Consider the following 115,343-nt stretch of genomic DNA (forward strand, 5'->3'; position numbering starts at 1 on the left):
CATCACCCGCGATCACCAGATCCGCACCACCCACCACACCCTCACCCCGCAACACCCACGCCACACCCGACGGGTACGCCGCCCAACCAGCCACCACACCCGGCTCCAACTCCGCCACCACCACCGGATCGGCCTGCTCGACCGTGCCGTCGTCGTGCAGGGTCGCCACCCTCAGCGTCCCGTCCTCGCGAGGTGACGCGGCCACCGCGGTCCGGTACGGCAACGCGAACGGCAGCACGAAACCGTCGTTGTAGTCCGTGTGCTCCCCGATCAGGTTCACCCGGCCGGGAGCCGACCACACGCCCTTCGGCGCGGACCCGACCAGGCGCTCGAACGCCGCGGCCGCCCGCCGCGCCGGACTCGATTCGTACACGGCTACTCCCCACGTCTCGGTGCCTGACTGGTGCGGTCGAGCGACCGGCAAGCCCCAACATCCAACACCGTGACCAGTACCCGTGTCGACTCTTGTTGGGTTTGCGCTCGTTGTCGCGGACTTGAACCTGCGTTTTCGTTTGTTTGCGATTGACAACGTTGACCAACCCTGGACACGCACGCGGGTCGAACGTTACCGTCGAGCCCTCGATGTTTGCGCAAACACCGAGTGATCGCAGCCCGGCCCAGCCTCTCTCACACCGTCGTGAAGGACAGCTGCCATGCCCCTGCTCCCCGTCCGCGCCCGCCGCCAGGGCCACCGGTCACCGCGTGCCGCCGCCGCACCGCGCCCGCTCGCACCGGACTCGCCGGAGCACTCCCCCGGCCGCACGCGCCGCTGACCGCCGCGCCCGGCCCGGCTGCGCGCCGCCGCAAGACCCCGCCACCGCTCGACGCCCCCGAACGCCCGCGCGTCGCGTTCCGGGAGGGCGGGTACCGGCTCACCCGACGAAGGAGAACCCATGATCAACCGCAGGACGGTGCTGACCGCGGCGGGCGCCGCGGCCGCGAGCACCGCGCTCGGCACGGCCGTCGCCCGCGGCGACGCGACCATCGGGGTCAACCCCGCCGTCAGTCATGGCACGTGGGAGGGCTGGGGCACCTCGCTCGCGTGGTGGGCCAACGTGTTCGGCGACCGGGACGACTTCGCCGACCTGTTCTTCACCACCAAGACCGTCACCTACAACGGCGCGGCGCTGCCCGGCCTGGGCCTGAACATCGCCCGCTACAACCTCGGCGCGTCCAGCTGGAACGCCGTGGGCACCGAACGCATGGTCGCCTCCCCGAACATCCCCCGGTTCAAGCAGATCGAGGGCTTCTGGCAGGACTGGAACAACGAGGACCCCGCTTCGTCGGCGTGGAACTGGAACGCCGACGCCAAGCAGCGCGCCGCGCTGGTGAAGGCCACCCAGCGCGGCGCGATGAGCGAGCTGTTCGCCAACTCGCCGATGTGGTGGATGTGCCTGAACCACAACCCCTCCGGTGCCGCCGACGCCGCCGACACCAACCTCCAGCCGTGGAACCACCGCCAGCACGCGCTGCACCTGGCCGTGACCGCCCGCCGCGCCCGCGACCAGTGGGGCGTGAACTTCCGCACCGTCGACCCGTTCAACGAGCCGTCCTCCGCCTACTGGCACGCCAACGGCACCCAGGAGGGGTGCCACATCGACGCCACCACCCAGCGCAGCGTCCTGGCGCACCTGCGCACCGAGCTGGACCGGCAGGGCCTGTCGGGCACCGGGATCTCCGCCTCCGACGAGACCAGCTACGACCTGGCCCGCACCACGTGGAACAGCTTCGACGCCACCACCAGGTCGTTGGTGCGGCAGGTCAACGTGCACGGCTACCAGGGCACCGGCGGTCGGCGCGACCTGCTGTTCAACGACGTGCGCGCGGCGGGCAAGGTGCTGTGGAACTCCGAGCACGGCGACGGTGACGGCACCGGCCTGACCACCGCCCGCTGCCTGCTGCTGGACTTCCGCTGGCTGCACCCCACGGCCTGGTGCTACTGGCAGGTGATGGACCCCACCGCAGGCTGGGGCGCGATCCGCTATGACGGCGGCACCCAGAGCGCGGGCGCGGTCGAGACCAAGCTGTACGTGCTGGCCCAGTTCACCCGGCACATCCGGCCCGGCATGCGCATCGTGGACACCGGCAGCGACCTCGCCGTCGCCGCCTACGACCCCGCCGGCCGCCGGCTGGTCATCGTCGCCGCGAACACCGGCTCCGCGCAGACCCTGACCTTCGACCTGTCCCGCTTCGCCCAGGTCACGGGCGGGACCAACGGCGTGGTGCCGCGCTGGTCCACCATCCCGTCCGGCTCCGACCGCTACACCCAGCGCCAGGACACCCGGCTCAGCGGCAAGACCCTGCGGGTGCCGTTCGCCGCGGGCCAGGTGCAGACCTTCCAGGTCGACGGCGTCGTGCAGTAGTCGCGCGCGGTGCGGGTCGGCGCCATACCGCCGGCCCGCACCGGGCCACCCCCGGTCCTGTGTAGACAGTCTTTGGGGTGGGGGTGGCCGAAGATCGCGTCCGATTGGTCCCGGCAGGACGGGTCGAGGCCGTCACCGTCGAACCCGCTCCGGGCAGCCGCCGACCGACGGTCGCGCGGCGGGAGGCGCGCGAGCCGCGGGGTCACGGCCAGGGCGAGGTCTTCCTCCGGCACCGACCCGCGTCGAGCAGCCGAGGGCCGCGTCACCGCCCGTGACACAATCGGCCTCGTGCAGATCGGGGTGCTGGGGCCGTTCGAGGTTCGCGCGGACGACGGCGTCGCCGCCGACGTGCCGGGCGCGCGGTTGCGCGGGTTGGTGGCCGCGCTCGCGCTCGAACCCGGTCACGTGGTCCCGAAGGCGACCCTGGTCGACTGGATCTGGGGCGAGCACCCACCCGCCGACGCCGCGAACGCCTTGCAGCGCCTGGTTTCCCGGCTGCGCAAGGCCCTGCCCGACGGTGTGGTCGAGGGGCACCCGAACGGTTACCGCCTGGCGGTGCCGCCCGACGCCGTGGACGCGGTGCGGTTCGAGCGCCTCGTCGCCCAGGCCCGCACCGACGACGGCCCGCGCCGGGTGCGGCTGCTGCGCGACGCCCTCGCGCTGTGGCGCGGCACGGCCATGCAGGACGTCGGCTTGCAGGACAGCGAGGCGTTCGACGCGGCGGTCACCCGGCTCGACGGCCTGCGCCTGACCGCGCTGGAGGACCGGTTCGACGCCGAGGTCGCCCTCGGCCACGGCGTGGACCTGATCCCGGAGCTGACCGATTTGGCGACCGCCCACCCCACGCGGGAACGGCTCGTCGCCGCGCTGCTGCGCGCCCTCGCCGCCGCCGGTCGCGACTCCGAGGCACTGGTCGTGTACGAGCGGACGCGGGAAGCGCTGGCCGACGCACTGGGCGTCGACCCCTCGCCGGAGCTGTCCACAGTGCACGTCGCGCTGCTGCGCGGTGAGCTGAGCCGCCGGGAGGAGCCGCGCAAGACCAACCTGCGCGCGGAGCTGACCAGCTTCGTCGGCAAGGACGCCGATGTCGCCGCGGTCCGCGAGCTCGTCGCCGAACAACGGCTCACCACGCTGATCGGGCCGGGCGGTTCGGGCAAGACCAGGCTGGCCGTGGAGACCGCGCGCACGCTGCTGGACGACCTGCCCGACGGCGCGTGGCTGGTGGAGCTGGCCGCCATCGGCCCCGACGGCGACGTGGCGCAGGCGACGCTGGCCGCGCTCGGCCTGCGTGACGCCCTGCTCGGTGAGGCGCCGAACGCGGAGCCGGTGGACCGGCTCGTCGCCGCGGTCCGCGACCGGGAGGCGTTGCTGGTCCTGGACAACTGCGAGCACGTGATCGAGTCGGCGGCGGCCTTCGCCCACCGGCTGCTCGGCGAGTGCCGGCGGCTGCGGGTCCTGGCCACGAGCCGGGAACCGCTGGGCATCACCGGCGAGGCGCTGTGGCTGGTCGAGCCGCTGGCCGTGCCGCCCGCGGACGCCGATGCCGCCGAGATCGGGGCCGCGCCTGCCGTCCGCCTGCTGCGCGACCGGGCGAGCGCGGTGCGCAAGGACCTCGCCGCGGACGACCGCGCGTTGGCCACGATGGCCCGCGTCTGCCGGGCCCTGGACGGCATCCCGCTGGCGATCGAACTGGCCGCCGCCCGGTTGCGCACCATGTCCCCCGACCAGCTCGCCCACCGCCTCGACGACCGGTTCCGCCTGCTCACCGGCGGCAGCCGCACCGCGTTGCCGCGGCACCGCACGCTGCGCGCGATGGTCGACTGGAGCTGGGAGCTGCTCACCGACGCGGAACGGGTCGTGCTGCGGCGGCTCGCGGTGTTCTCCGGCGGCGCGGGCCTGGACGCGGCCGAACGGGTCTGCGCGGGCGACACCGTCGAGCCGGACGAGGTGCTCGAGCTGCTCACGTCGTTGACCGAGAAGTCGTTGCTGGTCGCCGAGGGTGACGGCACGCCGCGCTACCGGATGCTCGGCACGATCAAGGAGTACGCCGCGCACCGGCTCGCCGAGGCGGGCGAAGCGGATCGGGCCCGCCACGCGCACCTGGCGCACTTCACCGAGCTGGCCGAGGCCGCCGAACCGCACCTGCGCCGCGCCGAGCAGGTGACGTGGCTGGCCGTGCTCGACGCCGAGCACGACAACGTGGTGTCGGCGATGCGCGGCGCGCTCGCGGCGGGCGACGCGCACGGCGCGATGCGGCTCGCGGCGGGCGGCGGCTGGTACTGGTGGCTCAGCGGGCACAAGTCCGAGGGCATGGAGCTGATCAACGCGGCCGCCGCCCTGCCCGGCGAGGTGCCCGACGAGGTCCGGGCCATGGTCCACGCCCTGAGGTCGATGTTCATCACCTCCGGCCCGGCCGACCAGCACCAGGCGGCGGAGGCGATCCACCAGGCCTACGAGTTCAGCCGCAGCGGTCGGCGGGGCAGCCCGCTGCTCGCCCTGGTCGTCCCGCTCGAACGCATGGTGCGGGAGCCGGAGTCGATGCTGTCGGCGTGGGATCCGCTGCTGGACCACGCGGACCCCTGGGTGCGGGCGCTGGCCCGGCTACACAAGGGCAAGATGCGGATCGTGCTCGGCCACGGCGGGCGTGAGGCGGACGAGCACCTGGAGGCGGCGCTGGCCGAGTTCCGCGCGATCGGCGAGCGGTGGGGCATGTCGTTCGCCCTGTCGGAGCTGGCCGACCGAATGGCCGTGCGCGGCGAGTTCGCCCGCGCGTGCGAGCACTACGACCAGGCGATCGCGGTGGTCAGCGAGGTCGGTGCGCCCGAGGACGTCATCCTGATGCGGGCGCACCAGGCCCGGCTGCACCGGCTGCTGGGCGACCACGACGCCGGCGCGGCGGCCCTGGCCGAGGCGCAACGGCTCGCGCGGCGGGTCACCTGGCCGGGAGCGCTCGGCATGCTGGCGCTGGCCAAGGCGGAACTCGCGCGGTTCGACGGCGAGGTCGAGCGGGCGCACGAGCAGTTGCGCGCCGCGACGGCCCTGCTGGGCGCGGAAGCCGACCACGCGAACATCCGCGCGACGACGCACGACCTGCTCGGCTACCTCGCCGACGACCTCGCCGAGTCCCGCGCGCACCGCGCGGCGGCCTGCCGGGCGGCGGCCGAGACGGGCCACGCACCCCTGCTCGCCCGGATCCTGGTCGGAGTCGCGGACCTGGCGCTGCGCCTGGACCGGCCCGAGCAGGCCGCCCGGCTGCTCGCGGCGAGCGCCGCCGTGCGCGGGCTGCCCGACCTGTCCCACCCCGACGTGACGCGGATCGAACGGGCCGCGCGGGAGCACCTCGGCGACGCGCGGTTCGCCGAGGCGACGCTGGAAGGCACGGCAACAGGCTGGTCCGAGCTGGTCGAGGCCACCCTCGCACAAGCATGACCACCGCCCACCGGGTCAGCCCGCCGCACCAAAGCTCCCCCACGACGCGCAGCTCGCCGAGGCGACGCCGGATGGCACGACGACAGGCTGGTCCGAGCTGGTCGAGGCCACCCTCGCACAAGCATGACCACCACCCACCGGGTCAGCCCGCCGCACCAAAGCTCCCCCACGACGCGCAGCTCGCCGAGGCGACGCCGGATGGCACGACGACAGGCTGGTCCGAGCTGGTCGAGGCCACCCTCGCACAAGCATGACCGTCGCCCACCGGGTCAGCCCGCCGCACGGTGGACGATCACGTCGCCGTGCCGGGTCCGGGCGTGGACGCTGACCTCGCCGTCGCACCGGTCCGGGTGCGGCACGACGGAGTTGCGCACCGACCCCCGCTTGCTGTCGACGTCCAGCCGCACGGCGACGCCCTCGCCGATGCCCACCCGGATGTCACCCGAGTGGTTGGACAGCTCGGCCCGACCCCGCGTCAACCGGCCGATCCGGATGGACCCGTCGCCGGTCTTGGCGGTGACGCTGCCGTCGACCCGGTCGAGGTCGAACCCGCCGCTGCCGCTGCTGAGGTCGAGGTCGGCGCGGGCGTGCCCGATCCAGGTCCGCCCGCCCGAGCTGGAGAGCCGGACCGCGCCCCGGACCTCGCCGATCCGCGCCGTCACCGAGCTGCCGTCGATCGTGGCCCGCCCGGCGATGTGGTCGACCGCCACCTCACCCGCGGCGATGTTCGCCCGCAGCGCCTCCACGCGGTCCAACCGGACCCGGCTCGACGCGGTGTGCAGCTCGCACTCGCCGAACGCGCCGTCGGCGTGCACGCCGGCGTGCGCGAGGTAGGCGACCAGGCCCGACCCGGCGGGCAGTTCGATCGTGATGGCGACCGAACCGGTCCTGGCGCCGGACACGGTCGTCTTGACCGACAACCGCCCGTCGGCGAAGTCGACCCTGGTCCGCTCCGCGACGCGGACGTCCGACCTGCTCGTCCGGTCGACCGGTTCGACCAGCACCACGGTGTCGGTCCGGTCGCTCGCGGTGACCCGCACCCTGGCCCCGGCGACGACGAGGGTGGCGGTGATGGGCGTGGGCGTGGCGAAAGCGGGCATGGCGCACCTCCCGTGCTCCCGCGGGTGATCAGGCCCGCTTCTTGAAGGTCGAGGACGCCCACAGGTAGCCGACGAGGGCGATGCCCGCGCACCAGGCGACCGCGGCGATCACGTCACCGGCGTCCGGCGCGCCGGCGACGAACCCGCGCAGGGACTCGATGATCGGCGTGAACGGCTGGTACCGGGCGAACTCCCGGACACCGGGGCCCATCATCTCCGCGGGCACGATCGCGCTGCTGAAGAACGGCAGCATGATCAGCGGCACCGCGGCCAGGCCCGCCGTCTCCGGCGACTTCGCCGCCAGTCCCAGCGCGACGGTCAGCCAGCCGGTCGCGAAGGCGAGCAGCAGGACCACGCCGACCACGCCGAGCCAGTCGAGCACACCCGCCGCCGGGCTGAACCCCAGCAGGAACGCCACCCCGACCAGGGCCGCGATGGCGACCACGTTGGTCAGCACGCCGGCCACGACGTGACCGGTCAGCACCGCGCCGCGCGGCACGTCCATCACCTTGAACCGGTTGATGATGCCCTTGGTCATGTCCGAGTTCACCGCGGTCGCGGTGGCACCCAGCCCGTAGCAGACGGCCAGCAGCATCAGCCCCGGCGTCGCGTAGTCGATGTAGTCGACGCCGACGTCGAAGGCGTCGCCGAACACGTACACGAACATCAGCATCATCACGACCGGCATCAGCACCGCGTTGAACACCGAGGTCGGATTCCGGGCGATGTGCTTGAAGTTGCGGCGCAACATGGTCGTCGAGTGGGACTTGGCGCTCATTTCGCAGCCTCCGCGGTGCGGCCCGTCAGGGCGAGGAAGACGTCGTCGAGGTCGGGGGTGTGCACGGAGAGCTCCTCCGCGTCGAGCGAGTGGGCGTCGAGCCGGTCGAGCAGGGCCCGCAGCGAACGCGTGGCGCCGTCGCCGGGCACCCGCAGGGCCAGCGCCTCGTCGTCACGGGTGCCGTCGGCGAACAGCCGCGCGGCCGCGTCGAGGTCGGCGGCGGTGGCGAACCTCAGCCGCACGTGCGTGCCCGGCAGCCGGCGCTTGAGCTCGTCGGGCGTGCCCTGCGCGACCAGGCGGCCCTGGTCGAGCACCGCGACGCGGTCGGCGAGCTGGTCGGCCTCCTCCAGGTACTGCGTGGTGAGGAAGATGGTCACGCCCTCGGCCACCAGGTCGCGGATGATCGACCACATCGTGCGGCGGCTGCGCGGGTCGAGCCCGGTCGTCGGCTCGTCCAGGAAGATGACCCGCGGGTCGCCGACGAGCGTCATCGCCAGGTCGAGCTTGCGGCGCATGCCGCCGGAGTAGGTCGAGGCGGGCTGGTGCGCCGAGTCCGCCAGCTCGAACCGCTCCAGCAGCTCGGTGACGACCCGCTCGTCCACCCGGCCGCGCTGGAGGTCGACCATCAGCCGCAGGTTCTCCTGCCCGGTCAGCAGGTCGTCCACCGCGGCGAACTGGCCGGTGACGCCGATCGCCGCGCGCACCGCCCTGGCCTCGGTCGCGAGGTCGTGGCCCGCCACGCGCGCCGTGCCGCCGTCGGCCGCGGTCAACGTGGTGAGCACGTTGGCCGTCGTGGTCTTGCCCGCCCCGTTCGGGCCGAGCAGGGAGAAGACGGTGCCCGCCGGGACCTCGAAGTCGATCCCGTCGAGCACCGCTTTGTCCCCGTACGCCTTGCGCAACCCGGAAACCGCAATCGCTGAACTGTTCATGCGGCCACTGTCGGCGTGCCGCCTGTCACCGCCCTGACACGACCCTGACACGGCCGCCGACACCGCGTCCGGTCACTTTCCCGCAGGTCAGAGCCGGTCCTGCTGCGCCCACGTGACCGGCAGCTCGTGGACGCCGTAGATGTTCATGTCGGTCCTGAGCCTCACCTCGTCCGCCGCGACGGCGAGCCGCAACGTCGGGAAGCGGCGCAGCAGCCCGGCGAAGCCGGCGCGCAGCTCGATGCGGGCCAGTTGCTGGCCGAGGCACTGGTGCACGCCGTGGCCGAACGCCAGGTGGCCGCGGGCCGTGCGGCGGACGTCGAGCGCGTCGGGGTCGTCGAAGCGCCGGGGGTCGCGGTTGGCCGCCAGCAGGGACACCACGACGGTCGAGCCCTTGGTGATCGTCTCGCCGCCGAGCTCGATGTCCTCGGTGGCGTAGCGGTAGAAGATGTCGGCGACGGACAGGTAGCGCATGAGCTCCTCGACGGCACCGGGCACCAGGTCCGGCTCGGCGCGCAACGCGGCCAACTGGTCGGGGTGCTCCAAGAGCGCGAAGGTGCCCAGCGACAACATGTTCGCGGAGGTCTCGTGGCCCGCCAGCAGCAGCAGGAACGCGATGCCGGTCAGCTCCTCGACGGTGAGCTCGTCGTGGCGGGCCAGGTCCGACAGCAGGTCCTCGCCGGGCTCGGCCCGCTTGCGCGTGACCAGCCCGGCCAGGTAGCCGGTCAGGCCGGTGAACGCGGCCATCTTCTCGTCGAGCGCGACGTCCTTCTCCATGAACTTCGCGGAGTCGGCCTGGAAGTCGGCGCGGTCCTCGTACGGCACGCCGAGCAGTTCGCAGATCACCAGTGACGGCACCGGCAGCGCGAACTCCGCGACCAGGTCGACCGGCGGGGTCAGCCGCGCCATCGCGTCGAGCTGCCGTTCGGCGATGTCGGCGATGCGCTCTTCGAGCTGCTTCATGCGCTTGACGGTGAAGGCGCCGGTGAGCATCCGCCGCAGCCGGGTGTGGTCCGGTGGGTCCATGCTGATGAACAGGCCGGGCACCTGCGGGGACGGTTCGGTGGCCACGGGCATGCCCGGCACCTCGTAGGGCACGTGCACGACCCCGAGGTCCTGGCGCGAGCTGAACCGGGTGTCGGCCATGAGCAGGCGGACCTCGTCGTAACCGGTGACGAGCCAGCCCTCGTGGCCGTCGGGGAACACCATCGGGCTGACCGGGCGGGTCTCGCGCAGCCGGGTGATCCGGCTGGGCGGGTCGAACGGGCCCGCGTCGCGGTCCATCGGGAGGCCGTGCGGGATGGGGGCCGTGTCGCTCATCGGGTGTCCTTCCGTGGCGGTTGTCGTCACCACGGTCGCCGCCGACCCGGACATGCCGCTGACACCGCCCTGACACGGCCCTGACACGGCACGGCGAAAGCCGGCCCGGCGCCAGTACCGCTGGCGCCGGGCCGGCACTCTCACGTGCGGACTCCCGGTGGACGGGCTCGCCGTCAGCCGAAGTTCACGTCACTGCACCACATGTAGGTCTGGTCGAGGTGCGAGGCCTGCCAGATCGTGAACACGACGTGGTGACCCCGGTACGCGCCGGAGGTCTGGACGTTGAACGTGATGTCCTTGGCCGGCGCGAACCGCCCGGTCTGCGTCACGAGGTCGAGGTTGCCCCAGCCGAGGCGCTGGGTCTTCGGGTCGAACCCGTTCTTGCTGACGTAGACGCGGAAGTAGTCGGCGCCGTGGCTGGCCTGGTCGTACAGGTGCATGGAGAAGCTGGCGCCGACGTTGGTCATCCGCCACGAGCCCGGGGTGTTGAGGGCGTTGTTGCGGGCCAGGGCGTTGCTGCAGAGCTGGCCGTCGGGCGTCGTGCCCTGGAAGTTGCCGCGAAGACCGTCCCGCAGCGCGCTCATCCAGTTCCACATGGTGTCGGCGTTGGCCTGGAACGCCTGGTAGCACATGGGGTCCTGCTGCTGCATGGCCGGGTTGGTGTGCTGGCTGCCCCAGGACTGCCAACACTGGTACGCGCGGGTGGCGGGACCGACGATCGTCCCGTGCGCCGAGGCGGTCGGCGTCGCGATGAACGTGCACGCCAGCAGACCGATGACCGCTGCGATGATGCCCCGCCGTCTGGTGACGGACCCGGAAGTACCACGGATACGCATCGATGGGCCTCCATATCTCCGGATAGGTGTGAGCGGCGGTGTGATCAATATGGGAGCGCTCCCAGAACGGTCAGCCTATCGGTCACTCAACGAAACTTCAACGAAACATTGAGTAGCGGTCGCGGCCACCCGAACGGCCTAAAAAGGATCTTTCCCCCACCGCTCCCCGCCGGGGCGAGCCGTGCCGACGACACGTGAACCCTTTCGCCGTGTCGGGGCCTCTCATGGGGTGAACGTGGTTGATCGCGGTTGGGCGAGTGAGCAGTTGATCCAGGCGGCGCAGGACGGTGACCCGGAGTCGCTGGTCGCGGTGGTGCACGGCGCGCACCCGCACGTGCGGCGGTTCGCCGAGAGCCTGTGCGCGTCACCGCAGGACGCCGAGGACGCGGCGCAGGAAGCGCTGATCATCCTGTACCGCAAGATCGGCTCCCTGCGCGCCACGGCGGCGCTCGCGTCCTGGATGTTCCGGATCGTGCGGCACGAGTACCTGCGCCGCGCCCGCCGCCTGCTCGACCACCACGACGAGGCCGGTCCCGCCCCGGCGGCGTCGGCCGAGGACGAGGCCCTCGAGCGCCTGGAAGCCGAACGCCTCGCCGAGGCGATCCGGGCGCTGCCCGACGACGTGCGCGTCCTCGCCGCCGTCCCCGAGGACCGGGCGACGGCGGCGAAGTGGAAGGAGAAGCACCGCATCCCGTTCCCCGTGCTCACCGGCCACCACGGGAGCCCGCACGACGTGGTCGGCTTGGGGAAGAAGGTCTTCGGCTCGATGCGGCAGTCCGGCAGCGTCCTCGTGGACCGCCAGGGCGTCGTCCGCCACGCCCACGGCGCCACCCTGCCCACGGGCAGCTACGACAAGGCCGGGATCGCGGCGGCCGTCGCGGCCCTGCGCGCCCCGGCCTGACCGGCGAGGCCCTGGTGGACGTCACGGCGTGACGCCCACCAGGGCGCTCAGCGGCCCTCCAGCACCGCGACCCGCTCGTCGGCGGCCACCGGCCGGGCCTTGCGCAGCGCGGTCATGCCGACCACCGCGAACACGACCACGACCACCGCGCCGATGCCCGCCACGGTGTGCAGCCCGGCGGCGAAGGCGTCCCGCGCGGTGACCAGGACGGCGTCCGCGAGCGGGCCGGGGAGCGTGCCCGCCGCCTGCGCCGCGCCGGCCATGCTGTCCGACGCCAGGGCGGCCGCGTCGGCGGGCACCCCAGCCGGAACGGACACCTCGTCGCGGTAGACCGCCGTGCCGATGCTGCCGAACACCGCGATGCCCATGGCGATGCCGAACTCGCCGCTCGTCTCCGACATCGCCGACGCGGCGCCGGCCTTGCGCGGCGGCACCGAGCTCACCACCATCTCGGTGCACAGCACGCCCTGCGGGCCCATGCCGAAGCTCGCGATCGACATGCCCGCCACCACGAACGCCACCCCGCCCGCGCCGGTGGCCTGCGTGAACAGCACGATTCCGCCCGCCGCGACGAGCATCCCGAACCCGAGCACGAACTCCGGCCGGAACCGCCGCGCGAGCCGCGGCGCGATCAGCGAGCCGACCACCACCGCGCCCGCCTGCGGCACCAGCCACAGCCCCGCCTGGGCCGCGGTGAACCCGGCGACCAACTGCAAGTACTGGCTGACGAGCAGGAACACCCCGCCCATGGTGAGCGCGCCGACCAGCATGATGCTCACCGCCGCGCTGAACGCCCGCACCCGGAACAGCCGCAGGTCCAGCATCGGGTCGGCCAGGCCGCGCTGGCGGCGGACGAACACCACGCCGACCGCCACGCCCGCGACGAGCACCACCGCGTTGAGCAGTGACACGCCGTCCTTCGCGGTCTCCTTGAGGGCGTAGACGATCGGCAGGATCGCGCCCAGCGACAACGCCACGCTCGCCGGGTCGAGCCGCCCGGCGGCCGCGTCGCGGTACTCCGGCAGCAGCTTCGGCGCGGTGGCCAGCAGCAGGACCATCACCGGCACGGCCATCAGGAACACCGAGCCCCACCAGAAGCGCTCCAGCAGCACGCCGCCGACCACCGGCCCGACCACCATGCCGCCCATGAAGCAGCTCATCCACACCGCGATCGCGGTCCCGCGCTGCCTGGTGTCCTGGAACATGTTGCTGATCAGCGCCAACGTCGACGGCATCAACGTCGCCCCGGCGACCCCGAGCGCCGCTCGCGCCGCGATCAGCATCTCCGGGCTGGTGCTGAACGCCGCCACGACCGACGCCGCGGCGAAGGCCGCCCCACCGGCCATGAGCAGCTTCCGCCGCCCGATCCGGTCACCCAGCGTGCCCATCGTGACCAGGAAACCCGCGATCATGAACCCGTAGACGTCGATGATCCACAGCAGTTGGGAGCTGCTCGGCCGCAGGTCCGCGGCCAGGTGCGGGACCGCCAGGTGCAGCACGCTCATGTCCAGCGACAACAGCAGCGTCGGCAACGCCAGCACCGCCAGCCCCCACCACTCGCGTCGTCCTGCCCTCATCATCGTCTCCCGGTGTCTCGGTCGGCTCCCGTCACCTTTGCGTCGAACGGCGACGGCCCGGATCGACATCGCGAGCCGAAAAAGACCGAGAAACTTCCGACGAGCACGCTGAGCGGTTGCTGATCACGCCGGCGGAGGTGCCCGGAAGCCGCGACCCGGGCGTCAACCCTCCTGCTCCCCCACCGCCTCCAGGCCGCTGGTGCCCACCGAGCCGATGAGGTTGGCCGGGTTGAAGCTGAACTCCACGGGCTTCTCGTACCGCAACGTGCCGATCACCTCGGCCAACCGGCTCACGGCGAAGTTGATGATGGGCGGCGACGCAGCGGCGTTCGGCGGCAGGGCGACGTCGTCGGCGTAGAAGGTGACGGTGCCCACGTGCTTCTTGTTCACGTCGAAGCAGTTGATCTGCGCCGCGTACGGGTGGTGGCTGAAGTGGGTGACGGTGTACGTCTCGATGGCGACCATGCCGCCAAGCTAGGTTCGCGCCGCCACACGGGTCGAGACGCCCGCGGTCCGGCGGAGGGGCAGCGAGGAACGCCCGAACGGGCAGGTGGATGACGTCCACCTGCCCGGACCGGCTGCTCCGGGCGCTGCCGGCGCGGGTCGTCGGCGGGCCGCGGGCTCGACGGGGCGGGCGCGGCACGTCCACCGACCGCACGGCCACCAGCAGGAGCACCGCGCCGCCGTTGTGGCGGGTGCGGTCGAACGCCGACCAGATGTGCAGCAGGGTGCCGGGCATTCCAGCAGGTCCGTCACGGCCACCCGGCGATGATCAGGTCGGACAGGGCGGTCCTGGTACGCTCGCCGCGATGATGAACACTTCGAGCAGATCGGAGGTTCCGTTCGCCCAAGGTGAGTGCTGATGCCCACCGCGAACGAGAACTCCCACCTCCACTCCTGGGCACGTGTGCGCCAGTTCGCCGTGCCACCGTCGATGATCGACCGAGCGACCGCCCGCCGCACGACGGGCGACTGGGCCGGGGCCTGTGCCGCGGCACGCGTCGACGTGGACCTCGACCTGCGAGCCGTGGTTCGCACCCGCGGTCGGCAGTTCGCCCAACGGCTCCGGGCCGACCTCCGCCACCTGGCCCCCGACCTGCTCCGCTGGCACTTCCCCAGGATCGGTCCCGACGGCCTGCTCAGGCCGGGGCTCACGGTCTCGCTGGCCCGGTACCCACCGGCGGCCGGCGGTGCCGTGACGCACCTCGTGGCGCGGACGCCGCCGGCGTGGGCGAGCGCCGGCCAGCGGATCAGCCTCGCGTTGTGGGATCCGTCCCGGCCCGAGCGCGGCCCGCACCCCCATCCCCGGCCACACCGGCGGTTCCGCTTCGACCTGCACCGACACCTGTGGGACGCGCGCCGCGCGGGTGAGCTGTGGGAGCGGTCCGGGGCCGGGCACCCACCCGCGGACGGTGATCCGATCGGGCCGGTGGCGCGGCACCAGTGGGCGGCGGAAGCGGCGCTGTTGCTGCGCGCGGACGGATGCGCGGACGGCGTCGTCACCGTGCGGCTGACCAGGACGCACCGGTTGCTGCTGCACCAGGACGGCTCGACCGCGGTGCCCTCCGCGCGGGACTGCGACCGGACCCGGCCGGTGCTGCCGGACGCGGCGACCTGGGTGCCGCCCGACCTGGAGTTGTTGCGCGCCGGGCTGATCGACGCCGACCGGCTGCACCCGCTGGTCGCGTCGGCGCTCCTGCCGGACCACCGACCCCGTGCGTCGCGGGGCCCGGACCGCACGGGGACCGCACGTCTGGTCGAGTGCCGCGGCGCAACGCACCGGATCGGCCTGGTGGACGGGGTGCTCGTCCCGCTCGACCACGACCCCGACGAGATCCGCCGGGAAGAGCTGCTGATGACGTTGGGCGGCACCGGACTGCCGTGCCTGCAAGTGATCGACGACGCCCACCGCCACCCGGAGTCCCTTGTGGACATCCGCGCCCGCCTGGACCACGGTGACGCGGCCGGCGCCCTCGACGTCGTCGAAGCCCTCCTCGGGCCGGGGGCGGCACTGCGCGACGGTCCGTTGCGCGACGAGCTCGAGACGGCGCTGCGCCGACGCGTCACGCACGGGCTGTTCCGGGCCGGGCTCGTCGGGCTGGGCCCGGAACCGGCGGCCCCCGAACCAGGACGACGTCAGCTCCGGGCGCACCCGCGCCACGCGACCTCCCGCTGACCGCACCACCTCACCCCCTCCCGCGGCCGACGCACGGCCTGACCCCAAGGTGACCAGAACATGCCTCTTGCGCTGAACAACGCCGCCGCGACGGCTCCCGTCCGACCGATGGACGCCGCCGCCGACCTGCTCGCCCTGCTCCGGGACACGACCACCGAACCGCGTGCCGACACGCAGCTGGAAGCCTTGACGCTGGCCGTGTCCGCCGACCTGCCGGTGCTGCTGTGGGGCGAGCCGGGGATCGGCAAGACCGCCGCCCTCACCCAGCTCGCCGACGCCCTCGACCTGCCGCTGACGACGGTGATCGCCAGCGTGCACGAGCCCTCCGACTTCGCCGGTCTGCCGGTGGTCGGCGACGACCCGGCGGTGCAGGGCGTGCCGATGGCCCCGCCGGACTGGGCCGTGCGCCTGGTCCGGGCGGGTCGCGGGCTGCTGTTCCTCGACGAGCTGTCCACCGCGCCGCCCGCCGTCCAGGCCGCGCTGCTGCGGGTCGTGCTGGAACGCCGGATCGGGGCGCTGCACCTGCCGCCCGGTGTGCGCATCGTGGCCGCCGCGAACCCGCGATCCTCCGCCGCCGACGGCTGGGAGCTGAGCCCGCCGCTGGCCAACCGCTTCGTCCACCTCCAGTGGACCTACGACCACGACGTCGTGGTGCGCGGGCTGGGCGGGACGTGGCCGAGGGCGACGCTGCCGCACCTCGACCCGGGACGCCTGCACGACGCCGTGGCGTTCGCCCGCCGGGCCGTGTGCGACCTGCTGGCCGCGCGACCCCGGCTCGTGCACCAACTGCCGAAGAGCGAAGCCGGCCGCGGCGGGCCGTGGCCCTCACCGCGCAGCTGGGACATGGCGCTGCGCCTGGTCGCCTTCGCCACGGCGGCGGACGCGTCCCGGGAGGTGCTGTCGATGCTGGTGCGCGGCACCGTCGGGGACGGTCCGGGCCTGGAGCTGCTGGCGAGCCTGGACCGGATGGACCTGCCCGATCCCGAGGCGTTGCTGGCGGACCCGGCGGCGGCCGTCCTGCCCGAGCGCGGCGACCTGCGCCAGACCGTGCTCGACGGCGTGGTGGAGGCGGTGCGCCGGCGGCCGGAGCGGTCCCGCTGGGACGCGGCGTGGTCGTTGCTGGCGCGGGCGCTGGAGACCGGCGCGCCGGACCTGGTGGTCGTGCCGGCGGCCACGCTCGCCGCGATGCGCCGCGACGACTGGCAGGTGCCCGCGGCGATCGAACGGCTGGCCGGGGCGGTGTCGCTGTCGCGGCGCGCGGACCGTGCGGCGGTGGGCGCGTGACGGTCGAGGGCTTGGACGAGGAGAAGCTGTTCGCCGCACGGCTGCACGCGGTGCGGTGCCGGCCGTACCTGGCGACGGCGTTGTTCGCCTTGCACCCGGTGGCATCGCGGTCGGTGCCGACGATGGCCGTGGACCGGCACTGGCGCTGCTACGTGTCGCCCGCGTTCGTGGAGCGCACTCCGGTGGCCGAGCTGGCCGGGGTCTGGGTGCACGAGGTGTCCCACCTGCTGCGCGACCACCACGGGCGCGGTGACCGGTTCATGGCCGAGCACGGGCTGAGCGGGCGGGGCGAGCGGTTGCGGCTGAACATCGCGGCGGACTTCGAGATCAACGACGACGTGTACGGCGAAGGGCTGCCCGAGCCCGCGGACGCCGTGAAACCGGGCCTGCTCCGGTTGCCCGACGGGCAGTTGATGGAGGACTACCTGCGCCAGTTCCGGCTCGGGCCGTACACCGCCGACTTCGCCTGGCTGGACTGCGGCAGCGGCGCGGACGGGCTGGACCGGGACTGGGACCTGGGGCCGGACGGCGCGCACGGGCTGAGCGAGCAGGAACGCGACGCCGTCCGGTTCCGGGTGGCCCGAGGTCTCAACGCGCGTCCCGGGAACGCGCCGAAGGGCTGGCAACGGTGGGCGCGGGAGGCGTTCCAGCCGCCGCAGCCGTGGCGCGAACTGCTGGGTGCGGCGGTCCGTTCGGCGGTGTCCGGCCCGGGGGTGGGCGAGGACTACACCTACGGCCGGCCCTCGCGGCGGTCGGCCGGCCTGCCCGGCGTCGTGCTGCCGAGCCTGCGCCGCCGGCCACCCCGGGTCTGCGTGATCGTGGACACCTCCGGGTCGGTGAGCGACGAGGAGCTGGGCAGCGCTCTGGTCGAGATCACCGCGATCGCCCGCGCCGTGGGCGGCCGCCGCGACCTGGTCTCGGTGCTGTCGTGCGACACCGCCGTCCACGTCACCCATGCCCTGTGCCGCGCCGAGGGCATCCCGTTGGTGGGCGGTGGCGGCACGAACCTGCGCACCGGCTTCGCCAAGGCCCTGCGCGCCAACCCCCGCCCCGACGCCATCGTCGCCCTGACCGACGGGCACACCCCCTGGCCGGAGTCACGACCACCGTGCCGCACCGTCGTGGGCCTGTTCCCGCGCGAACGCAGGTCCGGCGAGGACGATCCCGACTACACACCGGACCTGCCCCCTGACTGGGCCCGGGTGGTCACGATCGGGTGATCACCGAACCCGGCCGGCGGCCGTGGTGGACTGATCGGGATTCGGTCGTGGTCGTGGTGCCCCGGATCTTGTCCGGGCAGTCACGGTCGCAGGCAGGTCGACGGCGTCCAGGCGTGGTGGGCGTGGATGCCCAACCCCATGCACACCACCACCTTCACCACGCCGTCGAGCCCGGCGACCACCGCGAGGCTGGTCATCGTGCCGCGGTGGACGCGGACTTCAGCCGGCCGAACAGCGGGGGCTCGGACAACGTGAACACGTCGTGACCATAGGTCGGGCGGCCCGTGGGGCGAGCGCCACGACCGGCACCCGCGGGTGCCGGTCGTGGGGACGTCACGCCGGTTCGACGGGCAGCCACAGCTCGCAGGTCGCGGTGCTGAAGTCGGCGGCGCGGTCGAGGACGGTGACGATGGACGGGCCCGGCCGCAGGCGCCACGGGTTGGACGGGAACCACTCCGTCGCCGTCGCGGCCCACGCCGTCTGCAACGCCTGCGGGTACGGGCCGGAGGTGCGGAAGACCGCCCACCTGCCGGCCGGCACCTCGATGGCGTCGAGGTCGTCCGGCGTGGGCGAGCCCGCGGTGACGGCGACGCCGTGCAGGTAGGTCAGCTCGCTGCCCTCCGCGGCGTCCGGGTCGAGGTCGTCGCTGACCTGCAACAGGCCCGCCGGCTCCGTGTCGCCGAGGGCTTTGAGCCGGACGTGCTCCTCCGGCGGCAGGGCGGTGATGTGGTCCTGGATGTGCGGGTTGACCCCGTGGTGGATGAGCGGCACGCGGGTGGCGTGGCCGACCAGCCGGAACGCGGGGCGGTCGAGGATGCGGGTGTCCATGGGGACGCTCCCTTCGACGGTCAGGCGGAACCTGAGCTGCGGTTGGGTCCGAAGGGGGCCTCCGTCACGGCGCACGTCACCGGGGTTGGCGCCGTGGACGGCCCGGAACGCGCGCCCGAACGCCTCGGTCGAGCCGTACCCGTGCCGGACCGCGATGCCGAGCAGGTCGTCCTCACCCCGGACGACCTCCGCCGCCGCGACCGTCATCCGCCGCCGCCGGACGTACTCCGACAACGGCATGCCCGCCAACGACGAGAACATCCGGCGCAAGTGGTACCCGGTCGTGCCGACCGAACGCGCCAACGCGTCCACGTCGCACTCCTCGCCCAGGTGTTCTTCCACCAGGTCGACGAGCCGGTTGAGTGCCGAGATCACGAAGGCCTCCTTCCACCGCCAACCCTGACCGACGACCACCCGCCCGCGCCCGATCGCGGCGAACCGGTCCGATCATGCCGCAGTGCCGCCGGCGCCGCCCGTGCCGGAGAACGACGAAGCGGTCGCCCCGACGGGTGTCGGGACGACCGCTCCGGGCGGGCGCTCAGCGCTTGTTGACCTTCAGCACCACGGTCGTCGTGGACGGGGCGTGGTTGGCGTCGCCGTCGTAGACCACGGTCAGCTGCCACCGGCCCGTGCCGAGCGCGGCGGTGTCGATCGGGACCGTGGCACGGCCCGCCGCCAGGGTCGCCCGGCCCACCTCCAGGTCACCGCCGGAGATGATCCGGACCGTGCCCGTCGGGGTGAACGGGCCGCCCTTCACCTCGACCAGGGCGGAGGCGTCGCCGCCCGGCTTGACCGCGCCCCGGCTCAGGGTGGCGGTCGTCGTGCTCCGGTCGAGGGTCTCGCGCGGCACGGCGATCGCGTTGACCCGCTCGACGTGGCCCGCCTGGTCGACGGCCCGGTACCGCACGGTCGCGGCGACGTCGCCGAAGGTCAGCGGCGAGGTGTAGGTCGCCCACGCCGAGTCGCCCACCTGGTACTCGACCCGCGCGACGCCGGAGGTGTCGTCGGCGGACGCGATGGACACCGACCGGGTCGTGCCGTTCCACGTGGCCCGGCTGACCGGGGCCTGCGTGTCGACGTCGACCTCACGAGTGACCACACCCGACACGTTGCCGCTGACGTCGGTCGCCCGGGCCTGCACGGTGTGCCTGCCGTCGGTCAGCCGCACCGCGTCGGTGGTCTGCCACGCGCCGTCCACGGCGATCTCGGTGGACCGCACGCCGTTCTCGTCGGCGGCCGTGGCCTTCACGTCGACCGGCACGGTGAACCAGCCACCTGTCGGTGACGCGGGCGTCGTGCTCAACGACACCGTCGGGTCCGCGCTGTCGGTCACGATCACCGTCACCGCCGGGCGCAACGCCTGCCCGACCAACGCGCCCTCGACCCGGAACGACCCCCACGACGCGTACTGCGCCGGGTCCACGTCGGCCCAGTCGACCGCGGTCGCCCGGGTCGAGCCGTCCGCGTAGGTCACGTCCACGGTGGACGGCAGCACGGGCGCCACGCCCTCACGCGTGCGCACCGACACCGACGCGACCGACTTCGCGAGCAGGTTCGGCTGCATCGCCGCGCGCAGCGCGTCCAGCTCGGCCTGGCTGATCGGGATGACCGTGCCGTGCCGCGGGCTGCGCGGCAGCGCCGCGTCCGGGACCGTCGTCCAGACGCCCGACGCGATGTCGTCGGTCTGGAACGCCAGGTAGCCCTGGCCGCCGTGGTAGCTCGGCTGGTCGATCATCATGTGCCAGCGCCTGGGCACCTCGTTGTCGCGGAACACCGTCGGGCCCTCGCCGCCGGTGAACGTGCCGCCCCACGGGTTGGGCTGGCCGACCCCGATGCGCTCGCGCACCAGGGACCACGGCGAGGACGTCGTGGTCGGCAGCGTCCCGGTGACCGGGGCCATCAGGTCGGTCGACTTCTCCTGCCGGACCGTCATGGACGCCTCGTCCTTGATGAACCGGTAGAAGGTGTCGCCGTCGCGCACCACCGTGGCGTCGATCATGCCCAGGCCGGTGCCCCGCTTGACGTCCACCCACGGCTTCGCCTCGCTGAACGTGCGGAAGTCGCGCGTGGTCGCGTACATCATCCGGTTGTAGGAGGTCCGGAAGTCGCGGGACGCCACGTCGGTCGTCGGGTACAGGTTCGACGCCCAGTAGACGACGTAGTTGCCCGACGCCTCGTCGTAGAACGCCTCGGGCGCCCACGTGTTGCCCGCGAAGTCCGACGACACCTTGATCATCCGCTGCTCCGACCAGTGCACCAGGTCGGTGGACTCCCACACCATCAGGTGCTTGCTGCCGGACTCCTGCGCCTCGCTGAAGTTGTTGCCGCCGAAGATCTTCAGGTCGGTCGCCAGCAGGTAGAACTTGTCGCCCTCGTGCGACCGGATGAGGAACGGGTCGCGCAGTCCCTTCTCGCCCATGGTCGAGGTGAGCACGGGACGGCCGTTGTTCAGCTCGTCCCACGACAGCGGGTCGTCGCCCTTCGACGCGGCGAAGTAGATCTTCTCGCCGTCGTCGGTGCTCTCACCGACGAAGTACGGGAAGAAGTACGCCTCGTGCTCCGCCGGCGCGGGCATCGGCAGCACGGTGACCGGGATCGTGCGGGTCGCCGTGCTACCGCCCAGCGTCGCGGTGACGGTCAGGTCGACCGTCACCGGCTGGCCGCCGTGCGCGGGGCGGGTGACCTCGCCGGTGCTGGTCACCACGCCCTCGTTGCCCGACCGCCACGTCAAGGCCGCGCCGGAGGCGCCGGTGCGGGGCAGCGTGAGGTTGCCCCGGACGCCGTCGGCGTCGGTCAGCGTGACGGCGTCCACCGCCGCCTGCGCCGACGAGTCGGCCACGGCCGCCACGACCGGCTCCGCCGCCTGGGCGGGCACGGCGGGCAGCCCGCCCACCAGGAGTGCCGCGCCCAGCAGCGCGAGGGTGGTCCGCTTCCGCATGGCGATCTTCATCCCGATCACCCTCTCCTCGGCTTGGTGATCCGCACGACCACGCTGGTCTGCGAAGGGCTGTGCCCGCCGTCGCCGAGGTAGCGCACGACGAGGGTGTGCTCCCCGACGGTCAGGCCGCCGGTGTCCAGCGACACCGTCGCGGTCCCGTTGACCAGGGTCGCCGACTTCAGCGGCCCGGACGGCCCCAGGACCCGCACCTCACCGGTCGGCGCCGTGCCGCCGGACGCGCCGGCCACCTTGACCGTCAACGGCAGGACCGCGCCCTGCTCGGCCTTCGGCTTCGACGGCGTCACCGTCGTCGTGGTCGACTTGAGCTGCACCTGCTTGGCGGGCACGACGACCGCCCCGGGCGCCTCGACGTTGCCCAGTCGGTCGACCGCGCGGAACTGCACCGCGGTCTCGGCGTCACCGACCACGACCGGTGCCGTGTAGGCGCGCCAGTCGGCCGTGCCGATCCGGGTCTCGATCCGGTCGACCCCGACCCCGGAGTCCGCGGCGCGGACCGCGACGGTGCGCGCGGCGGAGTCCGCGGTGGCGTTGGACACCGGCGCGACCGCGTCGATGCCGAACGCGACGGGCCGGACCACGCCGACGTTGCCCGCCGCGTCCACGGCGCGCACCTCCACCGTGTGCCGCCCGTCGCCGGTGACCTGGACCTTGGCGTCGGCGTTGGACACCCAGGCACCGCCGTCGACGCGGAACTCGATCCGGTCCAGCCGCCGGTCGTCGGTGGCCGTCGCCGACACCGTGACCGGGTCGGCGTACCAGCCGTTGACGGTCCTGCCGTGCACCGTCACGTCACCCACGACCGGGGCGACGCCGTCCGTGGTGCGCATCCGCAGGAAGGTGATCGAGTGGGCGGGGAAGTCGTAGCTGAAGTCGTTCGACAGCCCGCTGATCTGCCGGGTCACCGGCACCACCTTGGTCGGCTCGGCCTTGGTGTTGGTGTCGCCGGGCGCACCGGTCATCTGGGTGATCTCGCCGTCGGGCAGCACGCCCGCGTCGGAGACCGTGACCCGCGTGCGGACGTTCTCGGCCGAGGTGTTGACCACCTTGGCCACCACGTCACCGCTCGCCTTGTCCCGCGTGACGACCTGGAACAGCTTCTCGTCCGCACCGGACTCGTAGGTCATCTGCAACTGGCCGTTGAGGTACAGCGAGATGTTGTTGCCCGCGACGACGACCTTCACCCGGTACGTCGTGCCGGTGTCCACGCTGTGGCCCTCGACGGACTTGACCTCGACCGCGCTGCCACCGGACGCCTTCTGCAACACCGACCGGGTGTTGTTCCAGCCGCCGAGGTTCCACCAGTAGAAGTCGTTGGTGCCCTTGGCGCCGAACCCGATCAGGAAGCCCTCCTGGCCGGAGAGCTTCTTGGCGTCGAGCTCCAGCGTGTAGTTCGTCCAGTCCTTCGAGTACGCGTCGTCGATGATGCTGCGGGCGTCCGTGGTCGTCGCGGACGACTGGACGTACTGGCCGTTGGAGACGGCCCAGCTGCCCGCCGCGGGATTCCACTGGTCGCCGTTGGCGAAGTCGTCGGAGAACAACGTCTCGCCGTTGGCGTTGGAGGTCACCCGCACGTTGTCGTACGCGGCGGCGGTGTTCCAGGTGGACAGGAAGACACCGCCCTTGACGACCGATTGGTTGACCGAACCGGTGAACGTGCTCGGCACGACCTCGTCACCGACGTTGTTGCCGAACAGCTTCTGCACCTCCCAGTTGGGGGTGTTCCACGACTCGTCGTTGTCGAACCAGATGGCGTCCGGGTTCCACTGCACGTACGACTCGTTGGACAGCAGCGGCGCGTAGGACGCCAGCTTGACCACGTCGGCGTTGCGTTGCAGGCCCGTCATGTACGACGCCTCGACCAGGGCGTTGTAGAACGTGTTGCCGCGCGAGGCGTACTCGCCCAGGAACACCTTGGGGCCGTTGCGGTCGTAGCTGTCGTAGCGGTGGTTGTTCAGCAGGAACCAGTCGGGGTCGTTGTAGTAGTGCTCGTCGACCATGTCGACGTTCTGGCGGCGGTTGTAGTCCCACAGGGCCTCGAACCGCGCGCCCGCGTCGTCCGGGCCGGAGTTGGAGATGATGGTGATCTCCGGGTACCGCGCCTTGATGGCGTCCCGGAAGGCCGGGAAGTTCGCCTCGAAGGTCGTGGTGTTCTCCTCGTTGCCCAGGCCGATCATCTTCAGCCCGAACGGCTCCGGGTGGCCGAGCGCGGCCCGCTTGGCGCCCCACTCGGTGGTGACGTCACCGTTGGCGAACTCGATGAGGTCGACGGTGTCGTCCACCCAGCGGGCGATCATCGCCGGGTCCTTCATCTCGGGGATAGTGCTGCCGCAGCCGTTGGCGCCGACCGACACGACGGGCAGCGGCTCGGCCCCGAGGTCCTCGGCGAACTGGAAGTACTCGAGGTAGCCGATGCCGTAGGACTGGTTGTAACCCCAGAAGTTCCAGTTGGTCGGCCGCTGCTCGACCGGGCCGATGGTCTCCTTCCACTGGTAGGTGCGCCGCCGGTCGGTGAAGCCGCTCTCCTCGTAGGTGCGGAACGTGCCGACGTTGGTGACGCAGCCGCCGGGGAAGCGCAGGAACTTCGGCTTCATCGCGGCGATCTTCTCGGCCAGGTCCTTGCGCAGCACCGACTTGCCGTTCACCGGGCCGACCCAGCGGTCCTGCGGCATGAGCGAGATCATGTCCAGGCCGACCACCGAGGCCGCGCCCGCGGTGACGACGAGGCGTGCGGCGTCGGTCGTGCCGGAGGCGGTCAGGGTGACCGGGTACTGCTTCCAGGTGTCCGAGCCGTCCACGGCCACGGCGCCCTCGGCGTAGGTGACCGCGCCGTCCGCGCTGACCAGACGGACCGCCAGGGTCTGGGCGGTCGTGGTCCGCGCCCACAGCGACGCGTCGTACTTCGCGCCCGCCTTGACCGCGAAGCCGCGGTTGTAGCCGAGGTTGCGCAGGCCGTCGCCGGGACCGTCGGCCACCAGCCGGAAGTGGTTGCGGTTCAGCGCGTTGAGCCGGGTGTCGTCGTTGACGACGAGCGCCTGCGGCGCCGTGCCGCCGCCGTTGACGACCTCCCAGCCGGTCATGCCGGTGAAGCTCGCGTTGTCGGAGGAGTTGAACTCGAACGACCGGTTGCGCACCAGCTCGGCGTACAGGCCGCCGTCGGCGGCGTAGTTGATGTCCTCGTAGAAGATGCCGAACATGGTGTCGCTGATCTGCGCGGCGGCCGCGTCGCCGTCGATGGCCAGCTCGGCGTTGGACGTGCTGACCTGGGCGAGCTTGAAGCGGACGGCGGCCGACTTGTCGCCCAGCACGAGCGGGCCCGTGCCGCCCGCGTAGGCGGTGCCGGCGGCGTCGCGCAGGAACAGCTCGCCGCCCGCGGCGTCGGTCAGCCGCACGGGTGAGGCCGCGCCGCCGGTCTGGCCGAGCGCGAGGCGACCGTCGGTCACGACGACCGGGCGGTCGCCCTCGGCGGTGCGCAGGTGGACGGTGCCGTCGGCCTGGGCGGCCGCGGTGAAGACCAGGGCGGACAGCGGCGGCTCGGGCGAGAGGGCCAGTCCGGCCGCGGTCTCGACCAGGTGCGCGCCCGCGGCGCTCTTGATGGAGAAGGTGCCGCCGGGCTGGATGTCCTTGCCCGCGGCGGCGGTGACGCGGAAGTCGTCGAAGGCCGTGTCGAGCGTCGTGCCGTCGAGCGCACCGAAGGCGTAGAGGCCGACCTGGGTGGTCTGGAACGCGGCGGTGACCGCCGAGCCGTCCACCCACGCGCCGGAGGCGTTCTTGTACCGGGTGGTGATCGTGTCGCCGACGCGCTGCAACTGCAACGTCTCGCCGGTCGAGCCGGGCCGGTCGACGAACCGCTCCGCCCGGAAGGAGGCGGCGGTCTCGATGTCGTTCTCGATCGCGATCCCGGACGGGGACAGCGTGCCCACGAAGGTCAGGCCCGAGCGGACGTAGTTGTCCATGTCCTTCCAGGCGATCAGCCCGGCACCCTGGTAGGTCTTGGCCACCTGGGCCCGCACGGTCACCTCGGCGGTGAAGTCGCCCGCCGGGATGTCGACCATGAACACGTTCCGCGCCGTGTTGACCGCCTGGTAGGTGTCACCGGTCTGGCCGGTGACCCGCAGTGCCCCGTCGCGCAGCGACCAGGCGCCGGGGTCGGAGTTGACGATCTCCCACTCCGGTCGGAGCGTCGTCGAGGCGAAGTCGTCCGTCCACGTCTCCCCTTCGACCGCCCCCGCGCTGGGGGCGGTCACCGCGGAGAGCGCGGCCCCGAGGGTGACCGGCAGAGCCGCGGCCACCAGGGCACTGATCCACCGTCGGCCCGGTCTCGCGACCGGCCGCTGCGCTGTCGTCATGAGGGGTGCTCCACTCTGAGTTCCACCGCCGTAGGAGATTGCCAGCGTTTATCACCGGGGAGTGTGAGCGTTAACAGACATGGTCGTCAAGGGATGTTTACCAACGGTAGACACAGCCCAGGGACTCAAGGTAGACATAGGTGAGCGTTCACAAGTATGACCGAACGAGGGTCGTCACGCCGCCCCCTGGAACCGCCGGCCGAGGCGCACGGCCTCGTCGAGCGCGGCGCGCAGATCGCGCGGCGAGACGCGGTGGAAGCACCAGTCACCCCGTTCCAGCAGTGCCCGGTGGATGTGCTCGGCGACCATCAACCCCCAACCGACGTCGGCGTGCGGCCAGATCCACGCATCGGCGTCCCGGGTGGCCCGCGGTGGCGACCTCGATCAGCCGGTGCACCGAGCCGACCCACCGGGCGGCGGCCCCGACGCTGTAGTGCCCTTTCCCCTCCGGCACCACCACGCCGAACCGCTCGGGACCGCGCACGCCGTCCCGCATCGCGCCCGGCACCGCGTGTCGCGCGCCGGCGCCACCGCGGACCCCAGCAGCTCGCGCAGCCACCGCAGCACCGCGATCTCGGCGTCCGAGATCAACGGAGAGTAGCCGGGTAGGACGTTTGCGGCATTCGTGTCACAGCGCCAACGGTTCCGCGATACAACTGCCGAGCCGTCCATCGCGTTCCCGGGGAGACACCGTGCGCTTGCCGAACATCGCCGCCGCAGCGGCATTCGCGGTTTTCTCCGGGGTGGTGTGGGTACCGGTGGCGCAAGCCGTGCCCACCACGCTGTACGTCACCGACACCGCGGCGTGCTCGGACGACGGCGACGGCAGCGCGGCCACGCCGTTCTGCACGGTGCAGGCGGCGGCCGACGTGGTCGCCCCCGGCCAGGTCGTCAAGATCACCGGCACGCACGACGAGAGCGTGACCATCACCCGGTCCGGGACCGCCGACGCGCCCGTCGTGTTCGAAGGCGGCGGCGTGCGGCGTCCGGCGGGCGGCACCGCGCCCACGATCACCGTGCGCGGGGCGCACGACGTGACCCTGCGGGACATGACCGTCCACGGCGCCACGGTCACCGACGCCGTCGTGGTCGACGCCGCCGGCCGCGTCACGCTCGACCGCGGCTCGATCCAGCCGGACGCCGACCCCTACGGCGGCGCGGACTCGGTGCGCGTCACCGGCGGGTCCACGGACGTCACGATCAGCCGCACCACCTACGGCACGCGGGGACGGGCCGTGTACGCCGACGGCGGCGCGCGCCTCACCGTCACCGGCAACGTGATCACCTCGCTCGGCAACTACGGCGTGATCGCCGAGGGCGTCGACGCCATCGCCGTCACCGGCAACACCTTCCGCGACTCCTGCCGCCGCGGCATCGCGGTCACCGGCGCGACCACCGGCTCCTCGATCCAGAACAACGTCATCACCGAGGTGCTGTCCAGGACCGTCAGCGGCTACTGCCCGCCGGACCGGGTGCACGCGATCGAGGTCGACAGCGCGGCGGCGCCCGGCGTCACGCTCGACTACAACGTCGCGTACCTGAACGTCAACGTGTACCGGTGGGCGGGCGCGACCTACCAGACCCCGGCCGACCTGCACGCCGCCACCGGGCAGGGCGCGCACGACCTGAAGACGGACCCGTACCAGGGCACCGCGGTCGTCGACTCGGGCAACGCGGCCGCGCCGGGCGTGCTCGACCAGCCCCTCGGCGGTCCGCGGGTGGACAACCCGCAGGTGCCGAACACGGGTGCGGGCCCGATCACCTACCTCGACCGCGGCGCGAAGGAGCAGCAGGACCAGTTCACCGGGGGCACCGTCACGGCGTCCGCGACGCAGGCACCGGTCGGTGGTGCGGTCACCGTCGGCAGCACCCTCCAGACCCGGTGGGGATCGCCGGTCACCTGCGCGGTCGACTTCGGTGACGGCACGACCACGTCGGTGTCGCCATGCTCCACCTCCCACGCCTACCAGGCGACCGGCACGTACACCATCAAGGTGACCGCGACCACCGAGTCGAAGCTGACGTGGTCCACGTCGTCGTCGCTCAAGGTGGTGCCGGCCGGCGGGGCGCTGAACCCCAGCCTGACCGCGAGCGCGGACGGCGGCATGACGGCGTACTTCACGGTCGACTCCGGCGGCGACCCGTGGAACATCGCCGGCACCTCGATCGACTTCGGCGACGGCAAGACCGCGACCGTCGGCACCGCGGCCCAGCACCGGTACGACCGCCCGGGCACCTACCAGGTCCGGGCCACCGTCACCGACGCCGCCGGCGCCACCGCGACGACGTCGACCAGCTTCACCACGCTCGGCTCGGGCTACGTCAAGCACGGGCCGACCCGGTTGCTGGACACCAGGTCCGGGGTCGGTGCGCCGGCCCGGAAGGTCGCGCCGTACGGCACGGTGCGGCTGGCGGTCGGCGGTCGTGACGGGATCCCGGCGGACGTGACGGCGGTGGCCGTGAACCTCACCGTCACCGACGCGACGGCCGACGGGCACCTCACCGCGCACCCCTCCGGGCAGGCCAGGCCCACCGCGTCCGTCATCGACTTCCGGGCCGGCGCGACCGTGCCCGGCCTGACCACCGTCGCGGTCGGCGACGGCCACGTCGACCTGTACAACGGCAGCCCCGGCACCGTGGACGTGATCGCCGACGTCGCCGGCTACTTCACCAAGGCCGCGTCGGCGGAGGGCTTCACCCCCATCCGCCCTCAGCGGCTGCTCGACACGCGCACCGGCCTCGGCATGCCGTCGCCCCGGCCGATCGCCGCGGGTGAGACGTTCAGCCAGCGGGTCGCCGGCCACTACACCGGCGGTGTGCCCTCCTACGCCACGGCGGCGCTGGTCAACATCACGGTGGCCGACCCGCGCGCGGCCGGTCACCTGACGGCCTTCCCCGCCGGCACGCCCAACCCGCAGACCTCGAACCTCAACTACACGGCCGGCCAGATCACCACGAACTCCGTGATCGCGCCCATCGGCTCGGGCGGCTACGTCGACCTGTACTCGAACGCGACCACGGACGTCGTCATCGACGTCGTCGGCTACTTCGCCCCGGGCAACCGGAGCTTCCTCCTGCCCGGGTCACCGCTGCGCGCGGTCGACACCCGCACCGGCCTCGGCGGCCCCGCCGGCGCGCTGCCCGGCAGGTCGACCACCGAGTACGCCCTCGACCAGGGTGCTCCGCCGCTGCGCTACCCGCCGACCGCGGTGATGTCGAACGCGAAGGTGGTCACGCCCCAGCGCGACGGCTACCTCACCGCCTACTCCCCGTCCCCGGTCGAGCTCCGACCGGACGCCGCCACGTTGAACTTCACCGCCGGCGCGGTGACCAACAACCTCGCCGTCACCCAGCACTCGAGCGCGGCGTTCCACAACGGCAGCGACGGCGACCTCGACCTCGTGGTCGACGTGACCGGCTACTTCTACGACTACTGACGGGTCGCCGCGTTCCCTGGCATCTGTGAACCACCTCGGCCCGGTGTCGTCCGGGCGTGGGAAGGAGTTGAATTCCGGGCCTACGCCGCTCGGAGCAAGGAGTGCACACATGCGCACAGCAACCGTGGCCGCGGCAGTCGTCGCGCTGGCCGCCGTGACCGCTTCGCCCGCTTCCGCGATCAACACGTACAACGCCGTGCCCGCCCCGGAGCGCACCGAGGTGGGTGCGCTGGTCGCCACCTGGGACAACGACGACGACCCGGCCACGCCGGACCGCGTCGACTGGGTGTGCAGCGGCACGATGGTCGACGCCGACACGTTCCTCACCGCGGCCCACTGCGTCGACGGCTGGCCGTCGAACGTCCGGTTCTACGTCTCACTGCTGCAAGACGTGCAGTCGGCGCTCGACACCGCCACCGGGACACCGGCGCAGAAGGCGGCGGCGGTCGGCGTGCCGGGCGTGGCCCACGCCGACCCGGCCTACCCGGGCAACTCCGCCGACGCGCACGACATCGCGGTGATCGAGCTGCCCGCCGAGCAGGTGGCGACGCGCTGGTCCTTCAAGCCCGCCACCCTGCCGACCGCGGGCAGGCTCGACGCGCTGGGACCGAAGGCGCTCGACGCCGCGGAGTACACCGTCGTCGGCTACGGCACGGAGGAAGCCCAGAACGGCCCCGGCGGCCACACCCACCCCGGCGGGGGCGTGCGGATGAAGGCCCCGCTGGGCTTCAACGCGCTCAACAAGACCTGGCTGCGCCTGTCGATGATCGAGTCGCAGGGCAACGGCGGCGCGTGCTACGGCGACTCGGGCGGCCCCAACTTCGCCACCATCGACGGCAAGCGCGTCCTCGTCGCGACCACCATCACCGGCGACGCCCCGTGCTACGCGACCAACGTGACGTACCGCCTGGACAGCCCTTCGGCGCGCTCGTTCCTCGCACCTTTCGTCGCGCTGCCCTGACGCCGGTCGCACACCGCGCGGCCGGATCCGTCGCCGGGTCCGGCCGCGCGGGCCGGGTCAGCCGTTGCGCTCCACGTACAGGCAGTACAGGTCGAACCCACCGGCGCTCGCGTCGAACTGCTTGGCCAGGTTCTTGGCGTCATCGAAGTCGGCGAGCACGTGGTGCGTGCCCGCGTTCAGGCCGACGGTGAACGAGGGCCGCCCGACGGGTGAGCCGCACGCGTCCGAGCCCTTGCCGAGGGGGTAGAACTCCGGGCAGGACGTGCACGGCGGCAAGGTGAACTCGTGCGCGGTGGAGCCCGCCACCTTGATGTCGATCGACCGGTTGACGGTGTTGATGAACGTGATCGTGATCGGGCCGCCCGCGCCGAGGGGTGCGGGCACCGGCACCCGTGCGCCGGTGCCGACGGCCACGTCGGCGGCGATGCGCGCCGACCTGGCCTGCGGCAGGTCGCCGTGGTTCGGGAAGGTTCTGATGAACCGGTCCAGCGCGGCGATCGCGACGCTCGCCCGGCCGTCGCGCAGGTCGTTCAGCCCGCAGTCGAGCATGGCGCGCGGGTACTGGTTGTTCGCCTCGCCCGCCACCTTCGCGGCGACCTCGTCGGTCAGGCCGGCGAAGAAGGCGAGGACGTCCACCGCCTGGCACGGCTTGCCGGCGGCGAGCGGCGCGATGGCCGCCGCGTAGAGCGCGTCGAACGCCGCGGGCACTTCCCGGGCGGACGGCGTGTCACCGAACTCGTCGGCGATCGTGGTCAAGGCGTCGGCCGCCGCACTCGCGCTGACGGGCGGTTCGGCGGTGATCTTCTTCGCCAGCCGCAGGTAGGTGTCGGCGACCTCCGGGGCGAAGGACTCGTCCTCGGACAGCAGGTCGCGGTAGACCCTGATCGACTCGGTCAGCCGGCCCTGGTCGCGCAGGCCGCGTGCCCAGGTCGTGTAGGTCTCGACGAGCCGGTCGCGGACGAACGGGCGCAGTGGGCTGTCCGGGTGGTCGATGCGGAACTGGCCGTAGCGCTGCACGGCGGTGGCCTCGTCCTCGGCGTCGGCCGCGCGGGTGAAGTCGGCGCACTCGGCCAGGCCCCGGTCCGCCGCGGCGACGTCCGAGCTGAGCGTCAACTCGTAGGGCCCGGTCACGGCCTCGAACTCGTCGGTCGCCGCCACGCAGTCACCGCGCCCTTGAGCGGCGAGCCCGGCGTCGTGGGCGCTTCGCCCCAGCACGCCGTACCCGATGTACGCGCCCACCACGGCGACCACCGCGATCAGCCCGACCACCACGGGCCGGCGACCCGTCACCAGCGGGTGCTTCACCGCGATCCGCCACGCGTCGAGGGCGAGGAATGCCGACCAGCACACCGCCAGGATCCGCCACAACCACGGGTCACCCGCCGCTTGAGTGGCGAACGCGACGACGACGAGCCCGACCGCGACCCCGACCGCCGTCCACGCCTGCCACCGCCGGCGCAGGTAGAAGTACCCGGCCCCGACCCCGGTGAGGTTCAACAACACGGCCGCCGCGGTGGACCTCGGCGCGGGCGGCGTCGGGGGGATCCGCAGGATCGGGTCGGTCGGCGTCGGGTCGACCCACTCGACGTGCTCCTGCACCCCACCCGGCCGCGCCCACGGATTCGCCGCCACGGCGGGGTGAGCCGCGGAGGGCGCGACGGACGGCGGTTCAGCGGGCTCCGGTCCGACAGCCGGTGTCGACTCGACGGCCTGCGCCGCCTTCACCCCGCCCGGCGCTTGTTCCGCGTGCGGACCTGCGGCTGCTGCTCCGGCAGTCAACCCTTCCCGCTCCACCTGCGGACCCACGGCTACCGCATCGGCGGTCGACCCCTGCCGTCCCGCCTCCGAACCCGCGACCGCCGTATCGGCAGTCAACCCTTCCCGCTCCACCTGCGGACCCGCGGCTACCGCATCGGCGGTCGATCCCTGCCGTCCCGCCTCCGCGCCCGCAACCGCCGTGTCGGTGATCAGCCCTTCCCGCTCGGCCGGTGCCTGTTCGGTCGGCAGTTCCGCGCTCGCGGCCTCGAGCGGCGCCGGCTCGGCGGCAGCCCGCGACGCGTCATCCGGCGGCCCGACCGCAGGTGGCTGCGCCGTCGATCTGTCTTCGCTCATCCCAACCCCCCACAACGGTGTCCCCCGACCCGATCAACAGAGGATCACACCACCGTCGCGCGGTGCATGGCTTTGTCGCCGACCGTCACCATTCCGAGCTGTGGCGCGGCCCACCTCCGGAACGCGGACGCCGGCGGTCGTCGTGGTCAGTCGGCCGCCACCCGCAGGCCGCGCAGCTCGTAGCCCGCGATCTCGTCCTTGAAACCGATCCGCGGCGGCTGGACCATGCGGATGCCGGGCAGCGACAGCAGCTTGTGCAGGAAGACGTCCGACTCCAGCATCGCCACGTGCGCGCCGGGGCACTTGTGCGGACCGTCCCCGAAGGACAGTCCGGTCGAGGCGCCGACGTGGGCCATGGCCCGGCCCGGGCACACCGACAGCGGTCGGTCGCCGACCACCGCGGGGTCGGAGTTGGCGTGGTCGAGCTGGACCCGGACGACGGAACCCGCGGGCACGGTGACCGAGTCCACCCGCACCTCGTCGGTGGTGCGGCGCTTCAGGTGGCCGATGACCGGTTCCAGGCGCAGCACCTCGTGCAGCACGAGCAGCCGCTCGGGTTCCTCGGCGGCCAGGTACCGGGCCCGCAGGTCGTCGTCGGTGAACAGGTGCCAGGCGGCCACCACGACGAACTCGCGGGTGGTGACCATGCCCGCCGCCGCGAACGTCAGGCACTCGCCCAGGACCTCCGCCGCCGTGCAGCCCTCGGCGAGCAGGTGCGAGATCAGGTCGTCGCGTGGCCGGACGCGCCGGGCGCGCACGGCGGGCCGGACGTCGTGGAGGTAGATCGCCGACCAGCCCTTGAGCTGCCGCCACGCCCAGTACAGGCCGTGCGGGCTGGTGAACCCGGGCTTGCCGAAGCGCTCCGGGAAGAAGTAGTCCAGCCGCCGCCTGATCCCGGGCCTGCTCTCGGTCAGCCCGATCACGGCGGACGTGACGTCGATGGCGAGCTGGAAGCTCAGGTCGGCCAGGTCGACCGGGCCTGCCGCGCGAACACGGGCCACCTGCTCGTCGGCGACGCGCTCCATCACCTCGCGGTAGGACTCGTCGACCCGCCGCGGGGTGAAGAATTTGGCCGTCTGCCTGCGGTGCTCACGGTGTTCGGGCCCGTCGCGGTAGAGCACGGGACGGCGGATCCGCCGCGGGAAGTTCTCCGTGGTCTCCACGCCGAGCCCGGCCTGCACGGTGTGGTGGTCGCGCAGGAACGCGCGCGCGGCCGCGTAACCGTTGATCTGCCAGGTCCCGTCCGCGTCGCGCTGGACGGGACAGCCTTCACCGGGCGAGCCCCGGTCGACCTTGCGCATGGTGCCCACCCTTCCCACCCCCGGCACGCCGACCAGTGTGCACCCCGCGGCGTTCGCGGTCACCGACCCTCCTCGACCACGCCTGCCGACCAGACCGCGCGAATACCGCGCGCGAATGTATCCGTACGGCGGTCCACCTCCCCGGTACCGGCGGTGGAGGGTGGTGCTCGGATGACCGTGCCCGTTGGAGGCGAACGCATGAAACACGATCCGGTGTCGGAGGTCGACCGACGGACGCGGCGACCGCACGTGCTGGCCGAGCACCTCGAACGCGCCAGGGCGGGTGACCTGGCGGCGTTGGACGACGTGGTGGCACAGCTGAACCCGCTGCTCTGGCACGTCGCCCGGGCGCAGGGCCTGACCAGGGAGGACGCCGCCGACGTCGTGCAGACGACCTGGCTGGAGCTGGTGCGGCAGCTCGACACGATCCGCTCACCGCTCGCGCTGACCGCGTGGCTGGTCAGCGCCACCCGGCGGGAGGCGTGGCGCACGAACGCCCGCCGCCGCAGGCACGTCCAGGTCGGCGACGACGTGCTGGCGGGGTTGCCGGACGGCGAGCCGGACCCGGGCGAACGCCTCGGCGCCGACGAGCGGCACCGGGCGTTGTGGCGCCACTTCACCCGGCTCGCCGAGCGCTGCCAGGCGTTGCTGCGGGTGATCGCCGTGGCCGACCGGCCGGACTACGCCTCGATCTCCGAGGCGCTCGGCATGCCGCCGGGCAGCATCGGCCCGACCAGGGGCCGCTGCCTGGCCAAGCTGCGGGCGATGCTGCTCGCCGATCCCGCGTGGAGCGCGGAATGACCGGGCCCGAGGACGCCGCGTCGCGGCTGGACGAGCTGGACCTGGCCATCCTCGACCAGGTGCGGGCGGTGCAGCAGGCGCTCGACCCGCCACCCGCGGACCTGGACACCCGGTCCCGGTTCGCCCTCCGGTTGGCCGACGTCGACATCGAGGTCGCCCGGCTGTACGAGGACGTCCTGGCCGGCGCGGGCGCGCGGTCGGCGGAACCGGTCCGCACGCTGACGTTCGAGTCGGCCGACGTGACGATCATGCTCACGGTGGCCGAACGGGCCGGTGAGCTGCGGGTGGAGGGCTGGCTGGCGCCGCCAGGACCGCTGCGGGTGGAGCTGAGGACCGACGATCCCGCCGGCACCCGCCACGTGGTCGCCGACGACGGCGGCCGGTTCGTGTTCGACGGGGTGACGCGCGGCCTGGCGCAACTGGCCGTGCCGCGGCCCGCCGGCCCGACCGTCGTCACCCCACCGGTGTCATTGTGATGGCGCAACAGGTTCGGCACACTGCCGTTCGTGAGCGCATCGGTCAGCGCGGCCCGGTCGTCGATGGAGCACGCCGCCGCCGCGCTCGACCTGGTCGGCCGCGATCCCCGGCTCGCGCTCACCGAAGCCGACGCCGCGGCGGCCGAAGCGCTCGCCGCCGGCGACCCGACCGCCCTGTGCACGGCGCACCGGGCCGCGGGCCTGGCCCTGCGCGGGCTCGGTGACCTGCCCGGCGCGGAGGCCCGGTTGCGCACCGGAATCCGGGCCGCAACGCGGGCCGGAGCCGAGCAGGCCGCCGCCGAAGCCCGGATGAGCCTCGCGTTCATCCTGCTCGACCGGGGCCGGCTGCGGACCGCGCTGACCGAGGCCGACCGCGCGGCCGGGCGGCTCACCGGGCTCCCGGCCGCGCGGCTCGCGTCCCAGCGGGCGTTGATCCTGCAACGCACCGGCAGGCTCGACGAGGCGCTCGCCGCCTACGCCGCCACGCTGCCGCACCTGCGCCGTGCCGGTGACCTGCTGTGGCAGGCCCGACTGCACAACAACCGCGGCCTGCTGCACGCCCACCGCGGCGCGCCGGCCGCGGCCGAGGCCGACTTCATCCGGGCCCGGTCCCTGTGGCACGCGCTCTCGATGGACGTGCACGCCGCCGAGTCCGAGTGCAACCTCGCCAACGTGGCCGCGCTCAGCGGTGACGCCCCGGCCGCGCTGGCGGGCTACGACCGGGCCGAGCGCTCACCCGCGCTGCGGACCCGCCCGATACCGCAGTTGCAGCTCAACCGCTGCCAGGTGCTGCTGTCGGTCGGTTTGTTCGAAGACGCCCGGCGCACGGCGCAACGGGCCGTCGCGGAACTGCGCGAGGCCGACGCGGCGGCCGACCTCGCCGAGGCCCAGCTGTGGTTGGCGGAGACGGCGGCGGCGCTCGGGCTGCGCGAGGTCGCCGCGCGGGAGGCGCGGGAAGCGCTCGACCTGTTCACCCGCCAGGGCAGGCCGGGGTGGGCTTCGCTGGCCCGCCTGGTCGCGTTGCGCGCGGTGGGAGAGCACGACCTCGCGCCGCGGGCGCTGGTGCGGTCGGCGCTGGAGTGCGCCGAGGCGCTGGCGGCGGCCGGGTGGCGGGTGGCGGAGCTGGACGCCCGGCTGATCGCGGCCGGTGCCGCGGTGCGCGCCGGTGACCTGGCCACCGCCGAACGGGTGCTCGGCCCGGCCACCGGGTCACGCCCGACCCGGCCCGTCCGATCCTCCGGCACCTTGGAGACCCGGGTGCGGGCCTGGCACGCGCAGGCCCTGCTGCGGCAGGCCCGCGGTGACCGCCGCGGCGCCCTCGCCGCGCTGCGGGCCGGCCTCGCGCTGGTCGGGAGGTACCAGGCGGCGCTGGGCGCGACCGAGCTGCGGGTGCACGTGTCGGCGTTCGGGGCGGAACCGGCCGCGCTCGGCCTCGACCTGGCCCTGGCCGCCGGCGACGCCCGGATGGTGCTCGGGTGGGCCGAACGCGCCAGGGCCCGCGCGCTGCGGCTGCGGCCGGTCAAGCCGCCGCACGACCCGGAGCTCGCCGAGGCGCTCGTGGAACTGCGTCGGCTCGCCGCGCAGGACACCGCGGCCCGCCGGTCCGGGTCGTCCGCGCCGGCCGACGCCGTCCGCCGTGCCGCCGAGGACCGCGTGGTGCGGGCCAGCCGGGTGGCCGGCAGCCCGCTGCACCGCCCGGAGGACGCGCCGCCGAACGCCGCCGCGCTGGTCGCGGCCCTCGGTGACGCCGCCCTGGTCGAGTTCGTCCGCCGAGGCGGCGAACTGCTCGCGGTGACCTTGAGCGCCGGCCGCTGCCGGCTGCGACCGGTGGCCGAGCTGGCCGAGGTCACCGCGGCGCTGGACGCCGCCGTCGCCGGGTTGAACGCACTGGCCATGGCGTTCGGCACGCCACGCGGTCGGGCCGCGGTCCGGGCGTCCGCGCAGGCCGCCGGGCGTCGGCTGGACGACCTGCTGCTCGGCCCGGTCCGCGCCGAGCTCGGCGACCGGCCGCTGGTGGTCGTGCCGACCAGCGGGCTGCACGGCGTGCCGTGGGGCCTGCTGCCCAGCCTGACCGGGCGCCCGGTGCGGGTCGCGCCGTCCGCCGCGGCCTGGCTGCGCGCGGTCCGGTCGCCGGTCCGGCGCGGCGGGCGGGTGCTGCTGGCCGCCGGGCCCGGTCTGCCCGCGGCCCGGTCCGAGGTCGCCGCCCTCGCCCGGCGCGCACCGGCCGCCGAGGTGCTCCTCGACGACCGGGCCACCGTGCCCGCCGTGCTGGCCGCGGTGGACGGGGCGGACCTGGCGCACGTCGCCGCGCACGGCAGGCTGCGCACCGACAACCCGCTGCTGTCCGCGCTGGAGCTGGCCGACGGCCCGCTCACGGTCTACGACCTCGAACGCCTGTCCCGCGCGCCGGAGGTGGTGGTGCTGCCCGCGTGCCAGTCGGGGGTGGCCGCGGTGCGGGCGGGTGACGAGGTGATCGGCCTGGTGTCGGCGCTGCTCGCGCTCGGCGCCCGGACCGTGGTCGCGACCGCCGTGCCGGTGTCCGATGTGGACACCGAACCGGTGATGCTCGCGCTGCACGAGCGGCTGCTCGCCGGCGTCCCACCCGCCGAGGCGATGGCCGCCACGAGGGCGGCCATCGCACCCACCGACGACGGCGCGGTCGCCGCCGCCGCCGGTTTCGTCACCTTCGGCGCCTGATCACCCGCACTGCCACGCGGTCGGCGGTGGCTGCACCTCGTAGAGCCTGGCCGACGGCTGCCACCCCGCGTTCGGCAGTTGGCCCAGGAAGGTGTTCGCCACCTCCCGGACGGGGTCCAGCCCCTGCGCCTTCGTGAACCGCCGCGCGATCTCCGCCGCGACCAGCGGCGCGGCGAACGACGTGCCGGTCCACTTGGCCCAGCCGGTGAAGACCGCGGCGGCGTCGTTCGGGTGCGCCCACCCGCTCACGTACGTGCTGACCAGCTCGACGGCGGGCGCGTACACCTCGGCCTTGTTGCTCTTGGACCACGCGACGGCCGACCCGCCCGTGGTGTCGCACCCGCCGACCGAGATCACGCCGGGCGGCGGCCCCTGGTAGGCGTACGCGGCCGGGTAGAACGGGCGGTCCGGCTGGTCCGAGGCACCCGCGGCGGCCACGACGACCTTGCCGTCGTTCAGCACGGCGTCCAGCGCCGTCGACAGCATCAGAGACGGGAGGTCGTCGTCGGTGAACCCGCCGAGCGACAGGTTGATCACCGGGGCGGTGAGCTCCTTGGAGGTCAGCGCGAGGCAGAGCTCCGCGTCGTCGGTCTCGCCCGTGGTCTCCAGCACGCGGAAGACCTGGGTGCTCACCTCCGGCGCCACCCGCGCGATCAGGCCCGCGATGAACAGGCCGTGCCCGCCCTGGACGTCGAGGAGCGAGCCGGCGTCGTCGCCGTCGAGCGGGTCGATCGGCAGCGCGTCCGGGTTCAGCCGCAGGAACGGCCCCAGGTCGGGGTGCGTGGTCTCCCAGTCGGCGGGCACACCGGTGTCCAGCACGGCGACCGAAGGCGTCGGCTGCCCGACCGCCGGTCCCAGCGTGGGCCGAGCGCCCGTCAGCGCGGCCGCCCAGCCGTCGGGGCCGCCCTGGTAGAAGTCCTGGACGCCCACCGCGCCCACGTACACGTGGTGGAAGTGCAGTCCTCGCAGGCGCTGCCGGCGGACCAGGTCGACCGGCACCTCGTCGGCGAAGCCCACCCACAGCCGGTGCGCCAGCCGGGCCTCGCGCAGCCGGGCGTTGACGTCGCCGTAGTCGGGCGCGCTCGGGTCCTGGCGCCAGTCCCGGCCGGGTGGTCCCGGTCTGTAGGGCCTGCCGCCGTGGCGCTCCAGCAGCGGCCTGAGGTCGTCTTCGAACGCGTCCTCCACCAGGAGCTCACCCGGTCGGATCAACGCGCCGTGCACCTCCATCACCGGTGAGCGGAAGCGCCGGAGCCTGTTCGTCGGCATGGTCGTGGTCACCTTTCGGTCGGTGTGCGTTCCCTGGGTCATGGGTGTCGAGCCGTCACCCTGATACATCCGCGTGCCGGAGCAGTTCGGTCGCGGCGGCGCGGTGCTCCACCTGGAGCTTGCGCAGCAGGTGGTGGACGTGGTTCTTGACCGTGGACAGCGAGATCGACAAGGCGCGGGCGATCTCCTTGTTGGCCAGCCCGCGGTCGATGAGCCGCAGGACCTCCAGCTCCCGGGCGGTCAGCCGGGGTGTCGTGCGGAGCCGGCCGCGGCTGCCCGCGGCCCGGTCGGCGAGCCGGTGGAACAGGCGCGCGGTCACGTGGGGCGGGCACGTCGCCTCGCCCCGGCTCGCCCGTTCGATCGCGGTCACCAGCTCCGAGAGGGTGGCGTCGGGGGCGAGGTAGCCCAGCATCCCGGACTCCACGAAGCCGATCACGTCGGCGACGGCGTCCCCGGCGAGGCCGACCACCTTGGTGGCGGGCGAGGAGGACCGCAGTTCCCGGGTGAACGGCTGCGCGGCGTCCGCGCCGAGGTCGAGCAGCAGGACGTCCGGCCGGGCGCTCGGCACCGCGAGCCTCGCCTGGGCCGGTTCGGCGGCCGTGCCCGCCACCACGATCCGCGGGCTGTCGGCCAGGCAGCGCTCCACGCTGTCCCGGTAGACGCGGACCCTCGCGACAACGAAGACCTTGATCACCTTTCCCCCCTCGTGCGACGCGGTTGCGGGGGTGATGTGCGCGCGGCGCGCCGGGTGATACACCGGGCCGAACCCGCCGTGGGATCCGGACCCCGGATGGATCTTTTATGGATCCCCGGGTCCATTTCCCCGCGTCATCGCGCCGCCCACCATCGAAGGCGTCGGAAAACCGACAACGGCGATGGAGGGGACAGCATGAAGATGGGAAGAACCGCCGTGGGGGGTGCGCTCGCCGGCGTGATGATGCTGGGCGTGGTGACCGGTCCGGCTTCGGCGGTGGTGCCGGAGCGCGACCCGGAGCGGTACTCGTCGGTCTCGGCGGGGCCCGCGTTCCAAGTCATGGACAAGAACGCCATCGACACGTGGCTGAACCAGAACAACAGCAGGGTGATCGACGTCGAGCCGGCCGGCAACGCGTTCTCCGTGGTGACCGTGACCAACAGCGGTCCGACGTACACGCGCAGTCCCGGCGGGTCGTTCTCGTGGACGACCGGCGAGACGCACGAAAGCCTCAAGAGCAAGATCGGCACCCAGCCGTACAAGCGGCTGATCGACGTCGAACGGCACACCGTGGCCGGCCAGACCCGCTTCGCCGCCGCGTGGGTCGACAACACCGGGGCCGCCGCGAAGAGCTGGTGGTGGTACCTCAACATCACCAAGGCCGAGGTCGACGAGAAGAGGCAGGACTGCACCTGCCGGCTGATCGACGTCGACCCGCTGGGCGGCGGGCGCTACGACGTGATCATGATCCCGAGCAGCGGCGACGACTACCTGGTGTGGGACTGGATGCCCGCCGTGACCATCCAGTACGCCCGCAACCAACTGGCGGCCAACCACATGCGCCCGGTCGACCTGGAGCCGAACGGGAGCGGGCTGTTCTCGGTGCTGGCGGTCCAAGACGGCCTGGTGGGCGGCATGTCCACCGACCAGACCTGGAGCGACCTGGTGACCTGGCCGCCCGGGATGCGCTACCTGCACGTGAAGAACTACACCAACGTGGACGGCGAATCGGTCTGGCTGTCGGTCTACCTGCAAACCAACTGACCTGACCCCACCGTGGCGGGGACGCCCCCAGCGCCCTCGCCACGGCCGAGTCACCGGATTTGGTACACCTCGGGCTTGAGGATGGTCCGCGTCATCGCCTGGCGACCGTCGAGCATCCTCTGCAACACCTCGGCGGCGCTCTCGGTCAGGCGGTGGGGGTCCTGCACCACGGTGGCCCGCAGCGGACTCGCGGCGGTCGCGATGAGGTGCCGGGCTTCGGGGATCCCGTCGACGCCGATGACGGTGGTCTCCCGGGTGAGCGGTGAGTCCGTCGCGCGCAGCGCGTCCACCGCACCCAGCGCCATCTCGTCGTTGGTGCAGAACACGGCGTCCAGCCGGGCCGACCGCACCGCTTGCGCCCGGACGTGGGCCTGGACCGCGTCGTAGGCACGGGACCGGGTGAAGGCACAGGTGTCGTCGACGCTGATCGACACGTTGCCCAGACCGGTGCGCAGGACCTCCGCGCACGCGACCTGGCGCTCGGCGTGCTCACGACTGGCGACGATCAGCACGTGCGGCCGCCGCACACCGCGTTGCCGCAGGTGGTCGACCAGCCAACGCCCCGCTTCCGTCCCGAGGTCGGCGCTGACGTAGCCGACGAACGCGGTGTTGGCCGGGTACTCGCTCTCGTCGTCGAACGGGTCGACGTCGGTGAACACCACCGGCAGCGCCAGTTCGACGCAGAACTCCACCAGCAGTGACCGCATCCGGTGCAGCTCGGTCGGGACGACGAACCCGCCCAGGTAGCTGTCCTTGGTGTTGAGCACCCTTCGCAGGTCGTGGCCCTGCGAAGCGGCGTCGTAGTCCCGGTCGGGCACCTTCAGCACCAGGTTGATGCCCTTGCGGTCGAGCGCCCGGTGCAGGCGTTGCACGAACTCGGCGACCCAGTACTTCTGGCTGAAGGCCGACGTGACGAGGAACGCCTGGCGCGCGGCCGGTTTCCGCGCCCTCCGGCGCAGCACGAGCGGAACGGCCGTGAGTGACACCGCCACGGGGATGGTCCAGGCGGGCACCGGCTCGAGCAACACCCCGCTGCGGATGACGATGACGCCGGCCACGAGCACCGCGACACCGCACGCGGCGACCACCGCGACGGTTCCCACCGACGACCGGTGGTGGATGTGCTGTTCGAACGTCACCACCGCGTCCCGCCCCGCCTGGACGACGGCACCGGACGACGAGGACCGAGCCCGTTGCCGGACAGCACGACCACGACGATCGGGGTTCCCGACGTGATCGGGTCGCACCCGGGCGTCCGACCCGTCACCGTCGTCAGCCTGGGAACCATCGCCCACGACGGATCCTCCTTGGCGCCTCGACGCCCGCACGGGCAGAAGCCAGGCATAGCCGATCCCGGCCACGCCGATCACGCATTTCTGCGGACAAGGTGCCGGAGCGTCCGGTCCACGTTTCGTCGCCCGGTGCCGGACGCGGTAGCGGCGCAACCGCTTGCGATAACAGGACAAGCGTCCGCCTTGTCCCGTCGTGAGTCCGATCGGGCGATGTCGGACGGCCCGGGTGCGGTACGAGTGGAGCGGCGGTGGTCGGTCAGGAGCGGCGGGCGGTGAGGCCGTTCGCGGGTTTCAGGGGGAGCTGCTCGAACCGGGTGGTGTCGGGTACGACCGGGCGCGGGTGGTGCGGAGCGCGGTGGCCGATCGGCGGTCGGGTGATCGCGCGTCGCCCGCGCGACGCCAGGACGTGCGGCTCAGGGGCCGGAGGAGCGGTTCTTCCGCTTCTCGACGGCGCGCATGACAGCTCCCCCGAAGAGCAGGACCAGCCCTCCGGCCAGGACAGCCGGCAAAGCTCCGGGTGCCTCTTGCCGGAAGACGACAGCGAGGGCCAGCAGCACGAGCCACAACGCTCCCAGCAGCAAACGCTTCACAGCCATGGGACACCTTTCCCGGGACCTGCGTGCCCAGCGCCGGTCGATGACGTCGAGCGACGAAGGCCCTCCGGCGTGATCGCGTGAACCACCAGAGGGCCTCCGTCATCTCACGATCCTTCGATCATCCAGCAATCACACGAGCTTGCCGAGCGGGGTGAACAGCGCCCCGCTCACGACACCCCAGAACCCGTCGGTCGAAATGTCGCTCTGCGTCCCGCCGGCCGCGGCGGACCCGATCGCCGCGCCGGCTCCGCCGAGGAAGCCACCCATCAGGGCGAAAGCGGGCAGGCATCCGACACCGGTGCCACAGGCGGCCGCGACGAACGCGCCCGCCGCCAGGCCGCCGATACCGCCACCGATGGTGGCGCCACCGCTCGAACCGAAGCTCCCGCCGGTGGGGTCGCTGTTGTTGATCGGGTCGCCTCCCGCGTAGTTGTAGGGGTTCGGTTCCTGGCCGGTGGGGTCGGGTGAGAAGAAGCGGGCGAAGCTGGGCTCGTAGATGCGGTAGCCCAGCAGGTAGTGACCGCGTTGGAGTTGGTAGGCGCCCAGGTAGCGGAACGGGTTGGAGGCCGACGCCGTGCCGGTGGCGGTCACCGCGCCGTAAGGGGTGTAGGTGTATTCGGCGGCCAGGTTGCCGTTGGTGTCGACGAGCGCGAGGACGCTGCCCTGGTGGTCGGTGACCGCGCCGTAGCGTGCGCCCGTCTTGTCCTTCAGGCCGATGAGCACGCCTTCGGTGTCACGGGTGTAGCTGGAGCGCGTCCCGTTGTCCACGGTCTCGGTTACCCCGAGGGCGGTGCGGGTGAACACGTGGGTCACCGAGGTGCCGCTGGTGGGCGTTTCGGTGACGGTGCGGGGTTGGGTCTGGTCCGCGGTGTCGTAGGCGAGGTCGAGCACCTTGGTGGTGCCGAGGTGGCCGGTGAGCAGTTGGTTGGTGGGGCTGTGGGTGACGGCGGAGTCGGGGTTGGTGGTGGACTTGTAGTTGCCCGCGCCGTCGAAGCCCACCGTGGTGTCGTTGGACCTGGTGTACTGGTCGGCGGCGTTGACGGTGTAGGTGCGACCCTCGCCGGACAGCACGTTGGTGGCGTTGTCCAGGGTGTAGGAGCCGGTGCCCGCCTTGGTGAGGCGACCCAGCCCGTCGTAGGCGTAGTCGGTGGTCACGCCCTTGATCGTCTTGGACTGGAGCTTGTCGGTGTCGCTGCCGTCGGGCCGGGTGTAGCGGTAGGTGGCTTTGAACAGTTCCGCGCCGGGTTTGGTGACCGTGATGGAGGTGTTGCGGCCGGCGTTGTCGTAGCCGGTGGTCTGCACCGCGCCGCCGGGGAAGCCGGTGGTGGTGCGCCGGTCGGCGTCGTCGTAGCCGAACGTCGTGGTGCCGCCGTAGGCGTCGGCCAGCGACGTCAGCCGGTCCGCGGCGTCGTAGCCGTAGGTCGCGGTGCCGGTCGGGGTGGTCAGCGTCTTGAGGTTGCCGACCTTGTCGTAGGTGTAGGACACGACCTCGGTGCCGCGGGTGACCTTGGTGAGCTGGTTGCGCGCGTCGTAGGCCAGCGTGCGCGTCACGCCGGGCACCTGGGTGGAGGTGAGGTTGCCGTTGGCGTCGAAGGTGTTGGCCTGCACCGCGCTCGCCCCGTGCTTGACCGACACGACCCGGTCGAGCCTGTCGTAGCCGTAGTCGATGCGCACGCCGTTGCCGTCGGTGATGCTGGTGACCCGCGACAGCGAGTCGTAGGTGTAGGTCGTGGCGCCGGCGGGCGCGGGCGGGGCCACCTGGGTCAAGTTGCCCGCGGTGTCGTAGGTGTAACTGGTGATCGCGCCCTTGCCGTCCTTGCGCGTGGCGACCAGACCGCGGGCGTTGTAGGTGTAGGTCTCGATGTCGGCGTTCAGCCCGGTCGAGCGGACCTTGGTCAGGTTGCCGTTGACGTCGTACTCGCGGGTGGTCTGGTTGCCGGAGGCGTCGGTGACCTGGGTCGGCAGGTGCGGGTGGGCCGAACTGGTGTAACCGACCACGCTCTGCGCACCGGTGGCCAGCTTGGTGCCGATCAGGTTGTTGAGCGAGTCGTACTGGTAGGTCGTGGAGTGCGACAGGGCGTCGGTCGTGGTGTTGACGTCACTGGCGGCCGTCCACGTCTGCGACCGCACGTGCCCCAACGCGTCGGTGGCCTTGACCTGCCGACCTTCGTCGTCGAACTCGTGCCGCGAGGCGTTGCCGTTGGCATCGGTGACGATCGTGTCGTAGGTGTCGGTCCGCGCGTACGTGGTGCTGACGCCGACGCCGTCCGAGGTCGGCTTGGTCAGCTTCGTCAGCCGCCCGCGGTCGTCGTACTCGAGCCGGTAGACCGCGCCGCGCGGATCGGTGATCGAGGTCAGCTCCCGGGGGTACTCCGGGGCGTACCCGAGCTTGACCTGCGCGCCGCCGCGGTCGGTGAACTGGATGAGCTCACCGCTCGTCGCGTAGGTGTAGTCGCCGAACGTCGTCCCGGACGGGTCGGTGATCGACTGCGCTCGGCCGCGGTCGTCGTAGTTGAATCGGGTCACCCGGCCTTGGGTGTCCACGACGGAGGTCAGCTTGCCGTCCGGCGCGTAGCGGTTGGTCACGGTGTTGCCGTTGCGGTCGGTCTGGGAGACCAGCCAGCCGCCCGCGGTGAACAGCCACCGCTCGTCGGAGGCGTCGAACGACACCACGTAGCCGCCGTCGGGCGTCCTGGTCAGCTTCGCGTCCACTTTGGGCGCCGGCGCGTACGTGCCGTCGGCGTTCTCGGCGAACCACTCGCAGTACCCGTTGGGGCCGTGCAGGATCACGCCCTGCCCGTCGAAGACCTCCAGGCCGATGTTGTCGTAGCTCAGCTGCCAGTCACCACCGGGGATCGGGCCGTCGTAGGTGTTGTAGAACCGGTCCACCGTCAGGTTCAGCCCGGTGCCCTTGACCGTCAGCTCGCGGTATGCCAGCACCGCGTTGCGGTTGTCGAGGTTGACCAGCAGCTCCAGCCGATCGCTGATCCGGTGCCGCTCCATGGGGTACGACGGCAGGATCCCGTAATCGGCGCCGCTGCACGTGACCCTCTGGGCTTGCAGGTCTCCCCCGCTCGCGGGCCACCGGTCGCGGTCGGGCGCGTCGCCACCCACCGGTTCCCGGTTCACCTGTGACGACGGAGTCCACGTCTCTGGGGCCTGGCCCCCTTCCGGAGCGGCTTGCGCCACCCCGATCACCACACCGGCCGCCAGGACGGCCGCCATCGCGCTGCCGGACACGCGCAGCACGAACCCACGCAGAACACTGCGTCTCACTACGATTCCCCCTCACCGGACCGGACGCCCCCCGGCGCCCGGCGACACCGGCGCTCTTGGCGCCGGCACATCCGAAGCTAACGAGTCGAGCCCCCCACCGCATTTCCGCGATGGGAGGTCACACCAACGCAGCAGTGCCGAACACCCGCCGGCGGGACAGGACGCCCTCCCCGCGATTCGTCCGATTGGCCCGAATACCAGCGGCTCACCGGAATCGTCCGAGGGTTGGAACCCGGGCGTTCGGGCAACATCATCGGCATGGTCGCTCGACGGACGTGGACGCGGATCGCGGTGGTGGCGCTGGTCGCGCTCACCGCCGCCGGGTGCCAGTGGCCCCGTGACGCCGACGGGACGCTGGACCGGGTGCGTGACGGCACGGTCCTGGTCGGGGTGGCGCACAACCCGCCGTGGACGATCGTCGACGACGCCGGTCAGGCGCCCGACGGTGTCGAGCCGGTCCTGGCGCAACGCCTGGCGGACAGCCTGGGCGCGCGGGTGCGGTGGGTGCCCGGTGGCGAGGCCGAGCTCATGACCGCGTTGTCGGAACGCCGCCTGGACCTCGTCGTCGCCGGGCTGGACGCCGAGTCGCCCTGGGCGCAGGACGTAGCCCTGACCACCGACTACTTCACCGCGGACGAGGTCGTCGCCGTGCCCGGGGGAGAACCGGTCGACACCGGCTCCCACCTGTCGGGCCTCGACCACGTCATGGCGGTGCCGCCGGGTGAGAACGCCTGGCAGACCACGGTCGAACGGTTCCTGCTGGCACTGGACGAAGACGAGCTGCGCAGCCTGCTCGAAACCCACCGGGCGGGGGCATGACGTGACCGCGATCCACGACCGCTACGAGCTGCCGCCCGAGAAGGCGGCGCTGCACCGCCGTGCCGTCCGCCTCGAGTGGTGGACGATCGCGTTCTTCGTCGTGGCCATCACCGTGCTGGCCGTCGTGCTCGGCCAGTCGCAGGCCATGAAAGCGGCCTGGGTGGAGGACATCCTCGCCCTGGCCCCGCCGATCGCGTTCCTGGTGGCCAACCGCTACCGCAACCGGGCGCCCGACGACGAGCACCCCTACGGGCACCACCGCTCGGTGGCCATCGCGTTCCTGGCCTCCGCCCTGGCGCTGCTGGCGCTCGGCGGCTACATCCTGGTCGAGTCCGTGCTGCGACTCGTGGAGGGCGAACGCCCGCCGCTCGGGTTGATCGAGGTCTTCGGCCACACGCTGTGGCTGGGCTGGCCGATGATCGTCGTGCTGCTGGCCACCATGGTCCCCGCGATCCTGCTCGGCCGCGCCAAGACGAAGCTGGCCGTGCAGCTGCACGACAAGGTCCTGCACGCCGACGCGGAGATGAACCGCGCGGACTGGCTCACCGCCCTCGCCGCCGTCCTCGGCATCGTCGGCATCGGGGCCGGCCTGTGGTGGGCCGACGCCGTCGCCGCGATCGTCATCTCCGCCGACATCGTCCGCGACGGCCTGCGCACCACCCGAACCGCCGTCGCCGACCTGATGGACCGCCGCCCCCGCACCGTGGCGGACAACCGACCACACCCCCTGCCCGCCCAGCTCACCACCCTCGCCCTCGACCAACCGTGGGTCGCCGACGCCTGGCTCCGGCTGCGCGAGGAAGGGCACGTCTTCGTCGGCGAACTGTTCGTCGTACCCCGACCGGGCACCGACGACCTGGTCGGACGACTGGACCGGCTGAGCCGGCTCCTGCGCGACGCGGACTGGCGCATGCACGACATCGCCGTGGTACCGGTTCCCGCCATCCACCGGTGACGCGCACCGGCCTGGCCGACCGCCCGAAGTTCATTGCCCCGCGCCGGCCGCGTTCCGTATCCTGCGCGCGGCACGGAGTTGTCCTCCTGTCATCACCACATCTCGACTGGGGGAACGAGTGCGTACTCTCCGTGGCGTCGGCGCCTGCGCCGCCGCCCTTCTCATCTTGACCGGACTCGTGAGCGGACCGGCTACCGCGGCGGACGCGGAGCCGCCGGCGGCGCCGTACACGGCCCTCACGGTGCACTTCGCGGGCTGGGGGTACATCGACGGGAACTTCTCGTACGAGAGATCCCGGAGCACGGTGAACGTCTACCAGCAGAACGCCAACGGGTACGCGTTGTCCATGATGGCGTCCGGCAACGGCCACCACCACAGCCTCAACGTCTCCCCGCCGAACGGGACGCGCTTCGTGGCGGGGCGGTCGTACCCGGCCAAGACCGGCTACTACACGTCGGACTCGGTGACGGTGTTCAACATCGGCGGCGACGGCCAGGGGTGCGAGGGCGCGGCGGCGACCTCGGGCACGCTCACCGTGCACGAGGCCGTCTACGACGAGAGCAACGGCCAGTTCACCGCGTTCGCGGCCGACTACTCGATGCAGTGCAACGGCGAGCGCCAGGTCGCCAAGGGCGAGATCCGGTTCCAGTCCAGCGTGGGCTACCAGGCCACCGACAGCTGGGACTACCGCCTGCAGTTCGGGCGGCAGCCGGCCGACCAGCCGGGCACGCCGTTGCAGGTCCCGGTCGAGGTGAACGGCACCCGGCCCACGACCTTCGGTGCGGCGTCGTTGACGGGCGCGAACCCCACCGCCTTCCGGATCACGGGGAACACCTGCTCGGGCAACACCCTGTCCTACGGTCAGAAGTGCGCGCTGACCATCACCCCGACGGCCACCGCGATCGGTGCGCAGACGGCGGTGCTGACCCTGCTGGAGGACTCGGTCGCGGGCAAGGTCGCGCGCCTGCTGTCGCTGGAGGGCTACGACGCGCGCACCGACGAGGGCACCTACTACCCGCTCACGCCCTACCGCGTGCTGGACACCCGTTCCGGTCAGGGCGCGCCCGCGGTCAGCGTCGGTTCGGGCCAGGCGGTCCGGTTGCAACTGGTCGGTCAGGGCGGCGTGCCGGCCGAGGCGTCGACCGTCGTGCTGAACGTGACCGTCACCGAACCCGTCGGCCCGGGGTACCTCACGGTCTACCCCACCGGTGTGGAGCGCCCGACCGCGTCCTCGCTGAACTACACGCCGGGATGGACCGGGGCCAACTCGGTCACGGTGAAGGTCGGCGCGGACGGCGCGGTCACCCTCTACAACCACGGTGCGGCCGTGCACCTCGTCGCCGACGTCAACGGCTACTACTCCAAGGGCCGCCCGTGCTGCCAGGGCTACATGGGCGGGCAGTACCAGGCGCTGGCCAGGCCGGTGCGCCTGGCCGACACCCGGGAGTGGGGCATCGGCCGGCTGCCGGCGGGCTACTTCATCAACGTGACCGCCGACTGGGGCGACTCGGTCAACTACAAGATCCGGGCCTTCGCGGTCAACATCACCGCCACCGAGCCGGCGGCCGCGGGCTTCCTCACCGCGTGGAACGGCAACAAGAACACCCTGCCGAACACCTCCGCGCTGAACTACGCGGCCAACGCCACCGTGACGAACTTCGCGGTGGTGCCCAGCAGGCCGTGCTACGAGTGCGGCGGCGGGTCGAGCGTGCCGTCCATCGGCGTCTACACCAGCCAGGACACCCACGTCATCGTGGACATCGTCGGTTTCTACGACGACGCCTCGCTGCCGGGTGGGCTGCGCTTCGAGCCCGTGGTGCCCAACCGGATCGCCGACACCCGCACGGGTCAGGGCTGGCCGTCCGCGCTCGGCCAGGCCACCACCGCGACCGTCGTGACGCCGGAGTCGCTCATCGGCCCCGAGACCTGGGCGCTGGCGACCAACGTCACCGCCGTCGAGCCGACCGACGCCACCTACCTGACGGTGTGGCCCGCGGGCTACAGCGGGGTGGAGCGCCCGAACACGTCCAACCTCAACCCGGCCGCCGGGGCGATCGTGCCCAACGCCGTGCAGACCATGATCGGGCCGGACTACGGTTTCCACATCTACAACAACCGGGGCTCGACCCACGTCCTGGTGGACGTGGTGGGCACGTTCTACGACGCCTCGCCGTCGTCGGGCACGCCGGGGTCCAGCGCCCGCACCGCCTCGGCGGACACCCCCACCCGGGTCGCGGCGGCAACCCTGCCGCTCCCGAAGCCGCAACGGCCCAACGGCCCCCACCGCGCGTAGCGCCTCGGCTGACGTGATCATGGCGACGCCGTCGTTGACCTCCAGCATGGTCGAGGTCTTAGCGTCGTCGCCATGATCACGACAACCGTCCCGGACGTGCGGCGACCGCCGAAGTCCCTGCTCGTGACGCTGCTCGGCGTCAGCACGATGACGATCATGGCCAGCGCCACGATCACGCCGGCGCTGCCGGGCATGGAGCAGCACTTCGCCGGCGAGCCGCACGCGCAACTGCTGGTGCGCCTGGTGTTGACGCTGCCAGGTCTGCTGATCATGCTGTCCGCCCCGCTGCTGGCCCGGCTGAGCGACCGCACGGGCCGCGTGCCGGTGCTGGTGGCGTGCCTGGCGCTCTACACCGCGGGCGGCGGTTCGGGCCTGGTGCTGGACTCGTTGACCGGGCTGCTCGTCGGGCGGGCGCTGCTCGGCGTCGGCATCGCGGGCATCATGACCACGTCGACCGCTCTGCTGGCCGATCACCACCCCACTGCGGAGCACGGCCGGGTGCTGGGTTTGCAGGGCGCGGCGATGGGTTTCGGCGGGGTCGTGGCGCTGCTGTTGGGCGGTGTGCTGGCGGATTGGAGCTGGCGCGGGCCGTTCGCGGTGTACCTGCTGGCGCTGCCGTTGCTGGTCCTGGTGCTCAAGTTCGTGCCCGAGGCGGCCGCGCAGCCGACGGAAGGCGTCACGGAGGGCACGCCGTGGCAACGGCGGTCGCTCGGCTTGTACGCGTTGATGTTCCTGGGCGTCGTCACGTTCTACACCGTGCCGACCCAGGCCCCGTTCTGGCTGGCCGAGGTGGGCGGGGCGGGCCCGGTGGTCGCCGGTGCCCTGATCGCCGCGGTGAACCTGGTGACGACGCTGGTGGGCCTGAACTACCGCCGACTGCGCGCCCGGTGGAGCTTCCCCGTGCTGGCGACGGGCATGTTCGCGGCGCTCGCCATCGGCCTGTTCCTCGTCGGGTCGGCGGGCACGCTGTGGACGGCCGGCCTCGGCATGGTCGTGGTCGGCATCGGCGTCGGCTTGCAGAACCCGACCATCAACGGCTGGCTGGTCGCCTCCGTGTCCCCCGGCACCCGGACCAAGGCGCTGGGCCTGCTGACCTCGGCCCTGTTCCTGGGCCAGTTCTCCTCACCGCTGATCGCACAACCCGTCATCGACACCGTCGGCCTCGGCACGACGTTCCTCCTGGCCGCCGCACTGGCCACCACCGTCACCGCCACCGTGGCCCTCACCCACCTCCCACGCCGCAAGGTCCGCCGGTAGTACGGACAGCACTGCGGGACCAGACCCGCGCCGACTGGTCGACCCCGTTCCACGGCCTGCCACCGCAGCCGACGCGCCGGCGCCGTCGCCGAACTGGTCGAGGCGGCCGTCGCACTGGCCGGTGCGTCCGCCGACGAGGTGCGCCCACCACATCGACGAACTGGCCCGGCTCGCCCACCAAGTACCGACCCGCGCCGTCCCTGCGCGGCGAGGAGTTGCCCAGCTGGAGGTCCACGAGGTTGCCCGCGTCGTTGACCGTGACGGTGATCTGCCCGTCCGCGCTACGCTCTGTCACCCGCGGGCCGGTCAGGGTCTCGCGGATCGCCTCGCTCCTGCGCTGCGCCTCGGCGAGCTCGCCCTCGCACCCGCTCGAGATCCGCTCCGGGTCAGTCATCATCCCTGCCGATGCTCACAACTCAACGTCACGGAATAGTAGCTGAGCGTATCGAGTGCCGGAGCATCACCGCGGTGTTGGGGGGTCGTCCAGGTCGCGGCGGATGGAGGTGGAAACGACGAGGGTGAGGACCGCTCCCGCTGTTGCGCACACGACGCCGACGAAGCACAGGGAGGCGGCGGACGCTTCGCGCACGATCGCGAGGTGGTCGGCGGTGAGAGGGACCGCTTTTCCTTCGACGTGCGTGACGACGCGGTGCTGGAAGAGGGCACCGAAGGCCGTGACGCCCACGGCCAGGCCGAGGTGGTGGCAGGTTTCGTCGATCCGGGTCGCCACATCGCTTCTCGAAGGGACGACCGAACGGGCGGCGAGGTCGCGGCGGAGTGGGATGCCCATGCCCATGCCGGCACCGAGCAGGACCATGCTCGGGAGAAGTGCCGGCCAGGCGCTGTCCGGGGCGACGAGGGCCAGCAGGCCCGCGCCGATGGTGACGAGCAGGGCTGATGTGCCAACCGCGACGCCGGCCGAGGTGTACCTGGTGAAGCGTCGGGTGACGAGGGCCGTGCCCGTCAACGTCACGGTGAGCGGGAGCAGGAGGGCGCCGGTGGCGAGAGGTGAGTGGCCGAGCGCGTCCTGGAGGTGGAGGATCGTCAGGAAGAGTGCGGCCAGGCCGATGGCGCCGGACGCGAACGTCGTCAGTGAAACCCCTGAGAACGTGCGGTTGCCAGAGGCACGTTGCGTCAGGAGGAACACGACCAGGAAGAACGCTGCCCCGGCGAACATCGCCAGGACCGGCGTGCTGGTCCAGCCGAGGACCTGACCGCGGAGCAGGCCGAGGACCGCGAGTGCGACGCAGCCGCCGAACAAGGTGCACCCCAGCCAGTCGACGGCACCGGCGGCGACCGGTCGGACCTCGCGCAGTGCCACCTTGCCGATCGCCTGCAACATCACCCCGGCGGGCAGGACGGACAGGAACACCAGTCGCCAGTCCACTTCCGCCAGGAGACCACCGACGACGGGCCCGAGCGCCACACCCAGCGCCGCGGCGGTGGACAGGAGGCCGAGCACCCTTCCCCGGGCCGCACCCGGGAGTTCGGCCAGCGTCGAGGCGGTCGCGAGCAGGAAGGCGGAGCCGATGCCCTGGACCCCTCGGGCGACGGAGAGCACGACCAGCGTCCCGGCCGCACCCGCCGCCACCGAGCCGCCGGTGAACAGCAGGGCACCCAACCGGAACGCCGACCGGTGCCCGAAGCGGTCCGCCAGCGCGCCGCAGGTCACCAGCGACGCGGCAAGCGGCACGGCGTGCGCGGCGATCACCCATTGCGGCCCGCTGAAGTCGGCACCCAGTCCGGCCCGCAAGCCGGGTAACGCCATCATCACCGCGGTGCTGTCGAGCATCACCAGGAACGTGGCGGTGACCGCGGCCACGAGGGTCCACCGCCGGGTGAAGAGCGGGGTGTCCATCTCGGATGTCCGTCCTGCGGGCGACTCAGCGGCCATCGCGCGCTGCTCCTCCCGACCGCTTCCCGCGGGCAGCCCGTCCCGGGGTCTTGGCGCCGGTCCGGTGGCGACGCATCGTGGAGAGGTCGCGGTGAGAGCTGACGACCCCTCGCAGTCGAACCACGACCGTGCCGTCCGCGGTCGTCGCGGTGTGCTGTTCACCGTCCTCTGTGGAGTAGCGCCGGAGGTCGAGGTGCGGGCCCAGCAACCGGGCCAGCTCGCGATCGTCCGCCGGAACCGGGACGTCGATCACCCGCACCGAGGAGAGGGCTTCCTGCGGGCCGGCGGAGCGGAGCAGCGCGTCCAGCGCGTCACCGGGGAGCAGGTACCCGTCGAACCGGTGGTCCGCCGCGTGCTCGGGACCGAGCTCGGGCCAACCGTCCATTTCGGGCTTTTCGGGCACGCCGAGGTGCACGGACAGCCGGGCGTACTCGACCGTCGGGACGGCGTTGACCGGCGGGCTGTCGATGCGGACGTCCACATCGTCACCTCGGCGGGTGGCGGTGACGTCGACGCGGCGCGGCCACCGTTCGGCGGGTGCGCGGAGCAGGCGCGGCAACGAGAGGTCCGAGTACCGGACCGGCGCCAGGTCCGGCGCGAAGGAGGCGGCCGCCTCGGCCGCGATCTGCACCAGTGACGCGACGGGCATGGTCGGTTGGCCGTTGACCAGGTGGTGGCGGATCTCGTCGTGGTGGTCGAGGTCGACCTCGACGTGCCACAGCGCCGCGGTGCCGTCGTATCGTTCGGGCTCCGGCAGGAACACAGCCGTCCTCGTCCGCCTGTTCTCGTCGTGCGGTGTGGACTGGTTGGGCATCATGACGTCCCGTCTCGGCGGGTCGGGAGGAGAGGTGAGATGAAACCACGAAACGCTCCCCGCCGGGAACCGCGACGGGTGCGCCCCGCCGGGCTTCCTCCTCCTGTCAGCGGTACTCGCCGCCGCTGTCGGCTGCCAGGGTCGGAAAACCCGTCCGTCCCATGAGGAGGTCCGATGCAGGCCACGCACGTCGAGGTGGAGCGGCACGACGGCGTCCGCGTGCTGCGGCTGGCACACGGCAAGGCCAACACCCTGACCCCCGACGTGTGCCGCGAGCTCACCGCCGCGCTGGCGGCCGCCGAGGTCGACGGGGACGCGGTGGTGGTGACCGGCGCCGGGGCGATGTTCAGCGCGGGCATCGACCTGCACCGCCTGCTGGCCGACACCGGTCGGGTCGGCGAGTTCCGCGAGGCGTTGGTGGAGAGCTTCTCGGCGCTGTTCCACTACCCGCACCCGACGGTCGCGGCGGTCAACGGTAACGCGGTCGGGGGCGGCGCGATCTGCGCGGCGGCGTGCGACTACCGGATCATGTGCCGGGGCCGCGGCCGCATCGGCACGCCGGAGCTGCGCGGGGGCATCCCGTTCCCCGACCTCGGCGTCGAGATACTTCGGCAATCCGCAAGCCCCGGGGTGCTGGTCGAACTGGCCCTGCGAGGCGCCCTGTACAGCGCTGACCAGGCGCGGGCCATCGGGCTGGTCAACGAGGTGGTGGACCCGGACCAACTGCCGGCCGCCGCCCTGGCGACCGCACGCGTGATGCGGCAGGCACCCGGCCCCCTGTACTCGTGGACCAAGCGGCAACTGCGCGGTGACGCCACCCGGCCGGACGTGACCGCGGTGTGGGACGACGACGCGGTAATCGCGAGCATCACCTCCTACGTGGAGGGCCTCGGCCATCGGCCCTGAGGACGGACCCCCGCTCGCACCGGGGCTTCGGTGGCTTGACTTGAACTCGGCTTCAACGCCGAGACTGGCCGGGTCGGAACGCCCCTGGACCCGCTGCGCCCGATCCGCTCCCCGGCCGCGGCCGGACGAGCCACGGGCGTTCCACAGAGGACCGTTCCGCACACCGCCATGACCAGGGGGAACCGCGTGACCGAAGTGGCATCCGACAAGTTCACCACGCGCAACGGCATCGACTTCGCCGTGGCGGACCTCTCCCTGGCCGAGTTCGGCCGCAAAGAGATCCGGCTGGCCGAGCACGAGATGCCCGGCCTGATGGCGTTGCGCCGCGAGTACTCGGAGGTCTACCCGCTCAAGGGCGCGCGGATCTCCGGCTCACTGCACATGACCGTGCAGACGGCCGTCCTGATCGAGACCCTGGTCGCGCTGGGCGCCGAGGTCCGCTGGGCGTCGTGCAACATCTTCTCCACCCAGGACCACGCCGCCGCCGCGGTCGTCGTCGGCCCCCACGGCACCGAGGACGAGCCCAAGGGCGTGCCGGTGTTCGCCTGGAAGGGCGAGACCCTGGAGGAGTACTGGTGGACCGCCGAGTCGATGCTGACCTGGCCCGACGGCGGCGGCCCGAACATGATCCTGGACGACGGCGGCGACGCGACGCTGCTGGTCCACAAGGGCGTGCAGTACGAGAAGGCCGGTGTCGTCCCGCAGCCCGAGGCCGACGACCCCGAGGAGTGGGCGCTGATCCTGGAGACGCTGCGCCGCTCGCTGGCGGCCGACAGCGGGAAGTGGACCAAGATCGCCGAGGGCATCCGCGGCGTGACCGAGGAGACCACCACCGGCGTCATGCGGCTCTACCAGCTGGCCGCCGCCGGTGAGCTGCTGTTCCCGGCGATCAACGTCAACGACGCGGTGACCAAGTCGAAGTTCGACAACCGCTACGGCATCCGGCACTCGCTGATCGACGGCATCAACCGGGGCACCGACGTGCTCATGGGCGGCAAGGTGGCCGTGATCTGCGGTTACGGTGACGTCGGCAAGGGCGCGGCGGAGTCGCTGCGCGGCCAGGGCGCGCGGATCATCGTGACCGAGATCGACCCGATCTGCGCCCTGCAGGCCGCGATGGACGGCTACGAGGTGCAGACCCTGGAGGACGTGATCGACCGCGCCGACATCGTGATCACCACGACCGGCAACAAGGACGTCGTGCGCATCGAGCACATGGCGGCCATGAAGCACCAGGCGATCGTGGGCAACATCGGCCACTTCGACAACGAGATCGACATGGCCGGCCTGGCCCGCTTCCCCGGCATCCGCCGGATCAACATCAAGCCGCAGGTCGACGAGTGGGTCTTCCCCGACGGCCACTCCATCCTGGTGCTGTCGGAGGGCCGCCTGCTCAACCTGGGCAACGCCACCGGCCACCCCAGCTTCGTGATGTCGAACTCCTTCTCCAACCAGGTGATCGCCCAGATCGAGCTGTTCACCAAGTTCCAGGAGTACGACAAGGAGGTCTACCGCCTGCCCAAGAAGCTGGACGAGAAGGTCGCCCGCATCCACCTGGAGGCGCTGGGCGGCAAGCTCACCAAGCTGACCAAGGACCAGGCCGAGTACATCGACGTCGACGTCGAGGGCCCCTACAAGCCCGAGCACTACCGCTACTGACGACGAGAGCGACGGCGAGGTCGGGCCATCAGGCGCCGGCCTCGCCGTCGTTCGCCGACGTTGCCACGTCCTCGGGTTCGGGCTCTCCGCACAGCTCCGAGACGAGCCGGCGAGTGGCGTCCGCGACGGCGACCTCCAGCACGGTGACCCGGCCCGTGCAGTGCAACAGGATCGTTGCGGGCCAACGACAGCTCGACTCGTGCGCCACGAGTCCGGCGAGGACGGCGGCCAGCGCCGGGCTGCTCGGGAACGTGAACGTGAGCAGGCCGTCGCCGTGCCGCCGGGCGTGGGGGTGCGACAGCGCCCGGGACCAGTGCTCCCGGCACGTCGGGTCGACCTCACGCGGGCGTTGGGACAGCACCGCCGACAAGCTCGTGACGAGCTGCGCGGAGAACGCGGACAGCTCCGCGACCCGTTCGTTGACCTCGGCGATCCTCCTGCGGAGGGTGTCCGGCACCTGGTCGAGGTCCGCGGTGCCCGAGTCGTCCCCACAGCTGTGGATCAGCTCCCGGATCTCGTCGAGGGCCAAGCCCATGTGCTTGCCGCGGGCGATGAACCGCAGCCGGTCGACGTCGCTGTCGCCGTAGACGCGATGGCCGCTGGACGTCCGGGACGCGGCGGGGAGCAGTCCCGTGCTCTCGTAGAACCGGATCGTGGCCGGGGTGAAGCCGGTGATCTCGGCGAGCCTGGTGATGCGGATCTTCGACACGGTGCCTCGACGCGTCCTCGGCCGAAGGTCTGGGGTGCGGTGCGGCGGGCCGCCCCGTGGGACGGCCCGCCGCGGTGCGGATCGACTCAGCAGTCGCAGCCCGAGTCCGCGTGCGTGTGGCCGTTGGACGCGGCGGACACGGTCAGCGGCTTCGTGGTCGTGGTGGCCGGGCGGACGGCGCGGCCGATGACCATGGCCTCGATGAACTCCCACGCGCCCGGCATCTTCGTCTCCTGGAGGTCCGCGATCTCCAGCGACGAGTTCTGCAACGTCTGCACCGTCGGCCGGTTGCAGTGGCACTCGTTGCCGAACCAGTACCACCCCTTCTGGATGATGTCCTGCTTGCGCGCCACCCGCGGGTCCTTGTTCCGCACGTGCTCCAGGAACAGGTACTGCCCGCCCGGCTTCAACACCCGCTCGATCTCCCGCAACGCCGGCTGCGGATCCGGCACCGTGCACAGGATCATCGCCGCCGCCACCGTGTCGAAGTACCCGTCCGGGTACGGCAACCGCTCCGCGCCCGCCACCACCAGCTGGACGCGCTTCGGGTAGTCGCGGGTCTTCTCCTCCAGCTTCGCCACCATGTGCGGGTAGGGCTCGGTCAGGATCAGCTCATCGACGGTGTCCGGGTAGTGCGGCAGGTTCAGCCCCGTGCCGGTGCCCAGCTCGATGGTCCGGCCGTACGCGGGCTTCAGGAACTCCGCGCGCTTCTCCGACAGGCCGTAACCCTCGACCTTCGCCAGGAACTTGTCGTACATCCCGGCGAAGACGTACTTCCCCCACGTCGCGTCGTAAGCCTTCTTCAGAAGGTTTGCCATGACCAGCCTGCCCTCCAAGCTGTCGACGAAGCGCAGTCCCCCGGCAAATGGGCGCGCGTGTTCGCGTCCGTTCGACGTCGCGAACGGATCGGTCCTGTGTGGTTGTCCGATGAGCGCTTCCGCGGCGGGCCGCCGAATCGTTCACCTGAGGCATTGTCGGTTCCCGGTCGCGGCGGGAGACCGGTTGAGTGGTTCGTGGTCATCCGGGATCACTTGCTGGTCGTAGTCTCGTAGTTGAACCCGGCTTCAAGTCAACCCCGCCACTCACCGGCATTCGCGGGCGGGACGCGGCCGACGTCACCCTTGTGGAGCAACGGTGTGTCGCGATCGGCGCACTTCGGCCACGGGAACATCACAGGTGCGACCGAAAATGCGAGCCTTCGTGCCACGACATTGCGGCGAGCGGGCGTTCGTTCTACGTTCGCTACTCGACCGGGACCAGTCGCGGGTTCCGGCCACTGTGGACGACCACCTCACGTGCTGGAGGTGGCGGCATCCCACGAACGCGGATATCCGGGGTCCTGTCGGCCGTCGATCGGCCTGCTCATCGCGCCCGCCCCACGAGGAGGTCCCGTGTCCCGCGCACACGAAGGTTCGTTATCCGGCCGCTCGACCATCGAACGGCCACGAGCTGCGGACAGCGTCGAAGAAGCGGTGTTCCCCGGTCGGAGCATGCTCCCCGTGACCGCGTCCTGGTGGACGTCGATCCTGGTGGCCGTCGGCGCCTCGCTCATGATCGCCGTGTCCATGGCCGAGATGGCCGCCGAGATCGGCAACGCCTCCATCTGGGTCTGGATCGCCACGGCGGTCGTCGGCGCCCTCCAGTGCCTGTTGATCGCCGAGCTGGCGTCGAGGTTCACCGGGCGCGCGGGCGGCACGGCCCAGTTCGCCTACCGGGCCACCGCCAAGGGGTCACCGACGCTGGGGGCGCTGTCGTCCTGGGCGTACTGGTTCGCCTGGACGCCCGGCATCGCGGTCAACCTGATCCTGGCCGCGACCTACCTCAAGTCGTTGTTCTGGCCGAGCGGCAACGTGATCCTGCTGGCGGTCCTCATCGGCATCGCCCTGTACTTCATCACCGCGCTCGGGCTGCGCCTGTCCACGATGGTCAACGCGGCACTGGCCGTGGTCGCGCTCGGCGTGGTGTCCATTGTGGTGCTGACGCCGGTGTTCCACCCCGATTCCTTCGACGTGGCCCGGATCCTGCCGACCCAGCTCCCCGAGGACGCGCCGACCGGCGGGTGGGGCGTGGCCGGCATCGTGCTGAAGTGGGTGTTCATCGCGACCTGGGCCGCCTACGCGGCGGAGATGGCGTCGACGGTGTGCGCGGAGATCAAGCGGCCCGAGCGGTACATGAAGAGGGTCATGTCGATCTCGGCGGCCATCGCGCTCGTCGCCTTCACCCTCGTGCCGATCTCGATGTTCGGCGTCGTCGGCGTCGAGGGCCTGCAGCGCGACCCGTTCACGGTCTTCGCCGAGATCGGCGGGATCACCCTGGGCCCGGCCGGCGAGTACGTCGTCGGGCTCGGCCTGGCCGCGGTCCTCGTGCTCGGCGCCGAGATCTTCATCATCGGCTCCTCGCGGACCATCCACCAGATGGCGCAGGACGGCCACCTGCCGAAGGTGTTCGGCCGCACGAACAAGCGGGGCGCCCCGGTGGGCTCCATCGCGTTCGACGCGGTCGTGATCATCATCATGCTGGTGGTGTTCGGCACCCGGGTCGTGAGCGTGGTGGCCGCGGCGACCTTCGGCTACCTGGTGGTGTTCGTCCTGCTGCCGATCGCGTACCTGACGCTGCGCCGCTTCCGGCGGGACGACGACGAGGGCTTCCGGCTGGGCAAGGCGTTCGTCGGGGTGGCGGTGGTGTTGTTCCCCTTCAACACCCTGCTGCTGGTGTTCGGCGGTCTCCAGTGGGGCGTCGAAGTGATCGTCGTCGGCTTGGGCGTGACGCTGGCGGTGATCCCGATCTCGTACTTCACCCGCAAGTCGCGGACCCGGGCCGCGGCACGCACCGGCGCCGCGGGCTGACCGCGTCAGGGGCGCCGCGACCGAACCCGGTCGCGGCGCCCCTGACGTCCGGGTCAACCGGCGATCTGGACCGGTGGCCGCCACACGCCCGGCTCGGGGTTCGGGCAGTTCGTGCTCGGCAGTTGGCCGACCATCGCCGAGAGCTCGTTCTTCAGCGCCTGCAAGCGCTTCATCTCGTTGTCGATCTCTTCCATGCGGTCCCGCAGCAGGACCGCGGCATCGCCACAGGGGCACGTCCCGGTGTCGCGGATCGACAGCAGGTCGTTGATCTCGCGCAGCCGGAGTCCCAGCCGTTGCGCCCCCTGGATGAACTGGAGCCGGTCGACGGCGTCCTCGCCGTAGCGCCGGTAACCGGCTTCGGTGCGCGGCGGTTCCGGCAGCAGGCCGACGCGTTCGTAATACCGAATGCTGTCACTCGGAACCCCGGTGCGCCGGGACAAGCCCGCAACCGTCATTTGCCCAGATTCCATGCCCCTGATCCTACTCCACCTCGTCGCTCGGGACGATCGCACGAAAGCGCCGGAGCCGGTCGTCCCATTGTCCGAACGATTTCACCGGGAACGGTCCCGGCACCATCAAAACCGGCGGATATGCAGTCCACTGGAATGAGATCATCTGCGGCACGGCGCTAATTCGCCCTGCCCGGGTCGCATTACCCACAGAGAACTGGGACGAACGAGTGAACTTCGACACCTGATCGGAGCATGGCCCAGGTCACGTTTCACATCCCGAATACTGGGCGTGTCCATTCATCACTTCAGCGTCACCTATCATGGCGCCATGCCCATCAAGACCGTGGTCCTGTTCGCGCTGGCCGCGCTCGCCGAGATCGGTGGGACGTGGCTGATCTGGCAGGGCCTGCGGGAGCACCGCGGCCTGCTGTGGTTGGCGGGCGGTGTGGTGGTCCTCGGGTTCTACGGTTTCGTGGCCGCGCTGCAACCGGACTCGAACTTCGGCCGCGTCCTGGCCGCCTACGGTGGTGTGTTCATCATCGGAGCGCTGGTCTGGGGCGTCGTGGTGGACAAGTTCCGCCCGGATCGCTGGGACCTCATCGGTGTCGGGATCTGCCTGGTCGGCGTGCTGGTGATCATGTTCGGGCCGGACCGACCGGAGGCCGATGCCCACGAGGCCGAGCCCCGGCCGACCTCGGCCGACTCGCTCGTGGACACCGGCCACCGGTGATCGGTCACAGCCGGACGACCTCCAGGTCGTCGGACTCGGGCACCTGACCCTCCCGGACGACCGCCTTCACCGCGATCTGCTTGCACAGGTCCTTCACTACGTCCCGGACGGTGCTGCCGTCGAAGAGCGCCTCGCCGGGCAGCGCGACCGACAGTCCGGTGAGCAACCGGTCCCGCAAGCGCACGCCCATGAGGGAGTCCAGGCCGAGGTTGGTGAGCTTGGTGTCGGCGAACCTCGACCGCAATTCCTCCCGGTCGACGGCGCTCAGTCCCAGCAGCACCGAGGTCTCGCGGAGCAGGAGTTCGGTGACCTGCGCTTCCGCGCCCTCCGGGTCCGTGAGGACCAGCTCGCTCACGTCCGGTGCGGTCGGCGCCGCCTGCCCGGTGGTCCGGGTGAGGTCCGAGAGCAGCGTGTGGGCGGCCGAGCCACCGTTGACGGCGAGGTAGCGGTCCCAGTCGACCTTGGCCAGGCCGAGCCGGGTGCGCCCGCCGGCGAGCACGGCTGACAGCACGGACGCTCCTTCGTCGTCGCTGATGCCCGGCAGACCACCACGGGCCAGCCGCTTCGCCGGTTCCTCGCCGGCCGCCAGGCCACCGTCCGACCACGGCCCCCAGTTGACGCCGGCGCCGGGCATCCCCCGCGCTCGCCGCACGTCCGCCAGCGCGTCGAGGAAGGCGTTGGCCACCACGTAGTTCGCCTGTCCGGCGGACCCGATGAGCGAGGCGAAGGACGAGAACACCACGAACAGGTCGAGCTGCCTGCCCCGGGTGAGGCGGTGCAGGTTCCACGCGCCGCGCGCCTTGGCGGCCAGGACGTGCTCGAACCGGGACCAGTCGAGGTCGGCGAACGCCCCGTCGTCGGTGGTGCCGGCGGCGTGGACGACACCGCACAGCGGCGGCATGTTCTCGGCGATCCAACCCAGGGCGTCGTGCAGGTCGCCCTCGTCGGCCACGTCCGCGGTCAGCAGCACGACCTCCGCCCGCTGACGGAGTTCGACGACCCAGTCGGGGTCCGGCTCGGGCCGGTTCCTGCCCACCAGCGCGAGGTGCCGCGCGCCGTGCTCGACCAGGTGCCGGGCGGTGACGCGACCGAGCGCGCCCCAGCCGCCGGTGATCACGAAGGTGCCGTCGGCGCGGAGGGCGAGGTCGACGGCGTCCGGCTCGGCGGCGCGCAACCGGGCTTGGCGCCACTCGCCGTCGCGCAGCGCGAGCCTGCCCGACCCACCCAGCCCGACGGCCCGGGTCAGCACGTCGGCGGGCTCCGCGGCCCCGTCGTGGTCGAGGTGGACCACCGGCAGGTCGGGGTACTCGGCGGTCAAGGCGGCGGCGAGGCCGGCGAGCGCCGCAGGTGCGACGCGCGGCTCGTCACCGGGCGTGCCGGCCGCGTGCTCGGTGCACAGGACGACCGTCGGCCGCCGGGCAGCCAGTCCCGGCAGCACCTCCCGGAGGGGCAGGACGGCGTGCCGCGCGGATTCTTCGAACGCCGCCAGGTCGTCACTCGTCGGTGTCGCCCCGATGACCACCAGCCCGGTGACGTCACCGGGCACGTCACGTCCCGCGTACTCGGACGCGGCGATTCCCCCGGCCCGCAGGCGCTGCGCCCAGTCCCGCGCGGTGACGTCGTCCGGCCCGATGATCAGCCAGTCGCCACCGACGCGCACCGGGTGCGCCGTGCCCGCCGGTACCCAGTCCACTGTGTACTGGCGCAACGGCGCGCGGGTCGCCGCACCGAAGGGGCGCAGGACGAGCCCGCGCAGTTCGGCGACGACAGCGCCGGTGGTGGAGGTCAACCGCACGTCCACCACGTGCTCGCCCGAGTCCCCGACCCCGCGGGACTTGGCGTGCGACCACACGTCGCCGGGCAGCACGCCGTGCACCACCACCTGCTCGACCGCGACGGGCACCAGAGGCGTCGGCAGGTCGGGGATGAAAGCCGCGGCGACGTGCAGGCAGGCGTCGAGCACCACCGGGTGCAGCGTGTAGAACCCGTCTTCCGGACGCCCGGTGTCCACGCTGATCCGCCCCACGGCCTCCTCGTGCCCGAGCCACAGCTGCCGCACCCCGCGGAACGCGGGCCCGTAGGCCATGCCCGCGGCGGCGAAGCGCGAGTACAGCGCGTCCGGGTCCTGCCGCACCAGCTCCCACGCCAGCTCCTCCGCCGGGCGTCCCGGCTCGGGCGCGACCGCACCGCGGCGCACCGCGCCGGCGCGTGCCCTGGGCGTCCACCGCGGGTCGCCGTCGCCGCGGGCGTAGCAGTCGACCGCTCCCCCGACCGGGTCGACGACGGCCTGCACGGCGGCCGGCCGACCGGGTTCGAGGACCAGCGCGCGGGTGAACCGGACGTCGTCGATCGTCCACGTGTCGCCACCGAGCACGGCCTTCGCGGCGGCGGTCACCCACTCGACCATCGCCGCGCCCGGCAGCAGGGCGGCTCCCCCGATCCGGTGTTGGTCGACGAACCACGGCCGGGTCGCGCCGATCTCGGCCGAGAACCACTCGCCTGGCGCGCCGGCGAGGTCGACGCGGTGCCCGAGCAAGGGGTGACCGGGCGCGTGGCGCTCCGCGGTCACGCCGGGGGTGTACCAGTGGCGGTCCGCCCGCAGGGGGTGGCCCGGCAGCACCGCCGGGTCCACGGGACCGCCGGTGGGCCGGGACGCGAGGGCGCCGCCGGCGCTGTGCCACGCGGCCAGCGACAACACCAGCCGCCGGTCGTCCTCGTCCTGCCGGTGGCCGCTGGTCAGCCAGGTCGCGCCGGGCACGGTGCGCGGCCCGAGCGGGGACAGCACGGGTTCGGGGCTCATCTCGGCGAAGTGCCGGACGCCGAGCCGGTCGAGCGTCCTCAAGCCCTCGGCGAAGCGGACCGGACGGCGCAGTTGGTCCACCCAATGGGCACCGGTCAGTTCCGCGGCACCGAGCAGCTCTCCGGTGAGGGTCGAGACGATCGGCACGCGGGCCTCGTGGTGCCGGACGTGCCGCGCCTGGTCGGCGAAGGCGTCGACCACGGGCTCCATGAGCGGCGAGTGGAACGCGCGGTTGACGTTCAGCCTGGTCACCTTCGCACCGCGGTGCACCCAGCGGGTCGCGACCCGTTCGGCGGCGTCCTCCGGGCCGGAGATGGTGACGTCCTCCGGGCTGTTGAACGCCGCGACGGTGACCTCACCGTCCTCGAGCTCGCGCAGCAGCTCCCCGATGTGCTGCGTCCGCACGGCGTACATGGCACCGGGCGGGGTCTGGTGCATGAGGCGGGCGCGCGACAACACCAGACCCGTGGCGTCTTCCAGCGTGAGCACGCCGGAGATCGCCGCGGCGGTGAGCTCGCCGAGGCTGTGGCCGATGAGGTAGTCGGGTTCGACGCCGAACTCCTGCCACAGCCGCGCGACGGCGTACTGGGTGGCGAACATGGCGGGTTGGCCGTAGCGGGTCTGGGTGAGGTCGACCAGGTCGCCCTCTTCGCCCGCGAGGGTGGGCAGGAGGGAGACGCCCAGGTCGCCCCGCACGATCGCGTCGACCCGGCCGAGGGCGTCGCGGAAGGCGTCGTGGCGGTACAGCGGCCTGGCCATGCCGGTGCGCGCGAACCCCTGGCCGGGGAACGACCACGCCAGCGGTCCCGGTCCGGTGTCGGGCACCGTGCCGGTCAGGACGAACGCGGACGGCGTCCCGGCGCGGTGCTCGCGCAGTGCCCCGGACGCCTCCTGCGCCGTGCGCGCGACGACGGTGGCGCGGTGCGGGAAGCGGGTGCGCCGCTGGGCGACGCGGCACAGCGCGGCGAAGTCGGCGTCGCGCTCGAGCACGTCGACCACGGCGTCGGTCAGCTCGGCGAGCGCGCGGTCGCTCTTCGCGTACAGCGGCAACATCCGCCAGGCGCCGGAGTCGCCATCGGTCGAGCGGGGAGGTTGTGGTGCCTGCCGGACGATCACGTGCGCGTTGGTGCCGCTGAAGCCGAACGAGCTGACGGCGGCCACGCGGGGCCCGTCCTCGTCCGACCACGGCCGCGGTTCGGTCGGGATGCGGCACCGGGTGCCGTCCAGCGCGACGTGCGGGTTGAGCCGGTCGAAGTGCAGGTGGGGCGGCACGAGGCCGTGCTCCACCGCCAGGATCGCCTTGAGCAGGCCCGCGACACCGGCGGCGGCTTCCAGGTGGCCCAGGTTCGTCTTGGCCGAACCCACCCACAGCGGGTTCTTCGCCCCGGGTGCGCCGTAGACGGCGGCGATGCCGGCCAGCTCGACGGGGTCGCCGAGGCTCGTGCCCGTGCCGTGGGCCTCAACGTAGCCGACGTCGCCCGGTGCCAGGCCGGAGCCGGCCAGCGCACGCCGCATGACCGCCTGCTGCGCCAGGGCGTTGGGCGCGGTGAGGGTGTTGCTGCGGCCGTCCTGGTTGACCGCCGAGCCCACCACCAGCGCCCGGATCCTGTCCTGGTCGCGTTCGGCGTCGGCACGGCGCTTGAGCACGACCACGCCGCAGCCCTCGCCGCGCACGTACCCGTCGGCCGCTGCGTCGAAGGTCTTGCAGCTGCCGGTCGGGGACATCATCCCGGCCTGGGAGAACGCCACCACGAGGTCCGGGTCGAGCAGCACGTTGACGCCGCCGACGATCGCGGTGTCGCACTCGCCCCGGCGCAGGCTCTCGCACGCATTGTGCACGGCCACCAGCGAGGAGGAGCAGGCGGTGTCGATCGAGGTGCTGGGCCCGGTGAGGTCGAGGAAGTAGGAGAGGCGACCGGCCGCGACGCTCAACGACGTCCCGGTGCCCGTGTACGCCCCCGGTTCCACGTGGTCGCGGACCATGAGCCGGCCGTAGTCGGTGGTGCTGATGCCGACGAAGACGCCGACGTCGGCGCCCGCGAGCGCCTCGGCCGGGACACCGGCGTCCTCGAGCGCCCGCCAAGTGGTGGCGAGCAGGAGTCGCTGCTGGGGGTCCATCGCCGCCGCCTCCTCGGCGGAGACGCCGAAGAACCGCGCGTCGAACCCGGCGACGTCGGACAGGAAGCCGCCCCACTTGGTGGTGCTGTGCCCCGGCGTCGGCGCGCCCTCGCGGTACCACGAGTCGGTCGACCAGCGGTCGGCCGGCACCTCGGTCACCGCGTCACGCCCCTCGACCAGCAACGACCAGTAGTCCCCGACCGAGTCCGCGCCGGGGAAGGCGCAGGCCATGCCGACCACGGCGATCGGCTCGGTCGGCGCGACGGGTTCGGCGGCGGTCGTCTCCCCGGCGCCCGTGGTGAGGGCGACGGCCAGGCGGAGGATCGTCGGGTTGCCGTAGAGCGTCGCGGGGTCGACGGGACGGCCGAGCCACGCGGCCAGGTCACCGCTGAGGCCGAGGGCTTGCGCGGAGTCCAGGCCCAGGCCGCCGAAGGTCGCGTCCACCGGGACGTCGGAGGGCGCGAGGCCGGTCCTGGCCGCGACGCGGGCACGCAGCCACTCGACGACGGACGCCGTGTCGCGGTCCTCGGCGACCTCGGTGGGTGCCTCGGTGGTCGGGGGGCCGGAGACGTGCTCGACCTTGAGCTCCCCGCGCAGGTACGCCTGCTTGGTGAACTGCCTGCGGACCTTGCCGCTGGTGGTCACGGGCAGTGACGCGGGCCGGATGAACACCACGGTGTCGATGGCGACGTCGTGCTCCTCCGCGACCGCGCCGCGCACCTTGCGCGCGACCTCGGCCAGGTCGTGCTTGCCGCGTTCGGTGCGCTTGACCTCCTGCACCACGACCAACCGCTCCTCGCCGTCGACGTCGACGGAGAAGGCCACGCCGAGCCCGCGGTTGAGCGCGGGATGGGCGTCGGTCATCGTCAGCTCGATGTCCTGCGGGTGGTGGTTGCGCCCGCGGATGATGATCAGGTCCTTGCGGCGGCTGGTGATGTAGACCTCGCGGTCGAGCACCGTGCCGAGGTCGCCGCTGCGCAGGTACGGGCCGGTGCCGTCGGCCAGGCGGGCACCGAAGGTCTCCGCGGTGTCGTCCGGGCGGTTCCAGTAGCCGGCCGCGACCGTGCGACCGCTCAGCCAGATCTCGCCCTCGCGGCCCTCCGGCAAGGGCTCGCGGGTCTCGGGGTCGACCACGACCAGCCGGGTGTCGCCGAGGGACGGGCCGTTGCTGAGCAGGCGCTGGCGACGTGGTCCCGGCGTGCCGGCGGGCACGACGTCGACCCGTCCGCGCGCGAAGCCCTCGACGTCGACCTCGACGACCCTCACCCCGTTGCGGGGCGGGTGCGTGGCGACCGCCAACGTCGACTCGGCCATGCCGTAGGCCGTGCGGAACGAGTCGGGGCGGAACCCGCAGGAGGCGAACTCGGCGGCGAACCGGTCGACGGTGTCGGCGCGGATCGGCTCGGCGCCCAGCGCGAGCACCCGCCAGGTGCTCAGGTCCAGCGTCGACTTCTCCTCCTCGGTGATGCGCTCGCAGCACAGGTCCAGGGGGAAGTTCGGGCTGAACGACACCGTCGCCCGGTACTTGCTGACGGCGGCGAGCCAGCGCAGCGGACGCTGCACGAACACCGGGGGCGGGATCATCACGGTGGTGGCGCCGAGCAGCAGCGGCATGAACAGCCCGGCGATCAGGCCGAAGTCGTGGAAGAGCGGCAGCCACGTGACGACGACTTCCCGCGAGTCCATGCCGAGGCCGGTGCTGAACAGCGCCGGCTGGTAGACGATGTTGTCGTGGGTGACCACCACGCCGCGGGGCCGGCTGGTGGACCCGGAGGTGTACTGGAGGTAGGCCACGTCGTCCGGGCCGGTCGCCGGTGGGCTCCAGTCGTGGGCGGCGAGGTCGGCGAGGTCGGCGACGGACCAGAGGCCGCAGCCGTACTCCTCGGGCAGGTGCGCCATCGGCCCGTCGGTGGCGGAGACGATCGCCAGCGCGGGTCGGCAGTCCTCCACCACGTGGTCGACCCGTTCCCGGTGGGTGCTCTTGGTGGGCGGGTTGAGCGGCACGGGCACGGCGCCCGCGTAGAGGCAGGCCAGGACGCTGACGACGTACTCGACGCTGGTGGGCAGCAGGATGATCACCCGCTCGCCGGTCAGGCCGGAGTGCTGCATGCGGGCGGCGAGCTCGCGGACGCGGGCGTCGAGCTCGGCGTAGGTGAGCCGGGTGTGCTCGGTCTCGCCGTCGGCGAGCACGATCAGGGCGATGTCGTCGGCGCGCTCGACGGCGTGGTCGCGCAGCACGTCGACGAACAGGGGGAAGTCGCGACTCACGATCGTGCCTCCAGCACTTGGTCGAGGTGGTCGCGCACCGCGTCCGCGACGGGGGTGACGTGCCGGTCGGTGAGCAGCGTGTAGTGGGTGCCCGGCAGGGCGACCCCGGTCGCGGTGCCCGTGGTGAGGGTGCGCCACCCCCAGTCGGCGTCGGCGGCGTGCGGGTGCCCGGCGAACTCGCCGACCACGCCGTCGGCGGCGCGGACGACCAGCACGTCGGCGCCGATGACGGCGGGCTTGTGGCGGCGGCAGGCGTGCACGACCCCGGTGAACACCGCGTAGGTGTGGCGCAGGTGGGCCTCGTCCACCGCGGCCGCGCGGCCGGTGCGCCGTTCGAGCACCTCCAGGCCCGCACGGAGGCGATCGTGGTCGGGCACGGCGAGCAGGGCGGCGCGTTCGGCCGCGGTCGCGTCGTCGGCGCGGAAGCCCAGGTCGAGGTCTTCGAGGAACCACAGCAGCATCGACACCTGGTCGACCTCGGGGGCCGGCACCGGAACGGGTGAGTCGAACACGAACAGCCGCCTCACGCGCTCCCCGTCCAGCTCCAGCTTGTGCGCGACGTGCGCGGCGATGACCGCGCCGGACGACCAGCCGCCGAGCAGGTACGGCCCGTGCGGCTGCACGCGGCGGATCTCCTCCGCGTAACGGACGGCGAAGTCCTCCACGTCCGCGGGCACCTCCTGGCCGGAGTCCGGCCCGGGTGCCTGTAAGGCGTACCAGTCGGCGTCGACCAGCTCGGCCAGCGCCCGGTAGGCCAGCACGCTGCCGCCCGCGGGGTGGACCAGGAAGACCTTGGGCGCGCCGGGGTTCTCCCGCAGCGGGACCAGCGTCGACCAGGACTGCGCCTGGCTCAGCTGCGCGCACAGCGCGGCGACCGTGCGCCCGGACAGCAACGCGCCCAACGACAGCCGCTCGCCCAGCTGCCGCGAGATCTGGCTGATCACCCGGAGGCCGGCGAACGACTGGCCGCCCAGCTCGAAGAAGTCGTCGAACACGCCGACCCGCGGCAGCTCCAGCACCGACGCCCAGATGGCGGCCACCTCGGCTTCGAGCTCGGTGCGCGGTGCGACGTACTCCCGTGCGGGCTCGCCGTCGACGGGCGCGAGCGCGTCGAGGGCGCGTCGGTCCACCTTGCCGTTGGAGGTCAGGGGCAGGCGGTCGAGGACGGTCACGTTGGCGGGCACCATGTACCGGGGCAGCCGCTCGGCGAGGAACTCCCGCAGCTCCTGGCCGTCGACCCCGGTCGCGGCGGCGAAGCCGACGAGCTGGCGGCCCGCGACGGTCTCCCGGACCGTGACCAGAGCCCTGGACACGGCCGGGTGCTGCGCGAGTACGTGCTCGATCTCGCCCAGCTCCACCCGGAAGCCCTGGATCTTGACCTGGAAGTCGGCGCGGCCGAGGAACTCGATCGTGCCGTCGGGCAGGTAGCGGCCGAGGTCGCCGGTCCGGTAGAGCCGCTCGCCGGTCCGCGGGTGCGTGATGAACGCCGCGTCGGTGCGTTCCCGGTCGTTGAAGTAGCCGACGGCCACCCCGACGCCGCCGATGTGCAGGTGACCGGGAACCCAGGTCGGCGCGTCGGCACCGGTCTCGTCCAGCACGTGCCAGGTCTGCCCGCCCAGGGGCTTGCCGTAGGGGATGCTGGCCCAGGTCGGGTCGACCTCGTCGACGGGGTGGTAAATCGACCAGATCGACGCCTCCGTGGCGCCGCCCAGGCTGATGACGCGCGCGTTCGGCGCGACCCGGCGGATGCGGTCGGGCAGGTCGACGGGGATCCAGTCGCCGCTGAGCAGGACCACCCGCAACGACGGCATGGTCAGGCCCGTGGCCTCGGCCTCCTCGACGGCGAGCTGCATGAGCGCCGGGACCGAGTTCCAGACCGTGACGCCGGCCGACCGGATGGCGGACACCCAGGCGCGGGGGTCGTGCAGCTCGGACGGGTCGGGCAGCACGAGCGTCGCGCCCGCCGCGACGGTGCCGAACACGTCGTAGACGGACAGGTCGAAGCACAGCGAGGAGATGCCGAACACGACGTCCGCCGCGCCGATGCCGAAGCGGTCGTTGATGTCGACGACGGTGTTCAGCGGTCCCCGGTGGTCCAGGGCCGCGCCCTTGGGCGTGCCGGTGGAACCGGAGGTGTAGATGACGTAGGCGAGGTCCAGCGGGTCGCGCCGGGCAGCCGGCTCGACGGGCAGCTCGGCGACCTGCGTCCCGACCACGTGGACGGTCACGTCCGCCATGCCGGCCATCCGGTCGTGCAAGGCGTCGACGGTCACGACGTGCTCGGCTTCGGTCGCCTTCAGCAGGTGCGCGATCCGGTCGGCCGGCCAGTCGGGGTCGATGGGGACGTACGCACCGCCCGCCGAGAGGACGCCCAGCACGGCGGCCGATTGCCGACAACCCTTCGGCAGCACCACCGGCACGAGCTGCCCGGGGATCAGGCCCGCGTTGCGCAGCGAAGCGGCCACGTGCGCGCTCTGCTCGTGCAGCTCGCGATAGGTGACGGTGTTCGTCGGCGTGCGCACGGCGACCCGGTCGGCCGAGTCGACGGCACGCTGCGCGAGCGCGTCGTGCAGCAGCCCGTCGGACACGTGGTGCGGCAGCTCGTTGAGCGCGCGGCGCGCGGCCAGGTCCCGGTCGGGGACGAGGTCGAAACCGGTGCGCCGCCACCACGTGTCGTCGCCGGCCAGTCCGACGACGAGCCGGTGGAACGCGTCGAGCATGGCGTCGACCACCCCGTCGGGGAACATCGACTCGATGACGTCCCAGGCGATCCACATCGTGCCGTCGTCCTGCTCCCAGAACTGGCAGTCCAACAGCACCTGCGGTGTTTCCAGGGTCGAGTAGGTCGGCCGGTCGAACTTGCCCATGAACAGGCCGCTGCTGATGACGAACGGGCACGCGGCCCGGCCCGGTGTGCGGCGGTGCTGGTTGAGCGCCTGGAGGACCTTCACCCCGCTCCAGTGCGTGTGCTGCATGTCCTGGAGCACCTGGGCGCGCAGCCGGCGTGCCTTGACCTCGAAGGGCTCGTCACCCCGCCAGTCGACCTCCAGCGGGTACAGGGAGGCGAAGTTGCCCATGACCTCGCCGATCTGCGGGTGCAGCGGCAGGCGGTGGGTGACCATGTTGTTCAGCAGGAAGTGCCTCGTCCCGCTCCACGTGGCGACGACCTCGGCGTAGGCCGCGTACATCACGTTGCTGTCGGTCAGGCCGTGGGCGCGGGCGCGCCGCTTGAGCGCGGTCCACTGCTCGGCGGACAACACGAGCTCGCGGCGGTTGAGCTCCGACCGGCCCTGTGCCTGCGTGCCGGTGGCCAGCGGGATCGACGGCGCGTCGGGCCACTCCGGGATGCGGTCCCGCCAGTACTCCTCCGACTCCTGCCCGAGGGGCGACCGCTCGATCTCCGACAGCGTGACGACGCAGTCGCGGAAGCTGATCTCCAGCTCGGGCAGCACGAGTCCGGGATCCCGGTAGAGCCCGAACACCGCGTCGAGGAAGCGGCTGGTGCCCATGCCGTCGCTGAAGAAGTTGTTGTTGTTGTAGTGGATGCGGGCGTCCCGCTCGCCGTGCAGGCTGATCTGGACGTCCAGCCAGGGCCACCGGTCCAGCGGCAGTTGCCGGCGGCGCACCCCTTCGCGGATCCGCAGCAGCTCACGCCGTGCCTGCTCGGCGGGCAGGCCGCGGAAGTCGTGGACCGCCGGCTCCAGCGGCACGAAGTCGGCCACGCGACGAAGGCCCATGTCCTCGGTGACCACGACCAGGTTGTCCCGCTGGCGGAGCAGGTTGCGGTTCACCGCGTCGACGAACCGCGCCACGTCCAGGTCGACCAGGTCGAACTCCATGTACTGGTGCGGCCGGACGTGGTACTCCAGCCCTTCGGCGGAGCCCACCAGGAACGAGGTCTGCAGGTCGGACAGCGGGAACGGCTCGTCGGCCGCCGCCGGGTCCGGCACCACCTGCGGCAGGGCGTGGGCGGTGCGCGCGGCCCCGGACAGCCAGCGGACGATCGCGGGTTTGTCGGCCACGATGCGGTCGCGCAGGTGAGCGGTCAGCGCACCCCGGGGTGCGCTGACCTCGAGCTCGTTGTTCCCGACGAGCCGGACCCTGATCTCCGTGCGTGCCAGTTCGCCGAGGATGGGCGGCATGGGATCGGTGGTGGTCATGGTGTCCCCTCGTCTTGGCGGATGCGCGTCGAAGGCCGTCGGGGCGTGGCTGCCGGGCCTGCCCCGGTGCGGTGGGTCAGCCCTGGTCGCCCTGCGGGGGCAGGTCCCTGATCACCGGGGGGTCGGCCGAGACCTTGCCGACCTTCGAGGCACCGCCCGGTGACCCCAGCTCGGCGAAGAAGTCGGCGTTCGCCTTGGTGTAGTGCGCCCACTGCTCGGGCACGTCGTCCTCGTAGTAGATGGCCTCGACCGGGCAGACCGGCTCGCACGCACCGCAGTCGACGCACTCGTCGGGGTGGATGTAGAGCATGCGGTCGCCCTCGTAGATGCAGTCGACGGGACACTCCTCGATGCACGCCTTGTCCATCACGTCGACACAGGGTTCCGCGATCACGTAAGTCACCGATCTCCTCCTCACACGGTGGCAGCGGCTAGTCTCGAAGTTGAACTCGGCTTCAAGTCAAGCGGCGGGAACAGGGCTTGACCTTGGAGTGCGGTCCAACCTTTACCGTCGGTCGCGCTAGGTGGTCTTCCCTATGCGAACAGGCGGGTGACCTGCAGTGACCACACAACCCTTAACCAACGGGGCGGACGCTCCGGCGGAAGCGGGCCTGGAGGTGCGGCGGTACCGCGTCCTCGCGGGCTGCGTCGAGTGCGCCAGCGACCTCACGCCGTTGCGCCGGGTCGAGGGCGTGCGCGACGTCAAGATGCTCTCCGCGTCCGGCGTGCTCGCGATCCAGGCGCCGAAGACGCTCAGCGACACCGTGCTCCTGCGCACCGCCGCCGCCTCCGGGCTGACCCTGGAACCGGAGAAGCCGGCGGTCGTGGACGAGGCGCCGCAGAAGAAGTCGCGCTGGTGGCTGCGCCCCGAGATGATCCTCCTGGGCATCGCCGCGCTGTTCATGGCAGCCGCGGACATCGTCACCCGGCGCGCGCCCGAGGCCACGACACTGGCGAACACCCTGGCGATCATCTCCATCGCCTTCGGCATCATCTACCCCGGCCGCAACGCCCTGACGATGCTGCGCAACAAGCGGTTCACGATCAACGTGCTGCTGGTCGTGGCGGTCATCGGCGCGATCCCCCTCGGCGAGTTCGTCGAGGCCGCGTGCGTCGTGGTGATCTTCTCCCTGGGCATCATCCTGGAGACCTTCGTCGCGGACCGGGCCCGCAAGTCCATCCAGAAGCTGATGGACCTGGCGCCCCGTCGAGCCGAGCGGTTCACCCTCGGCGGCGCCGTGGAGACCGTGCCGGTCGAGGACCTCGGCGTCGGCGACCTGGTGCTGGTGCGCCCCGGCGCCCGGCTGCCCACCGACGGCGAGGTCACCCAGGGGGCCTCCTGGGTCGACACCTCCGCCATCACCGGCGAGTCCATGCCGGTCGAGGTGGTGCCCGGCGAGGCCGTCTACGGCGGCACCCTCAACGGTGACGGCGCGCTGCGCGTCAAGGTGACCAAGCAGTACCAGGACACCGTCCTGGCCCGCGTCATCCGCGAGGTCGAGGAGGCGCAGCAGAACCGCGGCCGGGCGCAGCGGTTCGCCGACCGGTTCGGCGCGATCTACACGCCGGCGATGATCGGCGTGGCGGTACTCATGGTGGCCCTCGGGCCGCTGGTGTTCGGCCTGACCTTCACCGAGGCGTTCTACCGGGCCCTGGTCGTGCTGATCGTGTCCTGCTCCTGCGCGCTGGTGCTGTCCGTGCCGGTGAGCGTGGTGTCCGCGGTGGCCCGCGCCGCCCGCGACGGCGTGCTCATCAAGGGCGGCGCCTACCTGGAGGAGCTCGGCCGGCTCAAGGCGGTCGCGTTCGACAAGACGGGCACGCTGACCCTGGGCCGCCCGGCCCTGGTGGCCGTGCACACGCTGGACGGCGACAACGACCACGAGCTGCTGCGGCTGGCCGCCGCGGTGGAAGCCGCCGCGACCCACCCGATCGCCGAAGCCGTCGTGCACGCCGCCCGTGACCGCGGCATCCAGGTCCGGCCCGCGGACGACGTGTCGATCGTGGCGGGCAAGGGCGCGGAGGCCACCGTCGACGGTCGCCGGATCGCGGTCGGCCGCGTCGCCGACTACAGCAAGGACCCGTCGGCCGCCGCCGCGCTGGCCCAGATCGAGCAGGCCGGCGCCACCCCGGTCGCCGTCACCGCGGACGGTGCCCTGATCGGCCTGCTGGGCGTCGCCGACGAGCTGCGCCCCGAGGCGAAGTCCGCCATCACCGAGCTGCGCTCGCTCGGCGTCGCGCACACCGTGATGCTCACCGGCGACCGCGAGCGCGTCGCCCGGTCGATCGCCGACCAGCTCGGCATCGCGAGCGTCCGGGCGCAGCTGATGCCCGCCGACAAGAGCGCCGCGATCACCGCGCTGCGCGCCCAGCACGGCACCGTGGCCATGGTCGGCGACGGCGTCAACGACGCGCCGGCCCTCGCGACGTCCAACGTCGCCGTGGTCATGGGCGCGGCGGGCACGGACGTGGCCATGGAGACCGCCGACATCGCCCTGATGTCCGACGACCTGACCAAGCTGCCGTACACCGTGCGGCTGGCGCGGCGGGCGAACCGGATCATCGCGCAGAACGTCGCCGTGTCGCTGGTCGTCATCGCCGCCCTGGTCGTCGCGGCGTTGATCGGCGCGTTCAACCTGACCCAGGGTGTGCTGATCAACGAGGCGTTCGCCCTGGTGATCATCGCCAACGGCCTGCGGCTGCTGCGCGGCGGCAAGGGCGGGAAGCAGAGGACGACCGTGACGGCTCCCGCCAAGGCGAGCGTCGAGCACTCGGCGACGTTGCCGAAGGCCGCCTTCGAACTGCCGGTGGTCGAGTCGGTGTCCGCCGGTGGCGGCTGCGGTGACGACTGCGGTTGCGGCTCCAAGGCCGAGGCTCCGCGGATCGAGGCGCCCCGGCCCGCGGCGCCGAAGATCGTCCCGCTGGAGCAGCCGGTGGCCTCCGGCGGCGGCTGCGGCGACGACTGCGGTTGCGGCTCCTCATCAGGCAAGGCGGTCCGGCAAGTCGACTTCGGGCAGCGCACCGGCGACTGACCGAGGCAGCTGACCCGACTGCCTCTTGGCGGCGGTGTCACCCGGGCTCCCCCCACCCGGGTGACACCGCCGCCGTCCCCCATTTCCCGACGATGGAGAAACGATGCCCAAGCTCGACCCGTTCGCAGGCCCCGGCTTCGCCGCGATGAGCGCGCTCTCCAAGGCGGTCGACGACGACGCCGAACTCCCCCTCGGCCTGGTGGAACTGATCAAGCTCCGCTGCTCGCAGATCAACGGCTGCGGCTACTGCGTGCGCATGCACGTCGAGAAGGCCCTGCACGCGGGGGAAACGCAGGACCGGGTGGACAACGTCGCCGACTGGGAGACCAACGTCGCGTTCACCGACCGGGAACGCAGGATCTTCGCCCTGGCGGAGTCCGTCACCCTCGTCGCCGACACGCACGTCGACGAGGCGGTCCTCGACGCCGCCATCGCGGACCTGGGCCCGGCGCTGACCCAGCAGGTCGTCTGGGTGGTCGCCGTGATCAACGCCTTCAACCGCCTCGCGATCACCGCCCGCATCGAGTAGCCCGACCAGGCTCGTCGAGGACTGCTGGGTCCCCGGTTCCTCGAGGCGAGGATCCGGCAGTCCCTTGCCGGACCTCATCCCATCGGGTGTTCCAGACAAGCCTTGGAGCCCGCTCCAGGGTTACCGTGGATCCATGACCGATGAAATGGACCGGACGGCGCGGCGGCCGTACCGCGATCCGCGGTCCCCCTCGGTGACGCCCCTGCCCTCCGCACGCCTGCTCGACCTCCGACCCGTGGCGGGTGTGCCGATCGCCTGCACGCTGACCGGCGAGGAGAAGGCGGCACGCGTCGGCGAGTGGCGCGAACTGCTCGACGGTGCCCGACCCGAGGGCATCGCCAACGGGCTGCGGTGGCGGCTCTCCAGCACCCGGGCGGGTCGGGCGGCCGAACTGGCGTCGGCCGAACAGCGTTGCTGCGCGTTCTTCGACTTCACGCTCCACCTCACGGCAGGTGGGCTCATCTTCGAGGCACACGCCCCCGAGGAGGCGGCCGGCCTTTTCTCCGACGTGTTCGGCGCACCGCCCGGTGGCACCTCCGCAGCGGAAATCCACCCATAATCGTTTCGCGACAGGGCGCACCCGCCGGTACACCGTCCGGCCTGAAGCCGTCGGCCGCCGGGTCGATGCCGCTCGGCTCGCCGCTTCGGAGAACCGCACCTCCCGCCGAGCGCGCCCCGGCCATGATCGACGCGACACCACCCCGCGCTGGAGCTGTGCCGACGGCGAACCCTGGAGGAGAACCACCCCCAAGACCCACGAGCGCGTGACCCACGCCACAGGAGCCGGCGGAATGGCGCCCGCGACCGGCGTCGACCCACACCCGTCAGCGGAACGGACCGACTTCCGATCCGCTCCCGTACCGTTCAAGATGCATCTCGTACCGACAGATCGACGCTGCCGAGCCGCACGGCGGGACTGCCGGGGTCCGACAGACCGGGGGGACGATCGTGACAGGAGACTTGCTGCCCATCGACCAAGTGGCGAAGTTGTCGGGCGTGGCGTCATCGGCCCTGCGTTATTACGAGCGCGTGGGCCTGATCGAAGAAGGCCCCAAGATCCGCGGCAAGAGGCATTACCCGCGTGAGGTGCTCGACCGCCTCTCCATGATCCGCACGTGCCAGAACATCGGGTTCAGCCTCACCGAGATCTCCTCCCTGCTGGACGAGGCCGAGGAATCCGGCGGATCGTGGCAGGAGATCGCCGCCCAGCGGCGCGCCTGCATCCAGCGCGAGATCGAAGAACGCCAGGCGTGGCTGAACACCCTGAACTCGACCCTGGCGTGCGGCTGCCCCCAACTGGTCAAGTGCCCGCAGGTCGCCGGCTGCCCCCTATTGGTCGGCCAGAACGCCCGTCAGTCGCCGTGGCCGGCCCAGGGCGAGTCGTCGATGAACTGAGCGCTCACGTCGGGTCGGTGCGCGGTTCTCGTTCCCGTCCCTACGCGCTCGCGTCGACCTCGGAAGCGGCGGGACGGCGTTCGCGCAGCAGCAAGGCGATGACGACGAACACGACCGCGCACAGGGCGGCCATCACCCAGAGCAGACCGTGCAGACCGGAGGCGAACGCCTCGCCCGCGGCCCTCGTGAACGCCTCGCGCTGGTCTTCGGGGATCGTCTCGGCCGCGCGAGCGAGGTCGCCCTGGTTCAGGGCGTTCGCCAGGCCGTTGGGGTCGTCGGAGTACGGGCCGAACCGGGCCGCGCGCTCGCCGACCGCGTTCTGGGTGAAGCTGACGAGCAGCGCACCGGCCACCGCGATGGAGATCGTCTCGCCGGTCAGGCGGACGGTGTTGAACATGCCGGCCGCCATGCCGGCACGGGCGGCGTCGACGCTGCTGACCGCGGCACCGTCCAGCAGGCCGAACGAGATGCCCACCGCGATGCCGATCACCACCAAGGGCCCCAACAGGTTCAGGTAGCCGATGCCCGGTTCGACCACGGTCAGCCACGCCAGGCCGATCGCGGCCAGCGCCGCGGTCAGCGTGATCTGCACCCACGCCGGCACCCACTTCACCGCCATGCCCGCGACGCCGGGGAACACCAGCGCCGGCACGGTCAGCATCAGCATCAGCGCGCCGATCTGCGCCGCCGCCAAGCCGTCGACGGAGGCCAGGTAGGACGGCAGGTAGATCACCAGCGGCGCGAAGCCGAACACCACCGGGACGGTCGCCAGCGACACGCCCAGGAACTTCGGTCGGCTGAGCAGCGCCAGGTCGAGCATCGGCTGGTCCTGGCGTCGTTCCACGACCACGAACGCGATCAGCGCCAGCACGGTGCCGGTCAGGGTGGCGATGACGACGGGGTGACCCCAACCCCACTGCGGCCCCTGGATGAGGCTGAAAATCAGCAGCAGGAGGGCGAGCGTGAAGGTGATCGTCCCCGCCCAGTCGACCCGGTTCGCCTTCGGGTTGCGCGACTCGCGCAGCACGCGGGTCAGCAGCAGCACGACGATACCCACGACCGTCGGGAGCAGGAACACCGAGCGCCAACCGAACGAGCTGATCAGCACACCGGACACGCTGGGACCGAACACCAGGCCGAGGCCGACCGCGGTGCCGAACACGCCGAACGCCTTGGCCCGCGCCGGGCCCTCCTCGAACGTGTCGGCCAGGATGGCGCTGCCGCTGGTCGTCGCGGCGGCGGCGCCGACACCGGCCACCACGCGTGCCAGGTCGAGCAGCAGGATCCCCGGTGCGGCCGCGGAGACCACGGAGCCGAGCACGAACAGCGCGACACCGACGCGGAACATCTTGCGACGGCCCAGCAGGTCGGCCAGCGACCCGGTCGCCAGCATGAACGCCGCGTAGGTCAGGTTGTAGCCGTTGACCACCCACTGGCCGGCCGCCAGCGAGTTGTGGAACTCGCCGTTGATCGCGGGCAGCGCGACCGACGAACCGGTGATGGCCAACGGGAACAGCACGACCGTCAGGCACACCGTCAACAGGGACGAGCCGGACCCGCGCCCGGTCTCCCGCTGATCGCTCTTCGCCTTGTTGGACATTCGTTCCCCTCTGCGTCCCCGACCCGCAGCCGTCACCGGCGCGGCCCCGAACAGTCGACAGCAGGGGCGAAGGTTAAGGGTTGGAGCACACACCAAGGTCAACCCGACACCGAAGTGACCCACGCCACATCGCCGTTCCCGACTCCCGCTCCACCTGACCCTGTTCCCGATCGCCCTGCCGCTGCCCCCGACTTGGGCGACCCGGCTCCGGGCCGCTGCGGCACCCCTTCCACGGCGCGTTCCTCGTCATCCGCTTCCGCCACCCTCATCGCCCGATTGGCGACCGCGACCACCGCGAGGCAGCATTACGACGTGACCAACCCCTACACCGACGCCATCACGTCCGAGGAGGACTACCACCAGCAGGCCGAACACCTCGGGGCGACGAGGGAACACGCCGACCGCCTCCTGCGGCAGGCTCTCGCCGACACCGGAGAAGCACGCGACGCGAACCCCTACAAGCTCGCCTACCTGCAACTCGTCGCCGACCTGAACCAGAACCCGAAGTAGCCGCAACCCCACCCGCATCGGCCTGCGCGGGCACAGCTCGACCTCATCGGTTCTTCGGACGATCGGGTGCGGTCACCGGTGCCACCGGGTTGTAGCGGTAGCCGGCGCTACGGGGCAGAGCCACCGGGAACTACGACGGTGCCCAGCGCGATCGGCCGATCACGTCGGGCACGTCACGGCTCAGGAGCCAGTCACCGTCACCAGGGTCCGACCTCGTCCAGATCGAGCGACAGGGTGGACTGCAGCACGAAGTACGCGCGGCGGGCTTCGTCGGCGGTGGCGCGCTTCGCCTGACGCAGGTCGTTCGCGTGCACGTGCAGCGTGTGGCGGCGGACCGAGGTGCCGGTCGGCCTGTTGCCCGTGAACTCGGTCTGCGACACGACGAGGTTGCACACCACCACGCCGTCGCCGATCTCATCCCCCACCTGGAGCCAGATGAACGCCGTCTCGTCGATGGCGTAGTCCTCGCCGTCCCGCCACGCCCGACCGGTGTACCCGCGCGCCTTCGCCGTCTCACGCAGCGCGAGCAGCTGCTCCCGCGTCACCACGCGCAGGTCCGGGTCGCGGACGCGCAGCAGGTCCGCGACCCACCGGCGGATGCTCATGCTTCGGTCCGTTCTCGTCACCAGAAACCCCACAGCGGGATTTCCTCGATCCACACTGCCCTGTCCGGCCCGGATCAACAGCTCGTAGACCCGCTGGTTGCCCTGGATGATGGTCATCGTGCCGTCGGAGTTGCGGTTGATCTCGATTTGCTCGTCCGGGTTGCGCGGGTTTTTGGCGATGTTCAGCAGGTCGCTGTCCGACGCCTCGCCGAGCGTCCCGCCGATCCCCTCGATGACCCCCACCGAGGACCCGCCGACCTGGCCGAAGAAGTCCCACGTCGCCTCGGCCGCGGTGCCGCTCGCCGCGCTGGAGGCGGCGTCACCGATGGCGCTGCCCGTGTCGCAGATCCAGTCCCACGCCCAGCAGCGGCCGTCGATCTCGAGGCGGCTGATCGGGTTGCCACCAATGAACGCGTAGCGGTTGCCGGTGAAGGGGTCGCTGCCGAGCTTCAGGTCGGTGAGCGCGCCGTTGCACATGTCCCGCGTCAAGAACCGGTTGATGCCGGGGTCGTAGTCGCGGAAGCCCATGTCGTACGGCTCCTTGCCGGGCTGCCGCACTTCGGGCTTGTCGATGCCGGTGAAGGCCTCGGTGTCGTCCTTGCCGTAGGCGGTGCAGCCGTAGGTGACTCGAGTGTCACCGTTGTCCTTGGCCAGCGTTTCGACGTCGGTGTGCGGGTTGTAGCCGTAGCTGGAGTCCTCGTCGACCTCGGACCGGTGCCGTCGGTGTCCTTCTTGATTTGGGTCAGCCGGAGGCCGAACGAGTCCTACTGGTAGGTCCGCTGGAGCTGCCCCGCGATCTCCTCGGCGACGACCTTGTCGGTCAGGCCGAGGTAGGTGAAGTCCGTGGCCTTGCCGGCCTCGATCTTGGCCGTGGTGGGGTCCAACGGGTCGTAGGAGTACTCGCGCACCTCGTCCAGGTACGCGCCGGCTTGGTCCGCGTTCTGGATCTTCGACGCGTCGTGGACGCGGTGGCCGTTGGCGTTGCACTCCAGGAAGTGCTGGGCGACCAGCCGTTCACCACCCCGGAACGCGTTCTCAGGTGTCGACCGGCACCACTAAGTGGATAGGTGATCCGTTACCGTGCTACGGTGGCGACAAGCGGATTAGTTATCCGGATCGGCGTCGGAGTGGGTGGGTCATGAAGCGGACAGCTGTGGTGACGGCGGGCACGGCGGGCATCGGGCTGGAGACGGCGTTGGGACTCGCGGCCGCCGGGTTCGCGGTCACGGTGGTCGGGCGCGACGCCGAACGCGGTGCCCGCGCGGTTGCCCGGATCGGTTCGACGGGACCGGCGCACCCCGCCCGGTTCCTGCGGGCGGACCTCGCGTCACTCGACGAAGTCCGGTCCCTCGCCGACCGGATCGCCACCGACCACGCCGCCTCGGGCGAGCCGCTGACGGTGCTGGTCAACAACGTCGGGGCGATGTTCGCGGAGCCGCGCGAGCACGACGGCGTCGAGGCGTCATTCGTCGTCAACCACCTCTCGCCGTACCTGCTCACCGAACTGCTGCTGCCCACGCTGGCCGCGAGTGCGCCGAGCCGGGTCGTGAACGTGACCTCGGGCGCGGTCGTCGTCGCGAAGCGGGTGTTCGACGCCGTCGAGCCGCCCGGTGGCTATTACGGCTTCCACTGGTACGGACGCGCCAAGCTCGCGAACCTCGCTTACACGCTCGACCTGGCCGCGCGGTTGGACGGCACGGGCGTCACGGTGTTCGCCGCGGACCCCGGCGGCGCCGCCACCGACATGACCGCCGGCACCATGGCGGACCCGAAGATCGTCTCACCCGGCCTGCGGTTGCTGTGGCCACTGGTGCGCCGCAAGTTCGAACGCTCCACCTCCGGCCCCGCGTCCGTGGCGGCCAAGCCTTCGATCGTCGCCGCCACCGACGAAGCGCTGGCGGGTCGGACCGGCGTCGTCATCGGGGCCGAGGCCCGTCCGGTAGCGCCGTTCCGCTGGGCGACCGACCGCCGCATCGCCGAGGCGGTGCGCCGGCTCAGCGAACGGCACGCGCCCCTCACCACCGCGTGACGCGCCGCCGGGACGATCCGGATCTGCCATCCGATTACGCTGACCCCATGACGACCAGGCCGCTGCGCAAGGACGCCGCCCGCAACTGGGACCGGATCGTCTCGGTGGCCAGAGAGCTGGTCGACGCGGGCACGCCGTTGCAGCTCAACGACGTCGCACACCGTGCCGGACTCGGTGTCGGCACCGTCTACCGGCACTTCCCGACCGCCGAGGCGCTGCTGGAGACCGTTGCCACCCCCTGCCTGGAAACCCTCGTCGCGCACGGCGAACAGGCCATGGCCGACCCCGACGCCCGACGCGCGCTGGAGGACTTCCTGTTCCGCACCGTCGAAGCACAGCTCACCGACGCGTCCCTGCCACCGGTCGCCGCCGCGCCCACCGACGCCCTGCCGCGCACCACGGAACTCAAGCAGTCGCTGTGGTCGATCGGCGCGACCCTGCTGACCCGGGCCCACAAAGCCGGCCGGGTCCGCCCGGACCTGGCCGCCGCCGACGTGGTCCCCCTGATGTGCGGCATCGCCTACGCCGCCCAACTGCACAGCGGCACCACCGCCGACCGGGTCACCACCGCGCACCGCTACCTGACCGCCCTGCTCGAAGGCGTGCGCACCACCGCACCGCGACCCTGAGAACCGCGACGCCGGTTGGTGCCGCGCAGGCAGGCCACGGAGAGCGCGTCTTGTGGACCACCGCGATGCCGCTGCACGAGCCCTCGCGGGTGGGGTAGGTGCGTGGAAGCCGGGTTGGTTCGTCAGTCCGATGTGGACAGGGCGCGGTGTGAACTCCCCACTCACGACCCGGTACGGCCGCCACTGGGCAACTCTCTGCCAAACCTGCGGCCACCGCGTCGAACCGCTCATCGCGGCCGGCGCCGCCGTCCCCACCCGCCACTCGGCGGCGAACGCGGTCGAGGAGGTCCACGGCGTCTCGGCCCTCGACATCGTCGACCGGTTCGTGACGGCCAACCCGAACCCGCCGCCCGCGACACCGGCCACCCCTGACCGGCCGCGCGCCATCGAAGCACCGACGACAGCGCACGCCACGGCACTTCTCCGGCGAGCCCGCACGGCTAGACCGTGGCCAGCGCCCGTCGCTCGAACACCACCAGCGCGACGCCGAGCACCACCACCGCCATGCCCGCCAGCACCGCCACCTCGACCAGCACCGACCCCAGGCCGGCCGACGGGCGGGACAGGGTGAGCAGCGCGTCCATCGCCCACGAGTGCGGGAACAGGTAGCCGATCGTGCCCAGTGCCTCGCCGGCCACCTCGCGCGGCCACAGGCAGCCGCCCAGCATGCCCAGCACGATGCCCACCGGAGGACCGATGGCGGGTGCCTGCTGCGGCGAGCGCACCAGGGCGCCGACCAGCATCGCGGCACCCGTGGCGATCAGGCAGAACAGCGCGACGACCACCCCGACGCCCAGCGGGTCGCCCCACCGCACGTCGAACAGGAACCGGCTCACCACGATGATCAGCAGGGACTGCGCGAGCGCCACCGCGAACCGGCTCAACGCCTCGCCCAGCAGCACCCGGCTCCGCCGCACGGGTGCGGCCAGGGAGCGGCGGACCATGCCGATGCGGCGGCTCTCGACCAGCGCGGCGGCGACGGCCATCGAGTTGACGAACGTGAACAGCAGCAGGTTCGCGGGCGCGGTGTAGGCGAAGCCGGTCGGCTTGGCGGACTCCTCACCGCCCGTCGAGGCGACGGTGACCGCCACCGCCTCCTCCTTCGCCTTGCGCACGTACTCGTCGGCCTGCTCCGGTGACGCGCCCGCCGCCCGCGCCGCGCGGGTCGCCTCCAGCACGGCCGCCACCCGGCCGACCGCCACGTCGATCTCGCTGCGCGCGGCCATGCCGCTGCCGCTGGTCTGGGTCATGACGAGTTCGAGGTCGGTGTCACCCGGTGTCACGATCAGCCCCGCGGCCAGCTCACCCTGGCGGACGCCGTCGCGGACCTCCTCCGCGGACTCCGCGCGCCGCACCTCCAGCGCCGCGTCGGACTCCAGCTCGGCGACCACGGCCGCCGACACCGGGTCGGAGGTGTCGGCGACCACGGCCACCGGCAGCTTCGCGTCGGCCGCGTCGCCGCCCAGGGCCATGCCGACGAACACGATCGTCACGAACGGCATGACGACGATGAAGAACATGCCGACCTTGTCGCGCAACTGGCGCTTCAGGTTGGCCAGCACCAGCGCGGTGACGGGGCGGGGCCTCACGCGAACCTCCCCTTGCGGAAGCCGAGCAGCGCCAGCGCGCCGGCGACGACGCCGATGCCGGTGACCACGGCGATCGGGCCGAGCACGGCGGACGGGCCGGCGCCGGTGCCCGCCAGCTCCGACAGGCCCGCCGACACCCACCCGTTGGGCGTGATCAGCGAGACGCCGCGCAGCCACTCGGGCAGGTTGTAGACGGGGACGATGCTGCCGCCCAGGAACGCGAACACGAACGCCACGCCGAGGGTGTAGCCGTCGGCCTGCGCGTCGGTCTTCGCGCGGCTGGCCACCAGCATCACGATCGCGGTCGCCGCGAACACGTGCGCCAGCAGCAGCGGGAACACCCCGAGCGGGTCGCCCCAGCTCGCCCCGAAGATCAGCACCGACGACAGCCAGGTCGCGCACATGCTGACCAGCGCGAGCCCGAACCCGACGGCGCTCTTGCCCACCAGCGCCGTCCACAGCGGCACCGGGGCGGCGCGCATCCGGTCGAGCGTGCCGTTCTGCCGCTCGGTGAGCAGGCTGCGGGCCGTGGTGCCGACGACGAAGAACGCGAACATCACCGCCATGCCCGCGCCGTAGTGCACGGCGAGGTCCACCCGCCCGCCCGCGACCGGGTCGCCGACCAGCGACAGCGCGGGCCCCGCCGCACCGTTCTCCTCGACGAACACCTGCACCCGGTCGGCGGGCACGCCCGCCTCCAGCGACGCGCGCACGGCCAGCGTCCTGGCCTCGACCAGCGCCGAGATCCGATCGACCATGCTGCGCGCCACCACACCCGCCAGCGGCGACTCGGGCGACTCCATGACGGACACCTGCCCGCCGCGGCCCGCGCCGACACCCTCGCTGAACCCGGCGGGGAACACCAGGGCCGCACCCGCCTCACCGCCGTCGACCGCGCCGCGCGCCGCGGCCTCGTCCGGGTACTGGCGGAAGGTCAGCACGCCCTTCAACTCGTCGGTGTTCAACGCTTCCCGCTGCACACTGGCCGGGAACTCGCCGCCGTCGAGGTCGACCACGCCGATGGTCGCCTTGAGCGGCGGGTCGTCGTCACCGCCCAGCGCCAGCCCGAACAGGGTCGCGAGCATGATCGGCGCGACGAGCGCGATCAGCGGCGCGGTGCCGTCCCGCAGCCGCGACCGCAACTCGTGGCCACCCACGACCAGCAGGGCACGCATGGTGCTCTTCCCCAAGGTTCTCGCCCGTCCCTAGCTCGGTCCGCGTCAGTCGCGCAGGGTGCTGCCGGTGAGGTGCAGGAACGCCGCCTCCAGGTCGGGCTCGACGACCTCGACACCGGTCACCGCGCCCGCGTCGCCGACGGCGGCCAGCAGCGCGGGCAGCAGGTGCCGCCCGCCGGCGACGAGCAACCGGATCGACGACGACCCGGTGACCACCGCCTCGGACACGCCCTCCACGACCCGCAGCTTGTCGGCCGCCGCGGTGACGTCGCCGTCCAGCGTCAGCTCCACCCGGTCCGTGCCGCCCAGTTCGGCGACCAGCTCGCGCTTGGTCCCGTCGGCGACCACGCGACCCCGGTCGATGATCCCGACCCGCGTGCACACCCGCTCCACCTCCTCCATGTAGTGGGAGGTGTAGAGCAGGCTCATGCCGTCACCGACCAGCGCCTCGACCCGGTCCAGGATGGCGACGCGGCTCTGCGGGTCCACGCCGACCGTCGGCTCGTCGAGGATGAGCAGGCGCGGCCGGTGCAGCAGGGCCACGGCGATGTTGGTGCGCCGCTTCATGCCGCCGGAGTAGGTGTCCACCTTGTCGTCGCCGCGACCGGCCAGGCCGACCAGGTCGAGCACCTCGCCGATGCGCGAGGTCAGCTCACGCCGCGGCAGGCCGTAGAGCCTGCCGAAGTAGCGCAGGTTCTCCCGGGCGGTCAGCTCCGGGTACAGCGCGATCTCCTGCGGCACGTACCCGATCAGCCGCTTGGCGGCCACCGGGTCCTCGTCGACGTCGATGCCACCGACCCGCACCGAGCCCTCGTCCGGGCGCAGCAGCCCGACGAGCATGGAGATGGTCGTGGTCTTGCCGGCCCCGTTGGGGCCGAGCAACCCGTACGCCTCCCCCTCGTCGATGTGGAAGCCGACCCGGTCGACCACGGTCTTGTCGCCGTACCGCTTGACCAGGCCCTCGCACACCAGCGCAGGCGTCATGTCATCCTCTCGATCAGGGTCCGCACCCTTCGATCCGCTCCGGCTGGGAAGCGCCCACCACGTTGTTCCGGAAGCGCTGGTTGCCCGGGTCGGTGCCGATCTGCACGTCGAACGGGCTGTTGCCGGTGATGGTGTTCCACTCGATGGAGTTGTCGACCGAGTCGGAGCCGCCCCAGTCCGCCGACGAGGCCAGCACCAGCGCGGCGCCCATGACCGACGGGCCGCCGGGTTCGTTGCGGTGCAGCCGGTTGCCGACGATCGCGACGCGCTGGACGCCGATGGCGGCGATGCCGACGCCGGAGATCGGCGGGCCGGCGAAACCCAGCACGCCGGGCTCGTCGCCACCGGAGGCCAGGGTGTTGCCGGTGATGTCGTTGTCCGCGACGAGCACGTCGGCGACACCGCCGGGCAGCTCGCCCTCGTACGTCTGGTGCAGCAGCAGCACACCCGCCGCGTTGCCGTGGCTGCGGTTGCGCACGACCCGGGCGCGGCTGGAGTTGTCCACGAACACGCCGAAGGCGTTGGCGGTGGTCTCGCAGTCGGCGATCAGGGCGTCGGCGGCCGGGCAGAACGCCAGCGCGATGCCGCCGTACTGGCTGCCCTCGGCGCGGCAGCGCAGCACCTCCACCTTGGCCGACTCGCGCACGTACAGGCCCCACACCGCGTTGCCGACCGACTCGACGTCGACGAGCCGCAGGTCGGTGGCCGTGTGCGCGTAGACGCCCGCGCCGGAGAAACCGCGCACCGTCAAACCCTCGACGGTCACACCGGACACGTCGTGCACGGTGATGCCGCTGACCACGTCGGCGGGCGCGTCGTGCAGTGCCGGCACGGCGCTGGGCGTGACGGCGCCGGGCACGATCACCGTGCGGCCCGCGCCCGCGCCGACGAGCGCCACATCCGGGCGGCCGATCACCAGGCTGCCCTCGTAGGTGCCCTCGGCCAGGCGCAGCACCGCGCCCGGCGCGCAGGCGTCGAGCGCTTCCTGGACGGAGTCCCCCGGTTGAATGCGTACTTCGGCCGCGGCCTCGGTCACGGGCATCGCAGCGCTCCTCTCGATGTGGTGGTCAGTATGGCAAGGGCGACGATCAGGTCACCGCGGAAGCCCCAGCGGGCCATGCCGACGACGGCCACGCCGTCGCCGGGGTCCGCGGAGCGCTCGGTGAGCCGCGCCAGGGCGGCCGAACCGCTGGCGCCGAACACGGTGTAGGCGCACCGCTCGGTCATCGACACCCGGGTGGCCGCCTCGACCTCGGGCACGGCGGCGGCCAGCAGCGGGTCGGCCCACTCCGCACCGGGCAGCGGCGCCTCGCCACGCGCTTCGAAGTCGTGCCAGGAGAACCCGGGCGGCCGGCCGCCGACCGCCTTCACCAGGCACTCCTTCACCGCGACCGTGGCCGCGGTGGCGAGGCCGGGATCGGGGTGCAGGTCGCGCTCGGCGGGCGAGGTGACGTGCCGGGTGTAGGCGGGCCCGCTGTAGGACATGGCGCGGGTGACCCGGGCGACGTCCACCACGTCCACCCCGAACAGCATCAGCGGCGCGGTCACCCGGTGACCCCGTCGAGGAACCGCAGCAGCTCGGCGGTGTAGACCTCGCCGCGCTCGATCATCGGGATGTGCCCGCAGTCCTCGACGGTGACGAACTCGGTGTTCGCGTGCCGCGGCACCAGGTCGAGCCACGGCTCGATCGGCGTCATGCGGTCGTGGCGGCCCCAGATGTACAGCGACGGGCACGTGACCTTGTCCATCGCCGGGTCGACCTGGTACGTCCTGGTGGCGCGGATGCTGCGGGCCATCGCGACCATCGCCGAACCCTGGCGCAGCAGTTGCGCGGTCGACTCCACCTGCTCGTCGGTGAACAGCGGTTCACCGTGGAAGAGCGCGGCCAGCATGCGGTCGCGGAACTGCTCGCCCTGCAACCGCACGTCGCCGCGCCGGTCCATGTTCAGGCCCACGTCCGGGTCGGCGGTCAGGCCGGGCGCGCCGCTGACCACGATGGCCTTCACCCGGTCGGGGAAGCGGCCCGCGAGGTCGATGGCGACCAGGCCGCCCAGCGAGTTCGCGCAGACCACGACCTCCCGCGCGCCGGCCGCGTCCACGGCCTCCATCAGGGCGTCGCCGAGGCGTTCGATGGAGCCCGCCACCTTCGCGTCCACGCCGCAGATGGGCTCCTCGGTGCGCAGCACCGGCCACCCGGCGTCGGCGAGGGCGGCGAACGGGTGGTCCCAGATCCAGCCGCCCGCGAACAGGGCGGACATGAAGGCCACCAGCGGTCGCCCGCCCGCCGCGGGCCGGTGGTCGGCGGTGAAGACCGTCATCGGGCAACTCCTGGCGTCGTCAGAACAGGGGGTCGGGGGTCGGGGTGGTGCCGCACGCGCAGGTCCTGCCCGCGCCCGCGTCGACCACCTCCTCGCAGTCGGGGCAGCGCAGGTGCAGGCTCTCCCGCTCCAGCACCCACACGCTGGTGTACGCCCCGGTGCACAGGCCGCCGCGGAAGAACTTCCGCAGGGACCGCTGGTGCGGCCGCGCGTGCACGGCGCGGACCGACTCGGGGCGGTCGAAGGCGCTGATCGTGTACTTGCGGTTGCCGATCTCGAACGTGCCCACGCCGAGGAAGCCCTTGGAGGCGCGCAGCGACTTGACCACCTCGGTGCTGAGCAGGTCGACGTCCGCGCCCTCCACCTCCTCGCGGAAGTCCAGGTAGGTGAACGCGAGCACCCGCGGGTAGTCGGTCCGGCCCACCGTGGTGCGCGCGCTGATGCCGTACTCCTGCACCTCGTCGTGGTCGAGGAGGAAGCGTGCCGTGTGGCCGAGCGACGAGGCCAGCGCGACCCGGTCGAAGTGGCGGCGCACCCGCACCGCGCCGTCCACGACGGTCAGCACGTCCGCGCCGACCACCGCCGCCGCACCGCCCGTGCCCGGTATCCCCAGGTAGTGGGCGCGGTGCGTGGCGGCCAGGGTCCAGGTGAGCACGGCGGTGTCGCCCGCGTCGGCGGCGGGCGCGAAGTCGAGCACCAGGTCCGGGAACCGGGTCAGCACTGCTTCGACGTGCGCGACGAGGTCGGCGCCCGACACCGGCTCCGGGGTGTCCGGGTCGGCGAACTCCGCCACCGCGTCGGCGATGGCGGCGGCGTCACGGGCGTGCCAGGCCGCGGTCCACCGCGCGGCGGTCTCGATCAGGTCCATGCGGTCACCGCTTCCAGGTCGTGGTCCTCGGGCAGCCGAGCCGAGGTCAGTGCCACCGCGAACGCCAGGTCGGCGGTGTGGCTGACGGAGACCCGGATGCGGGTGCCCGCCGCCTCCCTGCCGTCCAGCACGCCGATCAGCCGCACGCCCGGCGGGTGGCCGTGCTGGCAGGCCGCCGTGCGGTCGCACAGGGGCGCGGGCACGGGCAGCACCTCCACCGCGCCCAGGTGCTCCGCGGTCGCGGGCTCGTCCAGCAGGCGCAGCACGGCGTACTTGGCCGCGAGCCTGCCCGCCCAGTGCTGGAGGGTGCGACCGGCACCGGACCGCAGCCGTTCCGGGCGGGTGAACACGACCTCCAGCGGCATCGGCTCGACCAACTGCCACGGTGCGGTCAGCCCGCCGAAGGAGACCGCGGCACTGCCCCACCTGCTCATGCCGCGGGCTCCGGGCGGCGCAACCTCCGCACGGCGGCCGGGTCGGCCATGCTGACGCACCGCGCGCCGACGCCGCGCAGCAGCCCGGCGAGCACCTTGCTGTCGCCCACCTCGACCAGGGTCTCGGCGTCGGCGAGCACGCGCATCGTCTCGGTCCACCGCACCCGCGCGGTGAGCTGCGCGATCAGCGCGTCCACGATGGTCGGCAGGTCCGTGGTCGGCTCCGCGGTCGCGTTCGGCACCACCGGGACGCGTGGCGGGCGCATCGGTGTCGCGCGCACCGCCTCGGCCCAGCCGTCCAGCGCGCCCGCCATCAACGGCGAGTGGAACGCGTTGCTCACCTTGAGCGCCACCACCTTGCGGGCGCCGGCCGCGGTGGCCAGCGCGACGAGCCGGTCGACGGCCGCGGTCGCGCCGGAGACCACGGTGTGGTCGGGCGCGTTCTCCAGGCCGACGACCAGCGGCTCACCCGGCCGGGCGGCCTCATCTGCCAGCTCCTCCACCCGCTGCGGCGTCAACCCCAGCACGGCGGTCATGCCACCGGTGTCGGGCAGGTCGGCCATCAACCGGGCGCGGTCGGCGACCAGGCGCAGCGCGGTGTCGACGTCCAGCACGCCCGCCGCGCACAGCGCGCTGATCTCGCCGACGCTGTGCCCGGCGACGATGTCCGGCTCCACGCCGCGGTCACCCAGGACCGCGAGCGCGGCGAGGTTGCACGCGGTCACGGCGGGCTGCGCGTGCAGGGTGTCGACGAGCTCGTCCAGCGGCCCGCGGGCGCACAGCTCCGACACCGGCTCGGGCAGCAGTTCGTCGGCGCGCGCGAGCACCGCCGCGCCCGCCGGGTCGCGGCGCAGCCAGCCGCCCATGCCGATCCGGACCGTGCCTTGACCGGGGAACACGAAGCCGATCACCTGCGAACCTCCAGTCTCCTGCGTGCCTTGCCGACGAGCCGGGCGCCGACTAGAGCCGGCGCCGCCGGGTGGGCACCGCCGCGGCCTTCTCGGTGCCCAGGAAGCCCAGCAGCAGCTTGGTGACGATCTCCGGCTGGTCCAGCGGGATCCAGTGGCTGGCGTCTTCGACGCGCTCGTAGCGCCACGAGCCCTTGACGAACTTCACCGAGCCCGTCATGCCCTCTTCGAGCAGCGCCTTGTCCCCGGTGGACCAGATGCCGAGGGTGGGCGCGAGCACGGGCGGGAAGTTGCCCTCCACGCGCAGCTCGGCCTCGGGCGAGCGGTTGGCCCGGTACCAGTTCAGCGCCGCGGTGAGCGCGCCCGGCTTGGCCAGCTCGCGCGGGTAGCGCTGGTGGTCGCCCTCGCCGCCCATGATCTCCTTGAACAGCCGCCACCCGTTGCGCCGCAGCAACTGCTCGCTCACGCCGGGGAACTGGTAGAAGAGCATGTACCAGCTCGCCTTGCGCTGCTCGATCGACGGCGTGCTGAACACGCCGGGGTGGCCGACCGACAGCACGGCGAGGTGGTCGACGCGGCGCGGCATCAGGAACGCGTACATCCACGCGATGGCGGCGCCCCAGTCGTGCCCGACGATGTGCGCCTTGGGGATGCCGAGGTGCTGCGTCAGGGCGACGACGTCGTTGACGATCGTGCGCATGTCGTAGGCCTCGACCTCCTGCGGCTTGCTCGACTCGCCGAAACCGCGCAGGTCGGGCGCGATGACGCGGAAGCCCGCCTCCACCAGGGGGTCGATCTGGTGCCGCCACAGGTAGTGCGAGTCGGGGAAGCCGTGCAGCAGCACGACCGGGTCGCCCTCGCCCTTGTCCACGTAGGCGATGTCGACGCCGTTGACGTGCGCCGACCCGGTCAGCAGGGTGTCCTTGACGCTCATGCCCTCTCCCTGAACAGCCTCTCGGCGAAGAACTCGCTGAACCCGAACTCCGGCACGTCCTCCGGCGGGACCATGTTGAGCAGGCCGGTCACCGACGCGGCGAAGTTCTCGGCCATCAACTCGCGCGCCCGGCGGCGCCGCTCGGCGGCGGCGGGCCCGAACTCGCAGTGCAGCTTGGCGATGATGCCCGCGCCGAAGTGCAGCCGGTCCATCCGGAACTTCCGCTCGGCCAGGTAGCCCGCGAAGGCCGCGGGCGACCAGTCGTCGCCGCCGGTCAGCACCTCGCACACGGCTCGGGTGTCGCGCAGGCTGCACGACAGGCCGGTGCCGAGCACGGTGTCGGCGTTGCCCGCCTCGTCCCCGACGAGCACCACGCCGTCCAGGACGATCGGCTGCTCGGGGAACATCGCCACCGACGGCCACAGCTTGAGCGGCCCGATCGCCTTCGCGGCGCCGTACACGGCCTTGCCGCGGTCGGGCAGGGACGCCAGCTCGAAGTCGGCGATGAACCGCTTCTCACCCTCCGGGCCCTGGTAGAGCTTCCGGTTGGCGGTCGGGAAGTTGATGTAGAGCCGGGCGTTGCCGTCGCCCTGCGGGAACACCATGAACATCTTCTCGTCCTCGGTGCCCATCGCCTGCACGTCCATCGGCCAGTCGTCCAGGCCGGTGACCCGCAGCCCGCCGCCCCAGTGGTGCACCGAGGTCGCCATGGACACGCCGACCTGGCGGCCGACCGTGCAGCCGCGGCCGGTGGCGCCGATGACCATGCGCGGCTTGGCCAGGTGCTCCTGCCCGGCCCGGGTCCAGCGGACCTCCGGGCTGGTCCCGGCGGTGACCCGCACCCGCTGCGCGCCCATGACCACCGTCGCGCCGTTGTCCTCGGCCTGCTCGGCCATCAACGCGCAGACCTCGTGGTGCGGGAACGACATGGGGCCGCCGACACCGGGCACGAACCGCGTCATGTCCACGGTCTCCGCCTCGGCCGGGTCGACCGTCTCGTCCCACTGCGTCCACTCGCGGATCTCCCACGCGCCGCCGAGGCCGAACGCGTCCTCCACGCCCAACCTCTGCGCCTCGCGCAGGCCCCACGGCGCGATCCACTCGCCGCGCACGATGTCCTGGTAGGTCTCCTGCTTCTCCAGCAGCACCACGGACAGGCCGTTCAGCGCGAGGTTGGCCGCGGCGGACGCGCCCGCGATGCCGCCGCCCACCACGACGACGTCGATCCCGGTGTGCTCGACGGTCATGCCTGCCACCTCTCCCAGGACGTGCGCTCCTTGGCCGAAACCCGCTTGGCGGGCCGGAAATCCGTGCCGATCGTGTAGGCGACCGGCACCAGGCAGATCTGGGTGACACCGGCGGGGATGCCGAGCAGCTCACCGACCTGCCGCTCGAACGGCAGGTGCATGCACGTGATCGTGCTGCCGAGGCCGCGGCTGCGCAGGGCCAGCTGGAACGACCAGACGGCGGGGAAGATCGAGCCGTAGAAGTTGCTGGCCCGCATGGCCCCGATCCGCACGCCCTCCTGCCAGGTGCCGAGGTTGCGGGTGCCGGTCGCGCCGAGCCACTCCGCGTCGATCGCGCCGATGTCCGGCGGCCGGCCGAGCACGCACGGGATCACCAGCGCGGGCACCCTGGCGATGGTCTCGGCCAGCGTGGCGGCGGAGGCGTTGTTCTTCCTGGCCTGCGGGCTGTTGCGCCGGCGCCCGGACCGCGTCCACACCTCTTTCTGGTGGAACTGCCAGGAGATGTCGAACAGCTCCGCGAACCGGTCCTTCACCGCCTGCTCGGTGATCACGACCCAGCGCCAGTTCTGCTGGTCGTTCGCGGTCGGCGCCTGGACGGCGACCTCCAGCGCCTCCTCGATCACCTCGCGCGGCACGGGCCGGTCGAGGTCGAGCCGGCGGCGCACCGACCGGGTGGTGGTGAGCAACCGGTCGGTCTCCAGCACGTCGAAGGGCGTACCGGTCATACCGCACCCAGCAGGGTTCCGCCGCGCACCGAGCCGGGCGCGGCGCTGAGCACGAGGGCCTTGGCCGGCGCGGACGGCAGCTCCGGCTTGGTGACGTAGGACTCGACCGCGCCGGCACGAGGGCTGCTCAGCCCTGCGATGGCCGGTGCGACGCCGTCGCGCAGGGCGAGCGCGGCCAGGGCCAGGTTCAGCGCGCCGGTGGCCGCGCCCGCGTCACCGGTCAGGCCCGCGGTGGCGGTGAGCCGGGCGGACGGGACGGCGTCGAGCACCGCGCCCGCCTCCGCCTCGTCGGTCGCGCCGCCGGTGGCCGCACCGACCACCAGGTCCACGCCTTCGGTGGGGAGCGCGGCGATGGCGCGCTGCACCAGGGACCGCTCGTCGCCCGCTCCCGCGCCCGCGTGGGCGCTGCCCAGCACCCGCGCGTACGGGGTCGCGCCCCGGGCGGCGGCGTGCGCGGCGGACTCGACCACCAGGGCCACCGACGCGGACGCGGACGCCTCGCCCGAGTCCCGGTCGTAGGGGTTGACCTGCGCGCCGTCGCCGGGCCTCGACGCCTCGTCGGCGGCGACCACGATCACCACGTCCGCCTTGCCCGCGCGGATGGTCTCCACCGCGCAGTCCAATGCGATGGATGCCGACGCGTTGCCGTTGCAGATGGTGGTGGTCGGGCCGCGCAGGCCCAACGTCTGGCAGACCGCGCCGCCGGTGGCGTTGAGCACCACGTTGGAGAAGCTGAGCACCGCGGGCTTGTTCGGGTTCGCCAGCACGCTCTCGTCGAACCCGTCGGTGCTCTCCACCGAGCCCGCCGCGGTGGCGAAGATGACGCCCACGTTGTCCAGGGCGGCGCGGGGCAGCTTCAGCCCGGCGTCCTCCCAGGCGAGCCGGGAAGCCGCGATCGCCATGCGGGACAGGTTGTTCATGTGCCGCCACAACGAGCGCGGCGCGAACGTGCGGCCCTCCAGGGACGGCTCCGCGCCGACCGCGGTGCGGCCGTTGGCGACCGCCTCGGCGACCTCGGCGATGCCGGTGCCCAGGCCGGTGACCGGTCCGAGGCCGGTGAGGACGACCTCGGTGGCGGGCAGCTCGTCGTACTCGCGCGGCCCGCCGGGGCGGCGCAGCACGAGCGAGGCGTTGTTGCCGCCGAACGCGTAGTTGTTGGACACCACGACGTCCATGTCCAGCGCACGCGCGGTGTTCGGCACGAAGTCCAAAGTGGACTGCGCGATCGCCTCTTCGGTGAACCCGATGGTGGGCGGCGCGGTCGCGGTGCGCAGGGCCAGCACGCTGGCCACCGCCTCGACCGCGCCCGCCGCGCCCAGCGTGTGCCCGATGAAGCTCTTGATGCTGCTGGTCGGCACCTGCGGCGCCCGCTCGCCGAACACGGCGCGCATGACCTTCTTCTCCATGGCGTCGTTGGCGGGCGTGCCGGTGCCGTGCCCGTTGACGTAGTCCACGGCGTCGGCGTCCAGACCGGCGTCGGCCAGCGCCCGGCGCATGGCCGTGGCACCGCCGCGACCGGTCGGGTCCGGCGCGGTGGCGTGGTAGGCGTCGGCGGACAGGCCGTAGCCCGCGACCTCGGCCAACGGCTCCGCACCCCGGGCCAGCGCGTGGTCCAGCGCCTCCACGACCAGGAACGCGGCACCCTCGCCGAGGTTCAGGCCGTCCGAGCGGCTGTAGGGGCCGCACGGTCGGGGGCTGAGGGCCTGAAGGCCCGCGAAACCCGCGTAGGTGCCGAACAACAGGGGGTCGACGCCGCCGGCGAGCACCACGTCCGCGTCACCGGTGAGGATCTTGTCCTTGGCCAGGCCGACCGCGTTGCCGCCCGCCGCGCACGCGGTCGAGACCAGGATGCGCGGGCCGGCCAGGCCCAGCTTGCCGGCGACGACGTCACCGGTGGCGTGCATGGGCTGGTAGCCGCCCGCCGCGGTCGGAGTGGCCTGGCACTTGCCGAGGACCAGCCCGAACCGCTCGGCGGGCAGGTCCGCGGCCGTGCCCAGCCCGGCCTGGGCGACCGCCTGCCGGGCCGCGACGAGGGCCAGCCGGGCGGTGCGGTCCAGCCCCGTGTCCTCAGCCGGCAGTTGCGCGTCGATCCACTCGTCGGGCACCTGGCCCGCGAACCTGGCCTCGAACGCGGCGAACCGCTCGTCGTCCACGGCGGTGATGCCGCCCCCGCCCGTGGTGAGCCGCGCCCAGAACTCCTCCGGGTCCCGACCGACCGCGCAGATCACCCCGACCCCGGTGATGACCACTGGCCGCAGCGCCATGCTTGCTCCTCCTCGCGACCCCGGGCGACCGCCCGGGTGACCAGATCAGATGATCGGGGTGCTCCAGCTCTTGGGCGTGACGTACGGGCTGGTCAGCGTGGTGACCTCGGTGTCGCCGACGGTGACCTTGAGCCCGGCGGCGGCCAGGTCCGGCGGCAGCCGCAGCAGGCCGAGGGCGGACTTCAGCCCGACGCTGTGCACGGCGTGCACGACCTCGCCGATCTTCTCCCCGCCCACGGTGACCGGCGTGCCCGGCTCGGGCACCTCGGTGCCGCCGGAGAAACCGACCGTGCGGCGCTCGGCCGTGCCCTCGAAGGCGGCCACCACGGCGTCACGCCCGACGAACTCGTCCTTGGTGATGTCCACCAGCCAGCCCGCGCCCATCTCCAGCACGTCGACGCCCTCGCCCGCCTCGTGGCGCACGACCGGCTGCCGCACTTCCAGCATCGCCAGCTCCACGGCCTCCTGGCCGGCGGGCACGGCCTGCTCCAGGGCCTTGGTCCACAGCCGCTCGGCCGACTCGCGCGGCACCAGCACCTTGTAGCCGTACTCGCCCGTCACGCCGGTGCGGGCGAAGAGGATGTCGACGCCGTCCCACTGGCTGTCCACGACGGACTCGAACGGCAGGGCGGCCAGCTCACCGTCGATCAGCCGGCCGACCACGCCCCACGCGTAGGGGCCCTCCAGGCCGAAGAGGGCGTGCTCGGCGGTGCGGTCGGTGATCTCCACGCCGGGCTCGGCGTGCGCGCGCAGGTGCTCCAGCAGCCGGGTGCCCGCGCCGGTGGAGGACTCCAGCAGCAGGCCGTCCTCCCGACCCCACACCACGACCTGGTCCACGACGGTGCCGTCCTCGGCGAGCACCAGGCTCGTCATGCAGCGCTCGGCGGTCAGGTACTCCACGTCGCGCGCCAGCACCTTCTGCGCGAAGTCGGTGGCGCCGCCGCCGGACAGCTCGATGATCCGCTCGCCGGACAGGTCCAGCAGGGCGGCCCGCTCCCGGATCGCCTCGTACTCGGCGTCGAGCGTGCTGAACCGCAGCGCGACCTCGGCGTCCAGCACCGTGCCGTACACGGCGCCGTCGGGGTGCGCGGCCTTCACCGGCGACGTCAGGGATTCCATTGTCGTGTCAAACCTTTCCGGTAGGGCTGGTGGCTGCCGGGTCCGCGATGGTGATGGTGCCCTCGGCGGCGACCTGGCCGTCGACCCTGGCGCTCACCTTGAACTCGCTGAAACCGCGGCCTCCCGCCGTGCGGTCGGCGGTGAGGACGAGCTGGTCCCCCGGCACGATGGGACGGCGGAACCGCATCGCCCGCACGCCCGCGAGGTAGCCGATCGGCCCCGCGCCGGCGAGGGCGAACACCACGCCGGCCAACTGGGCCATCGCCTCGACGACGATCACGCCCGGGAGCACGGCCGCGGTCGGGAAGTGCCCCTGGAACCACATCTCCGTGGCCGCGACGTTCTTGATCCCGACCGCGCCGACACCCGGCTCGACCTTCTCGACCCGGTCGATCAGCAGGAAGGGCCAGCGGTGCGGCAGGATCTCCCGGAGCTGGTCGTTGCTCAGCGACGTCCCCGCTCGCACGGGCTCCCGGGTCGCGGTCATGCCGAACCGGTCGGCGCCTGCTCGACGAGGGCCGGGTTCACGTGGTCGGCCAGGCGCGACACCGAACCGAACACCGACATGTCGCTGTCGTAGAGGGCGACGCCGAACTCGGCCTCGATCGCCACGTACAGCTCCAGCACGTCGAGGCTGTCCAACTCCAGGCCGCGGCCGAACAGCGGCTGGTCGTCGGTGATCCACGCGGGCTCGATGGGCAGGTCGAGCCGCGAGACGATCATCTTCTTGATCTGGGCGCACGTGTCGTGCCGGGCGGCCGCCGTGGCGCGCAGTTCGTCGAGGTTCACGCTTGTCCTTCCGTCCGCTGGGTGCTCCGGCTCGATGGGTCAGCCGAGCCCGCCGCCGTTGGCGACGAACGTCTCGCTGGTGATGTAGGACGCCTTGTCCGAGGCCAGGAACGTGACCAGGTTCGCGATCTCCTCGGGTCGGCCCATGCGGCCGAGCCGGATGCGCGAGGCGTAGCCGTCGCGCAGCTTCGCGGGGATGACCTTGGTCATGTCGGTCTCGACGAACCCCGGTGCCACCACGTTGACGCGCACGCCGTGCGGCGCGGCCTCGTAGGACAGCGCCTTGGTGAACGCGATGATCGCGCCCTTGGACGCGACGTAGTTCGTCTGCCCGGGGAAGCCGCCGTCCAGGCCGCTCGCGGAGCTGAGGGTCACGATCGCGCCGCGCCGCTGGTGCTGCATGATGCGCATCGCCTCGCGGCAGGCCAGGAACGTGCCGTGCAGGTTGATGTCCATCGTCTCGCGGAACGTGGCGCTGCTCATCGCGACCAGGTGCCGGTCCCGCGTCACGCCCGCGCTGGTGACCAGCACGTCGAGCCTGCCGTGCTCGGAGCGCACGGAGCGGAACAGCTCGCGCACCGCGTCCTCGTCGGTCACGTCGGCCCGCACCGCGCTCGCGCTGCCACCGCTCTGCTCGACCTGCGCGACCAGCTCCTTGGCCTGTTCCTCCGAGCGCGAGTAGTTGATCACGACGTGCACGCCGTGGGCCGCCAGGTCGACCACGACGGCCCGCCCGATCCCGCGCGACCCGCCGGTGACCACGGCGACCGATCCTTCGGCGAACATGGCGCCTCCCCACGTTGTCCAAGGCTTGCCCGCTGCGCACGCCGTCGTTCGGCACAAAGCTACTGACCTGCGACTTCAGTGCTCTATCACTTCGATATCCGTCGCCTTGACGTCCCCGCGGCGGTGTCGCAGGCTCATGCCCATGGCTGATCTCGAGGTCGACGTCCTGATCGTGGGTGGTGGCCCGGTCGGCCTCGCCGCGTCGATCGAGTGCTCCCGGCACGGGCTGACGTCGTTGCTGGTGGAGCGGCACGCCGGGACGTCGATCTTCCCCAAGGCACGCCTGGTGTCGACCCGCACGATGGAGCTGGTGCGGTCGTGGGGGCTGGCGGCGGAGGTGGAGCGCGTCGGCCTGCCGCGCGAGGACAGCCTGGCCGTCGGCGTCGGCTCCTCGCTGACCGCCGACGACTTCCACCGCGAGGTCGCCCCCCTCGCCGAGGACGCGCCGCACAGCCCCACGTACACCTACATCTGCGCGCAGGACAAGTTCGAGGTGGTCCTGCGAGGGCTGGCCGAGAGCCTGCCCGGTGCGGACGTCAGGTTCTCCACCACGCTCACGTCCCTGGAGCAGGACGAGTCCGGTGTGGACGCGGTGGTCGAGTCGGCGTCCGGCCGCGTCGGCGTCCGCGCCCGTTACGCCATCGCGGCCGACGGCGGGCGCAGCACCGTGCGCGAGCGGCTCGGCATCGGCGTCGAGGGCCCGCCACCGCTCGGGCACATGATCAGCATCATGTTCGACGCCGACCTGGTGCCGCTGCTGACCGACCGGATGTGCGCGCTGTACTTCATCCGCAGCGCGATCCCCTGCGCGGTGGAGGCGGTGGACAACCAGCGGCGCTGGATCATCCAGACCGGCTACGACCCGGACGAGGGCGGCAGCGAAGCCGATTTCACGCCCGAGTTCTGCGTGCGGGTGGTGCGCGAGGCCGTCGGCGTGCCGGACCTGGACGTCGAGCTGGTCGGCGTGATGCCGTGGCTGCAACAGGCGGTGACCGCGACGAGCTTCCGCTCGGGTCGGGTGTTCCTGGCGGGCGACTCGGCGCACGTGTCGACGCCCCAGGGCGGGTTCGGGATGAACTGCGGCATCCAGGACGCGCACAACCTGGTGTGGAAGCTGGCGGCGGTGCTGGCGGGCACGGCCGGCGAGGCCCTGCTCGACACCTACGACGCCGAACGCCACCCGATCGGCGAGCGCACCGTCGGCGAGAGCCTCGCCAACGCCTTCATCACGTTCCAGATGATGGAGGGCAAGTTGTCCATGAAGGAGGCCATCGCGCAGCAGGCGGGCCGGCGCAGCTGCGAGGGCTTGGTCCTCGGCTTCCACTACGACTCGGCCGCCGTCGTGCCGGACGGCACCGACGCCCCGGCGGTCGAGGACCCCTACCGGACCTACGTCCCCACCGCGCGACCGGGCCACCGCGCGCCGCACGTGCCGCTGACCCGCGGCGCGGAGACGCTGTCCACTTTGGACCTGTTCGGTGCGGGTCTGGTCCTGCTCACCCCGGCGGGCAGCGGCTGGGCGCAGGCGGCGAAGGAGGTCGCCGCCCGGACCGGCGCGGCGATCACGGCGGTCGAGGTGTCGACCGATGGTTCGACCGCGGTGGTGTCCCCGGTGTGGGCGTCGGCCTACGGCGTGGGTGAGGTGGGCGCGGTGCTGGTGCGGCCGGACGGTCACGTGGCCTGGCGCAGCACCGCCGCCGCGTCGGTGGACGCGCTGTCGGCGGCCGTCGACACCGTTCTCGCACGTGGTTGACCGGCCCACCACGGCGTGCACCGGTCAAGCGGGAACGCGGTCGGGCCGGTGTGCCGGTCAGGCGGGCACGCCGGTCAGCCATCGGCGGTCCGGGCGGTGCGGTGCGGACCGGACGCCCGCCGCCGCGCGGCGCAGCGGCAGTGGGAAGCCGTCGGCCGAGCCGACGATCCTGCTCGCCTCACCGCGTTCCTCGGCCACCCAGTCGCGCCCGAGCAGCATGGTCAGCAGCTCCCACGACTCCTCCGGCCTCAGCGGCTCCAGGAACGCCCGGTGCGCGCCGTGCCGGGCGACCAGCTCGTCCATCGGGTGCCGGCTGGTGACGATGACCCGGGTGTGCGCACCGCTGGGCAGCAGCGGCCGGACCTGGGCGTGGTCCACCGCGCCGTCCAGCACCACCAGCACGCGCTTGCGCGACACCGTGCTGCGGTACAGCGCCACCTTCTCGCCCGGGTCGTCCGGGATCGACGACGCGGGCACGCCGAGCGCCCGCAGGAACCGGTCCAGCAGCACGGCCGGCGGTACCGGGCGGTCGAAGTCGTCCACCAGGTCGGCGTGCAGCTGCCCGTCCGGGAACCGGTCCAGGCGGTGGTGCGCCCAGCGCAGCGCCAGCGCCGTCTTGCCCACCTCACCCGGACCCGACAGCACGACCGCGCCGGGCACGTCCGGGCCGGTCGCGAGGGCGGCGTCCAGCTCGGCCAGCTCGGCCGACCGACCGGCGAACGGCAGCACCTGGCGCGGCAACTGCGACGGCGCCACCGCCGCCACCTCGACGCGGGCCGGTGCCGCCAGCAGCGCCGGCGCGTCGCGCAGGATCTGCTCGTGCAGCTCCCGCAGCTCCGGGCCGGGCTCCAGGCCGATCTGCTCGACCAGCACCCGCCGCGCGTCCTGGTAGGTGCGCAGCGCGTCGGCCCGCCGACCCGACCGGTACTGGGCCAGCATCAGCTGTGCCCGCGCCCGCTCGCGCAACGGGTGCTCCGCCACCACGGCGGCCAGGTCCTTGCCGACCCGGTGGTGCAGCCCGAGCCTCAGCTCCAGCTCGGCGCACGCCTCCACCGCGTCCAACCGCGCGGACTGCAACGACACCGCTTCCGCGCGCAGACCGGGCAGGTCCTCGAACGGCACGCCGCGCCACAACCCCAGCGCCTCGCGGTACGACGCCACCGCGCCCGCCGCGTCACCACCCGCCGCGCGCGATCGGGCCCGGCCGATGAGCGCGTTGAACCGCGACCAGTCCACGGCGCCCTCGTCCAGCCGCGCCACGTAGCCGGGGCTCGCGGTGCCGATGGCGCGACCCGACTCGCCGAGGGCCCGCCGCAGCCGCGACACGCAGATCGCGATCTGGCCGCGCGCGCTGGCCGGCGGGTCGCCGTGCCACACCGCCTCGATGAGCCGGTCCACGCTGACCACGCGGTTGGCGTCGAACAGCAGCCGCGCCAGCACCGCGCGCTCGCGGGGGCCGCCCACGCGCTTCTCCACCCCTTCGCGCAGGACTCGGATCGGGCCGAGCACGCCGAACTCGGTCGCGGCGGCGGTCAACGCGACCGCGCCAGGTGCTGCTCGACCTCGTCGGCGGCGCGCACCGTGCCGCCCGACTCCGCGACGGCCTTGCGCATCAGCTCCGACCGGACCGCGGTCTCCTCGTCGCCCAGCACCGACGTGATCGCGTCGACCAGCGTCGCGGGCGTGAGGTCGGCGGGGTCGAGCACGGTGCCCAGGCCCAGCTCGCGGACCCGCCACCCGGTGGGCCGGTCCAGCGCGGAACCCGGCACGCACACCATCGGCGTGCCCGACCGCAGCGCCTCCATCACGGTGCCCATGCCGGCGTGGGTGACGCACAGGGACGCGTGCTCCAGCACGGCCACGTGCGGCACGAAGTCGTGCACCTCGACGTTGGGCGGCAGGTCGCCGAGCGCGGCGCGGTCCACCCCGCCGCCGGTGGTCATCACCGCGTGCCAGGGTCGGCCGCGGAACGCCTCGACGCAGGTGCGGAAGAAGCCCTCGTCCTGGTTGAACACCGCCCCGAGCGACACCAGCACCACGGGCAGGTCGTCGGCGGGCGGTGTCCACGTGCCGAGGAAGCTGCGGTCGCCGACGCACGGCCCGACGAACGCGAACCGCTCGTCGAAGGTCTCACCCGCGTACTGGAACTCGCGCGGCACGGTGACCAGGCTCAGCGGCGGAACCTCGAACCACACCTCGTGCGGCGCGGCGGCCACCCCGTAGCGGGCGCAGAGCGCGCCGATGCGCGCCATCGTGGCGCCGACCCACTCGGGCATCTCCTTGGGCCGCTGCGCCGCGGGCCGCTCGGCGGCGTCGGACTCGGGGTTGTACATGGCGTTGAGGAAGGAGAAGTGCTCGTTGGACGCGAACACCGGGATCACCTGCGCGGCGGGCAGGTCCCAGTGCCGGGCCAGCACCCGTGCCGCGTAGAGCACCGAGGTGTCGTAGACCAGGCAGTCCGGTCGGTCGCCGTCCAGCTCGGCCGTCGCGGTGGCGAGCATAACCTCGCTCTCGTCGAGCAGCACGCCCATGAGGTAGCCGGGGTCGTTGGCCACGAGGGCGAAATCGGCGTCGCGGTACCGGGACGGGTAGGTCACGACGGTGGCGCCGGCCTCGGCGGCGATCTCCGCCATGCTCGGCGCGGTCAGGTAGGTGACCCGGTGCCCGCGCGCGGCCAGTTCGGTGACCACCGCGAGGTTCGGGATGACGTGTCCGTGGTCCGGGTGGCACATGAACAGGAAATGCCGCGACATTCGTCGTCCTCGCCCCAATGGATGTGCTGGAATCCGGCGACCCCGCCGGGAGCGTGGTCACCGTAAAGCACCCGGAAGCGGCCTGGACACCCCTATTCCCCTTCTTCCCCGACCGCTCTGCGCCCGCGCGAACGGACCAGCCGCCGTACACCCCTGTGGCTCGCACCGGCCACCCTGACCTGCAGGTTAGGGGTTACCCCCTAGCCGGGGGCCAGACCTAGGCTGGATGGGATGCCGACCACCGCGAAAGGGCTGCCGATGGCCACGCTCGTCTGGGACTACTCGCGCGAATACGAATCGGAGCGCAAGGACATACTCGACGCGGTGGAGACCGTGTTCTCCTCCGGCAGGCTCGTCCTCGGGCCGAGCGTGTCGTCCTTCGAGGCGGAGTTCGCCGACTACCACGGCGTCGCCCATTGCGTCGGCGTGGACAACGGCACGAACGCGATCCGACTGGCCCTCCAGGCGCTCGGCGTCGGCCGCGGCGACGAGGTGGTCACCGTGTCCAACACCGCCGCCCCGACCGTGCTGGCGATCGACGCCGTCGGCGCCACGCCGGTGTTCGTCGACGTGGACCCGGACACCTACCTGATGGACGTCACGCAGGTCGAGTCGGTGATCACACCGCGGACCAAGGCCCTGCTGCCCGTGCACCTGTACGGCCAGTGCGTGGACATGGAGCCGCTGCGGGCGCTGGCCCGGCGGCACGGCTTGCTGGTGCTGGAAGACTGCGCCCAGGCGCACGGCGCGCGCCACCACGGCCGGGTGGCCGGGTCGATGGGCGACGCCGCCGCGTTCTCCTTCTACCCCACCAAGGTGCTCGGCGCCTACGGTGACGGCGGCGCGACGATCACCAACGACCCGGTGGTGGACGCGAACCTGCGCCGCCACCGCTACTACGGCATGGAGAAGACCTACTACGTCGTGGAGACGCCCGGCCACAACTGCCGGCTCGACGAGGTGCAGGCGGAGATCCTGCGCCGCAAGCTCGTCCGCCTGGACGACTACGTCGCGGCGCGGCAGGCGGTGGCCGCGCGGTACGCGGAGGCGTTGTCGGACACCGACCTGGTGCTGCCCACCACCGCACCGGGCAACACGCACGTGCACTACGTGTACGTGGTGCGCCACCCGCGTCGCGACGACATCCTGGAACGCTTGAAGGCGCACGACATCCACCTGAACATCAGCTATCCGTGGCCGGTGCACACCATGACCGGGTTCGCGCACCTGGGCTACGCCGAGGGCAGCCTGCCGGTGACCGAGCGGGTGGCCGGCGAGATCTTCTCGCTGCCGATGTACCCGTCACTGCCCCAGGACACGCAGGAGCACGTGGTGGACGCGCTCAAGCAGGTGCTGGCGACGCTGTGACCGGGCCGGGGCGGGCGGCGACGCCCGCCTCACCCGCGGGGAACGAGGCTGCGCAGGCACAGCAGCAGGCTGCGGGCCTGGATGTTGACGTAGAAGCTGTGCTTGAGCAGCTCCTCGTACTGGTGCAGGGTCAGCCACCGGTACTCGGGGTCGTCCGGTGCGACCTCGGCGTCGGTCTCCACGACCAGGTACCGGTTGCGCGCGCCGAGGAACCGACCGCCCTCCTCCGACAGCACGGCGTCGAAGTGGATCCTGGTCGAGCCGAGCACGTCGTCGAGGAACCGGGGCCGCACCGGCAGGTGGTCGTGCGCCTCCGGCACGCACTGCACGGTGGGCGCGAGCTCGGTCACGTCGGCGTAGCCCGCCTCGGTGCGCGCGTGGGTGAGCACGTGCAGCACACCGTCGATCTGCTTGACCAGGAACGCGATCACGCCCGTGCCGCGTGGTTCGATCATCGGCTGGGACCAGGCGCCGACCTCGCGCCCGCCTGCCCGCACGTCCACGCCCACGACGGTGAAGTACCCGCCGTCGCGGTGCGCGATGACGCCGTTCTCGCGGGTCCAGTCCGGCAGCCCGGCCAACGGGCCGAGGGCGACCCGCAGGTCGGTGCGCGTGCGCACCTCGGTGATCCAGCTCAGCACGTCCCCGATGGTGTGCACGCCGGGGGTGGCCGGGTCGGCGGAGCGGACCAGGGCTTCGCTGAACGGGTCGGTCGCCGCGCCGGCCAGGGCCGCGCCGCCGCCGGGAAGGCAGGCCAGCACCGTGCGGGCGTCCATGTTCACCAGGTCCGGCACGGTCATCAGGCCGGCGATCTCACCGAGGGTGAACCAGCGGAACCCCTCGTGCACCTCGACCTCGCCGTCGACCTCGACCACCATGTTGCGGTTGCGCTTGCGGTAGAACCACGCGCCCTGCTCGGACTGCCGGATGTCCACCAGGACCCGGTGGCCGGAGGTGTCGCGGAAGTGCTCCAGGTACGGGATGGGCTTGCCCTGGTGCACTCGGGTGTAGTTGCTGCGGGTGGCCTGCACGGTCGGCGACAACTGCAGGCCGTTCGGGTTGCCCGGTTCGTGCTTGGCCTGCATGAGGCAGTGCAGCACGCCGTCGATCTCGCGCACCAGGATGCCCAGGATGCCGATCTCCGGCTGGTTGATGATCGGCTGGGACCACCGCGGCACGGGTGCGCCGGGCAGGTCGACGGCCAGCGACTCGACGCTGAAGAACCGGCCGGTGTGGTGGCGCAGGTTGCCGGTGCCCGGTTCGGTGAGCCAGCCCGCGAGGCCGTCCAGCGGCACGCGTTCGACGTGCATCCAGCTCCGCTCGGCGGTGCGGGCGAGCCAGGCGTGCGCGGCGTCGGCGTCACGGGCGGCGAGCATCGACTCGGCCAGGCGCACCTGGGTGGGACGACGGGTGGGCGCGGTCACCTGGTGTGCTCTCCTCGGCTCAGGCGGCGTGTGTCGGCAGCAGTCCGGTGCTCCGCGCGAGGGCCAGGCCCGGCGCGGCGCGGTCGCGTTCGGACAGCACGACGTCGGCCGGCACGGGCAGCGCCAGGTCCGGGTCCAGCAGGGAGACCGCCAGCTCGTCGGCGGGTTCGTAGGCGCGGGACAGCAGGTAGTGCACGGTGGAGTGGTCTTCCAGGGCGATGAACGCGTGGCCGAGTCCCGGTGGCAGGTAGACGGCGCGGAAGTCGTCGCCCGCGAGCTCGACGGAGTCCCACGCGCCGAACGTCGGCGAACCGACCCGCAGGTCCACCACGATGTCCAGCACCCGCCCGCGCGAGCAGGTCACGTACTTCGCGCAACCGGGTGCCGTGCGGGCGTAGTGCACGCCGCGGGCGACCCCGCGGCGTGACACGCTGGCGCTGGCCTGCGCCACGGCGAACAGCGGTGCGCCGACCGCCTCGGCGAACACCTCGTGCTGGAACGGGGAGACGAACAGGCCGCGGTCGTCCGGGAACACCTCGGGTTCGAACTCCCAAGCCCCACCGACCGAGAGTGCGCGGGCTTTCATCGACGACCTCCGTCTCAGGCGGTGATCAGCGTGCAGCGGCCCGGCCCGCGCGGTCAACCAGCTTAGGGGAACCCCTATCCGGGGATAGGGGTACCCGCGCGAGCACCGTCCACAGAGGACCGCACCAGGTGCGCGACGGTCCTCGACACCGCGTCGGCCAGCGGCACCCGGGGCCGCCACCCGGTGGCCCGGGTCAGGGCGGCCGGGTCGGCGACCAGGCTGCGGAAGTCCGACGCGGTGGCGTGCGGCGGTGGCGGCACCGACCGCACCGGCACGGCCGGGCGGCCGGTGTGGTCGGCGACGGTGGCGGCGATGAGCTCGAACAACGCGCGCACCGCGACCCCGGCGCCCGAGCCGACGAGCCACGCCCGACCGGCCAGCCGGTCGGCGTGCGCCACGGCCGCCGCGAACGCCTCGGCGACGTCCTCGACGAACACCAGGTCGCGTTCCATGTCACCGGCGCTCCACACGGTCAGCGGCTCGCCGGCCAACGCACGCCGTGCCATCGCGGTCACCACGCCCCGGTCCGGTGAGCCGGCGGAGGGACCGAACACGGTGGGCAGCCGCAAGGAGCAGCCCCCCGCGTCGAGCACGAGCCGTTCGGCGGCGCACTTCTGCCGGTCGTACTCCGAGTCGGGCTGGTCGGTCTCGGTGCCGTCGATCCGCTCCGGCGCACCCGACCCCACCTGCGAGGTGGAGCCGGCGAACACGACCGGTCCGCGAGCCGCGGCCACCGCCTCCGCGACGATGCCGACGTTGACCCGCGCGGCGTCGTCCGCGCCACCGTCGGCGACCCGCCAACTGCCACCGCCGGTGAACAGCACCAGCGGCAGCACCACGTCCGCGCCCGCGACCGCGGCGGCGACCGCACCGGGCTGGGTGAGGTCGGCCGCGACGACCTCGCACGGGAACGGCGGCACGCCGGGGTCGCGCGCCACCACTCGAACCCGCGCGCCCTTCGCCGCCAACCGCGCGGACACCGCGGAACCCACGAACCCCGAGCCGCCGAGCACCGCGACGACCGTGCCGGCCGGCATCCGCGGCACGGTCACACCACGTGGACGTCGGGCACGTACAGGATCCACTTGCCGCCCGCCGCGCGGAACGCCTCCTCCTTGGCCATGATCTCCTCGGCGTGGTTCCAGGCGAACAGCAGCGCGTAGCCGGGGTAGGGGTCGGCGAACGCGGCCGGCGGGCGCACCGGGATGCCCGAGCCGGGCGCCAGCCGGTGCTGCTTGGCGGGCGTGGTGTCGCTGATGAACTCGACCAGGTCCGGTCCGATGCCGCAGAGGTTGGTGACGGTGGCGCTCTTGGCGGTCGCGCCGTAGCCGACGACCCGCTCGCCCTTGGCCTTCAGGTCCTCCAGCAGCGTGCGGAGGTCGGTGCGGATCGCGTGGATCCGGTCGCCGAACCCGTCGAGGACGGCGCGGTCGTGCAGGCCGCGTGCCTCCTCCTCGGCGAGCAGGGCGGCGACGGCCTCGGAGCGGGTGCGCGCGCCGGGCAGGGCCAGGGTGTAGCGGACCTCGCCGCCGTGCACCGGCAGGCGTTCGACGTCGACCAGCTCCAAGCCGTGCCGGCGGGCCATGGCGTCCACGGAGGTGGCGCTGAACAGGAAGAAGTGCTCGTCGTAGATCTGGTCGAACGAGGTCTGCTCGACGATGTCGCCGAGGTAGGGGTCCTCGAACACGAACGCACCGCCGGGCTTGAGCAGCGCCACGATGCCGCGCAGGATCGAGTCCACGTAGGGGATGTGGCAGAACGTGTTCGCGGCGTACACGAGGTCGGCCGGGCCGTCCTGCTCGCGGATGGACAGCGCGGTGGACTCCTCGAAGAAGTCCTTGCGGACCCGCACGCCCGCCTCGGCGGCCAGGTCGGCGACCGCGCCGGACGGTTCCACGCCCAGGTGCCGCACACCCGCGTTCGCGAGGGTGCGCAACATGGTGCCGTCGTTGCAGCCGAGCTCGACCACGAACGGGTCCTCGCCCGCCAGCTCGGTGCTCAGGAACCGCTCGGCCAGGGCGCGGAAGTGCTCGCGCATCACCGCCGACCCCTGGGAGAGGTAGGGGTAGTCCTCGTGGAACATCTTCTCCCTGGGCACCTCTTCCATCAGCTGCACCATCGCGCAGTCCGCGCACGCGCCCACGGCGAGGCGGTAGGTGAACTCGACGGAGGTGTCCTCGGGTTGCCGGAACGCGTCGGACAGCGGCTGGTCACCCAGGTCGACGAACTCGGTGACCGTCCCGGCGCAGACGCGGCAGGTGGACTGGTTGGGCATTGGCGGGCTCTTTCTGCTCAGGTGGTGCTCGGGGTCACCCTCGGGCTTCGAAGGCCCGCGGGTCGGCACCCGTCCGCTGGGACAGGCGGTGCGGCAGGTCCGCCCGGCTGCGCATGCCCAGCTTGCGGTAGACCCTCGTGAGGTGCTGCTCGACGGTGCTGACGGTGATGTAGAGGATGCCGCTGATCTCGCGGTTGGTGTGGCCCTTCGCGGCGAGCTCGGCCACCCGCAGCTCGGAGTCGCTCAGGGCCGGTCGCCCGTCGCCGGCGTCACCGCCGCCGTCCTCCCAGTCGACCGGGATGGGCAGGGCGCCGGAGTAGGAGGCCTTGGTCTCGGCCGCCGCGACCTGGGACAGCTCGCGCGCCTTGTCGTGCTCCCCCAAGGCGTCGAGCGCTTCGCTGAGGTCGGACAGGGCCCGGGCCAGCTCGACCCGGTCGCCCGCCCGCCGCAGGTGCCGCACGGCCTCGTGCAGCAGCTTGGGCCGCTCGGCGAGCTCGCCCGCCGCGGCGAGGACCCGCAGCGCCGCGCCGCGGGTGCGGCGGTCGCCCGCCGGCAGCAGCATCTGCTCGTGGATCAGCTCGCGGGCCACCTCCGGGCGGCCGAGGGTGAGGTTGGCCTGGGCGAGGCCGCAGCGCCACGGCGCGAGCACCGGCAGGTCGATGCCCCACTCGCGCATCCGGGTGCCGCAGTTCTGGAAGTCGCTGATGGCGGCGAGCACCCGCCCGGCGGCGAGGTTGCCGTTGCCGCGGGCGTGCAGGTAGCGCAGGCCGGCGGCGGTGGCGAACATGGCGTCGGGCACGCGCAGCCGCATCAGGTCGGCCACCACGCGGTGCCGACCGAGCGCGATGTTGGCCTCCAGCAGCACGGCCAGCGGGTAGCCGATGGACAGGCCCCAGCCCTGGTGCGGCAGCAGGGCCAGTGCGGTCTCGGCGCGCGCGGCGGCCACCACGACCTCCCCGCGGCGCAGCGCGATGTCCGCTCGGACGACCTCCAGGATCGCCTGCCAGGTCACCGCGCCGCCGCGGGTGGCCTCGTCGGCGAGCCGGTCGCACCACCGCTCGGCCCGGTCGGGGTGGCCGCTGTGCACCAGGATCAGCAGGGCGGTGAGCACGACCTCCAGCGACATGTCGCCGAGCTGGCAACTGCGCAGGATGTGCTCGGCGCTGGCGATGGCGTCGGGGTGGAACTCGGCGGTCCAGAAGGTGCCGACGGCCTGCGCCGCGGCGACCCACGGGTCCGCGTCGGCCACCACGTCGGTGGCCACGGCGGTCGCCGGGCCGAGGCCGTGGAACCACTGGCAGACGATCCGCAGCTCGGCCGCGCTCTGCGCGTCCAGCACGCCCGGGTTCTCGTCCAGCACGGCGAGCGCGCGCACGGCCGTGGCCTCGTCCCCGATCCACAGCGCGTGCTGCACGACGGTCATGGCGTCCCGGCCGCGCAGCGCGCCCGCCCACATCGCCTCGTGCAGGGGTTCCATGTGCACGACGGCGGCGGCCGGGTTGACCCGCCACAGCGCCCGGACCAGGACGCTGGTGATGCCCAGTCGCTCGTCCTGCTCGGCCACGGGCAGCGCGGGTTCCAGGTAGCGCACGGCCGCGGCCACGTCGTCGCCCATGAGCGCCTGCTCGGCGGCGATGCGCAGCACGCCCACCGGCCAGCCCGGTGCGACCCGGTCGGCGGCCACCAGGTGGTCGGCCACCACGGACGCCGCCGCGCCGCGCTGGTAGAGCAGTTCGGCGGCGCGGGCGTGCAGCCGCACCCGCTCGGCGCCCGGCGTGCTGTCCAGGACCGCCGACGCCGCGCCGGGGTGGCGGAAGCCGCCGTCGAGCAGCAGGCCCGCGGCGGTGAGCACGTCGACCGCCTGCTCGACGGCCTCGGGCGTGGTGCCGGCCAGCCGGCCGAGCAGGACCGGGGTGCGCTCCTCGCCGAGCACCGCGATGGCGCGCGCGACTTCGAGCAGCCCGGCGTCCCAGCGGTGCAGGCACTCCAGCACCGCGCGCTTGAACGCGGGGCCGACCTGGTCGGGGCCGGTCTCGTGCCCGGCTTCCCAGTCCTCGACCAGGGCGCGGACCAGCATCGGGTTGCCGCCGCTGAGGGCGTGCCAGGCCGGGGCGAGCACGTCGGGGTCGTCCACCCGGTCGCGCAGCAGTTCGGCGATCCCGTCCGCCGACAGCGGTGCGAGCCGGATGCGGCGGTGCGGCCGGCGGGTCAGCTCGGCGTGGAACAGCGGCAGCGTCGGCTGCGGCCGCTGCCACTCGGCGAGCACGACGACCACCCGACCGGTCCTCATCCGCCGCCGCAGGTAGAGGATGAATTGCAGCGACGAGCTGTCGGCGAATTGCACGTCGTCCACGCACAACACGACCGGGCGTTCTCGCGACAATTCGATCAGGATTTGACACAATTCATGCACGGGCCGCACGTAAGAATGGTGGATGCCCCGCACGTCCGCGCCGGAGTCGTCCACGGTCGCGGCAATCGGCGTGATGAGGTGCGAAACGCGGTCCGCTATTTCCGGCGGCAGTCCGGCACCGTCGAACAACTGGTCGATGATCCCGGCCTGCAGGGGGCGCTCGGCAGGCGCGCCGGTCGCGGTCAGCATCAGCGCCCCGGCGGCGGCGGCGTGCCGCTGGAACCGCTGGAGCAGTTCGGTCTTCCCGCTGGCCAAACCGCCGCTGACCAGGGCGAGCCCGCCCGCCCCTGCCGAGCACTCGGCGAGCAGGCCGGTCAGTTCGGCGAGCGCATCACCATGGTCCGTCGGCACCAACCGTCCAGTTCCCTCCAGCGCAGCGACCGGTGGTCTTTTCGCTACAGCACCCCCCACGGGACGCTTTATAGCACGACTTCCCGACTTGTCCAGCGCCATCGACGCCACTACCCGATAACAATGGTCAACCGAGGTTGCCCGGGTGCCGCGAACCCTTCGTAATCGCGCACGCCGAAATGTGACCGACCCTGTCTCGACCGTGGCGAACGGGTCAACCGGTACGGCCGAATCGCGGAGCGCGGAACCTCGTCGGCGCGATTTCCGGCCGTTCCATAGCACGACCCGACCAAGCCGTCATCGGTTGATCGAACCCTAACCGCGACGGCGGTCGCACCCCCGCGGCGGACGGGACACCGGCAGGCCGCCACCGTCCCGGCGACGCACTGGCGCCCAGGTCGAGACCAAGATCCACAACCGGGCTCCACCACCGTCGCCGGACCCCGACCGGACGGACCCCAACGAAATCGGGCAACCGGTATACCACCTGAACGGTGAATCGCCCCCGAGAAAAACGACCTCCGCCGTCGATCACGACGGACTCGACACACGCGAAAAAGGGCGAATCGGACGACTGCTCCACTGTGGCCGCGACACTTCGACACGCCCTTAGCCCAACATCGCGCACCGCTTCCGAGAAGCGTGCCGCACCGGCCTCCAGCGCCAAGGAGCCGCGCGGTGCGCGCGTGCGTCTGCGTTGGACGAACGAACGGGACACGTGCCCGAGCCTGCGGAGGCGCAGCCCTCCAGGCGCATCCCCCGACCGAACGCGTACACCGTCGTGGCCGACGGCCGTGCGGGCGCGCCGACCCGCTTGACCACCCCCTTACTGCTTTACTATGGTCCTAGGAAAGCAGTAAGGGGCTACCGTGTTCGTCTTCCGGCTCGACACCCATTCCGGCGTGCCGCCGTACCTGCAACTCGTGCAGCAGGTCCGCCAGGCGGTGTTGCTGGGCTTCCTCCAACCCGGCGACCGCCTCCCGCTCATCCGCGAGGTGGTCGAGGACCTGGCGATCAACCCGAACACCGTCGCCAAGGCGTACCGGCAGATGGAGCAGGAGAACCTGGTCACCGGCCGGCCCGGCCAGGGCACGTTCGTCAACGAGCAGCAGTCGGCCGTGATGCCGGCGTCGACGTACACGTCGCTGCGCCGCGGCCTGGCGACCTGGCTGCGCCGCGCCTACGCGGCCGGCCTCGACGAGGATGCGGTCAACGCGCTCCTCACCTCCGTCCACCAGCAGATCAGGAACGAGGACGTGGCGTGACCGAGTTCGCGCTGCGCACCGACGGTGCGGGCAAGCGGTACCGGAAGGGGTGGGCGCTGCGCGACTGCACCCTGGCCCTGCCGGCGGGCGGCGTGATCGCCCTCGTCGGGCCGAACGGCGCGGGCAAGACCACGCTGCTGCGCCTGGCCGTCGGGTTGCTGGCCCCGAGCACCGGCACGGTGGAGGTCCTCGGCCACGACGTCACCGCCAGCACCCCGCGAACGCTGTCCCGCATCGGGTTCCTGGCCCAGGACCACCCGCTGTACAAGCGCTTCACCGTCGCCGAGATGCTCCGCTTCGGCCGGGCCTGCAACCTGCGGTTCGACCAGGGGCTGGCCGAGCGTCGGCTGGCGAAGCTGGGCATCCCGCTCGACCGCAGGGCCGGCACGCTCTCCGGCGGGCAGCAGGCCCAGGTCGCGTTGGCCCTGGCCCTGGCGAAGCGGCCGGACCTGCTCGTCCTCGACGAACCGGTGGCCAGCCTCGACCCCTTGGCCCGGCACGAGTTCCTGCAGGTCCTGATGGGCGCGGTGGCCGAAGGCGGGGTGACCGTCCTGTTCTCCTCCCACGTCGTGCACGAGCTGGAGCGCGTCTGCGACCACCTGGTCGTGCTCAACCGCGGCCGGGTCACCCTCGCCGGTGACATCGACACCCTCCTCGCCGAGCACCGGCTGCTCATCGGCCCGCGCACGGCCACCGACCCCGACCGGGCCGCCACCGTCGTGGAGGCCGTCCACAGCGACCGGCACACGACCCTGCTGGTACGCGACGGCGCGATCCCGACCGCGCCCGGGTGGCAGGCCCAGCCGGTCGCGTTGGAGGACCTGGTGCTGGCGTACCTGCGCCGGCCGTCCGAGCCGAGCGCCGCGGTCACGTCGGAGGTGTCGGCATGACGTGGTTGCTCTGGCGCCAGCACCGGACCGAGGTCTGCGTCCTCGGTCTGCTCGTCGGCATGTTCGGCATCGCCCTGCTCGTGCTCGGCACGCACGCCCACGACCTGTTCCCCGACGGTCCCGCCCAGTGCGCGGGAGCAGCCGGTCTCAACGACGCCTGCGCGGCTTCGTTCCGCCGGCTCGACGAGGAGTACGGGTTCGTGGAGAACCTGCTGGCGGCCTTCTACCTGGTCCCCGTCGTCGTCGGCGCCTTCCTCGGCGCACCGCTGCTCGCGCGCGAACTGGAGGACGGCACCTGGCAGCTCGCCTGGACGCAGGCCGTGCCGCGGATGCGTTGGCTGGCGGCCAAGCTCGCCGCACTGGCCGGCGTCACCCTCACGCTCACCGGGCTGTTCACCGCGGTGCTCACGTGGTTCCGCCGGCCGTTCGACGCGTGGGAAGGGCGGTTCCAGTACGACGCCTTCGACCTGGAAGGACTCGTCCCGCCGGCATACGCGCTCTTCGCGTTCGGCGTCGCCACCGCCGCCGGGGCGATCCTGCGACGCAGCCTGCCCGCGTTCGGCGTCGCGTTCGGGGCGTTCCTCGCCGCCCGGATGTCGGTGGCGCTGTTGGCCCGTCCCACGTACGCCACACCGCTCACCACCATGGAGCGAGTCCCCGCCAGTGGCTCCAAGGACCGAGCGGGACACCGGCCCGACTTCGCCGACTGGACGATCGAACGCGGCTACGCGGACGCCACCGGGCGCAGGCTGAGCTCGACCGAATACTACGACCTGGAGACCGCCGCCAACCGGACCGGCACCAACCTCAACCAGTTCCTGCACGACCGAGGCATCCAACAGTTCGGCGTCTACCACCCAGCCGACCGGTTCTGGACGTTCCAACTCATCGAGACCGCCCTGTTCACCACCGCCGCCGCGGTCCTGATCGGTGTAGTCGTGTGGCGAGTCCGCCGCCGCTTGATCTAGTCCCGCCGCTCGAAAGGTCATCATCGACCGGGCGGACCGTCAGCGACGATCAGCGGGACATCGCCACCGCGATCGTCCTGCCTCCCGAGGCGAGGCCAGTGGTCGGGAGGAGCGGGAAGCGCTCCTCCCCCGACGCAGTCAGGCGGCGTTGTCCG

At 72.3% G+C, this 115,343-nt stretch carries 86 protein-coding genes and 1 pseudogene (1 of these 87 running past the window's edge); 32 read left to right on the forward strand and 55 right to left on the reverse strand.

Annotated elements, in window-relative coordinates; genetic code table 11:
- A partial coding sequence (locus LZG04_RS27040) for a galactokinase family protein (RefSeq protein WP_308199336.1) occupies positions 1 to 373 on the reverse strand: 373 nt, incomplete at its 3' end.
- Between the two features lie 520 nt (positions 374 to 893).
- Here LZG04_RS27040 and LZG04_RS27045 point away from each other — a divergent pair.
- The gene (locus LZG04_RS27045; RefSeq protein WP_233821833.1) at positions 894 to 2,363 is read left to right on the forward strand and encodes a hypothetical protein; all 1,470 of its coding nucleotides are present in this window, start codon (positions 894 to 896) and stop codon (positions 2,361 to 2,363) included.
- 288 nt (positions 2,364 to 2,651) lie between these two features.
- Positions 2,652 to 5,792 (forward strand): BTAD domain-containing putative transcriptional regulator, encoded by a 3,141-nt coding sequence (locus LZG04_RS27050; RefSeq protein ID WP_233821835.1) that lies wholly within the window; start codon positions 2,652 to 2,654, stop codon positions 5,790 to 5,792.
- 269 nt (positions 5,793 to 6,061) lie between these two features.
- Here the strand turns inward: LZG04_RS27050 and LZG04_RS27055 are convergent, their stop codons facing one another.
- From LZG04_RS27055 to LZG04_RS27075, 5 genes are all read right to left on the reverse strand, one after another.
- On the reverse strand, positions 6,062 to 6,892 hold the full coding sequence (locus LZG04_RS27055; protein ID WP_233821837.1) for a DUF4097 family beta strand repeat-containing protein: 831 nt from the start codon (positions 6,890 to 6,892) through the stop codon (positions 6,062 to 6,064).
- A gap of 28 nt (positions 6,893 to 6,920) precedes the next feature.
- Entirely contained in the window at positions 6,921 to 7,670 is a 750-nt protein-coding gene (locus LZG04_RS27060) for an ABC transporter permease (RefSeq protein WP_233821839.1), read from the reverse strand.
- Positions 7,667 to 8,599 (reverse strand): ATP-binding cassette domain-containing protein, encoded by a 933-nt coding sequence (locus LZG04_RS27065; protein ID WP_233821841.1) that lies wholly within the window; start codon positions 8,597 to 8,599, stop codon positions 7,667 to 7,669. Before LZG04_RS27065 ends, LZG04_RS27060 begins: the two co-directional genes overlap by 4 nt.
- Positions 8,600 to 8,686: 87 nt before the next feature.
- Positions 8,687 to 9,916: a cytochrome P450 gene (locus tag LZG04_RS27070; RefSeq protein WP_233821843.1), complete on the reverse strand. Its 1,230-nt coding sequence runs from the start codon at positions 9,914 to 9,916 to the stop codon at positions 8,687 to 8,689.
- A gap of 173 nt (positions 9,917 to 10,089) precedes the next feature.
- Positions 10,090 to 10,752: a lytic polysaccharide monooxygenase gene (locus LZG04_RS27075; RefSeq protein WP_233821846.1), complete on the reverse strand. Its 663-nt coding sequence runs from the start codon at positions 10,750 to 10,752 to the stop codon at positions 10,090 to 10,092.
- A gap of 235 nt (positions 10,753 to 10,987) precedes the next feature.
- On the opposite strand from LZG04_RS27075, the gene LZG04_RS43090 reads away from it, so the two are divergent.
- Complete coding sequence (locus tag LZG04_RS43090) at positions 10,988 to 11,653, forward strand: sigma factor (RefSeq protein ID WP_374202893.1); 666 nt, start codon at positions 10,988 to 10,990, stop codon at positions 11,651 to 11,653.
- Positions 11,654 to 11,700: 47 nt separating this feature from the next.
- Here the strand turns inward: LZG04_RS43090 and LZG04_RS27085 are convergent, their stop codons facing one another.
- Both LZG04_RS27085 and LZG04_RS27090 read right to left on the reverse strand, forming a co-directional pair.
- Positions 11,701 to 13,230, reverse strand: a complete 1,530-nt coding sequence (locus LZG04_RS27085) for an MFS transporter (protein ID WP_233821848.1) — start codon at positions 13,228 to 13,230, stop codon at positions 11,701 to 11,703.
- A 162-nt stretch (positions 13,231 to 13,392) separates the two neighbouring features.
- Positions 13,393 to 13,695 (reverse strand): hypothetical protein, encoded by a 303-nt coding sequence (locus tag LZG04_RS27090; RefSeq protein WP_233821850.1) that lies wholly within the window; start codon positions 13,693 to 13,695, stop codon positions 13,393 to 13,395.
- Positions 13,696 to 14,092: 397 nt separating this feature from the next.
- Between LZG04_RS27090 and LZG04_RS27095 the strand changes: the two genes are divergently transcribed.
- From LZG04_RS27095 to LZG04_RS27105, 3 genes are read left to right on the forward strand one after another with little or no spacing between them, the layout of a single operon-like run.
- The gene (locus LZG04_RS27095) at positions 14,093 to 15,406 is read left to right on the forward strand and encodes a hypothetical protein (RefSeq protein WP_233821852.1); all 1,314 of its coding nucleotides are present in this window, start codon (positions 14,093 to 14,095) and stop codon (positions 15,404 to 15,406) included.
- A 60-nt stretch (positions 15,407 to 15,466) separates the two neighbouring features.
- A complete protein-coding gene (locus LZG04_RS27100; protein ID WP_233821854.1) occupies positions 15,467 to 16,690 on the forward strand; it encodes a MoxR family ATPase in 1,224 nt (407 codons plus the stop codon).
- Complete coding sequence (locus tag LZG04_RS27105) at positions 16,687 to 17,910, forward strand: VWA-like domain-containing protein (protein WP_233821856.1); 1,224 nt, start codon at positions 16,687 to 16,689, stop codon at positions 17,908 to 17,910. The genes LZG04_RS27100 and LZG04_RS27105 overlap by 4 nt, the downstream gene beginning before the upstream one ends.
- 333 nt (positions 17,911 to 18,243) lie before the next feature.
- Here the strand turns inward: LZG04_RS27105 and LZG04_RS27110 are convergent, their stop codons facing one another.
- From LZG04_RS27110 to LZG04_RS41990, 4 genes are all read right to left on the reverse strand, one after another.
- Positions 18,244 to 19,113, reverse strand: a complete 870-nt coding sequence (locus LZG04_RS27110) for an AraC family transcriptional regulator (protein WP_233821858.1) — start codon at positions 19,111 to 19,113, stop codon at positions 18,244 to 18,246.
- 163 nt (positions 19,114 to 19,276) lie between these two features.
- Positions 19,277 to 21,688: an OmpL47-type beta-barrel domain-containing protein gene (locus tag LZG04_RS27115; protein WP_233821860.1), complete on the reverse strand. Its 2,412-nt coding sequence runs from the start codon at positions 21,686 to 21,688 to the stop codon at positions 19,277 to 19,279.
- Positions 21,689 to 21,693: 5 nt separating this feature from the next.
- Entirely contained in the window at positions 21,694 to 26,043 is a 4,350-nt protein-coding gene (locus LZG04_RS27120; protein WP_233821862.1) for an alpha-L-arabinofuranosidase C-terminal domain-containing protein, read from the reverse strand.
- 174 nt (positions 26,044 to 26,217) lie between these two features.
- Entirely contained in the window at positions 26,218 to 26,352 is a 135-nt protein-coding gene (locus LZG04_RS41990) for a hypothetical protein (RefSeq protein WP_267938054.1), read from the reverse strand.
- Between the two features lie 383 nt (positions 26,353 to 26,735).
- Between LZG04_RS41990 and LZG04_RS27125 the strand changes: the two genes are divergently transcribed.
- On the forward strand, positions 26,736 to 29,480 hold the full coding sequence (locus tag LZG04_RS27125; protein ID WP_233821864.1) for a right-handed parallel beta-helix repeat-containing protein: 2,745 nt from the start codon (positions 26,736 to 26,738) through the stop codon (positions 29,478 to 29,480).
- Between the two features lie 109 nt (positions 29,481 to 29,589).
- The gene (locus tag LZG04_RS27130; protein WP_233821866.1) at positions 29,590 to 30,441 is read left to right on the forward strand and encodes a trypsin-like serine protease; all 852 of its coding nucleotides are present in this window, start codon (positions 29,590 to 29,592) and stop codon (positions 30,439 to 30,441) included.
- A gap of 57 nt (positions 30,442 to 30,498) precedes the next feature.
- On the opposite strand, the gene LZG04_RS27135 is transcribed toward LZG04_RS27130, so the two are convergent.
- Both LZG04_RS27135 and LZG04_RS27140 read right to left on the reverse strand, forming a co-directional pair.
- Positions 30,499 to 32,040, reverse strand: coding sequence for a tol-pal system YbgF family protein (locus LZG04_RS27135; RefSeq protein ID WP_233821868.1), 1,542 nt, complete (start codon positions 32,038 to 32,040; stop codon positions 30,499 to 30,501).
- A gap of 659 nt (positions 32,041 to 32,699) precedes the next feature.
- Entirely contained in the window at positions 32,700 to 33,917 is a 1,218-nt protein-coding gene (locus LZG04_RS27140; RefSeq protein WP_233821870.1) for a cytochrome P450, read from the reverse strand.
- A gap of 135 nt (positions 33,918 to 34,052) precedes the next feature.
- Between LZG04_RS27140 and LZG04_RS27145 the strand changes: the two genes are divergently transcribed.
- Genes LZG04_RS27145 through LZG04_RS42705 form a run of 3 tightly spaced genes read left to right on the forward strand, consistent with a single transcriptional unit; the run spans position 34,053 to position 37,828 of the window.
- Positions 34,053 to 34,655, forward strand: a complete 603-nt coding sequence (locus tag LZG04_RS27145) for an RNA polymerase sigma factor (protein ID WP_233821872.1) — start codon at positions 34,053 to 34,055, stop codon at positions 34,653 to 34,655.
- The gene (locus LZG04_RS27150) at positions 34,652 to 35,131 is read left to right on the forward strand and encodes a hypothetical protein (RefSeq protein ID WP_233821874.1); all 480 of its coding nucleotides are present in this window, start codon (positions 34,652 to 34,654) and stop codon (positions 35,129 to 35,131) included. Before LZG04_RS27145 ends, LZG04_RS27150 begins: the two co-directional genes overlap by 4 nt.
- Positions 35,132 to 35,161: 30 nt before the next feature.
- Positions 35,162 to 37,828 carry a CHAT domain-containing tetratricopeptide repeat protein gene (locus LZG04_RS42705; RefSeq protein ID WP_233821877.1) on the forward strand — a complete coding sequence of 889 codons (2,667 nt, stop codon included), beginning with the start codon at positions 35,162 to 35,164 and terminating at the stop codon, positions 37,826 to 37,828.
- On the opposite strand, the gene LZG04_RS27160 is transcribed toward LZG04_RS42705, so the two are convergent.
- Positions 37,829 to 39,094 carry a S8 family serine peptidase gene (locus LZG04_RS27160; RefSeq protein ID WP_233821879.1) on the reverse strand — a complete coding sequence of 422 codons (1,266 nt, stop codon included), beginning with the start codon at positions 39,092 to 39,094 and terminating at the stop codon, positions 37,829 to 37,831.
- Between the two features lie 55 nt (positions 39,095 to 39,149).
- Positions 39,150 to 39,788: a response regulator transcription factor gene (locus LZG04_RS42710; RefSeq protein ID WP_233821881.1), complete on the reverse strand. Its 639-nt coding sequence runs from the start codon at positions 39,786 to 39,788 to the stop codon at positions 39,150 to 39,152.
- Positions 39,789 to 39,983: 195 nt separating this feature from the next.
- Between LZG04_RS42710 and LZG04_RS27170 the strand changes: the two genes are divergently transcribed.
- Entirely contained in the window at positions 39,984 to 40,832 is an 849-nt protein-coding gene (locus tag LZG04_RS27170) for a hypothetical protein (RefSeq protein WP_233821883.1), read from the forward strand.
- A 50-nt stretch (positions 40,833 to 40,882) separates the two neighbouring features.
- Here the strand turns inward: LZG04_RS27170 and LZG04_RS27175 are convergent, their stop codons facing one another.
- The 3 genes from LZG04_RS27175 to LZG04_RS27185 all read right to left on the reverse strand — a co-directional run bounded on the left by LZG04_RS27175 (position 40,883) and on the right by LZG04_RS27185 (position 45,996).
- On the reverse strand, positions 40,883 to 41,971 hold the full coding sequence (locus tag LZG04_RS27175) for a sugar ABC transporter substrate-binding protein (protein WP_233821885.1): 1,089 nt from the start codon (positions 41,969 to 41,971) through the stop codon (positions 40,883 to 40,885).
- 566 nt (positions 41,972 to 42,537) lie between these two features.
- The gene (locus LZG04_RS27180) at positions 42,538 to 42,720 is read right to left on the reverse strand and encodes a hypothetical protein (RefSeq protein ID WP_233821887.1); all 183 of its coding nucleotides are present in this window, start codon (positions 42,718 to 42,720) and stop codon (positions 42,538 to 42,540) included.
- Between the two features lie 129 nt (positions 42,721 to 42,849).
- The gene (locus tag LZG04_RS27185) at positions 42,850 to 45,996 is read right to left on the reverse strand and encodes an RHS repeat domain-containing protein (protein ID WP_233821889.1); all 3,147 of its coding nucleotides are present in this window, start codon (positions 45,994 to 45,996) and stop codon (positions 42,850 to 42,852) included.
- Positions 45,997 to 46,254: 258 nt separating this feature from the next.
- Here LZG04_RS27185 and LZG04_RS27190 point away from each other — a divergent pair, with 258 nt between their 5' ends.
- From LZG04_RS27190 to LZG04_RS27205, 4 genes are all read left to right on the forward strand, one after another.
- The gene (locus LZG04_RS27190; protein ID WP_233821891.1) at positions 46,255 to 46,815 is read left to right on the forward strand and encodes a transporter substrate-binding domain-containing protein; all 561 of its coding nucleotides are present in this window, start codon (positions 46,255 to 46,257) and stop codon (positions 46,813 to 46,815) included.
- A 1-nt stretch (position 46,816) separates the two neighbouring features.
- Complete coding sequence (locus LZG04_RS27195) at positions 46,817 to 47,770, forward strand: cation diffusion facilitator family transporter (RefSeq protein ID WP_233821893.1); 954 nt, start codon at positions 46,817 to 46,819, stop codon at positions 47,768 to 47,770.
- A 178-nt stretch (positions 47,771 to 47,948) separates the two neighbouring features.
- Positions 47,949 to 50,063, forward strand: coding sequence for a hypothetical protein (locus LZG04_RS27200; protein WP_233821895.1), 2,115 nt, complete (start codon positions 47,949 to 47,951; stop codon positions 50,061 to 50,063).
- Between the two features lie 72 nt (positions 50,064 to 50,135).
- Complete coding sequence (locus LZG04_RS27205) at positions 50,136 to 51,320, forward strand: MFS transporter (protein ID WP_233821897.1); 1,185 nt, start codon at positions 50,136 to 50,138, stop codon at positions 51,318 to 51,320.
- 460 nt (positions 51,321 to 51,780) lie between these two features.
- Here LZG04_RS27205 and LZG04_RS27210 read toward each other — a convergent pair whose 3' ends face one another.
- The gene (locus tag LZG04_RS27210) at positions 51,781 to 53,178 is read right to left on the reverse strand and encodes an MFS transporter (RefSeq protein ID WP_233821899.1); all 1,398 of its coding nucleotides are present in this window, start codon (positions 53,176 to 53,178) and stop codon (positions 51,781 to 51,783) included.
- Between the two features lie 25 nt (positions 53,179 to 53,203).
- Positions 53,204 to 53,977: a polyketide synthase dehydratase domain-containing protein gene (locus LZG04_RS27215; RefSeq protein WP_233821901.1), complete on the reverse strand. Its 774-nt coding sequence runs from the start codon at positions 53,975 to 53,977 to the stop codon at positions 53,204 to 53,206.
- A gap of 225 nt (positions 53,978 to 54,202) precedes the next feature.
- Between LZG04_RS27215 and LZG04_RS27220 the strand changes: the two genes are divergently transcribed.
- Both LZG04_RS27220 and ahcY read left to right on the forward strand, forming a co-directional pair.
- Positions 54,203 to 54,934: an enoyl-CoA hydratase/isomerase family protein gene (locus LZG04_RS27220; RefSeq protein WP_233821903.1), complete on the forward strand. Its 732-nt coding sequence runs from the start codon at positions 54,203 to 54,205 to the stop codon at positions 54,932 to 54,934.
- A gap of 186 nt (positions 54,935 to 55,120) precedes the next feature.
- Positions 55,121 to 56,593 (forward strand): adenosylhomocysteinase, encoded by a 1,473-nt coding sequence (ahcY, locus tag LZG04_RS27225; RefSeq protein ID WP_374202894.1) that lies wholly within the window; start codon positions 55,121 to 55,123, stop codon positions 56,591 to 56,593.
- 28 nt (positions 56,594 to 56,621) lie between these two features.
- Here ahcY and LZG04_RS27230 read toward each other — a convergent pair whose 3' ends face one another.
- Both LZG04_RS27230 and LZG04_RS27235 read right to left on the reverse strand, forming a co-directional pair.
- Entirely contained in the window at positions 56,622 to 57,302 is a 681-nt protein-coding gene (locus LZG04_RS27230; RefSeq protein WP_233821905.1) for a MerR family transcriptional regulator, read from the reverse strand.
- Positions 57,303 to 57,388: 86 nt separating this feature from the next.
- The gene (locus tag LZG04_RS27235) at positions 57,389 to 58,120 is read right to left on the reverse strand and encodes a class I SAM-dependent methyltransferase (protein WP_233821907.1); all 732 of its coding nucleotides are present in this window, start codon (positions 58,118 to 58,120) and stop codon (positions 57,389 to 57,391) included.
- A gap of 681 nt (positions 58,121 to 58,801) precedes the next feature.
- Here LZG04_RS27235 and LZG04_RS27240 point away from each other — a divergent pair.
- Complete coding sequence (locus LZG04_RS27240) at positions 58,802 to 60,148, forward strand: APC family permease (RefSeq protein WP_233821909.1); 1,347 nt, start codon at positions 58,802 to 58,804, stop codon at positions 60,146 to 60,148.
- A gap of 53 nt (positions 60,149 to 60,201) precedes the next feature.
- Here the strand turns inward: LZG04_RS27240 and LZG04_RS27245 are convergent, their stop codons facing one another.
- Complete coding sequence (locus LZG04_RS27245) at positions 60,202 to 60,603, reverse strand: heavy metal-responsive transcriptional regulator (protein WP_233821911.1); 402 nt, start codon at positions 60,601 to 60,603, stop codon at positions 60,202 to 60,204.
- 325 nt (positions 60,604 to 60,928) lie between these two features.
- Here LZG04_RS27245 and LZG04_RS27250 point away from each other — a divergent pair.
- A pseudogene (locus tag LZG04_RS27250) lies at positions 60,929 to 61,249 on the forward strand (YnfA family protein); the annotation flags it as partial.
- An 85-nt stretch (positions 61,250 to 61,334) separates the two neighbouring features.
- Here the strand turns inward: LZG04_RS27250 and LZG04_RS27255 are convergent.
- The 3 genes from LZG04_RS27255 to fdxA form a co-directional block, all read right to left on the reverse strand.
- Complete coding sequence (locus LZG04_RS27255; RefSeq protein WP_233821913.1) at positions 61,335 to 68,516, reverse strand: type I polyketide synthase; 7,182 nt, start codon at positions 68,514 to 68,516, stop codon at positions 61,335 to 61,337.
- A complete protein-coding gene (locus LZG04_RS27260; RefSeq protein WP_233821915.1) occupies positions 68,513 to 72,676 on the reverse strand; it encodes a non-ribosomal peptide synthetase in 4,164 nt (1,387 codons plus the stop codon). Before LZG04_RS27260 ends, LZG04_RS27255 begins: the two co-directional genes overlap by 4 nt.
- Before the next feature lie 76 nt (positions 72,677 to 72,752).
- The gene (gene fdxA / locus LZG04_RS27265; RefSeq protein ID WP_233821918.1) at positions 72,753 to 73,079 is read right to left on the reverse strand and encodes a ferredoxin; all 327 of its coding nucleotides are present in this window, start codon (positions 73,077 to 73,079) and stop codon (positions 72,753 to 72,755) included.
- 157 nt (positions 73,080 to 73,236) lie between these two features.
- On the opposite strand from fdxA, the gene LZG04_RS27270 reads away from it, so the two are divergent.
- The 4 genes from LZG04_RS27270 to LZG04_RS27285 all read left to right on the forward strand — a co-directional run bounded on the left by LZG04_RS27270 (position 73,237) and on the right by LZG04_RS27285 (position 77,629).
- Positions 73,237 to 75,705 (forward strand): cation-translocating P-type ATPase, encoded by a 2,469-nt coding sequence (locus LZG04_RS27270; RefSeq protein WP_233821943.1) that lies wholly within the window; start codon positions 73,237 to 73,239, stop codon positions 75,703 to 75,705.
- Positions 75,706 to 75,808: 103 nt separating this feature from the next.
- Entirely contained in the window at positions 75,809 to 76,234 is a 426-nt protein-coding gene (locus tag LZG04_RS27275; RefSeq protein WP_233821945.1) for a carboxymuconolactone decarboxylase family protein, read from the forward strand.
- A 133-nt stretch (positions 76,235 to 76,367) separates the two neighbouring features.
- A complete protein-coding gene (locus tag LZG04_RS27280; protein WP_233821999.1) occupies positions 76,368 to 76,793 on the forward strand; it encodes a hypothetical protein in 426 nt (141 codons plus the stop codon).
- A 401-nt stretch (positions 76,794 to 77,194) separates the two neighbouring features.
- On the forward strand, positions 77,195 to 77,629 hold the full coding sequence (locus LZG04_RS27285) for a MerR family transcriptional regulator (RefSeq protein WP_233822001.1): 435 nt from the start codon (positions 77,195 to 77,197) through the stop codon (positions 77,627 to 77,629).
- A gap of 40 nt (positions 77,630 to 77,669) precedes the next feature.
- Here the strand turns inward: LZG04_RS27285 and LZG04_RS27290 are convergent, their stop codons facing one another.
- Entirely contained in the window at positions 77,670 to 79,229 is a 1,560-nt protein-coding gene (locus LZG04_RS27290; RefSeq protein ID WP_233822066.1) for an MFS transporter, read from the reverse strand.
- 312 nt (positions 79,230 to 79,541) lie between these two features.
- Here LZG04_RS27290 and LZG04_RS27295 point away from each other — a divergent pair, with 312 nt between their 5' ends.
- Positions 79,542 to 79,739, forward strand: a complete 198-nt coding sequence (locus tag LZG04_RS27295) for a hypothetical protein (protein ID WP_233822068.1) — start codon at positions 79,542 to 79,544, stop codon at positions 79,737 to 79,739.
- Between the two features lie 197 nt (positions 79,740 to 79,936).
- On the opposite strand, the gene LZG04_RS27300 is transcribed toward LZG04_RS27295, so the two are convergent.
- Both LZG04_RS27300 and LZG04_RS27305 read right to left on the reverse strand, forming a co-directional pair.
- Entirely contained in the window at positions 79,937 to 80,902 is a 966-nt protein-coding gene (locus tag LZG04_RS27300) for a hypothetical protein (RefSeq protein WP_233822070.1), read from the reverse strand.
- 206 nt (positions 80,903 to 81,108) lie between these two features.
- On the reverse strand, positions 81,109 to 81,252 hold the full coding sequence (locus LZG04_RS27305; RefSeq protein ID WP_233822072.1) for a hypothetical protein: 144 nt from the start codon (positions 81,250 to 81,252) through the stop codon (positions 81,109 to 81,111).
- Between the two features lie 230 nt (positions 81,253 to 81,482).
- Between LZG04_RS27305 and LZG04_RS27310 the strand changes: the two genes are divergently transcribed.
- Positions 81,483 to 82,373, forward strand: a complete 891-nt coding sequence (locus tag LZG04_RS27310; protein ID WP_233822074.1) for an SDR family NAD(P)-dependent oxidoreductase — start codon at positions 81,483 to 81,485, stop codon at positions 82,371 to 82,373.
- Between the two features lie 47 nt (positions 82,374 to 82,420).
- Positions 82,421 to 83,002: a TetR/AcrR family transcriptional regulator gene (locus tag LZG04_RS27315; protein ID WP_233822076.1), complete on the forward strand. Its 582-nt coding sequence runs from the start codon at positions 82,421 to 82,423 to the stop codon at positions 83,000 to 83,002.
- 440 nt (positions 83,003 to 83,442) lie between these two features.
- Here LZG04_RS27315 and LZG04_RS27320 read toward each other — a convergent pair whose 3' ends face one another.
- From LZG04_RS27320 to fabG, 17 genes are read right to left on the reverse strand one after another with little or no spacing between them, the layout of a single operon-like run.
- Positions 83,443 to 84,591, reverse strand: a complete 1,149-nt coding sequence (locus LZG04_RS27320) for an ABC transporter permease (RefSeq protein ID WP_233822078.1) — start codon at positions 84,589 to 84,591, stop codon at positions 83,443 to 83,445.
- The gene (locus LZG04_RS27325; RefSeq protein WP_233822080.1) at positions 84,588 to 85,766 is read right to left on the reverse strand and encodes an ABC transporter permease; all 1,179 of its coding nucleotides are present in this window, start codon (positions 85,764 to 85,766) and stop codon (positions 84,588 to 84,590) included. The genes LZG04_RS27320 and LZG04_RS27325 overlap by 4 nt, the downstream gene beginning before the upstream one ends.
- Before the next feature lie 45 nt (positions 85,767 to 85,811).
- Complete coding sequence (locus LZG04_RS27330; RefSeq protein ID WP_233822083.1) at positions 85,812 to 86,750, reverse strand: ABC transporter ATP-binding protein; 939 nt, start codon at positions 86,748 to 86,750, stop codon at positions 85,812 to 85,814.
- A 13-nt stretch (positions 86,751 to 86,763) separates the two neighbouring features.
- Entirely contained in the window at positions 86,764 to 87,792 is a 1,029-nt protein-coding gene (locus LZG04_RS27335; protein WP_233822085.1) for a nitrous oxide reductase family maturation protein NosD, read from the reverse strand.
- Positions 87,783 to 88,298: a 4'-phosphopantetheinyl transferase superfamily protein gene (locus LZG04_RS27340; protein WP_233822087.1), complete on the reverse strand. Its 516-nt coding sequence runs from the start codon at positions 88,296 to 88,298 to the stop codon at positions 87,783 to 87,785. The genes LZG04_RS27335 and LZG04_RS27340 overlap by 10 nt, the downstream gene beginning before the upstream one ends.
- Positions 88,295 to 89,068, reverse strand: coding sequence for an alpha/beta fold hydrolase (locus LZG04_RS27345; RefSeq protein ID WP_233822089.1), 774 nt, complete (start codon positions 89,066 to 89,068; stop codon positions 88,295 to 88,297). Before LZG04_RS27345 ends, LZG04_RS27340 begins: the two co-directional genes overlap by 4 nt.
- 19 nt (positions 89,069 to 89,087) lie before the next feature.
- Positions 89,088 to 89,936, reverse strand: a complete 849-nt coding sequence (locus LZG04_RS27350; RefSeq protein WP_233822091.1) for an ester cyclase — start codon at positions 89,934 to 89,936, stop codon at positions 89,088 to 89,090.
- On the reverse strand, positions 89,927 to 90,370 hold the full coding sequence (locus LZG04_RS27355) for a phosphopantetheinyl transferase (RefSeq protein ID WP_233822093.1): 444 nt from the start codon (positions 90,368 to 90,370) through the stop codon (positions 89,927 to 89,929). The genes LZG04_RS27350 and LZG04_RS27355 overlap by 10 nt, the downstream gene beginning before the upstream one ends.
- Positions 90,367 to 91,281, reverse strand: a complete 915-nt coding sequence (locus tag LZG04_RS27360; RefSeq protein ID WP_233822095.1) for an ACP S-malonyltransferase — start codon at positions 91,279 to 91,281, stop codon at positions 90,367 to 90,369. The genes LZG04_RS27355 and LZG04_RS27360 overlap by 4 nt, the downstream gene beginning before the upstream one ends.
- Positions 91,282 to 91,330: 49 nt before the next feature.
- Positions 91,331 to 92,212, reverse strand: coding sequence for an alpha/beta fold hydrolase (locus LZG04_RS27365; RefSeq protein WP_233822097.1), 882 nt, complete (start codon positions 92,210 to 92,212; stop codon positions 91,331 to 91,333).
- Complete coding sequence (locus tag LZG04_RS27370) at positions 92,209 to 93,459, reverse strand: NAD(P)/FAD-dependent oxidoreductase (RefSeq protein ID WP_233822099.1); 1,251 nt, start codon at positions 93,457 to 93,459, stop codon at positions 92,209 to 92,211. The genes LZG04_RS27365 and LZG04_RS27370 overlap by 4 nt, the downstream gene beginning before the upstream one ends.
- Positions 93,456 to 94,184 (reverse strand): nitroreductase family protein, encoded by a 729-nt coding sequence (locus LZG04_RS27375; protein ID WP_233822101.1) that lies wholly within the window; start codon positions 94,182 to 94,184, stop codon positions 93,456 to 93,458. Before LZG04_RS27375 ends, LZG04_RS27370 begins: the two co-directional genes overlap by 4 nt.
- Positions 94,181 to 96,448, reverse strand: coding sequence for a beta-ketoacyl-[acyl-carrier-protein] synthase family protein (locus LZG04_RS27380; RefSeq protein ID WP_233822103.1), 2,268 nt, complete (start codon positions 96,446 to 96,448; stop codon positions 94,181 to 94,183). The genes LZG04_RS27375 and LZG04_RS27380 overlap by 4 nt, the downstream gene beginning before the upstream one ends.
- Before the next feature lie 45 nt (positions 96,449 to 96,493).
- The gene (locus LZG04_RS27385) at positions 96,494 to 97,567 is read right to left on the reverse strand and encodes an aminomethyltransferase family protein (RefSeq protein WP_233822105.1); all 1,074 of its coding nucleotides are present in this window, start codon (positions 97,565 to 97,567) and stop codon (positions 96,494 to 96,496) included.
- 7 nt (positions 97,568 to 97,574) lie between these two features.
- Positions 97,575 to 98,054, reverse strand: coding sequence for a 3-hydroxyacyl-ACP dehydratase FabZ (fabZ, locus tag LZG04_RS27390; protein ID WP_233822108.1), 480 nt, complete (start codon positions 98,052 to 98,054; stop codon positions 97,575 to 97,577).
- Positions 98,051 to 98,356: an acyl carrier protein gene (locus tag LZG04_RS27395; protein WP_141977629.1), complete on the reverse strand. Its 306-nt coding sequence runs from the start codon at positions 98,354 to 98,356 to the stop codon at positions 98,051 to 98,053. Before LZG04_RS27395 ends, fabZ begins: the two co-directional genes overlap by 4 nt.
- A gap of 39 nt (positions 98,357 to 98,395) precedes the next feature.
- Complete coding sequence (gene fabG, locus LZG04_RS27400; RefSeq protein ID WP_233822110.1) at positions 98,396 to 99,142, reverse strand: 3-oxoacyl-ACP reductase FabG; 747 nt, start codon at positions 99,140 to 99,142, stop codon at positions 98,396 to 98,398.
- A 142-nt stretch (positions 99,143 to 99,284) separates the two neighbouring features.
- Between fabG and LZG04_RS27405 the strand changes: the two genes are divergently transcribed.
- Complete coding sequence (locus LZG04_RS27405; RefSeq protein WP_233822112.1) at positions 99,285 to 100,895, forward strand: FAD-dependent monooxygenase; 1,611 nt, start codon at positions 99,285 to 99,287, stop codon at positions 100,893 to 100,895.
- Between the two features lie 57 nt (positions 100,896 to 100,952).
- On the opposite strand, the gene LZG04_RS27410 is transcribed toward LZG04_RS27405, so the two are convergent.
- On the reverse strand, positions 100,953 to 102,431 hold the full coding sequence (locus LZG04_RS27410) for an AfsR/SARP family transcriptional regulator (protein ID WP_233822114.1): 1,479 nt from the start codon (positions 102,429 to 102,431) through the stop codon (positions 100,953 to 100,955).
- The gene (locus tag LZG04_RS27415) at positions 102,428 to 103,648 is read right to left on the reverse strand and encodes a macrolide family glycosyltransferase (protein WP_233822116.1); all 1,221 of its coding nucleotides are present in this window, start codon (positions 103,646 to 103,648) and stop codon (positions 102,428 to 102,430) included. The genes LZG04_RS27410 and LZG04_RS27415 overlap by 4 nt, the downstream gene beginning before the upstream one ends.
- Positions 103,649 to 103,906: 258 nt before the next feature.
- Here LZG04_RS27415 and LZG04_RS27420 point away from each other — a divergent pair, with 258 nt between their 5' ends.
- Positions 103,907 to 105,016 carry a DegT/DnrJ/EryC1/StrS aminotransferase family protein gene (locus LZG04_RS27420; RefSeq protein WP_233822316.1) on the forward strand — a complete coding sequence of 370 codons (1,110 nt, stop codon included), beginning with the start codon at positions 103,907 to 103,909 and terminating at the stop codon, positions 105,014 to 105,016.
- Between the two features lie 29 nt (positions 105,017 to 105,045).
- On the opposite strand, the gene LZG04_RS27425 is transcribed toward LZG04_RS27420, so the two are convergent.
- From LZG04_RS27425 to LZG04_RS27445, 5 genes are all read right to left on the reverse strand, one after another.
- A complete protein-coding gene (locus LZG04_RS27425; RefSeq protein ID WP_308199346.1) occupies positions 105,046 to 106,440 on the reverse strand; it encodes an NDP-hexose 2,3-dehydratase family protein in 1,395 nt (464 codons plus the stop codon).
- 19 nt (positions 106,441 to 106,459) lie between these two features.
- Positions 106,460 to 107,026 carry a dTDP-4-dehydrorhamnose 3,5-epimerase family protein gene (locus tag LZG04_RS27430; RefSeq protein ID WP_233822119.1) on the reverse strand — a complete coding sequence of 189 codons (567 nt, stop codon included), beginning with the start codon at positions 107,024 to 107,026 and terminating at the stop codon, positions 106,460 to 106,462.
- A 74-nt stretch (positions 107,027 to 107,100) separates the two neighbouring features.
- The gene (locus LZG04_RS27435) at positions 107,101 to 108,063 is read right to left on the reverse strand and encodes an NAD(P)-dependent oxidoreductase (RefSeq protein WP_233822122.1); all 963 of its coding nucleotides are present in this window, start codon (positions 108,061 to 108,063) and stop codon (positions 107,101 to 107,103) included.
- Between the two features lie 11 nt (positions 108,064 to 108,074).
- A complete protein-coding gene (locus LZG04_RS27440; protein WP_233822124.1) occupies positions 108,075 to 109,301 on the reverse strand; it encodes a class I SAM-dependent methyltransferase in 1,227 nt (408 codons plus the stop codon).
- Between the two features lie 34 nt (positions 109,302 to 109,335).
- The gene (locus LZG04_RS27445; RefSeq protein WP_233822126.1) at positions 109,336 to 112,065 is read right to left on the reverse strand and encodes an AAA family ATPase; all 2,730 of its coding nucleotides are present in this window, start codon (positions 112,063 to 112,065) and stop codon (positions 109,336 to 109,338) included.
- Positions 112,066 to 112,934: 869 nt separating this feature from the next.
- Here LZG04_RS27445 and LZG04_RS27450 point away from each other — a divergent pair.
- The 3 genes from LZG04_RS27450 to LZG04_RS27460 are packed head-to-tail and all read left to right on the forward strand — an operon-like array spanning position 112,935 to position 115,188.
- Entirely contained in the window at positions 112,935 to 113,330 is a 396-nt protein-coding gene (locus LZG04_RS27450) for a GntR family transcriptional regulator (RefSeq protein ID WP_233822128.1), read from the forward strand.
- Positions 113,327 to 114,220 (forward strand): ABC transporter ATP-binding protein, encoded by an 894-nt coding sequence (locus LZG04_RS27455; protein ID WP_233822130.1) that lies wholly within the window; start codon positions 113,327 to 113,329, stop codon positions 114,218 to 114,220. The genes LZG04_RS27450 and LZG04_RS27455 overlap by 4 nt, the downstream gene beginning before the upstream one ends.
- Complete coding sequence (locus LZG04_RS27460; protein ID WP_233822132.1) at positions 114,217 to 115,188, forward strand: ABC transporter permease subunit; 972 nt, start codon at positions 114,217 to 114,219, stop codon at positions 115,186 to 115,188. The genes LZG04_RS27455 and LZG04_RS27460 overlap by 4 nt, the downstream gene beginning before the upstream one ends.
- 138 nt (positions 115,189 to 115,326) lie before the next feature.
- Here the strand turns inward: LZG04_RS27460 and LZG04_RS27465 are convergent, their stop codons facing one another.
- Positions 115,327 to 115,343, reverse strand: the 3' end of a protein-coding gene (locus LZG04_RS27465) for a glutamate--cysteine ligase (RefSeq protein ID WP_233822134.1). Its footprint extends 1,093 nt past the window's final position; only the last 17 of its 1,110 coding nucleotides appear in the window; its start codon lies beyond the right edge, outside the window — the gene reads right to left on this strand; it ends in the stop codon at positions 115,327 to 115,329.

The organism is Saccharothrix sp. S26, from assembly GCF_021390395.1.
Classification (GTDB): Bacteria; Actinomycetota; Actinomycetes; order Mycobacteriales; family Pseudonocardiaceae; genus Actinosynnema.

Coding starts and splice junctions, on each gene's coding strand:
- fabZ (WP_233822108.1), bottom strand. CDS start 98,054: ATGACCGCGACCCGGGAGCCCGTGCGAGCGGGGACGTCGCTGAGCAAC.
- LZG04_RS27275 (WP_233821945.1), top strand. CDS start 75,809: ATGCCCAAGCTCGACCCGTTCGCAGGCCCCGGCTTCGCCGCGATGAGC.
- LZG04_RS27460 (WP_233822132.1), top strand. CDS start 114,217: ATGACGTGGTTGCTCTGGCGCCAGCACCGGACCGAGGTCTGCGTCCTC.
- LZG04_RS27365 (WP_233822097.1), bottom strand. CDS start 92,212: ATGAGCGTCAAGGACACCCTGCTGACCGGGTCGGCGCACGTCAACGGC.
- LZG04_RS27145 (WP_233821872.1), top strand. CDS start 34,053: ATGAAACACGATCCGGTGTCGGAGGTCGACCGACGGACGCGGCGACCG.
- LZG04_RS27170 (WP_233821883.1), top strand. CDS start 39,984: ATGAAGATGGGAAGAACCGCCGTGGGGGGTGCGCTCGCCGGCGTGATG.
- LZG04_RS27440 (WP_233822124.1), bottom strand. CDS start 109,301: ATGCCCAACCAGTCCACCTGCCGCGTCTGCGCCGGGACGGTCACCGAG.
- LZG04_RS27345 (WP_233822089.1), bottom strand. CDS start 89,068: ATGACGGTCTTCACCGCCGACCACCGGCCCGCGGCGGGCGGGCGACCG.
- LZG04_RS27160 (WP_233821879.1), bottom strand. CDS start 39,094: ATGCCGACGAACAGGCTCCGGCGCTTCCGCTCACCGGTGATGGAGGTG.
- LZG04_RS27405 (WP_233822112.1), top strand. CDS start 99,285: ATGGCTGATCTCGAGGTCGACGTCCTGATCGTGGGTGGTGGCCCGGTC.
- LZG04_RS27180 (WP_233821887.1), bottom strand. CDS start 42,720: ATGGCTGTGAAGCGTTTGCTGCTGGGAGCGTTGTGGCTCGTGCTGCTG.
- LZG04_RS27090 (WP_233821850.1), bottom strand. CDS start 13,695: ATGGTCGCCATCGAGACGTACACCGTCACCCACTTCAGCCACCACCCG.
- LZG04_RS27430 (WP_233822119.1), bottom strand. CDS start 107,026: ATGAAAGCCCGCGCACTCTCGGTCGGTGGGGCTTGGGAGTTCGAACCC.
- LZG04_RS27115 (WP_233821860.1), bottom strand. CDS start 21,688: ATGAAGATCGCCATGCGGAAGCGGACCACCCTCGCGCTGCTGGGCGCG.
- LZG04_RS27085 (WP_233821848.1), bottom strand. CDS start 13,230: ATGAGGGCAGGACGACGCGAGTGGTGGGGGCTGGCGGTGCTGGCGTTG.
- LZG04_RS27065 (WP_233821841.1), bottom strand. CDS start 8,599: ATGAACAGTTCAGCGATTGCGGTTTCCGGGTTGCGCAAGGCGTACGGG.
- LZG04_RS27435 (WP_233822122.1), bottom strand. CDS start 108,063: ATGCCGGCCGGCACGGTCGTCGCGGTGCTCGGCGGCTCGGGGTTCGTG.
- LZG04_RS27385 (WP_233822105.1), bottom strand. CDS start 97,567: ATGGAATCCCTGACGTCGCCGGTGAAGGCCGCGCACCCCGACGGCGCC.
- LZG04_RS27245 (WP_233821911.1), bottom strand. CDS start 60,603: ATGACGGTTGCGGGCTTGTCCCGGCGCACCGGGGTTCCGAGTGACAGC.
- LZG04_RS27420 (WP_233822316.1), top strand. CDS start 103,907: ATGGCCACGCTCGTCTGGGACTACTCGCGCGAATACGAATCGGAGCGC.
- LZG04_RS41990 (WP_267938054.1), bottom strand. CDS start 26,352: ATGGTCGCCGAGCACATCCACCGGGCACTGCTGGAACGGGGTGACTGG.
- LZG04_RS27375 (WP_233822101.1), bottom strand. CDS start 94,184: ATGACCGGTACGCCCTTCGACGTGCTGGAGACCGACCGGTTGCTCACC.
- LZG04_RS27370 (WP_233822099.1), bottom strand. CDS start 93,459: ATGACCGTCGAGCACACCGGGATCGACGTCGTCGTGGTGGGCGGCGGC.
- LZG04_RS27070 (WP_233821843.1), bottom strand. CDS start 9,916: ATGAGCGACACGGCCCCCATCCCGCACGGCCTCCCGATGGACCGCGAC.
- LZG04_RS27380 (WP_233822103.1), bottom strand. CDS start 96,448: ATGGCGCTGCGGCCAGTGGTCATCACCGGGGTCGGGGTGATCTGCGCG.
- LZG04_RS27235 (WP_233821907.1), bottom strand. CDS start 58,120: ATGGCAAACCTTCTGAAGAAGGCTTACGACGCGACGTGGGGGAAGTAC.
- LZG04_RS27055 (WP_233821837.1), bottom strand. CDS start 6,892: ATGCCCGCTTTCGCCACGCCCACGCCCATCACCGCCACCCTCGTCGTC.
- fabG (WP_233822110.1), bottom strand. CDS start 99,142: ATGTTCGCCGAAGGATCGGTCGCCGTGGTCACCGGCGGGTCGCGCGGG.
- LZG04_RS27355 (WP_233822093.1), bottom strand. CDS start 90,370: ATGAGCAGGTGGGGCAGTGCCGCGGTCTCCTTCGGCGGGCTGACCGCA.
- LZG04_RS27315 (WP_233822076.1), top strand. CDS start 82,421: ATGACGACCAGGCCGCTGCGCAAGGACGCCGCCCGCAACTGGGACCGG.
- LZG04_RS27130 (WP_233821866.1), top strand. CDS start 29,590: ATGCGCACAGCAACCGTGGCCGCGGCAGTCGTCGCGCTGGCCGCCGTG.
- LZG04_RS27150 (WP_233821874.1), top strand. CDS start 34,652: ATGACCGGGCCCGAGGACGCCGCGTCGCGGCTGGACGAGCTGGACCTG.
- LZG04_RS27095 (WP_233821852.1), top strand. CDS start 14,093: ATGCCCACCGCGAACGAGAACTCCCACCTCCACTCCTGGGCACGTGTG.
- LZG04_RS27100 (WP_233821854.1), top strand. CDS start 15,467: ATGCCTCTTGCGCTGAACAACGCCGCCGCGACGGCTCCCGTCCGACCG.
- LZG04_RS27120 (WP_233821862.1), bottom strand. CDS start 26,043: ATGACGACAGCGCAGCGGCCGGTCGCGAGACCGGGCCGACGGTGGATC.
- LZG04_RS27310 (WP_233822074.1), top strand. CDS start 81,483: ATGAAGCGGACAGCTGTGGTGACGGCGGGCACGGCGGGCATCGGGCTG.
- LZG04_RS27060 (WP_233821839.1), bottom strand. CDS start 7,670: ATGAGCGCCAAGTCCCACTCGACGACCATGTTGCGCCGCAACTTCAAG.
- LZG04_RS27330 (WP_233822083.1), bottom strand. CDS start 86,750: ATGACGCCTGCGCTGGTGTGCGAGGGCCTGGTCAAGCGGTACGGCGAC.
- LZG04_RS27280 (WP_233821999.1), top strand. CDS start 76,368: ATGACCGATGAAATGGACCGGACGGCGCGGCGGCCGTACCGCGATCCG.
- LZG04_RS27220 (WP_233821903.1), top strand. CDS start 54,203: ATGCAGGCCACGCACGTCGAGGTGGAGCGGCACGACGGCGTCCGCGTG.
- LZG04_RS27190 (WP_233821891.1), top strand. CDS start 46,255: ATGGTCGCTCGACGGACGTGGACGCGGATCGCGGTGGTGGCGCTGGTC.
- LZG04_RS27205 (WP_233821897.1), top strand. CDS start 50,136: ATGATCACGACAACCGTCCCGGACGTGCGGCGACCGCCGAAGTCCCTG.
- LZG04_RS27415 (WP_233822116.1), bottom strand. CDS start 103,648: ATGTCGCGGCATTTCCTGTTCATGTGCCACCCGGACCACGGACACGTC.
- LZG04_RS27045 (WP_233821833.1), top strand. CDS start 894: ATGATCAACCGCAGGACGGTGCTGACCGCGGCGGGCGCCGCGGCCGCG.
- LZG04_RS27350 (WP_233822091.1), bottom strand. CDS start 89,936: ATGGACCTGATCGAGACCGCCGCGCGGTGGACCGCGGCCTGGCACGCC.
- LZG04_RS27210 (WP_233821899.1), bottom strand. CDS start 53,178: ATGGACACCCCGCTCTTCACCCGGCGGTGGACCCTCGTGGCCGCGGTC.
- LZG04_RS27290 (WP_233822066.1), bottom strand. CDS start 79,229: ATGTCCAACAAGGCGAAGAGCGATCAGCGGGAGACCGGGCGCGGGTCC.
- LZG04_RS27260 (WP_233821915.1), bottom strand. CDS start 72,676: ATGACCACCACCGATCCCATGCCGCCCATCCTCGGCGAACTGGCACGC.
- LZG04_RS27335 (WP_233822085.1), bottom strand. CDS start 87,792: ATGCCCGTGACCGAGGCCGCGGCCGAAGTACGCATTCAACCGGGGGAC.
- LZG04_RS27325 (WP_233822080.1), bottom strand. CDS start 85,766: ATGCGTGCCCTGCTGGTCGTGGGTGGCCACGAGTTGCGGTCGCGGCTG.
- LZG04_RS27075 (WP_233821846.1), bottom strand. CDS start 10,752: ATGCGTATCCGTGGTACTTCCGGGTCCGTCACCAGACGGCGGGGCATC.